Raw genomic sequence first — 114,816 nt, forward strand, 5'->3', positions numbered from 1 at the left:
GCGCGTGCGTCAGCCTGGGGCCAACGTGGTCAACAGGGCCTTGGCGGCATTGAACCGATCCTCGGGCAGGGGCAGCGGGTGCTTGATGCGCAGCTTGTCCGGGCCATCCATGCTGTACAGGTTGGACTGCTTCTGGATCAGCTGGATGACCGCCATCGGGTCGATGTTGGGCTTTGACTCGAAGACGATACGTCCGCCGGCCTCGCCCAGCTCGAGCTTGCGGATGCCCAGCTGGTTGGCGCGCAGCTTCAGTTCGGCGATGGCAAACAGGTACTTGGCCGGGTCCGGCAGCAGGCCGAAACGGTCGATCATCTCCACCTGCAGCTCGCGCAGCACGGCGCTGTCCTGGGCACTGGAAATACGCTTGTACAACGTCAGGCGCGTGTGCACGTCGGGCAGGTAGTCCTGGGGAATCAACGCCGGAACATGCAGCTCGACCTCCGCGCCGCGCACTTCCTCGCCGGCATCCAGGTCGGGCAGTTTGCCTTGGCGGATGCTGCGCACCGCGCGTTCGAGCAGCTCGGTGTACAGGCTGAAGCCCACTTCGGCCATCTGGCCGCTCTGGTCTTCGCCCAACAGTTCACCGGCGCCGCGGATCTCCAGGTCGTGGGTCGCCAGGGTGAAACCGGCGCCCAGTTCGTCCATCGAGGCGATCGCCTCCAGCCGTTTCTCGGCATCGGGGGTGATCGCGCGCCGGTCCGGCACCACCAGATAGGCGTAGGCGCGATGGTGCGAGCGACCCACGCGGCCACGCAGCTGGTGCAGCTGTGCCAGGCCGAAGCGGTCGGCACGGTTGATGATGATGGTGTTGGCGTTGGGAATGTCGATGCCCGATTCGATGATCGTGGTCGACAGCAGGACGTTGAAGCGCTGCTTCTGGAACTCGAGCATCACCTTTTCCAGCTCGCGCTCGGGCATCTGGCCATGGGCCACGCCGATGCGCGCCTCCGGCACCAGTTCGGCAAGCTCGCGCTGCATGCGCAGGATGCTCTCCACATCGTTGTGCAGGAAATACAGCTGGCCGCCGCGGGCAAGTTCACGTTGGAAGGCTTCGCGCAGCAGCGCGTTGTCCCACGGCGTGATGAAGGTCTGCACCGCCAGCCGGTTCGGCGGCGGGGTGGCGATGATCGACAGGTCGCGCAGCCCTGCCATGGCCATGTTCAAGGTGCGCGGAATCGGCGTGGCGGTCAGGGTCAGCAGATGCACGTTGGCGCGCAGCGCCTTCAGCGCTTCTTTCTGGCGCACGCCAAAGCGCTGCTCCTCGTCGACGATGACCAGGCCCAGGTCCTTGAACTTGACGTCCGGCTGCAGCAGGCGATGGGTGCCGACGATGACGTCGATGGTGCCGGCAGCCACTTTCTCCAGCTCGGCCTTGATCTCCTTGGTGCTCTTGAAGCGCGAGAGCACTTCCACCTTCAACGGATAGTCGGCGAAGCGGTCGCGGAAGTTGCGGTAGTGCTGCTCGGCCAGCAGGGTGGTCGGTACCAGCACCGCGACCTGTTTGCCTGCGCTGGCCGCTGCAAATGCGGCCCGCACCGCGACCTCGGTCTTGCCGAAGCCGACATCGCCGCAGACCACGCGGTCCATCGGCTGGCTGCTGCCCAGGTCACGCAGGGTCGCATCGATGGCGGCCAGCTGATCGGGGGTTTCCTCGAACGGGAAACCGGCCGCAAACGGTTCGTACATGGCACGGTCGACGTGCAGCGCCAGACCGGCGCGCGCGCGCCGGCGGGCCTGGATCTCCAGCAGTTCGGCGGCCACGTCACGGACTTTTTCGGCTGCCTTGCGCTTGGCCTTGGTCCACTGTTCGCCACCGAGCGAGTGCAGCGGGGCGGTCTCGGCCGAGGCGCCGGAGTAGCGGCTGATCAGATGCAGCTGGCCGACAGGCACGTACAGGCGGTCGCCCTTGGCGTACTCGATTTCCAGGAACTCGCCGGGCATGCCGCCGACGTCCATGGCAATCAGCCCGCGGTAGCGGCCCACGCCATGATCTTCATGGACGATGGGCGCACCTTCGGTCAGCTCGCCAAGGTCGCGGATGATGGCTTCCGGCTCGCGACCGACCCGGCGTGTGCGGCGGGTCTGGCCCGCGCGCTCGGGGAACAGCTGGCGCTCGGTCAGTACCGCGATGGCCGGCGCCTCCAGGGCGAAGCCATCCTCCAGCGGCGCCACCGCGATCGCGAAGCGTTCGGTGCCGGACAGGAACGACGGCAGGTCGGCCAGCACCGGCGGCCGCAGATCGGCGGCCTGCAGCACTTCCAGCAGCGCTTCGCGGCGGCCGGGGGAATCGGCGGCCACCAGCACCCGGCCGGGGTAATGGTCCAGGAACGATTTCAGCGCCTGCCCGGCAGGCGCATCGCGTGCAGCTACCGGCAGCGCTGGCAGCGGCTGGTCGCCGAGCGGCTGTGCCTGTTCGATGCGCGCGTGGTCGCTGGCCCAGACCTCGACGCGCGGGCCGTTGTTGAGCCGCTCGCGCAGCTGGTCGGGGGACAGATACAGCGCCGACGGGGGCAGCAGGGGCCGTTCTAGATCATGCCGACGCTGCTCGTAGCGGTCTGCGGTCTGTGCCCAGAACGCCACGGCGGATTCGTCGGTGCCGGGACAGAGCACCGGCAGGCTGCCGTCGGGCAGATAATCCAGCAGTGTGGCGGTGTGGTCGAAGAACAGCGGCAGGTAATACTCGATCCCTGCCGGTGCCAGACCGGATTTCAGGTCCTGGTACAGCGAGCTGCGGCGCGTGTCGACGTCGAAGCGCTCGCGCAGCGCATCAAGCACGCGCGCCACGCTGGCATCGTCCATCGGCACTTCGCGGCCGGGCAGCATGTGCACCGCCTCGACCTTGTCCAGCGAGCGCTGGCTTTCCGGGTCGAAGGCGCGGATCGAGTCGATGTCCTCGTCAAGCAGTTCCACCCGCAGCGGCTCGTCGGCACCCATCGGGAAAACATCGAGCAGGCCGCCGCGCACGGCGAAATCGCCCGGGTCCATCACCTGGGGCACGTTGCGGTAGCCGGCGCTTTCCAGCCGGCGCTTCTCGTTTTCAAGATCGAGACGCTGGCCGACCTTGAGGTCGAAGCTGCCGCCGATCACATACTGGCGCGGTGCCAGCTGCTGCAGCAGGGTCTGCACCGGCACCACCACCAGCCCGCGCTTGAGACCGGGCAGGCGGTGCAGCGCAGCCAGACGCTGGGAAATAATGTCCGGATGGGGGCTGAAGCGGTCGTAGGGCAGGGTTTCCCAGTCGGGAAAGCTGACCACCGGCAGGTCCGGATCGTCACCCAGCAGGGTGCGCAGGTCGGCCTCGATCTGGTTGGCGCCGTGATTGTCACGGGCCACCACCAGCACGGGCGCGCTGTGCGCGTGCGCGGCCCTGGCCAGATACCAGGCCAGCGCGGTCGCTGTATGCGGAGAGCGCCACCAGGCGCGGAGCTGGCCCGGACGGGGCAGCGGCGGTGCGGGAAGAGAAGAGCGCGACATGGACTGCCGATGGTATCAGATGCGTCTGTCGCGCCCGCGTGCAGGGCGCGCGGGCGCGGGGACCACGTTGGCCCCGGCTGCCGACGCCGCTGTCAGTTGTCCAGCTCGAGCACCATGCGTACCAGCCCGGGCGTCCCCTGCGGATGCGGCATCGGCTTGAAGCCGAGCGAGGCGGCCAGCTGCTTCATCGGCTCGTTTTCCTCGGCCACGTCACCATACAGGCGGTCGAGGTACTTGCCGCGAGCCCATTTGACCAGCTTGCGCATCAACTGCCGGCCCAGCCCCTGGCCAATCAGGAAGCGGCTGACCAGAATCGCGTACTCGGCATCGCGGGTACCGGCAATGATCGATGCCCGGGCCACCGCACCCACCACCGCATCGCCTGCGGGCAACGACTCGGCAGCTACCAGAGTGATCTCGCTCTTGGGATTGGGGTGGGTCAGACGCTGGGTGGTCTCCGGTGACAGTTCGGTCACCGCCTGCAGGAAACGGTCGCGGATCTCTTCCGGACCAAACAGGCTGAAGGCTGCCTGCAGCGGAGCGCCATCTTCCGGTCGGATCGGCCGGATCAACAGCTCATGGCCGCTGGGGGCCTTGAAGGTTTCGTGCCAGGGCGGCATGCGGTTGCGAGTGGCCATACCGTGGGATTCCTTGGTGGTCCGGCGATTGTGGCATTCCGCAGGCCGAATACCGTGAACGGAACGCTCACGTCGGTACAGCCTTGTGAAACCGCCTCAGACCGGCGTTTTGAGCCAGTCCAGCCGGGTGCTGGCGCCCGCTTCACCCAGGTGCTTGCGCAGGGCGGGGAGGGCAGGTCCCACCGTGCGGTCGAACTGGAACGGCGCGTTGAGAATCAGCATGCCCGAGCCGTTCAGGCGCAGCGGCGATTCGTCCGGACGCACCAGAAACTCGATGGTCAGCGCGGACTTCACCGGCAGCGCGGTCGCCTTGCGCAGGAAGTGCAGGATGGTCCTGCGCTGCTTGATCGGGAACCACACCGCGCAGGTGGCCTGTGGCCAGCGCGCCAGCGTTTCAGAAAGGGCGGTGAGGATGCGCGGATATTCGGCGTCCTGCACTTCGTAGGGCGGATCGATCAGCACCAGGCCACGGCCGATCTTGCTGCCGTTGACCTTGGGCGGCAGCAGCGCGCGCAGGAGCTGATAGCCATCGCCTTCGTGCACGCCCACGCGCGCGTCGTGGGCAAACAGCGCCTTGAGCGCGGCCGCCTCGTCCGGCTGCAGTTCGCAGGCAGCCATCCGGTCCTGGGCGCGCAGCGACTGGGCGGTGAGCAGCGGCGAGCCCGGGTACGCCAGCAGCGCCCCGACCGGGTTGTCGGCCTGCACGGCTTTCAGATAGCGCTCCACCACCTCCGGCAGGCTGGGTTGGGCCATCAGCCGCATCACGCCGTCTTCGATCTCCAGCGTCTTGCGGCTCTCTTCGCTGGCCAGCAGGTAACGACCCCGGCCGCCGTGCGTGTCGAGTACGAAGAACGGACTGTCCTTTCGCTTGAAGGCGTCAAGCAGGGCCAGCTGGACGATGTGCTTGAGGACGTCGGCGTGGTTGCCGGCATGGAAGGCGTGGCGGTAGTTCATGCCGCGCAGTGTACGGGGCCGGACGCGCAGCGGCTACGGCGTGTTGGCCCTCCAGGTCGTGCCGGTCGCACGGCTGCCTGGCGCCGCTGTCGTCAGGTGCACAGGGGCGCCGACGCGTCCGGCCGCTTGACCGTCAATCCTGTCGCCTCGACGCGACGTTCGCGCCATGGCAGCCCAGGCGGCATGAAGTCCTCGGCCCGGGGACGGACCGCAGTTGCGACAGCTGCAACATGCGGATATGGCGGATTACCCCTGTGCGACGTCCGTTGACCGCGTTGACCGCGCGGCACCACCGTTCAACCGACGGAGCGGCTATCCGGATTCCTGATCAGTTTTTCCGGGTTTTCCTACTCCGCTCCGTCAACAAAAACGATGGGCATACAAGCAGCCCGCGTACTCATCCTCAGCGAGGTGATGTTGATGTCTGGATTTCATGCAACCATGCTGGCGCTTGCGGTGGCAGGCAGTGTTCAAGGCGCTGGATCGACCGCTGGCGGGGTCGCGCACACGCCGTGGTCAGCGTTCGATGCGACGGCAGAGCACCTGCCGACCTTGCCTGTGCTGGGCCCCAAGCGGGTACTGCTGGTGATCGGTCGGTGGTCCAACGGCACCGGCCCGGACGTCGACGTGGTCCGCGATCAGGTGTTTTCATCGGACCCACGGTCGCTGCGCAGCTTCGTCACTGCGGCCTCCGGCGGCAAGCTGGTGTTGAACGAGGCACGGACGCTGGTGGCCGATTTCGGCGCGCGGCCGCAGGGCAACTGTGATTCGTCCGACATGCGCGCACGCGCGGCGAAGGCGATCACCGACAATGGCCTGTCATCCACCGATTACGACAACCTCTACATCGTGGTGTCGTGCCAGGGCGGAGCCAATGCGAACATGCCGGGCAACACGGCACTGTTCTTCGGCGTCGGCACCAGCACGCACGCATGGCTGCACGAGTTCGCGCACAACATCGGCATCGATCACCCGTCCACGTACTCCAACTGCCCGCAGACCGGCAACGCGGTGCACGCACCGGCGGGGTGTACGACCACCGCCTTTTCCGATTCGGGTGATCCGGTCGGTGGCGGCCAGGGTCTTTATCCGGCCATCGACCGGGCATTTGCCGGGTGGCTGGATGAAGGCCAGTACGCGCAGATCACCCGCACCGGGCTCTACCAGCTGGCACCGCTGGGAACGACAGGGCCCAATCTGTACACGGTCCGGCTGGGAGACAGCCAGCGTTACATCACGCTCGAATACCGGCAGCCCGTACCCGGTTATGGCTTTTCCGCTGAGGATGACCGCAACCGCGGGCTGTGGGTGCGTTATTCCACGGTATCCGGGCACGTCAGCAGCATGCAGGTCGATGCGGGTGGCGCCAACCCACCGGGAAGCGCACCGACGCTGGTTCCAGGAAAGATGCTGGTCGACGAGACCGATGGCGTGAGCATCCTGACCTGCGCAGCGACGGCCGACGGAGCGCTTTTCGCCATAGCCCTGCAGGGGGCTGCGCTGCCATCGTGCACGTCGGCCCCCGACGCGCCGGTCATCACTGGGCCGGTAAATGGCACCAGCGTGCTGCATCAGCCTCTGGTCAGTGGCACCGGCGTGCCGGGGGCAACGGTCACACTGGTACCTGCCTTCCAGCCGCAGACCGTGCTGGGGCGTACGCAGGTCGACGCGCACGGTCGCTGGCAACTGCAACCCACGCAGACGTTTGCAGCAGGCGCCTTCTCTGTGTCCAGCCGGCAGAGCCTGCTGGGACGTGACTCGGGATACAGCAACAATCAGTCTTTCAGCGTGAGCAAGGCGGGCCTTCCCGCACCGACGATCCTGCAGCCCGGCTCCGGGGCGTTGACCACCCGTTATCCCCTGATCGTCGGCAATGCATTGCCGGGGGCGCGGGTACAGCTGGCCAGGTCAAACCACCCTGACCAGATTCTGGCCGAGGCCACCGCCGGACCGGACGGGCAGTGGGCGATCAAGATCACCGCACCGATGACCGCAGGTACCGGCGCGGTTTCGGCGCGGCAGGTGCTGGCCGGCGCAACATCGGGTTGGGCAGCCAACCGCTCGTTCACGGTATCCCATGAAGTGAAGGTGCCGGCCATCAGCAGCCCGGCCAGCGGCGCGCGGGTCAACCGGGGGGCCGTGGAGGTTCGCGGCACCGCGATGCCCGGCACGACGGTCGTGGTGGTGCGCTCCGGGCAACCGGAGAGCATGCTCGCCTCGGTCACCGCCGACGGTGCGGGCAACTGGGTGGCACAACTGCCCGCAACGCTGCCCACCGGCAGCCTGAGCATTGCCGTGCGTTCGTGGGACAACGGCCTGGCGTCGTCGTGGTCCGGCAACCTCGGGTTCGTCATCCAGTAATTGCAGGGCCTGTTCCCCTGGGCCGGCCCAACACGCAATCGGCGCGTGCTGCTGGACGTGTTGGGCCGGCCGGATGAAGCGCTGACGGGGATCGACGCTGCGCGTTGACGGCGCCGTATTGGCCGGCATGCACGGTGCCGCGATGGGTGCGGCCCTCCCGCGTCCATGACTGATGGCCCACGGGACAGCGCTGCCGGCTGGCTAGACTCGGGGTTTGCGCCGTGACCGGCCGTGGCTCTGGGGAAGTGTGATGTTGAAGCGGGGAATGCTGGCGCTGGCGCTGGCCGTGAGCGTGCCGGCAGGGGCACAGCAGCAGGAGCAGGTGGACCTGGACATGGTCAGCCGGATCCGCCAGGAGGCGTTCCACCGGTCGCAGGTGATGGCCACCTTCAGCCACCTGACCGAAACCATCGGTCCGCGGCTGACCAACTCGCCGGCCATGGCGCAGGCCAATGCCTGGACGCGCAGCCGCTTCACCGACTGGGGCCTGACCAACGTGCACGATGAGGCGTTTGCCGACTTCGGCCGTGGCTGGGAGTTCAGCAATGCCAGCGTGGAGATGCTGGGCGAGCGCGTGCTGCCGCTGCATGCGCTGCCAAAGGCCTGGACGCCGGGCACCAACGGGCCGGTGGAAGGCGAGCTGGTGCAGGTGAAGATCGACAAGCTGGCCGACCTGGACAGATACCGCGGCAAGCTGCGCGGCAAAGTGCTGCTGCTCGGCGACGCACGTGCCTACAAGCGTGCCAGCGAAGCGAACTCGCACCGCCACGATGCCACCTCGCTGGAGGGCCTGCAGGCCTTCACTGTGCCCAGGGACGCCGCCGATGACCGCGCAAAACGGGTCAAGGAATACAGCGAGCGCCAGGCGCTGGCCAGGGCCGTCAATACGTTCTTCGTCGAGGAAGGCGCGCTGGCGGCGATCAGCATCAGTGGCTGGGATAACGGCATCATCCGCGTGGCCGGCGGTGGCTCGCGCAAGGCTGGCGAGCCGGTCGGCATTCCGGAGCTGGCGATGATCGCCGAGCACTTCAATCCGCTGGTACGGGCGCTCGAGCAGAAGCAGCCGGTGCGCCTGCGCGTGGACGTGGCTGCGCGCTTCACCGATGACACCGACCAGCCCGGCCACAACACGCTGGCCGAGATCCGCGGCAGCAGCCGGCCTGATGAAGTGGTGATGCTGGGCGCGCATCTGGATTCGTGGCACACCGGCACCGGTGCGGCCGACAACGCGGCCGGCGTGGCGGTGATGATGGAAGCCATGCGCATCCTCAAGGCGGTGGGCGCCAAGCCACGACGCACCATCCGGGTGGCATTGTGGAGCGGCGAAGAGCAGGGGTTGATCGGCTCGCAGGCTTACGTGGCGCGCCACTTCGCCCATTTCCCGGAACCGACCGACCCGGCCCAGCTGGCCCTGCCGGCCTCGCTGCGCGAACCGACCGGCGCATTGGTGAAGACCCGCGACTACGACAGGTTCGTTGCCTACTTCAACATGGACAATGGTTCGGGCCGGTTCCGTGGCATCTACGCGCAGGAAAACCTGGCCGCCGTGCCGGTGTTCGAGGCCTGGCTCAAGCCGTTCCACGACGTGGGCGCCACTACGGTGGCCACCCGCAACACCGGCAGCACCGATCACATCAGTTTCGACCGCGTGGGCCTGCCGGGCTTCCAGTTCATCCAGGATCGGCTGGACTACTTCAGCAACGTGCACCACAGCCACCTGGACACCTGGGACCATGCCGAACCGGAAGACCTGAAGCAGGCGGCGGCCATTGTTGCCTCGTTCGTCTACAACGCGGCAATGCGCGAACAGCGTTTCCCGCGCAAGGCCGAGCCGCAGCCCTGAGCGGCCGGGGGCGGGGCGCGTGACGGCCCCGCCCCGATGCGTGAGCCGTGCCGGGCAAGGACTGATAAAATCGGCAGATACCCGTTTGCCGAGCGTCCCATGACCTGCCGCACCCGTTTCGCCCCGAGCCCCACCGGTTACCTGCACATTGGCGGTGCGCGCACCGCGCTTTACTGCTGGCTGGAGGCCCGCCATCGCGGCGGCGAGTTCGTGCTGCGCATCGAGGACACCGACCGCGAGCGCAGCACCCAGGGCGCCATCGATGCGATCCTGGAGGCGATGCAGTGGCTGGGTCTGGATTACGACGAAGGCCCGATCTACCAGACCCAGCGCGTGGCCCGCTACCAGCAGGTGGCTGACCAGTTGATCGCCGACGGCAAAGCCTATTACGCCTATGAAACCCGCGAAGAACTCGACGCGATGCGCGAAGCGGCGATGGCCCGGCAGGAAAAGCCGCGCTACAACGGCGCCGCGCGCGAGCTGGGCCTGCCGTACAAAGACGATCCGAACCGGGTGATCCGGTTCAAGAACCCGCAGCAGGGCAGCGTGGTGTTCGATGACCTGATCAAGGGCCGCATCGAGATCGCCAACAGCGAGCTTGATGACATGGTGATCTTCCGCCCGGATGGTTTCCCGACCTATAACTTCGCTGTGGTGGTCGACGACTGGGACATGGGCATCACCGAGGTGATCCGTGGTGATGACCATATCAACAACACGCCGCGGCAGATCAACCTGTATGAAGGCATCGGCGCGCCGGTGCCGAAGTTCGGCCACATGCCGATGATCCTGGACGAGCAGGGCGCCAAGCTCTCCAAGCGCACCGGTGCGGCCGACGTGATGCAGTACCGCGATGCCGGCTACCTGCCTGACGCGCTGCTCAGCTACCTGGCCCGTCTGGGCTGGTCGCATGGCGACCAGGAGCTGTTCAGCCGCGAGGAACTGATCGCGCTGTTCGATGTGACCCAGTGCAACTCCAAGGCCTCGCGTCTGGACATGGCCAAGCTGGGCTGGGTCAACCAGCACTTCCTGAAGACCGAGGCGCCGGCCAGCATCGCGCCGCACCTGGTCTACCAGCTGCAGAAGCTGGGACTGGACCTGGCCGCAGGGCCGGCGCCGGAAGATGTGGTGGTGGCGCTGCGCGAGCGCGTGCAGACGTTGAAGGAAATGGCCGAGAAGGCGGTGGTCTGGTTCCAGCCGCTGACCATCTATGACGAGGCAGCCGTGGCCAAGCACTTCAAGGCCGGCGCGGAGTTGCCGCTGGGCAAGGCGCTGGAGCTGCTGGCGGCGCTGCCGAGCTGGACCGCCGAGAGCGTGGCCGGCGCCCTGCATGAGGTAGCGGCGGCACTGGACATCGGCATGGGCAAGGTGGCACAGCCGCTGCGGGTGGCCATCACCGGCACCCAGGTGAGCCCGGATATTTCGCAGACGGTTTATCTGGCCGGTCGCGAACAGGCCTTGAAACGCATCGAAGTTGCCATTACCAAGGTAGCAGCGGCCTGATCCTGTCACTGGCCTCGAGGAGAACGCGCATGTCCGCCAAGCCCGCCTGTACCGCCCCGCACCACCACGTCCACGATGCATCGGGCTTCGTGGAGGTGGTTGAACGTGTGTGCCGCGAGCGCGGCCTGCGCCTGACTCCGATCCGTGCCAATGTGCTGCGGCTGATCGCCGAGGCCGGCAAGCCGGTGAAGGCCTACGAGCTGCTGGAGTGGGTGCGCAGCGGCAACGGTGTGGGCGCCGATGCGCCGCCGACGGTGTACCGCGCGCTGGATTTCCTGATGGCCAACGGCTTTGTGCACAAGCTGGAGTCAGTCAATGCGTTCGTGGCCTGCCACCATCCCAGCAGTGCCCAGCACTCGGTGCCGTTCCTGATCTGCAACAGCTGCCACAGCGCGGTGGAGCTGGAGGACCGGGAGATCGTCGGCCAGCTGGAGAAGCGCGCCAAGGAGCTGGGGTTCCAGCCGCAGGCGCAGACGCTGGAAGTGCACGGGCTCTGCGCCCGCTGCGCAGGGTAGCGGGTTGCCGGGCAGAGCCCGGCACTACGCGGTGGGTTGCCGGGCAGCGCCCGGCACTACCTGGCGTCCGTATCCACCTTGACCACCACTGACATGCCAGGGCGCAGGCGGGCGGCGAGCGCCTGATCCGGATCGATGGCGATGCGTATCGGCAGGCGCTGCACCACCTTGGTGAAGTTGCCGCTGGCGTTGTCCGGGCGCAGCACACTGAACTCCGAGCCGGTGGCCGGGGCGATCTGTTCGATGTGGCCGGTCAACACCTGGCCGTCGAACGCGTCCACCGCAAAGCGCGCGGGCTGGCCGACACGCATCTGCCAGGTCTGGCCTTCCTTGAAGTTGGCCACCACCCACAGCGCGTCAGGGACCAGGAACAGCAGCTGTGAGCCGGCGCTGACGTACTGGCCGAGCCGTACGCTGGCCTCGCTGACCTGTCCGTCGCGGGGGGCGCGGATCTCGGTGTTGGCCAGGTCGATGCGCGCCAGCTCGAGCTGTGCGCGCGCACTTTCGACCTGTGCCTCCAGGCCTTTGCGCGCGACCTGGGTGGAGACCAGTGATTCTTCGGCGATGCGGATCTGCGCCTGCGACTGCTGCACGCTGGCCTGCGCCGAGGCGCGGCTGGTGCGGAAGCGGTCGCGGTCGTTGGCGGCAACCAGCTGCTGTGCGGCCAGCGTCTCGTAGCGTTTGAGCTCGGCAGCCGAGCGCTGCAGCTCGGATTGCCCGGCGGCCAGCGCGGCCCGGGCCGAGGCGATCTGTGCACGGCCCTGTGCCTGCGACTGGTCCGCATTGGCCAGCGTGGCCTCGGCCAGCGCCAGCGCGGCTTCGGCCTGGGCAACGCGCTGCTGGTAGATGCGTGGGTCGATGCGCAGCAGCGTCTGGCCCTGCTTGACCTGCTGGAAATCCTTGACCAGCACCTCGGTCACATAGCCGTTGACCTGCGGCGCCAGCACGGTGATCTGTCCGCGCACGTAGGCGTTGTCGGTGCTCATCACGCTGCTGGCAAACGGCCACAGCTGCCAGGCGCGCAGGATCAGCGCGATGCCGACCAGCGCCACGATCACCATCAGCACCACGGCGCGATGGCTTGGCGTGAGGTACTTCGGCGGGGCCGCGCTGGCGGGCGCGGTGGCGCCGGGGGCGGCATCGGTGGGTGGCGGCGGGTTGACGTTGGTGGGGTTGTCGCGGGGCGGCTGTTCGGACATGGGGCGGTCTCAACGCGGGGCAGGGGCAGCAGGGGGCACGGCGGGCGACAGCGTGTGCGGCGGTGGATGGCGCTTGCGCCACTGCTTGAGTACGGCCGTGCGCAGGCTGAGCAGCAGCAGCCAGGCCAGGAACCCCAGCGCCAGCCACTTGCTCAGGGTGAACACATCATTGAAGCCGCGCACGTTTGCTTCGCGGCGACTGATGGTGGCCAGCTGCGCGGTGCCCTGCGCGCTGCGCAGCACCGGGTCGGTGAGCTGGGCTGCATAGATCTGCTGCTGCAGACGCAGGCGCTGGGCGACCACCGGGTCGGCCGGGTCGAGCTGGCTGACCTGGGCGCTGGAGTACACCTGCTCGCGGTGCAGCTGGAACGTGCCCAGCACCGCCGAGCCGGCCAGCCCGCCCAGGGTCTGGGTGATCGACAGGGTGACCAGGAAGGTGATCATATGGTCCACGCCCTGCTTCAGCGCGGCGGTGATGCCGAGCATGATCAGCGGCCCCATGAACATCCCGGCGCCGGTGGAGGCCAGGAACTGGCTCAGGAAGAAATCGTGCGGCCGATCCAGGCTGGTGCGGTTCTGGTCGAGCAGGGCGGCACTGCCCAGCAGCAGGATCGCCATCAACAGCTGGGCGATCAGCCGTTTGGGCCCGAATGTCAGCGCGCTGGTGGCGATGCCGGTGACCACGCCGGCCAGCACCACGGCAAACAGCGGCCGCATCTGGTCCGGGCCCATGCCCAGGTTGCGCATCAGACCGACCACGCCGTAGGACTGCTCGGTGGTGAGAAAGCGCAGCAGAAACGCGCCGACGATGAAATGCAGCACGGGCAGGCTGGCCAGCCAGCGGGTCTGCAGCAGCGGGTTGCGACGGCGGTGTTCAACGGCGAATGCGGCCGTGCCCAGACTGATCGAGGCCACCAGCGCCCAGCCCAGCCAGTCACTGTCCAGCCACCAGCGCGTATAGCCCTGGGCCAGCACGATGACCAGCAGGGCCACTGCCGGGGCAAGCAGCGCGAAGGTGACAAAATCCAGCGGCTCGAACACCTTGATCTGCACGCCCGGCGGCAGCTTGAGCACCACCACGGCAGCGACGGCGCACAGGGCCAGGCCGGCCTCGAACAGGTACAGGTCGTGCCACTGGCCGGTGTCCACCAGCCCGGGCGAGACCAGCCAGGCCAGCGGTACGGCCAGCTGCGAAAGCCCCACCCCGACTACCAGCAGGTTGCCGGTGAAGCGGCGGGGCAGGGCCTGCAGCATGTACATCGTACCCAGCGTGGTACAGGCCGCACCGGCAAAGCCGCTGGCGGCGCGGGCGAGCACCATCGTCTCGAAACTGCCCACCAGCAGATGCAGCACGGCCAGGGCTGCATACAGGCCGAGCCCGATCTCGGCGAACAGGCGGATGCCGTACTGCTGGCGGAACTTGAAGGCCAGCAGGTTGGCGGTGACGTTGACCATCGCGTAGGCGGCCACCAGCCAGGTGCCCTGCAGTGGTGTCAGGCCGAGCTGCCCCTGCAGGAAGGGCAGGTTCGCGGTGACCAGTGCATTGCCCAGGCCACCGGTGATCGCCACCAGCACCGCCACCAGCGCATAGGCCAGACGACGTGTGGGCGGGTGCCAGGGCATCGAAGCCGAGCCGGGCAGGGTGGGCTTTTCGTGCTCCTCCCAGTCGGGTACAGGCTTGAGGTACGGCTGCGGCATCATGCCTCCGGTGAGCGGTTTCCACCGTCAGTATCGACTGCGGCGGCGGGCCCCTGCAGGCCGCCACGCAGCAGCTCCAGCGCGCGGCGGGCAAGCACGGTGCGCTCATCACGTGTTCTGCCGCGCAGTGCCGCGCCCAGCATGCCCGAGATCAGCGTGATGTCGGCGACAAGCAGGTCCGGTCGGCATAGACCAGCGGCGACCGCGCGCTGCATGGGGCCTTCGAAGATCGCCCAGACCTCGGCGCGTGCGGCCTTCATGGCGGAGTCGTTGGGGTCGACGGCACGCCAGTAGTCGGACAATGCCGGGGAGTCCACGGTGCGCTGGGCAATGTCGGCGATCAGCTCGAACAGCGCGTCGTCGCGTCCTTCGAGCGCGCGCGCACGACGCGCGATACGGTCCACCGTGCGCTCCAGCAAGGCCTGCATCAGTGCGGTGCGGTCATGGAAGTTGCGGTACAGCGTCGCCCGTCCCACCTGGGCACGCTCGACGACCAGGTCCAGCGGGGCGTTGACACCGTGGCTGCCGAAGACATGGTCGGCGGCGTCCAGGATCAGGGCGCGGCGCGCAGCCGCGTCGGCACGGAGAGAGCTCATGCCGGCATCATCGGACATATCTGTCCGCCGTGCGAGAGGCAGATGTGACCCGGGCGCAGCGGGTTGGCGGCAGAGGTGGGGGCGCGCCGTCGGCACGCCCCCACATGCACCTTGGATCAGAAGAAGGCGCGGATACCGAAGGCCACGCCGCGGCCCGGCAGCGGCGAATAGTCACGCAGCAGGGAGGTATGCGGGCGTGCTTCGCGGTTGGTCAGGTTGCTGCCATCGAGGAAGACCTCATAGCTGTTGCTGTCATTGCGGTCCCATCGGTAGGCCAGGTGGGCGTCCACCAGGGTGTAGCCGTTGCTGGCCTCTTCGTTCTGGGCCACATCCTTCTGGCTGCTGTAACGCACCGCACCGAGGGAGGCGCGCCAGCCGTCATGCGACCAGCGCAGGTCCGCGCCCACGCGCGCCGGCGAGATCCGCGGCAGATAGCCACCGTTGGCCAGCTCGACGGTGTAGTTGTGTGCGTGGTCGCCGTGCGGCACGGCGATATTGACGCTGCGGCTGCCCGAGCCATCCAGCTCGGCCTTGACGTAGTCACCGAACACGCGCAGATCCCAGTCGCCGGCGCTGCCCTCGAACAGATGCACCAGGGCTTCGGCCTCGGCGCCCTTGAAGGTGGCATCCTGCTGCGCCCACAGGCGAACCGGCAGGCTCTCCACCACGCCGGTGTCGGCCAGGTAGATGAAGTCCTTGAAGCGGGTCTGGTAGATCGAGGCCGAGAAGTCCAGGCGATCGCTGTGGGTGTGGATGCCCAGCTCCATGCGCTGGCCGCGCTCGGTTTTCAGGTTGGCATCACCCAGTTCCACCGAGCGGGTGGCGATGTGGGCGCCAGCGGCATAAAGCTCTTCGTTGGTCGGCGCACGCTCGGAGCTGTCAATGCCAAAGCGCAGGTCGACCGCGTCGTTGAGCTTCCAGATGCTGGCAGCGGACAGATTGGTGGCGTCGAAACTGCGGCGGGCCTGGTCGCTGGTGGGATCCAGCTTGACCTGGTCATGGCGCGCACCCAGTTCCAGCTTGAGCGGGCCGAACTGCTTTTCCTGCAGTACGAACAGGCCCAGGTTGCGGGTCTGGGTGTCCGGCACGAAGGCCTCTTCGCCGCGTGCACCGAAGTTGCTGTGCCCGAACTGCAGGCCGAACGCGCCGTCCCAGCCGGCGACCTGCTGCTGCACCGCTTCCAGGCGGCCTTCGATGCCACGGTTGGTGAAGCGGGTGGACGGCGTGCCGCCTTCCAGCTCGGTATGCTCGTAGTCGGTGTAGCCAGCGCGCAGGTTGATGTTCTTCAGGAACGAGACCGGGTTGTAGATGCCGCCCTTGAAGTCAAAGCGGTTCTGCACCATGTCGATGCGCACATCGTGCTCGTCACCTTCTTCCTCGCCATGGTCGTGGTCATGGTCATGGTCATGATCATGGCCGTGGTCATCGCCATCGGCATGCACGTGGGCACCGTTGGGAATGCCGTAGTTGGTGCGGTAGGTGCTGGCCGAGAGGCCGAAATAACCGCCTTCGCCCAGCCAGGTAGCCCCCACGCCGCCTGCACGGGTACGGATGGAGCTGTTGTCCAGACGGCCGCGACGCGGCTCGGCGCCGTCCTCGTCGGCGTGATCATGGTCATGACCGTGGTCGTGCTCTTCCAGCGAATCGATGACCGCGTAGCCGGGAATCCGGTAATCATCGCCGTTGCGCACCAGGCCGTCGACATGCAGCACCCAGTCGCCGTTGACGCCGTCGAGGCGGAACATGCCGCTGCGTTCCTTGTTGACGCTGTTGCCGCGTACTTCGGCGCGACCGCTGAGCGGACGGTCCGGGATCTGGCTGGCGATGCGGCCATCGACCACATTGACCGCGCCGCCGATGGCACCGCTGCCGAACAGCAGGGTGGCCGGGCCCTTGAGCACTTCGATCTGGTCGGCCAGGAACGGCTCGATGCTGGTGGCGTGGTCGGCGCTGACGGTGGAGGCATCCATGTTGCCTACGCCGTTGGACAGCACCTGCACGCGCGGGCCCTCCTGGCCACGGATGATCGGCCGACCGACGCCGGGACCGAAGAACGTGGACTGCACGCCGGGCAGCTTGGCCACGGTGTCACCGAGGGTGCCGCCCTTCTGTTCGTCCAGGCGCTCACCCGCCAGCACCTCGACCGGGCGCGCCAGCGATTCGGCATCTCCCTGCAATGGTGAGGCAGTGACCTTGACCGCAGACAGTTCGATCAGGTGACCATCGCCGTGCTGTGGGTCGGCGTAGGCGAAGGCAGGCAGCAGCGCGGCGCTGAGCGCGACCACGAGGGCGTGGCGGGGGAGGCGGTGACGCAGGGCATTCATGGCGGTATCCATTGAGCGTTATATTGTATCAATCGGGTGGCGCACGCTGCCTGCAGCGGTGAGGCGGACTGGCAGGGATTCAGGGGAGAGAGCGGCGTGCTGCCCGGGAATGATGTTATATTATTCCATAACGACGTGTCGCCCCTGCTGGAAGTCATATCCGTGAACCCCCGCCTTCGTCATCTGCTTGATCGTTTCGGTGCCACCGGCTCGCTGCTGTGCGCGGTGCACTGTGCTGTCATTCCCGTGCTGCTGGCACTGGCGCCCTCGCTGGGTCTGTCGGTGTGGCTCGGCGACGGGGTCGAACAGGGCCTGGTGGTGTTCGTGACCCTGCTGGGGCTGTTCAGCCTGCTGTGGGGCTATCGTCGCCATGGCGCGCTGCGCGCGCTGGGCTTTCTGGTGCCAGGCCTGTTCGCACTCTGGGCCGGGCTGCTGTATGACCCGCTGCATCACAGTCCGGTGCCGCATGCGGTGGTGATGACGCTGGGGGGCGTTCTGGTGGGCATCGCGCACCTGGTCAACCTGCGCCTGAACCACAGTCACGTGCACGACGCCAGCTGCGCGCACTAGGGCCGGCGTGGTAGTCTCTTCCATCGTGCGCGGGGGCGTCTTCGAAAGACGGCCCTGCCGAACCCGTGTCAGAACGGGGTTAACCAGAATCAGACTTGTAAGGAGTTCAAGACATGGGTAAGGGTGACCGCAAGACCGCCAAGGGCAAGCGCTACAACGCCAGCTACGGCAATGCCCGTTCGCACACCGCGAGCAAGGTGGCCGTAGGCGCCGCTGCGCCGGTTGCCAAGAAGACCGTGGCCAAGGCTCCGGCAAAGAAGGCCGTGGCCAAGAAGGCTGTGGCCAAGGCCGGCTGATCGCCGACCGGGTAATACCGAAGACGCGGCGCTTGCGCCGCGTTTTTTTTTGGTCGTCACGTGATTGCCGCGCGGCAGGTGACGACCGTTGGTCGTCACGTGGCGGCGGTAGAGCTTGACCCACCCGTCAACGCAGCGTGCGCTGCAGCGTCTCCGGATTGCCATCGTTGGGTGCGGCCGGTACCTGCAGCAACCGCGCCAGCAGCGGGTACACATCGACGTTGTCGAATGCATCAATCACCAGCCCCCGGCGGAACGACGGGCCCTGCGCGATGAACACCGCCCGCATCGAGGGCAACGTGTTGTCGTAGCCGTGCGAGCCCCGTTCCTGGTGTGCGCGCCGGGCGATGGTCTCGCGGGTCAGCGCATCCCAGCCTTCGTCCATCTGGCAGACGATCGAAGGGATGCGCGGGTGGCTGCCGTAGTGCCAGCGCGGCGGCAAGGTCTGCTTCGTCCAGCATTCGTACTGGGCGTGGCGGCCGAGCAGGACGCGTTCGGCCGCCGCGCGTTGGCCGTCCAGCGGCTCGAAGCCGACGACCTGACCGACGCTGACGTTGCGCGCCAGCGCCGGGTCCACCATCGATTCGACCGGGATCACCTGCCCCTGCGCCACCGAGGCCATGCCGTGGTCGGAGACCAGCACCACGTTGGTGCTGTCGGCAAGACCGCGCGCGCGCAGACCGTCGAGCAGGGCGCCCACCGCCGTGTCTGCCGCGATGATCGCAGCCGTGTACTCGGGCGACTCCGGACCGTTGGCATGCCCGGCCTTGTCCACGTTCTCCATGTAAAGCGCGGCAAAACGCGGCGCATCGGCGTCGTTGCGCTGCAGCCAGCCAAGCACGGTCTGCACCCGGGTCAGCAGCGGGACGCTGTGGTCGTAGGCCTGCCATTGGCTGGGGCGATGCCCCTTGATCTGCGCTTCGCTGCCCGGCCACGACCATGTCGCGGTGCGCACGCCGGCCTGCTCGGCGCTGACCCAGATGGGCTCGCCACCCCACCAGCCAGGCTGGTTGATGGCCGTGCTGTCGGCCAGCTTGAACGCCCCCAGCGCCGGGTCCTGCATGCTGTTGTGGATGATGCCGTGGTGGTCGGGGCGCAGGCCGGTGACCAGCGTGTAGTGATTGGGGAAGGTCAGGGCCGGGTAGGAGGGCGTCATCCAGCGGGCGCGTACGCCGCCGTCGATGATGCGCTGGAGGTTGGGGGTGATGCCGCGGTCCAGCGCATCGGCACGCAGGCCGTCGATGGAAATCAGCAGCAGCCGGGGGGCAGCGGCAGCCGCGCCGGTAGGGGTGGCCGGAGCGGCTGGCGGAGAAGAGGGCGTAGTAGTGCAGGCAGCCAGCGGCAGGAATGCGGCCAGCGCCCAGGCAAGGCGTGGAAAGGTCATCGCCCCATGATAATGCGCCGCGATGACCCGCCCAAGACAGCGCAGGCCGCAAGCGCGGGCGATGGCCTCATGCCAGCGCGAACGGGGCGTGCCCCGTTTCCAGCTGCAGCAGTGCCTGCTTGACCTCCAGACCGCCACTGAAACCGGTCAAGGCGCCATTGCTGCCGACGACCCGATGGCAGGGCAGCACGATCGGCAGCGGGTTGCGGCCATTGGCAGCACCCACCGCACGCGTAGCGGTGGGCTGGCCCAGCGCGGTAGCCAGTTCGCGGTAGCTGCGGGTGTGTCCGTAGGGGATGGTCGCCAGCGCCTGCCACACCCGCAGCTGGAAGGGCGTGCCCTGCGGCGCCAGCGGCAGCGTGAACTCCGTGCGCTGGCCTGACAGGAACTGCAGCAGCTGCTGCCTGGCCTCGGCAACTGCCGCCGGCCGGTGCTGCCAGAACTCCCTGTCTCTGGCCGCATGGCGGTTCTGCGCGAACAGGATGTGGGCGATGCCGTGATCGTTGCCGGCCACGGTCAGCGCGCCGATGGGGCTGTCGAAGCAGTCAAAGTACAGGATCATTCCGGGGCTCCGCTGAAGGGGACGGACAGGTGCCACAGATGCAGCACGGCATAGGCGCGCCAGGGCCGCCAGCGCTGGGAACGGGCTTCGGCCTGGCGTTGGTTCAGGCGCGGGCCGGGGGCACCGAGCATCTGCTGCAGTACCAGGTCACCGGCCGGGAAGGCATCGGGTTGGCCCAGCGCGCGCAGTGCGATGTACTGGGCTGTCCACGGCCCGATGCCGGGCAGCGCGACGCAGCGCTGCACGAAGGCCTCCAGCGCCTGGCCGGGTGCGAAGTCGAGCGTGCCGGCGGCGCAGGCCTGGGCCAGGGCGCGCAGCGTGGAGGCCCGGGTCCGCGGCAGCCCGATCGCTTCCAGAGGGGCGTCGGCCAATGCCTGCGGGGACGGGAACAGGCGGTCCAGCCCTGCCGGCATGCCGTCCAGCGGCTGTCCGTAGGCCGCCACCAGGCGGCGCGCAAGCGTGGTGGCGGCTGCCACGCTGACCTGCTGCCCGAGCACCGCGCGGACTGCGACCTCAAAGCCGTCCCAGCCACCCGGCACACGCAGCCCGGGCCGCTGGGCGATGCCCTGCGCGAGCAGGGGTTCGCTGGCAAGCGCGGCATGAACCTGCAGCAGATCCGCGTCGAGGTCGAACAGGTGGCGGACGCGGGCCACGACCTGCGGGATCTGCACAGGCTCGACCCGGTCCAGCTGCAGGCGCAGTTCGCTGCGCTGTGGATCGGCGCTGACCCGCAGCAGGCCCGGCCGCTGGGCAGGCCCGATCACGCGCTCGTAGCTGTCGGCCTCGATCCGCTCGATGCCGGGGATCATGCGCCGACGCAGAAAGCCCAGCATCAGGCCGAAATCCAGTGGCGGCCGATAGCCCAGCCGCAGCACCAGCGCCTGCCCTTGGCCGTGCGCCGGCGCCGTCTGCCGTCGAATCGCGCTGGGGGGCATGCCGCATCCGGTGCGGAAGGCATCGTTGAAGCGCCGGATGCTGTTGAAACCCGATGCCAGCGCGACATCGGTGACGCTCAGATGGGTCTCGCTGAGCAGCTGCCGCGCCAACAGCAGGCGGCGGGTGGTATGCAGCTGCAGCGGCCCGGCACCGAGCCGGGCCACGAACAGGCGCTGCAGCTGGCGTGCGCCAAGATCGACGCGGGCGGCCAGCGCACCGACAGGGTGGTCCTGCAGGAACCCGGCATTGAGCAGGGCCAGCGCGCGCCCCAGTACCGCATCGCCCGCCTGCTGCTGCGCCGCTGGAGAACGTTCGGGACGGCAGCGCAGGCAGGGGCGGTAGCCGGCCGCGCTGGCCGCTGCGGCACTCGGGTAGTACTGCACGTTGGCCGGTTTCGGCGGCGGCGCCGGGCAGACCGGCCGGCAATAGATGCCGGTGGTACGCACCGCTGTGTAGAACAGGCCGTCAAAGCGCGCATCGCGGGCCAGGCGGGCGCGCTCGCAGGTGGCGGTGTCCTGGAAAAGCGAGGAGTCCATGGCGACCAGTCTAGGGGCGTCGGCGCGGCTTGGCTGGCCATTTTCCGACATCACTGGCGGGCAGCGGGAAAGCGCGACGACGATCATTGCCGCATCATCGGGGCTGGCGCTGCCGCAGCTGGGCAACGACCGTGGGTCGACACGCGCAGGGCTGGATTCAGGCGACGTTGCCGCGCGTGGCCAGCCAGCGCCTAGACTGTCCATCACTTCACGGAAAACGTCCGGCGGTTCCATGGTCTCCTCGCGGTGGTTGCTCCCGTTGTGCCTTGCGCTGGCTGGCTGTGGTCAGCTGGAAAACACCGGCAATGCCACCGGCAACGAGGCCGCCGCGCGCGCCCCGGCGGGCGACGGCGACCACATGGTATCGATCAACGTGGCCGACGCGCCGGCACCCTTGCCGCCGCCGGCCAGCCTCGCCGATCGGCCCTGGCCGGCGGCGGCACTGGACAACGGGCAGGCGCGGATCAGCTGTGGCACCGACTACGCCGATGGGCAGGGCGACGGCACGGCATTGGCTGGCCTTGAACGCGCCGACATCGAGCAGGCGCTTGCGCCCTGCGTGGAGCGCGGCCTGTTGCGGGTGCGCTACAGCGGCAAGATCAATCCGGGTTTTGCCGAGCTGGTCTGGCGCCTGGCCGTTGTCGCCGACCAGTTGAAGATCCACAAGCGCATTCTTGACCTGGACTCCAGCGGTGGCCAGGTCGAGTCGGCCATCGTGGCCGGCGACAGCATCGGCGACTCGGGCTGGACCATCTGGGTACGCGAGGGCTCGGTCTGCCACAGCGCCTGCGTGTTCGTGCTTGCCGCCGGTGATAACCGGTTGGTGTCGGGGAAAGTCGGCATCCACCGGATGATGCGCATCAGCTCCAAGGCCACCTCGCGCGCCGAGCTCAACCGCGAGCTGCAGGAGGTCTACGACAACGTCAAGGACTACCTGCAGCGCAACGGCGTGGCGGTGGGCGTGGCCGACCTGATGATGACCGTACCCAACCGCAGCCTGCGTCTGCTCAGTGCCGAGGAGCTGCGCCAGTTCGGGCTGGACGGCACCAATGCGGTGCAGGACGACCTGGAGCGGATTACCCAGATGCGCAACTGCGGCGACGATTTCGTCCGACGCAAGGATGCCTTCCTTGTGGCCTTCGACCAGCAGTGCAAGCGCGATGGCGCCGAACTGGAGGCGGTGAGCAGCTGTGGTCAGGCGCTGAAGGAGCGTTTCGGTTTCCCTGACGCACAGTGCCCGCAGCAGAGCCCGCTGTCCGAGTTCGACGTGGCGACGCTGCCGCCTGCGCCCGGCGAGTCAGCCGCCGCCGCGCCTGCCGCGACTGACCAGCCGCGCGCCGGGATATCCTCGGCCGATGCGGACCAGGCGCTGGCCGAGGGGGAGGGTCAGCGCTGAATTGCCGGCGCCCTCACCTGCCGCTGGCATAGACTGCCCGCACATTCCGCAGACCGAGGGTCGCCATGAAACGTCAGGTCGTTGTGCTGTCACTGCTGCTTCCTTTCGCCGCACTCGCGCAGGCGCCAGCACCGGCGCCGGCTGCCCCCGCCGCGCCTGCAGCTCCAGCCGCTCCTGCAGCCCCGGTGCTGAGCGAGGCGCAGAAGGCCCAGGTGGCCCGGCAGAACGCCGAGGTGGCTGCCGCTGCCCGCCGCGTGGTCGACATGGTCGACGCCCAGCGCAGCGCGGAGATCTGGAGCGGCGCCTCGGTCGTGGCGCGCAATGCGGTCACCCGCGAGGCCTTTGTCAGCCAGCTGAAAGCCGACCGCGATCGCCTGGGTGCGCTGCAGTCACGCGGCGAACCGAGCGTCACCTACGTACGCCACGGCAAGGGCGGGGCAGTGCCGGAAGGGTTGTATGCCAGCGTCACCTATCCCACCCGGTTTGCCAACAACGTCCAGCCCGTCCGCGAGCTGGTGAGCTTCCGGCTGGATGAAGACAATGTCTGGCGCGTGGCCGGTTACAGCCTGCGCGCGCCCGGCGCCACGGCGGCACGCTGATGGCCGTCGAACTGCAGTTCCTGGCGTGGGCGATGGTGCTGGGGATCGTGCACCTTTTTGTCGCTTCCTTTGCGGTGACGCGCGAGCGCGGCACCAGGTGGAATGCCTCGGCCCGCGATGCCCCGGCCAAGCCGCTCGGCCCATTGGCCGGGCGACTGCAGCGGGCGCAGTCGAACTTCTTCGAGACATTCCCGATCTTCGCCGCCGCGGCGCTGGCGGTGGTGGTGGCCGGACGGCTGGACAGCAGTACGGCGCTGGCCGTCCAGCTGTATTTCTGGGCGCGCGTGATTTACCTGCCGCTGTACGCGCTGGGCGTCCCGTATGTGCGCAGCCTGGTGTGGCTGGTGTCGATGGTCGGCGTGGGCATGCTGCTGGCCGCGCTGCTGTAGTCCGCGACCGGGGCGGCTGATCCGGATCAAGGACAGACCGGCGGCCCGGCATCATGCTGGGCCGCAATCGTTCGGGAGTCCAGTCATGCGAAGTGTGGATGTGGGAGTGGTCGGCGCCGGTCCGGCCGGGTTGTGTTTCGCCCGCTCGCTGGCGGCCAGTGGCCTCAGTGTGGGCATCATCGAGCAGCAGCCGCGGCAGGCCCTTGCCGAGGCGGCCTTCGACGGCCGCGAAATCGCCCTGACCCACGCGTCGCGCCAGATACTGCAGACACTGGGCATCTGGGAGCGGCTTCCGGCGGCGGAGATCGCCGCACTGCGCGACGCGCGCGTGCTTGACGGACGGGCCTCGTTCGCGCTGACCTTTGCCAGCACCCAGCATGACGGTCAGCCGCTGGGCTGGCTGGTGCCCAACCACCTGATACGCCGTGCTGCATGGGACGTCGTGCAGGGTCAGCCGGGCCTGGAAGTGCTGGATGGGCGCAGACTCCAGTCGCTGGACAGCGACGATCAGGGCCACCGCCTGCAGTTGGATGATGGCAGCGTGCTGCAGGCCCGGCTGCTGGTGGCGGCGGACAGCCGCTTCTCGGCGACCCGCCGTCTGCTGGGCATCGGCGCGCACATGCGGGATTTCGGCAGGTCGATGCTGGTGTGCCGGATGGATGTGGAGCGCGACCACCACCACACCGCGTGGGAATGGTTCGGCTACGGACGGACGATGGCCTTGCTGCCGCTCAACGATGGCCAGGCATCGGCGGTGATCACCATGCCGCCGCAGCAGATCGAGGCATTGCTGGCGCAGGATGCGGTTGGCTTCGGTCAGACCATCAGCGCGATGTTCGAACATCGCCTTGGACGCATGCAGCCGGTGGCCACCCCGCAGGCCTATCCTCTGGTCGGCGTGTATGCGCTGCGTTTTGCCGGCACGCGCGCTGCCTTGATCGGGGATGCCGCCGTGGGCATGCACCCGGTGACCGCGCACGGCTTCAATCTGGGTCTGGCCAGCCAGCATCGCCTGGCCGGCCTGCTGGCACAGCAGCAGGCGCGCGGTGGCGACATCGGTGATGCGGCGCTGCTTGCGCGTTACCAGCGCGGCCACCGGCTGGCCTCACGGCCGCTGTACGAAGCTACCAACGCCATTGCCAGCCTCTACACCGATGACCGCCCGCCGACGCGGCTGCTGCGCGCGGCGGGGCTGCGGCTGGCGCAGGGGGTTGGGCCGTTCCGCCAGGCCATTGCCCGTCACCTGACCCAGCGCGTGGCCTGAGGCTCAGGGCGAGGCAAGGACGCGGATCTGGCTCTCGTTGAACTCCACCACCTGGCCTGCGCGGATCTTGCAGGCCTTGCGCAGCTCCACTTCACCGTCGACCAGCACGAGCCCGTCACTGATCACCGTCTTGGCTTCACCACCGCTGGTCACCAGGTCGGCCAGCTTGAGCAGTTGTTTGAGTTCGACATAATCGCCGTCGAGGTCGAATTCCAGGATCTGCATGGAAACAGGGCGCCATCTGCAAAGGGCGCTCATTGTGCGCCAGCACGCGCCGCACGGGGAGGGGGCGACAACCTGTATGGGGCGTTCAGGCAGAATGGGTTATGATTCCGCTTTGATCGAGCAGCGCTCAGGGCACGCGATAGAAGGGCGCCCAAAGCGCGCATTCCTTTTTTTCATCGCCTGCCATGCTCGTGGCAGTGCCTGTGGAGTTCCCCAATGTCTCAAGAAACCCCGGCGCAGCTGCAGTTCGCGCAGCTTGGCCTGTCCGAGCCTGTCATGCACGCCGTCACCGCCATCGGCTACGAAACCCCGTCCCCGATCCAGGCCGCCACCATTCCGGCGATGCTGGAAGGGCGCGACGTGCTGGGCCAGGCCCAGACCGGCACCGGCAAGACCGCTGCCTTCGCCTTGCCGGTACTGTCCAACATCGACCTGCAGCAAAGCAAGCCCCAGGCGCTGATCCTGGCGCCGACGCGTGAGCTGGCCATCCAGGTCGCCGAAGCGTTCCAGTCGTATTCCTCGAAGATCCCGGGCTTCCGCGTGCTGCCGGTCTACGGCGGCCAGCCCTACGGGCAGCAGTTGTCGGCCCTGCGCCGTGGCGTGCATATCGTCGTGGGTACGCCCGGCCGCGTCATCGACCATCTGGACCGCAGCACCCTGGACCTGTCCGAGCTGAAAACGCTGGTGCTCGACGAAGCCGATGAGATGCTGCGCATGGGCTTCATCGACGATGTCGAAGCGGTGCTGAAGAAGCTGCCCGAGCAGCGCCAGGTTGCGCTGTTCTCGGCGACCATGCCGCCGCAGATCCGTCGCATCGCCCAGACCTATCTGCAGGACCCGGTGGAAGTCACCATCGCGGCCAAGACCACTACCTCGGCCAACATCCGCCAGCGTTACTGGTGGGTGAGCGGCATGCACAAGCTCGATGCGCTGACCCGCATCCTGGAAGTGGAGCCGTTCGATGCGATGATCATCTTCGCGCGGACCAAGGCTGGCACCGAGGAGCTGGCCGGCAAGCTGCAGGCGCGTGGTCTGGCGGCCGCAGCGATCAACGGCGACATGCAGCAGGCCCAGCGTGAGCGGACCATCGCCATGCTGAAGGAAGGCAAGCTGGACATCCTGGTGGCCACCGACGTGGCCGCCCGTGGTCTGGACGTGGAGCGCATCAGCCACGTGCTGAACTACGACATCCCGTATGACACCGAAAGCTACGTGCACCGCATCGGCCGTACCGGCCGCGCCGGCCGCAGCGGCGAGGCGATCCTGTTCGCCACGCCGCGCGAGAAGGGTATGTTGCGCCAGATCGAGCGTGCCACGCGCCAGCCGATCGAAGAAATGCAGCTGCCGACAGTCGAAGCAGTGAATGACACGCGGATCAGCAAATTCACTTCGCGCATCACCGAAACGCTGGAAGCCGGCGGTCTGGACTTCTACCGCCAGCTGCTGGAGCGCTTCGAGACAGAGAAAAACGTGCCGGCACTGGATATTGCCGCTGCGTTGGCCAGGATGCTGCAGGGCGATACTCCCTTCCTGCTGCAGCCGCCGGTGCGTGCTCCGCGTGAGGAGCGTGCCCCACGCGAGCGCTTCGAGCGTACCGAGCGACCTGAGCGGGGTCCGCGTTTCGAGCGCGGCCCGCGTGCTGAAGGTGAGGGTTACCAGGAGCGTCCGCGGCGCGAAGTGCCACCGCGTGGTGCCCCGGACCAGGGCATGGAAACCTTCCGTATCGAAGTGGGCCACACCCACGGCGTGAAGCCGGCCAACATCGTCGGCGCCATCGCCAACGAGGCAGGTCTGGAGAGCCGCTTCATCGGGCGCATCGACATCCACGAGGACTTCTCGGTACTGGACCTGCCGGTGGACATGCCGCAGGACGTGCTTTCGCACCTGAAGAAGGTGTGGGTATCCGGCCAGCAGCTGCAGATGCGTCGGGTCGAGCCGGGTGAGGACCTGAGCCAGGCCGCGCGTCCGTTCAAGCCGCGCTTCGGCAAGGGCGGTCCGGGTGGTCCGGGCGGTCCGCGCCGTGGGCCGGGAGGCCCGGGCGGTGACCGCGACAGCCGTCCGCCACGCCGCGATGGGTTCAAGCCGCGCGGCCCGCGCAGCTTCTAAGCGCAGCGCCGGCGCTGTCCGGCGGCAGTCAGCTGCAGCGAACGCCAGTCCTTTCGGGGCTGGCGTTTCGCGTTTTCACCGCGGCGGCATTTCTTCGCGCGGCGCTGACAAATCCCCCCCTACGCTGTCTGATGCGACAACAGGCCAGCACCGGTCGACTGATCGGATTCGGGGGGATCCATGATGGAAACCAGCGATACCGCGTCGTTGCAATACGTGCCCAAAGCGCGCGGTTTGAACCGGCGTCTGGCCCTGCTTACCGCCATCGCGTTGGCGCTGGTGGGTGTCTCGATCGTGGTGCAGGAAATCCAGGCGACCTCCACCGCATGGATCGTGGGGCAGAGCCACTGGTCGCGCGGGCAGCAGCGCGCCGTCGCGGCGCTGGAACGGTATGTGGACGATGGCCGCGAGGTCGACCTTGCCGAAGCCCGCAGTGCGCTGGCCATACCGCTGGGCGACATGCACGCCCGGCTCGCGCTCGAACAGGACCCGCCCGACACGGCCGCCGCGCGGACCGGGTTCCTCCAGGGCGGCAATGACCGCGGCGATATCAACCGTCTGATCCTTTCCTATCGCCATGGACGCGATCTTCCGGTGTTCCGTGCGTCCAGCAGGGTCTGGCAGCAAAGCGATGCCGGCCTGCTGGAGCTGCAGGCGATGGCCGATGACCTGGAGCAGGCAATGGCCATGACAGGGGTGCTGGACGAGGCCGACCGCCGTGGCTACCGGTTGCGCCTGCAGGCACTGGACAGCGAACTGCAGGCAAACGCCGCGGCCTTTTCGGCGGCCTTGCTGGACATGGCCGGGCTGGTGCGCCTGCTCACGCTGGCGGCCAGCGTGCTTTCGGTACTGGCGATCACGCTGGTGGCGATCCTGCTGGCACGGCGGGTGCGCATCGTCCACTTCGAGCAGGAAAGCCGGTTCCGCGCGGCGTTCCACCAGGCCCATGTGGGGATGCTCAAACTTGACCCGCATGGACAGGTGCTGGAGGCCAACCAGGCACTGGCCGACATCCTGCATATGCCGCACAGCGCGCTGCTGGCGTCCAATCTCGCGCAGCTGCTGGTGGAGGGCGAGATGGTCTTGAACCAGGACGGCAGCATTGACTGGCCGCGGCAGCTGCGGCCGAGCGAACTGCGCTTCCGGCGCAGCGATGGCGGCCTGATCTGGGGACGCTGGAGCGGTACGATCGTGCCTCATGGCCGGCGCGGCCATTCCGTGTTCGCCATCGTCGAGGACGTCAGCCAGACCCATGCTCTGGCGCGCGAGGTGGCCCACCAGGCCAGTCACGATCCGCTTACCGGCCTGGCCAACCGGCATGAGATCGAACAGCGGCTGGAGCGCGCGCTGTCGCAGCTGCGGGGCGAGGGCGGACTGCATGCGCTGTGCCACTTCAACCTGGATCATTTCAAACTGGTCAACGACAGCGCCGGGCACGCGGCCGGTGACGAGATTCTGCGTGTTTTCGCCGGGCACCTCAAAGCGGCGGTGCGCGAGAGCGACTGGGTGGGGCGGCTGGGGGCCGACGAGTTCGCGCTGTTCCTGGCCGGGACGACACAGGACGAGGCGCGCCGGGTAGCACAGCGGGTGATGGACACGCTGGGCCAGATCAGCCTGGCGCTCTCTCCGGAGGTGCCAACGGTGAGCTGCAGCGTCGGCGTACTGGAGTTCAGCGCAGATGCGCCGGACGTGAACTGGGTGCTGAGTGCGGCCGACAGCGCCTGCTACGCAGCCAAACAGGGCGGCCGCAACCGCGTGCACTGTTTCAACGAGAACCGCATGGCGGTGGCCGAGCGGCGTCAGGATGCCGCCCGTCTGCGCCGTGTGAGCCTGGCCATCGCCGAGGACCGTCTGGTGCTGTTCGCCCAGCGCATCGAGCACCCACGCATGCCCGGCTACCTGCATTACGAGGTGCTGGTGCGGCTGCGCGACACCGACGGAACGGTTCATGGGCCGGCTGAGTTCATCGCCGCAGTGGAGCGCTATGGCATGGGCATGGCGCTGGACCGCTCGGTGCTTTCGCTGCTGTTCCGGCATCTGCAGCAGTGCCCTGCGCACGTGAAGCAGCTCGGCCTGTGCAACGTCAACGTCTCGGCCCAGTCGATCACCGAGCCGGCGTTCCTGGCCTTTGTCAGCGATCTGCTGGAACGTAACCGCAGCATGGCCGGTCGCCTGTGCCTGGAGATCACCGAGACCGCGGTGATCCACAACCTGCCGCAGGCGCGTCGCTTCATCGACGCCGTGAAGGCACGCGGGTGCCGCATCGCGCTGGATGACTTCGGCTCGGGGCTGTCTTCATTCGGCTACCTGCGCGAGCTTTCAGCCGATCTGCTGAAGATCGACGGTGCGTTCGTGCGTGATATGGAGACCAACCCGGTCAGCCGGGCCACCGTGCGTGCGATCGCCGCACTGGGCCGAGAGCTGGACCTGCAGGTCGTGGCCGAGTGGGTGGAAACCGAAGCGGCGGCGCGCGCGCTGGCGGACATGGGTGTGCAGGGGCTTCAGGGCCATGCCATTGCATGGCCGCAGCCGCTTGAGGAGCTGATGGACGCAGGGCCGGGCCCAGAACGGCAGGCGCCGCCGACCGGCGTCGAGCCGCGATGGCGCGGCTGAGGCACCCTCCTGAAGTCGAGCAGCACCGCCGTCGCAGGACTGCGATAATCTGCGCAGACAATGGACGTCGCGCGATCCGCGTGTGCGCAGCAAGGGGCGGGTGGGCAGTGCAACGCTGGACAATCAGACGCGCAAGCGGAACCGCACTGGCCGTGCTGCTGGTGTTGGGCTGGCTGCTGATGGCCCCCTGCATCGTCAGTGCCGCGCCGCAGCCGGTGGACGACTACCTGCTGCTGGGCCAGGCCACCGACGAACCTACACCGCACCGTGCGTGCAACCCGGCCCAGCTGGGCGAGCGCCGGCAGACGCTGGTGATCCCGGCACCAACAGCGGGCTGGTCCGGTCAGCCGCAGGCGCTGGACGTGTTCAACGTGCTGGCCGGGGAGGTCGAGCTTTCCTACGCCGACCGGGATATCTGCGGCACCATGAGCGATGCGCGGACCCGCGACTCGCGCTTCCGCGCGGGAATCGGCATCGTCATCGTGCCGCCGGCGGGAAGTCACGATCCGCTGCGCGTCTCCTGGCCTGAGCCGCTCAAGAAGCGCTGGGGGCCGACGCTGCTGATGGGCGCGCCCAGCCCGGTCCAGCAGAACGACACCGCGCGCCTGCTGATCCGCGCAGCGTGCATCGCCGTGGCGTTGGCGCTGGCCCTGTCCGCGCTGATGGGCTATCTGAGTGCGCGTGATCGCGCGTTCCTGGGCTACGTCGGCGTGTGCACGGCCTTCGTGCTGTGGCAGTCAGTGCTCAGTGGTCTGAGCGGTTATCCCGAGCCGTGGCTGCCGGTGGCGTGGGCCACCGCCCCGTGGGTGGTAGGACTGACCGCTGTGGTGATGACGCTGTTCGTGCCGGTACTGTGGTGGCTCAACGGCGGGCTGCGGCTCTGGCCGGCCTCGCGGCGGGTGCTGCGTGGCCTGGCCGTGGCGCTGCTGGCACCGCTGCTGGTGGTGCCATCGATGGGCTGGGGGGCGCTGGGCTGGGCGGCCGACGTGCTGGAAGCGGTGTACATGGTGGGCTGTGGCGTGTGCCTCGGCACGGGCCTGTGGGCCTGGAGCCGCGGTGATCGTTGGGCCAGCGTCGGCCTGCTGGCGCTGCTGCCGTTCCTGCTGATGATCGTGGCCGATCTGCTGGCTGCACGCTGGCTGCTTGCCTACCGTGTCGAGCTGCTGCAGGTTTCGGTGACCTGGCTGCTGATGATGGCCGCCTACGCGCTTAACCAGCGGCTTGGCCAGCTGCGCGCCCAGCGTGATGAGCTGCGCCAGCTGGCCGACACCGATGTGCTGACCGGGCTGGGCAACCGCCGCGCCGGCCTGCGTCAGCTGGCCAGCCGCCTGCAGTCCGCTGGCGATGGACGGCCGCTGGTGGTGGGTTTTCTGGACATCGACCTGTTCAAGGACATCAATGATCGCCACGGTCACGACATCGGCGATGCCGTGCTGATCGCCGTGGCCGAAGCCCTGCGCAGCTGCATGCGCGGGCGGGAGGATGTATTCCGCATGGGCGGCGAGGAGTTTCTGCTGCTGTTGCCGGGCTGCTCGCGGCAGCAGGCTGCACTACGCCTGGAGCGGGTGCGCCAACGCGTTTCCGAAGCGGCGGCAGGCCTGCAGGTTGAAGGTCTGGTCATCACCGCCAGTATCGGCTTGGCACAGTGGCGACCGGGCAGCGATGACCTGGCCGCACTGCTGCGCCGGGCCGATCACGCGATGTACGCGGCCAAGCGCGCCGGTCGCGACCGGGTAATGGACGGCGAGCAGCTGGAGGCGATTCCGCCGCGGGCGACTGCCGCTCAGCCGGCCGATGCCGGATAATGGCGGCATGACCACCCGACTCAACAAATACATCGCCGAGACCGGCTTCTGTTCCCGCCGTGAGGCCGATCGTCTGATCGGCGAACGCCGCGTCACCGTCAATGGCACGCCGGCCGGCACCGGTGCCGTTGTCGGCGAAGAAGACCAGGTGCTGGTCGACGGCCAGCCGCTGCGCGCGCGCCAGGCCGCCCGGCCCGGCGCGCGCCGCCATGTGTACATCGTGCTTAACAAACCGGTGGGGGTGACCTGCACCACCGAGAGCGCGGTCAAGGGCAACATCGTCGACTTCGTCGGTCATGAACAGCGCATCTTCCCGATAGGCCGGCTGGACAAGGATTCCGAAGGTCTGATCCTGATGACCAGCAATGGCGACATCGTCAACCAGATCCTGCGTGCCGAGAATGGTCACCAGAAGGAGTATCTGGTTGCGGTCAACAAGCCGGTCACCGATGAGTTCCTGCGCGGCATGGCGCGCGGCGTGCGCATCCACGACCAGATGACCCTGCCGTGCCGCACCTCGAAGCTGGCAAAGTTCGGCTTCCGCATCACCCTGCAGCAGGGCTTGAACCGGCAGATCCGCCTGATGGCGGCCGCGTTCGGGTTCCGCGTCACCCAGCTGCGCCGCGTGCGCATCGACAACATCAAGATTGGCGCGCTCAAGCCTGGCCAGTGGCGCAACCTGACTGAACAGGAACTGCGCGGACTGCTCCCGAACCAGCAGAACTGGTAACGTCAGAGGCCAGGGCAGCGTCGCGCCTGTTCGCCGCTGCCGACCTCACTGACTGCAGGAAACGCCGCTGGATGATCCGTCCCGAAAACCCCGCCAACGAGGCCCAGCGCCTGCAGGCGCTGTACCGTTACCGGATTCTCGACTCGCAGAAGGAGCGCTCCTTCGACGACCTGGTGACCATTGCCAAGGCGGTCTGTGGGACCTCGATGGCAGCGGTCACCCTGGTGGATGTCGAGCGCCAGTGGTTCAAGGCGATGCATGGCGTCGAGGCCGCCGAGCTCCCGCGCAGCGAGTCGATGTGCGGCCACGCCATCCTGCAGCCGCAGGAAGTAATGGTGGTCGAGGATGCACGGCAGGATCAGCGCTTCCATGACAACCCGGTGGTCGTGGGCGAGCCGCATATCCGTTTCTATGCGGGCGCGCCGCTGCTGAGCAGCGACGGCATGGCGCTGGGTACGCTGTGCGTGTTCGACCCGCGCCCGCAGCATCTGCAGCCGGCGCAGACCGAAGCCCTGGTTGCTCTTTCGCGGCAGGTCATGGTGGTCATGGAACTGCGCCGGTTTGCGCTGGACATCCAGCAGCACATGCTCGAGCGCGATGACTACCAGCGCCTGCTGACCGAGTACCACGAGGTGCTGCTGGCCCAGAACGCCGACCTCACCGAGCAGAGCCGCACCGACGCCCTGACCGGCCTGCCGAACCGGCGGGCGATGGCGGCGGCGCTGGAGGCGGCGGTAGGCGATGCCGAAGGCCAGTCGCGCCCGACCAGCGTGGCCCTGCTGGATATCGACCATTTCAAACGCATCAACGACGTGCACGGACATGCCACCGGCGACCGCGTGTTGGCTGAGCTGGGCGCGGTGCTGCGCACGCATTCTGCTGGGCGCGGCCTGGCCGCGCGGTATGGCGGGGAAGAGTTTCTGGTGCTGATGCCTGATACCGACGTCCGCGCAGCTGAACTGCAGTGCGAGTTGCTGCGGCGGGCGGTGGAGTCATTGGCGCTGGGTTTCCCGGTCACGGTCAGCGCCGGGGTGGCGATGCACCATGCAGGCCACAGCATCGACCAGACGCTGCAGCGTGCCGACGCCGCGCTGTACCGGGCCAAGGCCAGCGGCCGCAATCGCGTGGAGCGGGCGGTCGATTGAGAGGTAGGTGACGACCGTTGGTCGTCACCTACCAGGGCAGCGCGTGCTGCGGCGGGCGGTCACCTGCCAGGCAGGCGATCAACCGCCCGCCGCGGGCAACGCTGCCGGGCGGCGCCGGTGCAGCAGCGGGTGCAGGAACACGGCGCCGATGATGATGGCTACGCCGAGATAGAAACGGGCGCTGACTTCGTGCTGTTCGCCGAGCAGCACGATGGCCAGCAGCACGGCGTATACCGGCTCCAGATTGGTGACCAGCTGCACGGTGTAGGCGCTGAGGTGGCGCAGCGCCACCAGCGCCAGTGCAAAGGGCAGCAGGGTGCAGGCCCCTGCAAGCAGGAGCAGCAGCAGGCCGTCGTGCAGGTCGGGCAGCACCCATAGCGGGCTGGCCAGCGCGGGCAGCAGCAGCGGCAGTGCCGGTGCCAGCAGGGTCAGCGCCAGCGTACCGGCACCGAGTTCAAGCGCGGTCACGGTCAGCGGATCAGCGTGACTGACCATGCGCTTGTTGAGCGAGCCGAACACCGCCACCAGCAGCGCCGACATGGCACCGACCAGTACGCCGATGCGCATGCCGTCGGGTACGCCACCGACCACCAGCGCAACCCCGGGCAGCACCGCCAGCCCGAAGGCCAGCTCGCGCAGCTGGAACGGCCGCTTGGCCACCCAAGGCTCGATGATCGAGGTGAACACCGGCGCCAGCGCAATGCAGGTCGCCGCCACCGAGGCATTGGCCAGCTTGACCGCACCGTAGAAGGTCAACCAGTGCAGCGCCACCAGCACACCGATGCCCGCGTAGCCGGCGATCACCGCAGGCGGCAGGGCGCGCAGCCCGCGCCAGACCCGTGGCAGCAGCGCCAGCATTGCCACGACCAGCAGCATGCGCCACCACACCAATGGCAGCGCGGGCAGGGTGATCAGTTTGCCGAGGATGGCGGTGATCCCCCACAGCAGGACACAGAAGTGGATCTGCAACAGCGCTTTGCGGGTATCGGGGGTGCTCATCGGCGCTATTGTGCGCGGCGCGCCCGGGTTCGGGTAGTGCCGTCACTACCGGCAGGGGCGGCGACACAGTGGAGTGGTTACCATCGGCAATCACCCGGCAGTGGGCAACGCGCTGCCTCTTTCCCGCTGGAGACCTGTTTGATGAAGACCTGGATTGGAGGCGCGATGCTGATGGCCTGCGCACTGACCGTGGAGGCGGCGCCGCCGTCCAACGCTGCGCCGCTGGAGCAGCTGGACCGCACCGTGGAAGCGGTTCGCCGCCAGTTCGACGTACCCGGCATCGCGGTGGCCGTGGTCAAGGACGGGCAGGTGGTGCTGGCAAGAGGATGGGGTGTACGTGAGCTGGGAAGGTCCGAACCGGTGGACGCCGACACGCTGTTTGCCATCGCGTCCAACACGAAGGCCTTCACTGCCACCTCGCTGCAGCTGCTTGCCGAGGATGGCAGGCTGAAGATGGACGACAAGGTGATCGATCACCTGCCGTCGTTCCGGATGTCCGATCCCTACGTCACCTCACAGATGACGATCCGTGACCTGCTCTCGCACCGCAGCGGTCTGAGTCTGGGCGCGGGGGACCTGCTGTTCTGGCCAACCACCACCTACAGCAACGCCGAGGTGGTCCAGCGGCTGGGCCAGGTGCCGCTCAAGGGCGGCTTCCGCGAGCGCTACGCCTACGACAACATTCTCTACGCGGTCGCCCAGCAGGTGATCGAGCAGGTCTCCGGCATGAGCTACCAGCAGTTCCTGCAGGTACGCATCTTCGACAAGGTGGGCATGGAGGGCACGCGCTACAACGCCGACCACCTCCAGCCCGGCGACAAAGCCGCCGTGGGTCACGCGCGCTATGATTTCAAGGAACTGCGCTCGGTTGCACCGCTGACCTGGTCCAACAACGCCGGCGCCGGCGGCATCTATTCCAGCGCACATGACATGGCACGCTGGATGCAGGTGCAGTTGGCGAATGGGCTGCTGGCCGATGGCACGTCGTTGTTCAGTCCGGACGCGCAGCGGCAGATGTGGCAGGTACTGACCCCGCAGACGGTGGCCGAGCCGAGCGTGCCGGAGCTGCGCCCGGCGCGGCCCAATTTCGCCGGCTACGGCGAGGGCTGGAGCCTGAGCGATTTCCGGGGGCAGAAGCTGGTCTGGCATACCGGCGGCTGGCCGGGCATGGTCTCGCGGCTGACCCTGGTGCCCGAACAGAATCTGGGTGTGGTGGTGCTGACCAACCAGGAGGTGGGCGCGGCGTTCAACGCGATCACCCTGAGCGTGCTTGACGCCTATCTGGGCGCGGCGCCGCACGACTGGGTGGACGCCTATGCCAAGGCCGTGGCCAAGGCAGAACAGCGCGCCGACGAAGGCTGGGCCCGTCATGTGGCCGAGCGCGATGCACGGTCGCGTCCGTCGCTGCCGCTGGCCGGCTATGCCGGCAACTACCGTGATCGCTGGTATGGCGACATGCAGGTCAGCGTGGACGGCAGGCAGCTGCGCCTGCAGTTCGCCCGCACCGCACAGCTGCGCGGGCGCCTTGAACACTGGCAGCACGATACCTTCATCGTGCGCTGGGACGACCGCTCGCTCAATGCCGACGCCTTCGTGAACTTCAGCCTCGATCCGGATGGCAAGGTGCGCGATGTGCGGATGCAGGCGATCTCCGACCTGACCGATTTCAGCTTCGACTTCCAGGATCTGCTGTTCGTGCCCCAGCGCTGAGCGACGGTGCCGGGCGATACCCGGCACCACAGCGTCTGCACCGGCGGCATGGGACAATGAGCTGATACATGCCGTGAGACCGTGCGATGTTCCGATGGTTTGAATCCCTGATCCCGGTGTTTCCACCGTTGGATCCACGCATGCCGCCGCGCAGCGTCACCCGTTTCTACCTGCACTACCTGCGACCGGTCTGGCCGGTGCTGCTGGCCACGCTGGTGGCCGGCCTGCTGCTGGCGCTGGTGGAAGTGGCGATGTTCGACTTCCTCGGCCGCATCGTCGACATGGTGGCCGAGCAGCCCGGCGCCGGTTTCTTCCAGCGCCACGCCGGTGAACTGCTGTACATGCTGGCCATCTGCGTGCTGGCCCGGCCGCTGCTGGTAGCGGTGCACAATCTGCTGGTCAACCAGGCCATCGTGCCTGGGCTGAGCAACCGCTCGCGCTGGCTGATGCACAACTATGTCGTGCGGCAGAGCCTGGGTTTCTTCCAGAACGATTTCGCCGGCAGCATGGCCAACCGGGTGATGCAGACCGGCACCTCCCTGCGTGAGTCAGCCGTGCAGATGGTGGATTCGCTCTGGTACATCCTGGTCTATACCGGCACCGCACTGGTGCTGTTCGCGCAGGCCGACTGGCGCCTGATGGTGCCCCTGCTGGTGTGGATGCTGGCCTATGCGGTGATCATGGTGTACTTCGTACCACGGGCCAAGGAGCGCGCCTGGGTCGCTTCGGAGGCCCGCTCCAAGGCGATGGGGCGCATTGTCGATGGCTACACCAACATCCCCACGCTCAAGCTGTTCGCGCAGGGCGGGCGCGAGCAGGCCTACGTGGCCGAGGCCATCGAGGAGCTTGCGGTCAAGCATCGGCGGCAGACCCGCATCACCACCAGCATGGACCTGACCATTTCCATCGTGAACGGGCTGCTGATCGCCAGCACCTGCGGTCTGTCGCTGTGGCTGTGGAACGCGGGCAACATCAGTGTGGGCGCGATCACGCTGGCGACCGGTCTGGTGATCCGCATCCACAACATGTCCGGCTGGATCATGTGGACGATCAACGGCATCTTCGAGGATATCGGCACGGTGCAGGATGGCATCACCACCATTTCCCAGCCGTTGACCGTGCAGGACCGCGAAGATGCCGTGGCGCTGCAGGTCCACGCTGGCGGCATCACCTTCGAGGACATCCACTTCCATTACGGCAAGCGGGGTGGGGTGATCGCCGGACTCGACCTGGTGGTACGGCCGGGTGAGAAGATCGGCCTGGTGGGCCCGTCCGGCGCCGGCAAGTCGACCCTGGTCAACGTGCTGCTGCGCCTGTACGACCTGGAGAGCGGTCGCATCCGGGTGGACGGGCAGGACATCGCCGGGGTCACCCAGCAGAGCCTGCGCCAGCAGATCGGCGTGGTCACCCAGGACACCTCGCTGCTGCATCGCTCGATCCGCGACAACCTGCTGTATGGCCGACCTGACGCCACCGACGCGCAGCTGCAGGCAGCCGTTGCCAAGGCCCGCGGGGAGAGCTTCATCGACAGTCTGGTCGACGGTCAGGGGCGTCGCGGCTATGACGCGCATGTCGGCGAGCGCGGGGTGAAACTGTCCGGCGGCCAGCGCCAGCGCATTGCCATCGCACGCGTGCTGCTCAAGGATGCGCCGATCCTGGTGCTGGACGAAGCCACCTCGGCGTTGGACTCGGAAGTGGAAGCCGCGATCCAGGACAGCCTGGATGAGCTGATGGAAGGCAAGACGGTGATCGCCATCGCCCATCGCCTGTCGACGATCGCGCGCATGGACCGGCTGGTGGTGATGGACCAGGGCCGGATCGTGGAGACCGGCAGCCATGCCGAGCTGATCGCCGCCGGGGGGCTGTATGCGCGGTTGTGGGCGCGCCAGACCGGCGGCTTCGTCTCCGCTGGCTGACGTGCTTCGGCTACAGGCGGAACACCGGTAGAGCCGACCCCACGGTCGGCTGCTGTCCGCTCAGATCGCGCTGGCGCTGTAACGGCAACGGCCCGGTTGCCCGGGCCGCTGCGGCAGTGTGGTTACTCGATCGGCTGGTCGAGCATCAGCTGGCGGGCGAAACGCACCGGCGGTGCGCCGTAGGACAGCATCTGGTCGTGGTAGGCCTTCAGGTTGAAGTTCGCGCCCTGCTTTTCCTGTACGGCCTTGCGGGTGTCGAAGTGTTCCTGCGCGCCGACGAAGTAGGTCGGCAGCTGCGCGGAGGTCAGCTGGGCGCGCACCCACTTGCCCGCCGCTTCGCTCTCCTGCTGGAAGGCGTCGTGGGTCATCAGGTGCATGGCCTGCTCGCGGCTCCAGTTGTCCACGTGCACACCCTGGTCGAGAATCGCGTTGGAGATGGTGCGCAGATAGAACTTCAGCTGCACCAGATGGAACAGCGGGTCGTTGTCCAGATAACCCTGCTCCTGCATCATGCGCTCGGTGTAGACCGCCCAGCCTTCGGCGAACAGACCCGAGCGCAGCACAGCGCGCAGGGTGGAGGGGAACTTGGCCGAGTGCCAGCCTTCCAGGTAATGCCCCGGCGTGCCTTCGTGGATGCTGAGCAGGTGGATCATGCGCGAGTTGTACTCACGCAGGAACGAGTCGACCTGCTGGTCATTCCAGTCGTCCGGGATCGGCGACACCGCGTAGAAGGTCTTCAGGTTCTTGTCCAGCGGACCGGGCGAGTCGCAATACGCAACCGCGACGCCACGCTGGAATTCAGGCATCAGGATGATGTCCACCGGCGCGTCCGGCAGGGTCATCAGGTCATGGTCGCGGACGAAGGCGGTGGACTGGTCCAGCGCGGCCTTCGCATCGTCCACGACCTTGTCGCGGGCCGGCTTGTCGGCGTAGGCCAGCTCAAGCGCGGCTTCGATGGCGGTCTGCTGCTGTGCATCGGTCGGCTCGGCCGGCATCGCAGGTGCGCCCGGCTTGTCCTTGAGCACGGTCTGGGCGATGCCATACATGTCCTTTCGCACGCGGGTCAGCTCGGCACGCGCGCGCTCGCCGATCTCCTGCCGCGACAGCGAGGAGTTCAGCGCGAACTTCAGCTTCTGGTCGTACAGCTGCGCGCCGATGCGGAACTCGCCCTTGGCGTTGGGCACCAAGGTCCCGTCCAGCCATGCCTGCTGTTCCTCCACCGCCTTCTTCAGGCCCTCGATGGCTGCCTGCAGGCGCTGCTGATCGGCCTGCGGCAGCTCGCCGACATGCGGGGTGATGAAGGTATCGACGATGCTCAGGATGCCGCGGTTCTGCTTGGCCACGGTCTCGGCATGGATCTTCGGTACGCGGGCCGGGTCGAGGTTGGCGCGGGCCTGGGCGAAGATCGCCGGAATCTTTTCCATGCGCTCGGTGGCCGACTTCAGGCGCTCGGGCAGCGGCGCGAACTCACGCGCCATCAGCCCGTAGATCGCACTGCCGGCCAGGCCGTTGTACATCTGCGGGTCCCACTGCGCCGACTTGAGCACCTCGGCGTTCCAGATTTCCGACTGCAGCTGGTTGCGCAGGATCGCCGCATCGACCTGGTTCTCGCGGCCCAGCCGGGCGACCTCAAGTTTGTCCAGGTCGGCCAGCAGCGCCGTGTAAGCGGCCAGTGTGGCCTGCTGGCCCTCGGCGCTGAGGTCGTCGATCTGGCCGTCATAGCGGTGGTCACCGATCTGCGTGGCGCTCACCGGCGAATGCTGCATCCAGGTGTCCAGTGCACGCTTGGACAGCTCGGCAAAGGCGGCATCGGCGGTGGCCTCACCGGCCTGGCCGGTGGCCGCCGGCGCATTGCTCGTCGTGTCGGCAGGCTGGCAGCCGGCAAGCGCGGCAAGCAGGGCAAGGCTGAGAAGGTGAGGGCGCATCCGCATTCCTGTTACTGGGGCAAAGGGCGAGCATAGGCGCTCGCCGTGGCAAAGTCCCCCTGCCAAAGGATTACCATGGGCAGCCCGCCCGCCAGGGCAACACCGGAGAAGGATGGCATGCGGCTACACGGACGTGGGTTTTTTGCGGCGCAAAACGGCTGGCTGCTGGCGCTGATGGTGTGCATGCTGGCCGGCTGTGCTGCGCCGGGCGGTCACGAGGCGGCTTCCGGTGCGGGCGCTGCGGCCGAAGCAGTGGCGGCGCCGGAAGGGACCTATCTGGCCTATGAGCACGACGTGCGCGTGCAGTTGCCGGGCGCTGACATCACATCGCGCTTGCAGGCCCTGGCGCAGGCCTGTCAGCAGGCCCGCTTTGGTGACTGTGCGGTGCTGCAGATGGGTCAGGAGGGCGGCCAGTACCCCTCTGCCAGCATCCGGATGCGGCTGGCACCGGCAGCGGTAGAGCCGCTGGTGGCATTGGCCGGGGACAACGGGCGGGTGGCAGCGCGCAGCACCCAGGCCGAAGACCTTGCCCCGCAGGTCAATGACACCCGGCTGGCCCAGCAGCGGTTGAAGAACGAGCACGCCACACTGATGGGGTATCAGCAGCGTCGCGACCTTGCTGTCGCCGACCTGCTGTCCATCTCGCAGCGTCTGGCCGAACTCGAAGCCCAGATGCAGCAGGCCGATCAGCAGGCGGCGCAGCAGCGTCGCCGGATCGACACGCAGCTGCTCAGCGTGCAGTTGCAGACGCCGGCAGGTGAAAAAGGGCGCAGTGAAATCGGTGATGCCCTGCGGGAGTCAGGTGCGGTCTTTGCCGCTTCGGTGGCCTTCGTGATCCGTGCCGTTGCCGCGCTTGTACCGGTGCTGGTGGTCGGTGGCTTGGCAGGCTGGATCGGCCTGCGGCTGTGGCGCCGACGTCGGCGCCAGCGCGGCTGACCGCCGAAACGGGGACAAGCCAGTGCCGTGGTCAGCCACGGCACCGGACCGGCTCAACCCTCGTCGGTCTCGTATTCGACGAACACGTCCAGCTCCAGCGCCAGTTCCTGCACGGCATCGCGCACTTTCTGCGCGGTATGGTTGTTGCCGACTTCCACTTCCAGTTCGTGCGTGCCCGGACCGATGTCGTCGGACAGGCCGGCCGAACTGGAGTCGTCGTCATCCATGTGCGGCATCAGGTCGTCGGTTTCCTCGACGTGTTCGATGCCTTCCAGGCTCAGCAGCAGGTCGCTGATGGCACGGGCATCGTCTTCGCTTCCAGTGATTCGCAGTCGCAGCATGGCCATGGGGGAATCCTCGTTGACGTGCATTGCAGCCTAGCCAGCGGCAGGCAAAGACGGAGTGATGGCAGGCATGCCAGTGCTTGTCGCGGTGGCGCGTACAGGCGATGCTTGTTGACCGGTGGAGGAAAGTGACGATGCGGACGGGTCAGGCAGCAGGGGTGAGAACGTGGGCATGAGCACGCTGCCGACCGGGACGATGCGTGACTGGCGCACACCGATCGAGCTCACCCTGCTCGGTGCCATCTGGGGATGTTCGTTTCTGTTCATGCGTGTAGCGGTTCCATCGTTCGGCCCCTATGCGCTGGTGGAAGTACGGCTGGTGCTGGGTGCGCTGGTCCTGTTGCCGTTCCTGTGGGTGGCACGCGCGCAGTTTCCGGCGCGGCGCTGGCTGTGGCTGGCACCGATCGGGCTGGTCAACTCGGCTGTACCCTTCCTGCTGTTCGCGTGGGCCGCGGCGCGTGCACCTGCGGCCATCGGCGCGATCTGCAACGCGATGACGGTGCTGTTTGCTGCGCTCATCGCGTTCCTGTTCTTTGGCGAGAAGATCGGCCTGCGCCGTGCGGGTGCGCTGCTGGTCGGCTTTGCCGGGGTCGTCGTACTGGCGACAGCCAAGCTGACCGGCTTCAGTATCGGCACCGCGGTGCTGGCCGGTGCATTGGCGTCCCTGCTCTACGGCCTGGGCGTCAATCTGGTCAAGCGGCACATGACCGGCCTGCCGTCGGCCGCCGCTGCGGCCGCGACCCTGGGGTGTGCGTCGTTGTGGATGCTGCCACTGGCGCTGGTGCATTGGCCCACGGCACCGGTACCGGTCAACGCATGGGCCTGCGCCGTGGCGCTGGGAGTGGTCTGCACCGGCCTGGCTTTCCTGATGTTCTACCGCCTGATCGGACGGATCGGTCCGGCGCGTGCGTCCACGGTGACCTATCTGGTGCCGCTGTTCGGTGCGGCCTTTGCGTGGTTTTTCCTGGATGAGCCGTTGACGCTGCAGATGCTGGTGGCGGGCGCGCTGATCCTGGGCAGCGTGGCGGTAAGCCAGAAAGCTGCGTAGAGCGGGGCTCTGCCCCGCTGCATCCATCACACAGCGGAGCTCTGCCCCGCTGCGCGACGGTAGGGCGGCTCAGCGCACCGGCACCGGAATATTGCACAGGTCGATATGCCCGGCCGGGCGTTTGTAGAAATCATCGACCCGGTTGCGCCGCGCTTCGACCGTGTCGGCGAAGGTGCGGCTGTCGGTGCGCAGCACCTGGATCGCGGTGCGCTCGGCCACAGGGACCTCGCTGGCGCGACGGATCGAGGTGATCGGCGTGCGCTGGGACGGGTCGGCATAAAAGCCCATCGGCGCTGGACCGCGTGGCAGCGCGCTGAGCAGCTCCATGCCCTGCAGCACGCGGCCGACCACGGTGATGTTGCGGTCCAGCTGGCGTGGCGACTGCCCCGTCACCACATACAGCTCGGCGCCGATGCTGCTGTCCTCAGCGTTGTTGCGTCCGGCGCCGAGCGTACCGTAACAGTGGGCCAACCAGGCCTTGCCTGCCTTTGGGTCTTCGCCGACGGCAAAGCCATCGACAAAGCCGGTACGCGGTGCCCAACCGTCGTGATCAGGCAGGGCGGTGATGGCCAACCCCTTGCTGCTGCGCTCGAACTCGGCCGGCAGTGCGCGCTCGGCCGAGCCCAGCGGCTTGGCGCGCTGCGCATCGTCGGCCTCAGGGTCACCGAACTGGACCACGAAGTTGTCCTGTACCCGGTAGATGCTGGTGCTGTCCCAGAAGTGCTCGGCGGCCAGGGTCTGGATGTTGGCGACATGGCGCGGGGCGAACTGCGGCGCCAGTTCGATGATCACCCGGCCTGCCGGCAGGTCCATGTAAAGCAGGTTGGCAGGGTCCGGCGTGCGCCAGTCGCCGTCGGCAGAGGCGGCCAGTATCTGCTGCACACTGCGGTAGGGCTTGGCCGCTTCCGCGGTAGCAGGCAGCAGGCAGGCGAGGGCCAGGGCGGTCAGGGCAAGGCGTTGGCTGGGCATGGCGGCGCCGGAATGGAGTGGTTGCTGATTCTGCGTGAACGCGCAGCGGTGCGCTACGCCGGCCGACAGGGTGACTAACGACACATCCGCTATAGCGGAGTTCGCACTACTGTTCACTTCAACGTAGCGGAGTGCGGCCGTGGTCGATGACGATGTCCACCTGAAGAAGTTCCAGAAAGAGCTCAGTGCCGGCACGGTCTCGCTGGCCTTGCTGGCGGTGCTGGCCCAGGCCGGTGAGCCGCTGTACGGCTATCTGATCGCCAAGGAACTGGAGCGGACAGGGCAGGGCGTGCTCAGCGGCAAGCAGAGCGCCCTGTACCCGGTGCTGCGCAACCTGGAAGCAGCCGGCCTGCTGGAGAGCCACATCGAGCCCTCCAGCAGCGGTCCGCCGCGTCGCTACTACCGCATCAACAACCGTGGTCGGGAGGTTCTGACGCAGTGGCGCCAGGCCTGGCAGGCCACTCGAGATTCCGTCGATTCCGTGTTGGAGGGGATACCACAATGAATGCCTTGAATCCGCCCGCTGCTGGCCTGCCCATCACAATCGGCGAGTACCTCGCACAACTGCGCGCGGCCCTGCATGATGCCGACCCGGCCATGGTGCAGGACGCCCTGTATGACGCTGAGGAGTACCTGCGCTCGGAGCTGGCCGCGCACCCGGGCCGCAGCGAAGCCGAGGTGCTGGCCGACGTGGCTGGCAGCTACGGTGCCCCGGAAGAAGTGGCCGACATCTACCGCGAAACCGAAGTCACCGTGAGCCGGGCGCTGCGCACGCCCAGTGCGGTGACCCGATCGAGTGCTGGCCGCCCAACGGCTGCGGCAAGCGCCGCGCCGACCATCTCCCCCGTGGGTGCGCCGGCGACAGCGGCCATGGCGGGCGACGCACTGCCGGTGCAGCGCTCGGCGCTCGCGCGTTTCTTCGGCGTGGCGCTGGACCCGCACACCTATGGCGCCCTGTTCTACATGCTGCTGTCGCTGGCCACCGGTATTTTCTTCTTTACCTGGGTGGTCACCGGCCTGTCGCTGTCGGTGAGCCTGATGATCCTGATCATCGGCATCCCGGTGGCGGTGCTGTTCTTTGGCTCGATCCGTGGCCTGTCGCTGCTGGAAGGGCGGCTGGTGGAAGTGCTGCTCGGTGAGCGCATGCCGCGGCGACCGCTGTATGCCGACCGCAGCCGCGGCTGGATGCAGCGCATCGGCGACATGTTCACCGACGGCCGCACCTGGCTGACCATGCTTTACTTCCTGCTGATGCTGCCGCTGGGCATCGTGTACTTCACCATCGCCGTCAGCCTGCTGTCGATCTCGCTGGTGCTGGTCTGGGCTCCGGTTGCCGCGCTTGTCACCCAGGGTGGGCTGTACCCGGGCGTGTTCATCAACGGCGAGCAGTTCATCCCGGTGTGGTTCACCCCGCTGTTTGCGGTGATCGGGGGGCTGATGCTGTTCGCCACGCTGCACCTGGCGCGCGCCGTGGGCCGGCTGCACGGTGGCATCGCCAAGCACCTGCTGGTGCGGCTGTAAGTACCCGCGGCATGGCAACGATGCCGTGCTGCGCATGACGGACGAGCGGGGCATGGCCCCGCTTGATCCACAGCTCCGTTCAGGCCTTGCGGCGCAGCGGCGTGACGTTGCTCTTGCGTTTGAGCCTGGCCGCGGGCGCTTCGGCATGGGCGGCGAAGAAGTCGCGCACCTTGGGGTACACCACCTCGCGCCAGCGTCGCCCACTGAAGATGCCGTAGTGGCCAGCGCCCTCGACGATGAAATGCTCGCGGCGCCCAGGCGCGATACCGGTGCACAGGGCCTGCGCCGCTTCGGTCTGGCCCCGTCCGGCAATATCGTCCAGCTCGCCCTCGATGCTGAGCAGCGCGGTGTCGCGGATCGCCGACGGGTCCACCTTCTCGCCGTTGACCACCCACTCGCCACGCGGCAGCAGGAAGTCCTGGAACACCACCGAGATCGTGTCCAGGTAGTACCGCGCCGGCATGTCCAGCACGGCGTTGTACTCGTCGTAGAAACGGCGGTGCGCGTCGGCGTCTTCCAGGTCGCCCTTGACCAGGTCGGTATAGAAATCCCAGTGCGAACTGAAGTGGCGGCTGGGGTTCATCGACAGGAAGCCGGCGTGCTGCAGGAAGCCCGGATAGACCCGGCGTCCTGCGCCCGGGTAACCGGCCGGGACGGTGTGGATGACGTTGTGTTCGAACCAGGACAGCGGATTCTGCGTGGCCAGGTTGTTCACCGCAGTGGGGCTGCAGCGCGCATCGATCGGGCCACCCATCATCACCAGCGAGCGCGGCGTGGGCTCGCCACGGCTGGCCATCAGGGACACTGCGGCCAGTACCGGCACGGTCGGCTGGCACACGCTGACCACGTGCAGGCGCTCGACGCCGAGGTGGCGGATGAACTCCTGGATGTAACCGATGTAGTCGTCCAGGCCGAACTCGCCCTCGCCGATGGGCACCATGCGCGCGTCCACCCAGTCGGTGACGTAGACACGATGATCGCGCAGCAGCGTGCGCACGGTATCGCGCAGCAGGGTTGCGTGGTGGCCCGACAATGGTGCAACGACCAGCACGAACGGCTGGTTGAGCATGGTGTGCAGCTGGTCGGCTTCGTTGCTGTGGCGCTTGAAGCGCAGCAGCTTGCAGAACGGCTTGCTCACTTCCTCATGCACCACGATCGGCACGCGCTCGCCGTCGACGTCGATTTCGTTGATGCCCCACTCCGGCTTTTCGTAATCCTTGCCGATGCGGTGGAACAACTCGTTGACCGCCGCCAGCTGGTCAGCCCCCGGCATCTGCGACCACCAGTGGCCGGGCGTATTGAAGAAGCGGGCGTTGGCCTGCGCCTGATGCACCCAGGGGGCGAGCAGGTTGCGGGTCAATTCGTGCAGTTGATAGAGCATGATGAGCCAATATGTATGGTCATATGTTGCCGCGCAGCATAACCCATCCCCACGGGGCGTAGGTTAAGTGGCATCACAGCTCAGCGGCCGGCCTGCTCCAGGTTCGAGGTCTGGTCGGCCAGCGCCGGGCCCAGCCACAGGTGCGAGCCCACGCTGCGCAGGCCATGCCGCGCCAGCTCGCGGCGGTACCAGCGCGCCGGGCGGGACTGGAACCCCTCGTGATCGCCCTCGAACGCATCCTCGGCGGCAAAGGTCTCCAGGAACGCCACGCCGCCGGTCATCTCGGCCAGGCCGGCCAGCCCCGCGCGCAGCTCGCGATCGGGCACGTAGTGCATGACATCCGAGCACACCAGCAGGTCCACCGGCGCGCACGGCCGCAGCCAGGCGAAATCACCAAAGGCGGCCAGATGCAGGTTGCGGGTACGGCCATAGCGGCGCACCGCGTATTGGCTGCTGTCAAAGCCGAGATACTGCAGCTTCGGCCGCAGCTTCAGCAGGGGGGCACGCCAGGCGCCTTCGCCGCAGCCGATGTCGAGCACGCTGCGCACAGGGCGCTCCAGGTAGTACTCGGCACTGGCCACCGCGAGGGCGACCTTGCGCGCCAGCCGCGCGGCTCCGCCGATGTCGGCGCGGCGGTACCAGCGTTGGAAGTAGGCGGCGTCGTAGATCTTGTCCATGCGGGGAATGCAGTACTGAAAACAGCGGCCATGCTAAGCGATGGGGGCCGGTGACGGGCGGTTGCGGTGCGCGCGCCGGCCGGATCGGTGAGAATGAAGGTCTTCCAATGCCAGCCGCAGGAGCGAGCGCATGCAGTCGTATTTCTGGGTCAAGACCTTCCACCTGGTGTTCGTGGTGGCGTGGATGGCCACGGTTTTCTACCTGCCGCGCATCCTGGTGAACCTGGCCGAGACCGCTGGCGAGGCAGCCGTGCAGGCGCGGCTGCAGCTGATGGGCATGCGCCTGTACCGGTTCGGACACACCATGTTCGGTCTGGCGTTCGTGTTGGGTCTGGTGCTGTGGCTGGGCTACCGGGTGATCGGCGACTTCCCGACCATGGTGGCGCCCGGCGGGGCTGGCTGGCTGCACGCCAAGCTGGGGCTGGTGGTGGTGCTGCTGGGCTATTACATCTGGATGGGCCGGCTGCTCAAGGGCATGGCCCGGGGCAGGGCGTTGCCGTCCTCGCGTGCGCTGCGCTGGATCAACGAGATTCCGCTGCTGGCCTTCATTCCGATTGTCTGGCTGGTGCTGGCCAAGCCGTTCTGACGACGGCCCGGCAACGGCGTGACGACCAGCGGTCGTCACCTGCCAGAGCGTAGCAACGCAGAAGCAACGGCGTGACGACCAGCGGTCGTCACCTGCCAGAGCGTAGCAACGCGGAAGCAACGGCGTGACGACCAGCGGTCGTCACCTGCCGGGGCAAGGCTCAGGCGGCGTCGTAGGCGCCGTAGCTGCGCAGACGCGTGTAGCGCTGGGCCAGCAGCTGGTCGGTACCGAGCTTGTCCAGTGCTTCCAGCTCGTTGAGCAGCACCGCCTTCAGACGCTTGGCCATCTGCACCGGGTTGCGGTGTGCGCCGCCGGTCGGCTCGCGCACCACCTTGTCCACCAGGCCCAGATCCTTCAGGCGCGGGGCGGTCAGGCCGAGCTGCTCGGCCGCGTCCTTGGCCTTGCCGGCGTCCTTCCACAGGATCGAGGCGCAGCCTTCGGGGCTGATGGTCGAGTACACGCTGTACTCCAGCATCACTGTGCGGTCACCCACGCCCAGCGCCAGTGCACCACCGGAACCACCTTCACCGATCACCGTGCAGATCACCGGCACCTTCAGCTCGGCCATCTCCATCAGGTTGCGGGCGATGGCCTCTGACTGGCCGCGCGACTCGGCGTCGATGCCCGGCCAGGCGCCAGCGGTGTCGATCAGGGTCAGCACCGGCAGGCCGAACCGCTCGGCCATCTTCATCAGACGCAGCGCCTTGCGGTAGCCCTCCGGCTTGGGCATGCCGAAGTTGCGCTTGATCTTCTCCTTGGTGTCGCGGCCCTTCTGGTGGCCGATCACCATCACCGCGCGGCCATTGATGCGGGCCAGGCCGCCGACGATGGCCTTGTCGTCGGCAAACGCACGGTCGCCGGCCAGTTCCTGGAACTCATCGCAGATGATGCGGATGTAGTCCTGGGTGTAGGGACGCGACGGATGGCGGGCCAGCTGCAGCACCTGCCAGGAGGTGAGATTGCGGAAGATCTGTGCGGTACGCAGGCGCAGCTTGTCCTGCAGCGCATGCACTTCCGCCTCGACATTGACCGCAGGGCCGGCACTGGCACTGCGCAGTTCCTGGATCTTGGCTTCCAGGTCGGCGATGGGTTGCTCGAAGTCGAGGTAGTTCGGATTCATCGGAAGCCGTCGTGTAAAGAAGGGGGGAAGTGTAGCCCAACACAGCGATTTTCCCCGTACGCCCCTGTCTGGAGCGTACGGGGACTGGATCAGGGCACGATCAGGGCGCTGCGGCCCATGGTTTCCATCCGGGTGCTGACGAACGCGTTGTAGGCACGGTTGGCCTCCACCGACACGCCGGAGCCCAATGATGCGGTTGCCTTGGTGAAGGCCACCTGGGCCTGGAAGGCTTCCTTGCGCAGGGCTTCCTGCTCGGCTGCCGTGGCCGCCTTCAGGTAGCGCGCGTAGACATCGCGCAGCGGGCCGGCGTGTGCTTCAAACACCGGGTCCAGCGGCGGCAGCGTGGCCGGCGTCGGCTCCAGGGTGAAATCGGGGGCGACGTAGCCCGCCGGCTGCTGCTTCAGGTAGGCACCGGGTTCGTCCATGCTGGCTTCCACGTAGGCAATGAAATCGCGCGCGGTGAAGATCTTGGTGCTGATCTTGCCACCGCTGGAATTCACGTGGGTCACGATCTGCTGTTCGGGGAAGGGCTGGTGTACGCCGAAGTCCCAGCTCTTTTCGATGAACAGGTCATGGGTCTGTTCGAACGGGCCTTCGAAGGTGACGCCACCCAGTTCGGCGCCGCTGCCGACCTGGCCGAAGTTCTGCATCTTGTCCGCGTCGGTCACGTAGATCTCGCGCACGGTCACGTACTCACCGAGGGTCGGGTTGATCAGGCCACCCTTGCCGCCGGTGTAGACGATGAAGCGGACGTCGCCGAGCTTTTCGCTGTGCAGGTGATGCTCACCGGCGGCCAGACTGACCGGCGCGCTGCTTTTGGCAGGCACGCTGAGGTCCTTGTCGTCGATGCGCAGGGTAAGCGCCGTATCGGTCGGGTTGTCGATCTCGAAATCGACCTTGGACGTACAGCCGGCAAGAGTGAATGCGGCAAACAGCGGCAGCAGCAGTGCTTTCATGTGGTGCAGGTACCTCGTGGGGGAAGCAGGGAAACGGGCGGAACAGGATGTCAGCTGGCCCAGGGTGGGCTGTAGCGGACCTTGAGCGTGCGCACGGCCGGATCGCTGCGCAGCGCTTGGAGCAGGCGCGAATCCACGCGCACGGCGCTCTCGCCGGAGACGTCGAGCATGCCGGCAACGGCACCCTGTTCGCTGTTCAGCAGCAGATCCAGGCGCAGCGGCGTGCGGCCCGGGCGATGCTGGTCGAGCAGGGCATTGACGCGGGCCCACACAGGGCGCTGGCGGCGCAGGTCCAACCGCAGGGAGAGCCGGGTGGCGTAGTTGGCGCAGACCTCGTCGAAGTCCCAGCATTGGCGGATGCGCAGGGCGAAACCGCCGTTGAACTCGTCCTCGCGCAGGCCACCTTTGACCACCAGGATGCGGTCCTTGGTCATCAGGTGGCCGAACTCGGCCATGGTGTCGGAGAAGGCGCTGCACTCCACCCGGCCGCGGCCATCCTCCAACTGCAGGAAGATCTGTGTTTCACCCTTGCGGCGCACCCCGACCACCTGGCCGGCCAGCACCGTCTGCACTTCCGGCCGCCAGCGCTTCTCGCCACCGCCGCCGCCGCTGTTGGCGCTCCAGATGCGCTCCACCGCGCCCAGATCATTGCCGACCAGGTCGCGCACATCGTCGCGGTAGGGGTCGAAGGGGTGGCCGCTGAGGTAGAAGCCCAGGGTGTCGCGCTCGCCGGCCAGCCGCTGCAGCAGCGGCCATTCGTCCGCCTCGGGCAGGTCGATCTGGATCGCCGGCGCATCCGGGTCGGGCCCGCCGAACAGCGAGTTCTGGCCTGACGCACGCTCGCGTGCCATCTGCTCGGTGGCCTTGATCACTTCGGGCAGTTGCAGCATCAGCGAGGCGCGGTTGCGGCCCAGCTCGTCCAGCGCCCCGCAGTTGATCATCGCCTCCAGCGTGCGCCGGTTGAGCTTTGCCGAGCCGATGCGGCTGCAGAAATCCAGCAGGTCGGTGTAGGCGCCCTTGTTCGCACGCTCGTCGACCACGGCCTCACAGGCACCCTGGCCGACGCCCTTGATCGCGCCAAGACCGTACTGGATGGTGTCCGGCGTGGCCGCCTCGAACATATAGGCCGACTGGTTGACCTTCGGCGGCAGCACGGTGAGGCCGAGGTTGCGCACCTCGTCGAGGAAGCCGACCACCTTGTCGGTGTTGTCCATGTCCGAGGACAGCGTTGCGGCCATGAACTCGGCCGGGTAATGGCGCTTGAGCCAGGCGGTCTGGTAGCTGACCAGGGCGTAGGCCGCGGCGTGCGACTTGTTGAAACCGTAGCCGGCGAACTTCTCCATCAGGTCGAAGATCTCGTCGGCCTTGGGGCCGTCGACGCCGCCCTTGGCCGCGCCTTCGCGGAAGATCTCACGGTGCTTGGCCATTTCGGCCGGCACCTTCTTGCCCATCGCACGGCGCAGCAGGTCGGCGCCGCCCAGCGAGTAGCCGCCGACGATCTGCGCCATCTGCATCACCTGCTCCTGGTACACCATGATGCCGTAGGTGTCGCGCAGGATGCGCTCGGTGCGCGGATCGGGATACTCCACGTCCTCGCGCCCATGCTTGCGGTCGACGAAGGAGGGAATCAGGTCCATCGGGCCGGGGCGGTACAGCGACACCAGCGCGATCAGGTCTTCGAAGCGGTCCGGCTTGGCGTCCTTGAGCAGCCGGCGCATGCCCGAGGATTCGAACTGGAACACAGCACCGGTATTGCCCGAGGCGAAGATGTCCTTGTAGGTCGGCGCATCGTCGAGCGGGATCTGGGTGATGTCCACCGGCGGGATGCCGGCGCGCTCGTGGCGCCTGTTGATCGCCTTGACCGCCCAGTCGATGATGGTCAGCGTGCGCAGGCCGAGGAAGTCGAACTTCACCAGACCTACTTCTTCGACGTCGTTCTTGTCGAACTGGGTCACCGGGTTCCTGCCGCGGCCACCCTCGTCATGTTCGGCAAACAGCGGGCAGAACTCGCTCAGCGGCTCGGGCGCGATCACCACGCCACCGGCGTGCTTGCCGGCGTTGCGGGTCAGATCCTCCAGCTGGCGGGCCAGGTCGATCAGGTCGCGGACATCGTCCTCGCTCTGGTAGCGCTGGATCAGCTCGGGCGAGGCCATCTCGCTGTCCTTGCCTTCGCCCATCGCGTCCTTGAGCGAGATACCCAGGATGTTGGGGATCAGCTTGGAGACGCCGTCGACCAGGCCGTACGGGAAACCAAGCACGCGCCCGGAATCGCGCACCACCGCCTTGGCCGCCATGGTGCCGTAGGTGATGATCTGGCTGACCCGCTCGCGGCCGTACTTGCGTGCGACGTAATCGATGACTTCATCGCGCCGGTCCATGCAGAAGTCGATGTCGAAGTCGGGCATCGACACGCGTTCGGGATTGAGGAAGCGCTCGAACAGCAGGTTGTACGGCAGCGGGTCCAGGTCGGTGATCTGCAGTGCCCAGGCCACCAGCGAACCGGCACCTGAGCCGCGGCCGGGCCCGATCGGAATGCCCTGCGCCTTGCCCCACTGGATGAAGTCGGCCACGATCAGGAAGTAGCCCGGGAACCCCATCTTGATGATGGTGTCCAGCTCGAACTCAAGGCGGTCGCTGTAGTCCTGCGCGGTCATCCCGGCCGCCAGCGGGTTTTTCTCCAGCCGCGCGGCCAGGCCCTTGCGCGACTCGCTGCGGATCCAGCTGTCCAGCGTCTCCTCGTCCGGCACCGGGTAATCGGGCAGGAAGTAGGTGCCCAGCCGCATCTCGATGTTGCAGCGCTCGGCCAGCGCCAGCGTGTTGTCGATGGCATCGGGGATGTCGGCGAACAGCGCGCACATTTCCTCGGCCGACTTCAGGTACTGCTGGTCGCTGTAATCGCGCGGGCGCTTGGGGTCATCAAGTACGCGTCCGGAGGAGATGCAGACGCGGGCCTCGTGCGCACTGAAATCGGTGGGCGCCAGGAAGCGAACGTCGTTGCTGGCGATCACCGGCAGGCCGCGCTGGCCAGCGGCCATCAGCGCGAACTGATTGAAGGCTTCTTCACCGTCACGGCCGGTGCGGGTCAGCTCCAGGTGCAGGCCATCGCCGAACACGCGTTGCCAGTCGGCCAGCTGCTGCTCGGCCAGCTCGTGCTTGCCCGCCGCCGCCAGGCGACCGGCCAGGCTGTCACGGCCACTGAGTGCGAACAGATTGGCGCAGCCGGCCTTGAGCCATTCCGGCCGCACCGCCACGCCGCCCTCGGGGCGATGGCCCTCCATCCACGCGCGGGTCAGCAGCCGCGAGAGGCTGAGGTAGCCGTCGCGGTCGCGGCACAGCAGGGTCATCCGCCAAGGGTCCTGGCCCTCTTCGGCGATCATCACGTCCGCGCCGGCGATCGGCTTGATGCCCACACCCTCGGCGGCCTTGTAGAACTTCACCAGCGCGAACAGGTTGTTCAGGTCGGTCACCGCCAGCGCCGGCAGACCGAGCTCGACCGAGCGCGACAGCAGATTGGCCTGCTTGGCCTTTTTCGGGTCCGCCTGGTCCGGCTTGGCCGGCACGCGGATGGTCGAGTCGGCCAGCGAGAACTCGGTGTGGACGTGGAGATGGACGAAGCGGGAAGTGGACATGCGGTACCAGATTGGAGCGCACGGGCCCCGGGTGCAGACGGAAGGTTCGTCGCCGGGGTCGGGAAGCGCTTGGGTGCCCGGTCAGGGTACCCACGGGCGCAGGGCTCGACAAGGACTTGACGTGGCGGCAACCGCGCTGGCGCCGGCCGCTGGCGGGAGATGCCGGCGGCCTCAGGCCGGCACGAGGCAGTCACGCACCGGCGCGAAGCTGCGCCGGTGTTCCGGGCACGGGCCATGCTCGCGCAGGGCGGCAAGATGGGCCGGGGTGCCATAGCCCTTGTGCTGTTCGAATCCGTACTGCGGGTGCTCGGCGTGCAGTGTGGCCATGTAGCGGTCGCGGCTGACCTTGGCCAGGATCGAAGCGGCCATGATGGCCCGGTCCAGGCCATCGCCGCCGATCAGGGCCTGCCCGGGCAGCGCCAGCCCCTTGGGCACCACGTTGCCGTCGATGCGGGCGAACTCGGCGGCGTGGGCGACGGCGGCCACGGCCTCGCGCATGCCCTGCAGGGTGGCCTGGTAGATGTTGAGGCGGTCGATGTCGGCCACATGCACCATCACCACCTGGAAGGCCAGGGCACGCTGCACGATGCGGTCGAACAGCTGCTCGCGGCGCGCAGCGGTGAGCTGCTTGGAATCGTCCAGCCCGTTCAGGCGTGGCCGATCAGGATCGAACACCACCGCTGCCACCGCCACCGGGCCTGCCAGCGGACCGCGCCCGGCCTCGTCGACCCCGGCGATGCGCCGCGGCGCCACCGGTTCGGGCATGCCGGCGAACAAGGCCAGACTGGCAGCGGCGGCCGCGCGCCGGGTCATGCCGCCGGCGCCTGCAACAGGTCGGCCACCGCGTCGGCCGCGCGCGCCGAGGCGTCGCGACGGAGCAGGGTGTGCAGCTGCTCATAGTGCATCTGCAGGTCGGCCGCCTTCTGCGGGTGGTCGAACCATTGCTGGATCGCCGCGGCGAGTTTTTCCGGGTTGCAGTCGTGCTGCATCAGTTCAGGAGCCAGATCCTTGCCGGCCAGGATGTTGGGCAGCGCGAAGCGGTCGACCTTGATCAGGCCCAGCGCCTTGACCAGGCGATAGGTGAGTTCTGCCACGCGGTAACCGACCACCATCGGCCGCTTGACCAGCATCGCTTCCAGCGTGGCGGTGCCGGAGGCGAGCACCACCACATCAGCGGCAATCATCGCGGTGCGGGCCTGCCCGTCGAGCACGTGCGACAGAGCCTTGGGCAGCGCCGAGCGGGTCAGCTGCTCATCGATGAGCGCACGACAGGCGGCATTGGCGGCCGGAACGACCACGTGCAGGCCGGGGATGCGCTCGGATACTTCCCAGGCAGCCTCGAAGAACGGCTCACCAAGGCGGCCGATCTCGCCCAGGCGGCTGCCCGGCAGCACGGCCAGCACGCGCGCGCTGGCCGGCAGCCCGAGTTCGGCCCGGGCCTGCTCTCGGTCCACCTGCAGCGGGATCTCATCGGCCATCGGATGGCCGACGAAGCGGGCATCGATGCCGTGACGTGCGTAGATCGGCGGTTCCATCGGGAACAGGCAGAGCACCAGATCGGCACTGGCGCCGATCTTCTCGGCGCGTTTCTCGCGCCAGGCCCACACCGAGGGACTCACGTAGTGGACCGTGCGGATGCCGCGTTGCTTGAACCAGCGCTCCACCGGCAGGTTGAAATCCGGCGCATCGATGCCGATGACCACGTCCGGCTTCCATGCCAGCGCCCGCTGGCGGAACGCCGAACGCAGCTTGAGCAGACGCGGCAGGTGGCGCAGCACTTCGGTCAGGCCCATCACTGCCAGCTCGCTGGCGTCGTGCCAGGTCTGCATGCCCGCCGCGCGCATGCCGTCGCCGCCGATGCCGGCAAACTCGGCATTGGGGAAGCGTGCCCGCAGCCGGCGCACCAGCCCGGCGCCGAGCAGGTCGCCGGAGGCCTCACCGGCCACCAGCACCACGCGCAGGGCGCGTGGGTCGGTACGCTGGGGCAGCGCATCGCGCTGCATGCCTGTCAGGTCGATCACCTCGGCGCTGGCAGGCGGGTGCGGCAGGCTCATCGCAGCAGCGGCCTTTCAGCGCTCTCGATGAAGTCAAGCAGGGCCTTGACGTCTTCGCTGGTGCGGGCCTGTTCGGCCAGCTGCAGCTTGGCTTCGGCCAAGGGCAGGCCGGCCACGTACAGCGTGCGGTAGGCACGCTTGATGCTGGCGATGCGTTCGGCGTCGAAGCCGCGGCGCTTGAGCCCTTCGCTGTTGATGCCGCGCGGGCGACCCAGCGAATCACTGCCGACCATGGTGAACGGCGGCACATCGCCGTTGGTCAGTGCGCCCATGCCGAGGAAGGCGTGCGCGCCGATACGGCAGAACTGATGCGCACCGGCGAAGCCGCTGATGATCACATGGTCGCCGACGGTGACATGGCCGGCCAGGGTCGTGTTGTTGGAGAACACGCAGTTGTCGCCCACGTGACAATCGTGGGCCACGTGGGTGTAGGCCAGCATCCAGTTGCCGTTGCCGATGGTGGTCACGCCGCCGCCGTTGCCGGTGCCGCGGTTGAGCGTGACGAACTCCCGGAAGACGTTGTCGTCGCCGATCACCAGCTCGGTGCGCTCACCGCCGTACTTCTTGTCCTGCGGCTCGCCACCGACCGCGACATGACCGATGAAGCGGTTGTTGCGTCCGATGCGGGTGGGGCCGTGGATGCTGCAATGCGGCCCGATCTCGGTACCGGCGCCGATTTCGACATCGGCGCCGATCAGGGTGAAGGCGCCCACACGGACGTCCTCGGCCAGCCGCGCCGAGGGGTCGATGAACGCGCTGGGATGGATCAACGCCGTGGCGGCAGTCATCGCAGGCCTCCTTTCAGGATCATTCGCGGGTGCCGGCGCACAGCACCTCGGCACAGGCGGCGGGCTCGCCGTCAACAAACGCTTCGCACTCGTAGACCGCCATGTTGCGGATCACGCGCTTGATGCGCACGCGCATCTCCAGCACATCGCCCGGCACGACCTTGCGGGTGAACTTGGCCTTGTCGACCTTGACCATGAAGAACAGCTTGGACTGCGCATCACGGCCCAGGGTGAGCTGGGTGAGGATGCCACCGGCCTGGGCCATGGCTTCGATGATGAGCACGCCGGGCATGATCGGTTGGCCGGGGAAGTGGCCCTGGAAGAACGGCTCGTTGATGCTCACGTTCTTGTGCGCCACGATCGTCTGCGCGTCGTAGTCGATGGACACGACCTTGTCCACGAGCAGGAACGGATAACGGTGCGGAATCAGGGACCGGATCTTCTCGATGTCCGGCATTTGTTCGTTGGTGCTCATTCCTTCTCCTTGCTCACAGACAGGATGCGGCGTGCCAGCGCATCGAGCTGTTTGAAGCGCGCGGCGTTCTTGCGCCACGTGCGGTTGTCGGTCAATGGGGTTCCGGAGGAATACTCGCCCGGTTCGGTAATTGAATTGCGCACCACGGACTTGCCGGTGATGACCACCTTGTCGCAGATTTCCAGGTGGCCGACGACGCCGACGGCGCCGCCGAGCAGGCAGTAGCGGCCGATCTTCGCGCTGCCGGCGATGCCGGTGCAGCCGGCGATGGCCGAGTGCGCGCCGATCTGTACGTTGTGGGCGACCTGCACCAGGTTGTCCAGGCGCACGTCTTCGGCCAGCACGGTGTCTTCCAGCGCGCCGCGGTCGACGCAGGTATTGGCGCCGATCTCGCAGTCGTCGCCGATGCGCACGCCACCCAGCTGCGGCACTTTGACCCATTTGCCCGCATCCATCGCCAGACCGAAGCCATCGGCGCCGAGCACGGCGCCCGGATGGATGCGCACGCGCTTGCCCAGCCTGACCCGCGTGACCAGCGTGACCCGGGCGATCAGCTCGCAGCCGGTCTCCAGGCTGCAGTCCTCACCGATGACGCTGCCGGGGCCGATGATGCAGTTCTCACCGATGACGCTGCGCGCGCCGATGGTGACGAACGGGCCAATGTGCGCACTGGCGGCGACCTCGGCCTGTGGGTCGATGACTGCACTGGGGTGGACGCCAGGCGGGCGCTGCGGTGCGCTGTCGAACAGCGCGGCAATGCGCGCGAAGGTGATGTAGGGATCCTTGGCGATCAGCGCAGTGCCGGGTGCGGCATCGGCGTCCTCGGCGCGCAGCACCACGATGGCTGCCTTGCTGTCGGACAGCTGCGCGCGATAGCGCGGATTGGCCAGGAACGTGAGCTGGCCGGCGCCGGCATGGGCCAGGGTCGCCACGCCACCGATGACGGTAGAGGCGTCGCCATGGACCTGCAGGCCGAACTGCTCGGCAAGATGCTGGGCGGAGTAGGTAGGAGTATTCACGGCGGGAGTTTACCGTGCCGGGCCGATCCGGTCATGCATGGTGGATTTCTGCGGCTGACGGTAGAAGCGGATTGCCGGGGGAGGCCGGGCGGGTGCGCGTTGCGGGGGGCGGCAAAAACTGCGTCCTGCGTGCCTCGTTTCGCGCCATCCATGGCGCTCGACGCCCCCGCAACGCGCACCCGCCCGGCCTTTCACCGTTTCTGCGCGTGCTGGCAGCAGAAACGGTGATGTAGAGCCGGGCTCTGCCCGGCTGGGCGTGCCACGTAGACCGCAGCGGGGCAGAGCCCCGCTCTACGCGGAGCAGAAACGAAAACGCCGGGCGGAGCCCGGCGTATCGAAGTGCGTCTGGAGCAGAGCCCCCTTCTGTTAAGGGGGCGCGCCGACAGGCGCGGGGATAGGAGGCATCGTGGATCCCAAGGTCTGCGCAGCAGACCTTGGGAGGTTCTAAGCAGCTGTGCTGCTTAGAACTGGCCACCAAAGGTGAATTGCAGGCGCTCGATCTCATCACCCGGCTGCTTCTTCAGCGGGAAGGCGTAGCTGATCGAGATCGGGCCCACAGGGGCGCGCCACAGCAGCGCCACACCGGTGGACACGCGCAGGTCGTTGGCCTTGAAGTTGTCCACGCCGTTGTAGACGTTGCCGACGTCGACGAAGGCCGACACGCGTGCCGACGGGCTGTCGAACAGACGCGGGAAGTAGGCTTCGATCGAGCCGACGGTCTTCAGCGAGCCACCCAGCGGCTGGCCGCGCGAGTAGGAATACGTCGCCTCCGAACGCGGACCCAGGGTGTTGTCTTCGAAGCCGCGCACCGAGTTGGTGCCGCCGGCGTAGAAGTTCTCGAAGAACGGCAGGCCCGAGCCGGTCACGGTCTTGAGATAGTCCGCCGATTCCGGCGTGCAGTTCACGGTCTGGGTCGGGTTCGGGTTCTCGTTGCTCGGCGGGGTGTAGCACAGGTCGCGGCGGAAGTCCTTGCCATAGCTGTCACCGTAGCCCACCTCGGCGCGGGTGTTGATGACCAGCGCCGGGATGATCGGCCAGTACTTGGAGATCTGGTAGTTGACCTTGAAGTACTCGACGGTCGAGCCCGGCAGCGTGGTTTCCAGACCGACGCGCTGGTAGGTACCGGCGGTGGGCATGAAGTAGTCGTTGCGCGTATCACGCGCCCAGCCCAGCTCGGTGCGCCACGAATGGAACGTCCTGCGACCGACCGCATTGATGTAGTCGATGATCGCTTCCGGCGTCGCGCCGGCATACGTGGTGATCTGGTTGCTGTCGATGCCCACCATCAGCGAGACCGTGTCGGTCTCGGTGATCGGCACGCCGAACACCACCTGCGCTGCACCGTTGGTGCTGTTGTACTGCGCGGTGTTGTAGTCGGAGTAGTCCAGCTCACGCCAGGACAGGTTGTAGCCCAGCGAGACGCCGTCGTCGGTGAAGTAGGGGTTGGTGTAGGAGAACGCATAGCGCTGCAGGTAGCTGCTGCGCGAAGCTTCCACGGACACGCGGTTGCCGCCCCCGAGGAAGTTGTTCTGCGACAGCTGCACCGAGGTGGTCATGCCGTAGGACTGCGAGTAGCCCAGGCCGAACACGAAGCTGCCCGAGGTGGTTTCCTTGACGTTGTAGACCACGTCGACCTGGTCGTTGCTGCCGGCCACCGGCTCGGTCTGCACGTCCACCGACTCGAAGTAGCCCAGGCGCTGCAGGCGGATCTTGGAACGGTCGATGGCGGCCTGCGAGTACCAGCTGTTCTCGAACTGGCGCATTTCGCGGCGCAGCACCTCGTCGGAGGTGCGGGTGTTGCCGCGGAACAGGATCTGGCGCACGGCCACGCGCGGGCCCGGCACGACCTGCATGTTCACCGCCACGGTGCGGTCGGCGCGGTTGCTGGTCGGGATCGGATTGACCTTGGCGAAGGCGTAACCGATGTTGGACAGCGAATTGGTGATGCCGTTGGAGCTGAACTCCAGCAGGGCGCGGGAGAACACGTCGCCGGACTTCTGGATCACCATGCGCTCGACATCTTCCTGCGGCAGCACGGTATCGCCGGTCACCTTGATCTCGGAGATCTTGTACTGCTCACCCTCGGTCACGCCGGCGGTGAGGAACATATCGCGCTTGTCCGGGCTGATCGACACCTGGGTGGAGTCGATGCTGAAATCCACATAGCCGCGGTCCAGGTACCAGGAGTTGAGCTTTTCCAGGTCGCCGGAGAGCTTTTCCTTCGAATACTGGTCGTCACGGCGGTACCAGGACGCCCAGTTGCTTTCCTTGGACTCCCAGTTCTCCATGATGTCTTCGGCGGCGAACTTCTCGGTGCCGATCAGGTTGACGTGACGGATCTTGGCCGCCTTGCCTTCCTTGATGGCGATGGCGATGTCCACACGGTTGCGGTCCAGCGGGCTCACCGTCGGGGTGATTTCCACGTTGTACTTGCCGCGGTCGTTGTACTGGCGGCGCAGTTCCTGGGTCACGCGGTCCAGGCTCAGGCGGTCGAACGTGCCACCCTCGCTCAGGCCGATGTCGCTCAGGCCCTTGAGCAGCTGGTCGCTCTTGATGTCCTTGTTGCCGGTGACGGTCAGCTTGTTGATCGCCGGACGTTCCTTGACCGTGACCACCAGGATGTCGCCCTGGCGGTCCAGCTGCACGTCCTCGAAGAAACCGGTCTTGTACAGGGCGCGGATGGTGTCGCCGACCTTGGCGTCGCTCATGGTCTGGCCACGTTCCACCGGCAGGTAGGTGAACACGGTGCCGGAGGTGATGCGCTGCAGGCCGTCCACGCGGATGTCGCTGACAGTGAAGGGCTCGGCTGCCTGCGCCAGGGCGGGGGCGCCGAGTCCAGCGGCGAGGGCGAGGGCCAGCAGGCGGCGGTTCGGGAGTCGCGTCATGTCACGTCCGGTTGAGGTCGATTGCGTGTTGCGGGGTGTCGACGTAATAGACGACGACAAAATGGAAAAGTTCATCACGGGAACAGGCCGAGGATGTCGTTGTAGAACGCCAGCCCCATCAGTCCCGCCAGCACGGCCAGGCCGATGTACTGACCTGCCGCCATGGCACGCTCGCTCAGCGGGCTGCCCTTGACCAACTCAATAAGGTAATACAGCAGGTGCCCGCCGTCCAAGATGGGGATTGGCAGCAGGTTGATGATGCACAGGCTCAACGAGAGCAGAGCCAGGAACTGCAGGAACCAATCAACACCGCGTTTGGCCGAGACATTGGCCACCCGCGCGATAGTGACGGGGCCGGACACGTTCTGCAACGAGGCGTTGCCGGTAACGATGCGGCGCATCATGCCCAGCGAATCGCTGGCCATGCGTCCGGTCTCGCCGATGGCGGCAGGAACGGCGGCCAGCGGGCCGTACTTGACCACCATGTCATAGGGCGGGGCCTGTGGCGCGTTGAAGCCGGCGCCGATCTGCCAGGTGGGCTGGCCGCGACCGTCAACGCCTTCACGCGGGGTCACTTCCAGCGCCAGCCGCTCGTCGCCGCGCAGCACTTCGATCATGCCCGGGCCACCGCGCGCGCCCAGCGCCTGCACCGCCTGCACGACCTGGTCCACGCCATCGACGCGCTCACCGTCGATGGCCACGATCAGGTCGCCCGGTTGCAGCACGCCCTTGGCGGCGCCGTCATCGGCCAAGGAATCCACCAGCGGCGGCTGCAGCCAGAACTGCCAGTTCAGGCCGGCCAGCAGCACGACGCGGCGTTCATCGAATCCCTGGGGCAGCTGCGACAGCGGCAGGGTCACGCGACGCACCTGGTCAAGCGGGTCGATCACCTCAAGCTGGGGGTCGTGCCGGTCCATCGCCGCTGCGGTGAGCGCCATGCTCGCCTCGCCAGCGGTGCCGACGCGGCGCCCGTCGACGCCGACCACACGGTCACCGCCGTGCAGGCCGGCCACCTGCGCCATGCCGGTGACCCGGCCGAGTGTGGCCGAATAGTCCTGCTTGCCGATGACCAGCATCGCCCACAGCAGCAGCATGCACAGCAGCAGGTTGGCCAGCGGGCCGGCAGCGACCACGGCAATGCGCTGCCAGACCGATTTGTGGTTGAAGGCCTGCCCGCGCTCGTGCGGGTGCACCTGCACCTCGCGCTCGTCAAGCATCTTCACGTAGCCGCCCAGGGGAATGGCGGCAATGGCGAACTCGGTGCCGTGGCGGTCGCGGCGCGACCACAGTGGCTTGCCGAAGCCCACCGAGAAACGCAGCACCTTGACCCCGCAGCGGCGGGCTACCCAGTAATGGCCGAACTCATGGATGGTGACCAGCAGCCCGAGGCTGACGATCATCCACCACACCGAACCGATGAAATCAGCCATGGAGGTCCGGGTGGGTGAGCGGGGAACAGGGCATTCAGGCGGCTTCGATGGCGGTCTGGGTCAGGTGGCGGGCGCGGGTATCGGCCTCGAGCAGAACGCCCAGTGTATCGGCAGCGTCGACCGCGAGTGTTGACAGCGCGTTATCCACCAGCGCCGGGATGCTCAGGAAACCGATCTTTCCCTGAAGAAAGGCTGAAACAGCTACTTCGTTGGCGGCATTGAGGATCGCCGGCGCGGTGCCGCCGGCGTCCATGGCCTGCCAGGCCAAGGCCAGGCAGGGGAATGCGGCAAGATCGGGTGCCTCGAAATCGAGCCGGCCCTGCTTGAGCAGGTCCAGCCCGCCGACACCGGCTTCGATCCGGTGCGGCCAGGCCAGGCCCACGGCGAGCGTGGTGCGCATGTCCGGCAGACCAAGCTGGGCCAGGGTCGAGCCGTCGACGAACTCGACCAGTGAGTGGACCAGGCTCTGCGGATGGACCAGCACTTCGATGCGGTCGCCCGGCACGTCGAACAGGTGGTGCGCCTCGATGACCTCCAGACCCTTGTTCATCAAGGTGGCCGAATCGACCGAGATCTTCGGGCCCATCGACCACTTGGGGTGGGCCACGGCCTGCGCCGGGGTCACCTGCGCCAGCTCATCGCGGCCGCGGCCGCGGAACGGGCCGCCGGAGGCGGTAAGCAGGATCCGGCGCACGCCGGCGCCATCCAGGCTGGCGTCGCGCGAACGCAGGCACTGGAAAATCGCGCTGTGCTCGCTGTCGATGGGGATGATCTCGGCACCGGCAGCCGCCGCGGTGCGGGTCAGCAGCCGCCCGGCCAGCACCAGCGATTCCTTGTTGGCCAACAGGATGCGCTTGCCGGCCGCTGCGGCCGCCAGCGTCGAGGACAGACCGGCAGCACCGACGATGGCGGCGATGACGGTGTCACAGGCATCGCTGGCAGCCAGGGTGTCCAGTGCCTGCGCACCGGCATGGGCCTGGGTGGCCAGGCCGGCCGAGCGCAGGCCGTCGCGCAGCTGCGTGTACAGCTGCGGGTCGGCGATGACGGCGTGGTCCGGGCGGTGCTGCTGGCACAGCGCGAGCAGTGCCGTCACCTGCGTGCCGGCCGCCAGCACGCTGGCGCGGAACTGCGCAGGGTGGCGGGCGATGACGTCCAGTGCGGAAGCACCGATCGAACCGGTGGCACCGAAAACGGCGATCCGGCGTGCGGCGGTTTCACTTTCCATGGTCAGAGCCCGCAGATTTCCTTGCCGATGACAAATACCGGCAGCGCGGCCAGCACGCCGTCGACGCGGTCCAGGACGCCGCCGTGGCCGGGAATGATATGGCCCGAATCCTTGGCGCCGGCATGGCGCTTGAGCAGGCTCTCGAACAGGTCGCCCAGGACCGAGGCAAACACCACCACCACGGTGACCAGCAGCAACCAGGGCAGCTGGCCCACGGTGACCAGCTGCCACGACGGGACGCCCAGGCCCAGCCCGAACGCGGAGGCCACCAGCAGGCCGGCCACAAGGCCGCCGAACAGACCCTCCCAGGTCTTGTTGGGGCTGACGGTCGGTGCAAGCTTGTGGCGACCAAAATGCCGGCCGGCAAAATACGCGCCCGAATCGGCGGCCCACACCACGGCCAGGCTGGTCAGCAGCCACAGGTGTCCCTGTTCGCTGGAGGCGTGGATCAGCACCAGCGCGGCCCATGCCGGGATCACCGCCAGCGTCCCGGCAAGCAGCTTCAGCACGCGCACCGGGCTGTCCGGATCGGCGCCGAAGCGGTTGAACTTCAACCACAGCAGGGCAAGCAGCCACCAGCCGACACCGACCAGCGCGGCTATCTGGAACAGGAACAGCGAACTGTCGCGGTCCCAGACCATCAGCACCATCGGCACCAGGTTGAGCAGCAGCAGGGTGGTGCGGGCGAGAGTGTCTTCAATGCCGGAGAGCTTGAGCCACTCCCACAGTCCGATCAGCAGGACGACGGCTGCTGCAGCAGCAAGCCACTGCGAAGGCAGCAGCAGGATCGCCGCGATCGCGGCGGGGGCCATGATCAGGGCGGCGAGAACTCGGGTCTTGGTCATGGGGTAGGGGTCTCGGTGGCCAGAGCGGCGATCTGGGCGCTGGTCAGGCCGAACCGGCGCTCACGGCCGGTGTAGGCATCGAGCGCCCGCTGCAGCTGGGCAGCGTCGAAATCCGGCCACAGCACTTCGGTGAACCACAGCTCGGTGTAGGCCAGCTGCCAGAGCAGGAAGTTGCTGATGCGGGTATCGCCGCCGGTGCGGATGAAAAGGTCTGGCGCGGGCAGGTCGGCCAGTGCAACGTAGCGGCCAAGCAGCGTCTCGTCGATCTGCTCCGGTTGCAGGCGGCCGGCGGCGACTTCGCTGGCGAGCATCCGCGCGGCGTGCGCGATGTCCTGGCGCCCGCCGTAACTGGCGGCGATGCTCAGGGTCATCAGCGCGTTGCCCTGGGTGCGCTGCTCGGCGGCCTGCATGCGCGCAAGCAGCGCGGGGCCGAAGCGCTCGCGCTGGCCGACGAAGCGCACGCGCACGCCGCGGCGGTGCAGTTCGTCCACCTCGCGCTCCAGCGCATGCAGGAACAGCTTCATCAGCGCCTCGACCTCCTCGGCCGGGCGCCCCCAGTTCTCACTGGAAAACGCGAACAGGGTCAGCGCCGGAATGCCAAGCTCAAGGCAGCGGTCGATGGTGCGGTTGACCGCGCGCGCGCCGGCGCGGTGACCAATCATCCGCGGGCGGCGGCGCAGCTGTGCCCAACGGCCGTTGCCATCCATGATGATGGCAACATGCCGCGGCAGCGGGCCAGGCAGTGGGGGCGGAACCTGCGACATCGAGGTCAGACCGACATCAGTTCCTTTTCCTTGTCCGCCACCACCTTGTCGACCTCCTTGATGCTGCTGTCGGTCAACTTCTGGATGTCGTCCTCGCCACGCTTCTTCTCGTCTTCGCTGATCGCCTTGTCCTTGATCAGCTTGGCCACTTCCTTGTTGGCGTCCTGGCGGATGTTGCGGATGGCGATCTTGGCGCCTTCGCCTTCCTTCTGCACCTGCTTGACCAGTTCCTTGCGGCGCTCTTCGGTCGGCGGCGGCATGTTGATGCGGATCGCAGCGCCCAGCGTGTTCGGGGTGAACTCGTGGTTGTACAGCCCTTTCTCGATTTCCTTGATCATGCTCTTGTCGAAGGGCGTGACCAGCAGCGAGTGGGCGTCGGCGTTGGAGATCGAGGCGACCTGGTTCAGCGGGGTGCTGGAATTGCCATAGGCGCTGACGGTCACGCGGTCCAGCAGGGCCGGCGAGGCGCGGCCAGTGCGGATCGAGGTGAGGGTGTGCTTCAGAGCATCGATGCTCTTGGCCATGCGCGTCTGCGCGTTGTTCTTGATGTCGTTGAGCATCGCCGGTGTCCTGGTTGCAACTGGAATCGGGCGATTATAGGCGAATAACGGGGCCGGCCGGGGCGCTGTAGGCCCACCGTGCGGCTGGCGTTGCGCCAGCAGCGGAAGGTACGGCAGGGTAGACCCTGCCGTTGCGCGGGCCGCGCGCTGCGCGGCCTTGCGACAGGTCAGTGCGTGTCGCGGCCGCTGACCAGGGTGCCGATGTTTTCGCCGTGCAGGATCTTCAGCAGTTCGCCCGGCTGGCCCATGTCGAACACCCGCATCGGCAGGTCGCTGTCGCGGGCCAGCGCGAAGGCGGCGGTGTCCATCACTTCCAGACCGCGGCGGATCACTTCGTCATAGCTCAGGCTGTCAAAGCGCACCGCGTCGCTGTACTTGTTCGGATCCTTGTCGTAGACCCCGTCGACCTTGGTGGCCTTCAGCAGCAGGTCCGCGCCGATCTCGATGGCGCGCAGGGCGGCGCCGGAATCGGTGGTGAAGAACGGGCTGCCCACGCCGGCGGCGAAGATCACCAGGCGACCCTTTTCCAGATGGCGGATGGCGCGGCGGCGGATGTAGTCCTCGCACACGTCATTGATCTTGATGGCGCTCATCACCCGCGCTTTGGCGCCGAGCTTCTCCAGCGCGTCCTGCATCGCCAGCGCATTGATGACCGTGGCCAGCATGCCCATCTGGTCGCCGGTCACCCGGTCCATGCCGCCTGCCGCGAGGCCTGCGCCGCGGAAGATGTTGCCGCCGCCGATGACCAGCGCGACTTCCGCACCGGCCTGCTGGGCTTCAATCACCTCACGGGCCAGGCGATTGATGATCTTCGGGTCGATGCCGTAGTCCTCATCTCCCATCAGCGCCTCCCCGGAAAGTTTCAACAGGATGCGGCGATGGGCGAGCTTGGACATGTGAGCCTCTGGGGTACGGGGTTGCGTGGGGATTCTACTGGCAAGCGCCCTTTCGCTAAAGGCTTTTCGTGCAGTGCAGCAAGTACGGAGTGCGGCTCGGCCCGCTGTGCGGTGCCGTCAGGCGGGCGCGTTGGACCGGTCCCGGGCCACGATCGTGCGCTGGTCAGCAGGTGAACGCGCGATGACCCGGTTGCGTCCGAGATTCTTGGAGCGGTACAGCACATCGTCCGCCGCCCGCAGCAGGTCCTGCACATCGGCGAAGCGTTCGTAGCCGCCCTGGGTCGCCACGCCTGCCGAGAAGGTGACGAACAGAGGGCCGTTGTCGAGGGTGACCATCGGGGTGGTGACGATGTTGGCCAGCACCCGCCGGATGACGTCCAGCGCTACCGGCTCGGTGGTGTTGGGCAGCAGGGCGACGAATTCCTCGCCGCCGAAGCGCGCCACGGTATCGCTGTTGCGCAGCTCGCCCTGCAGTTTCACCGCGAATTCGCGCAGCACTTCGTCACCGGTCAGGTGGCCGTGCGCATCGTTGATCTTCTTGAAATCATCCAGGTCGATGAAGGCTACCGATAGTGGCCAGCCATGCCGGCCGGCACGGCGGAACTCTTCTTCGAGCACGGTTTCCAGTTGGCGGCGGTTGAGTACCCCGGTGAGCGCATCGCGGTGGGCCTGTTCTGCCAGCTTGTTGGCGCGCGCCTCGGATGCCTCCGCGCGGCGGTTGGCACTCTCGGCGTCCTGCGCCTGACGCAGGCTGCGCAGGGTGGCCAGTTCGCTGGCGTGCTCGACCAGCACCTGTACACGCTGCGGTGAGAGCAGCGTGGTTTCGAACAGGCTGGCGATGGTGGGCAGGGCGTCGTGCATCGCCGCCAGCACCTGGTCAAAGCGCGCGCTGTCCAGGCCGAGCCGGCTGTTGACCTGCTCCAGAGCGCGCTCGCGGGCCGCGTCGGTGTCGGCGTCCAGCCAGATGTCGGCGACAGCGCCGGACAGCTGTACGCAGGTCTGGAACGTATCCTCTCCGTCACCTGCGGGGTCCTCGCTGTGCCCGATGGCCTGCTGCAGGTAGCGCGGCAGGTCCCAGTGCTCGGCCATCCAGGCACCGACCTCGGCGTGGGTGCACTGCAGGTGCTGGCGTTCCAGCGCGACCAGACCCCCGTTGTCGGTGGCCTGGCGCAGCAGCGGTAGATAGACGGCGGGCTGGACCTGGGCCAGGGCGAGAATGCCGATGTCCTGCATCAGGCCGGCCAGCATCAGCTCTTCCAGCCGGCGCAGGCCGCGAGCATGGCCGAGCTGGTTGGCCGCCAGCGCACTGAGGATGCTGCGCCGCCACGCGCGCTCGCGAAGGTCGTGCTCCGGCTGACCTTCGCGCGCCACCAGTCCCTCGGTCACGGTGAAGCCCAGCGCCAGGCTGATGGTGGCATTGAGCCCGAGCATGGTCAGTGCCTGGCCCAGGTTTTCTATGCGGCGGCGACTGGCGTACAGGGGCGAATTGGCGATGCGCAGCATCCGCGCGCTGAGCCCCATGTCGATGCCGATGATCTCTGCGGCCGTTGTCAGGTCGGCTTCCGGGTCCTGCGCCAGTTCGATCACGCGCAGGGCAATGCCCGGCGGTGACGGGAGGTTGCGGCAGAGCGCCAGGACTGCTGTCAGCTCGGGAGGCATGTCGGGTCGGTCATTCATTGGGCGGGTATTCGTGCGGCACGTCACGTTTTCGTGCTATGCCGCTTGCGTACGGCGTCACTATGCTTTTCCGAAGTATCGGCCTGAATGACCTATAACGCAAAAGAAACCATGACGCGCCTGCGCGCGCACATGAAAAAAAGAGGCCGCGCAATGCGCGGCCTCTTCGGGTGCTGCTGCAGCGATGGTGCTGCGATCAGACCTGCATCGCCTTGGCGACTTCAGCGGCGTAGTCTTCCACCACCTTTTCGATGCCTTCGCCGACGACCAGCAGCTGGAAGCCGGCCACGTCGGCACCAGCGGCCTTGACCACCTGCTCGACGGTCTTGTCGCCATCAAGCACGTAGCTCTGGCCGTACAGGGTCACTTCGCTGACGATCTTGTTGATCTTGCCGGCGATGATCTTTTCCAGGATTTCCTGCGGCTTGGACTTGTCCTTTTCGGACATCTTGGCCAGCTCGATTTCCTTTTCCTTTTCCACGAACGCGGCCGGCACGTCGCCTGCCTTGTTGTGCGGCGGCTTCAGCGCAGCCACGTGCATGGCCAGGCCGCGGGCCAGGTCGGCGTCGCCGCCGATCAGGTCCACCAGCACGCCGACCTTGCCGTTGGTGTGCACGTAGGAACCGATGTTGCCGGTGGTGTCCACCTTCACCATGCGGCGGATCTGGATGTTCTCACCCAGGGTCTGCACGGCAGTGGCGCGGGCTTCTTCAACGGTACGGCCGTCGTCCAGCTTGGCAGCCTTCACGGCTTCGACGTCGGTGGCGCCCGATGCCAGGGCGGCAGCGGCGACGGCGTCGACGAAGGTCTTGAAGTTGACGTCGTTGGCGACGAAGTCGGTTTCCGAGTTGACTTCGACCAGCACGGCCTTGCCACCGTCCTGGGCCAGGCCCAGACGGCCTTCGGCAGCAACGCGGTCAGCCTTCTTGTCGGCCTTGGCGGCGCCGGACTTGCGCAGGGCCTCGGCAGCGGCGTCGATGTTGCCGCCGGCCTCGGTCAGTGCCTTCTTGCACTCCATCATGCCGGCGCCGGTGCGCTCGCGCAGTTCCTTGACCAGGGAAGCAGTGATTTCCATGGAATTACCTCACGAAAGAAAGGGGTTGGGCCGGCATGGCAGCCGGCCCGTATGCGAGCCCTGTTACTGCGCCGAGGCAGTGCAGGGCGGATGGGCGCAGGGCGCCCATCCGGGCCTGGATCAGGCCTGGGCTTCGTCGGACTTCTTGCCGGCAGCCTTCTTGGCCGGAGCGCGACGGGCCGGCTTGGCCTCTTCGCCTTCGGCGGCTTCAGCGAACTCTTCCTCGCGCACGGTAGCGGCGTGCGGTGCGGCAGCCTTGCCTTCCAGCACGGCGTCGGCAGCAGCGCGGGCGTACAGCTGCACAGCGCGGATGGCGTCGTCGTTGCCCGGGATGGCGTAATCGACCAGCTCCGGGTTGTAGTTGGTGTCGACCACGGCGATCACCGGAATGCCGAGCTTCTTGGCTTCCTTGATGGCGATGTCTTCGTGACCAATGTCGATGACGAAGATCGCGTCGGGCAGACGGTTCATGTCCTTGATGCCGCCCAGCGAGGCTTCCAGCTTGGCGCGCTCACGGCGCAGGCCCAGCACTTCGTGCTTGACCAGCTTCTCGAAGGTGCCGTCGGTTTCACCGGCTTCCAGTTCCTTCAGGCGGGCAACCGACTGCTTGACGGTACGGAAGTTGGTCAGGGTGCCGCCCAGCCAACGCTGGTTCATGAACGGCATGCCGCAACGCTCGGCTTCTTCGCGGATCGACTCACGCGCGCTGCGCTTGGTGCCCAGGAACAGGACGGTGCCGCGCTTCTGGGCAATCGAGGAGATGAAGTTCATCGCATCGTTGAACAGCGGGACGGTCTTTTCCAGGTTGATGATGTGGATCTTGCCGCGGGCGCCGAAGATGTACGGTGCCATCTTCGGGTTCCAGTAGCGGGTCTGGTGGCCGAAGTGGACGCCGGCTTCCAGCATCTGACGCATGGTGATCTGGGGCATTGCAGAAACTCCTGATGTGGAACCCCCGTGCACCGTGTCCCTATGGGGGACGCCCGCGGAAAAGTGTGCGGGACGGCGGCGTGCGCGCGTATCGGGTTCCGGGGTTGGGCTTCCCCATCGTCTCCGTGGCCGAACTCCTTGCGGAGCACCCCGGCACGGATCGGGACGACAGGTGTGGATTCACCGGTGACGTCCGGTGTTGACGTGTTGCCTGTGCACTGGGCGACAGGTCAACCCGGCGATTATAGCCCGCCTTCGGTGCTCGCCGCAATCTGCGGGGCGGCGTACGGAAGAAGGGTGGCCGCCTGGTCCTGCAGCCGGGCCTGGAAACGCCCGCCAACGTAGCGGTCGAGCCGGGCAGGCAGGGCCCAGCGGCGGGTCTGGTGGGGCAGAACGTAGCCCGCCAGTCCCGGCCAGATCAGGTGGGCCTGGCCGTCGGCGCCGATGAAGGTCAACTCGGCCAGCCGGGCCGGGCCATCGCCGTCGTTATGCAGCATTACGGCGTCGCCCTCGGTACTCGCACTTACCCACAGCCGTGGCGGCGGCGCGGGGCCGTCTCCGGTGAGCACGAAGACCGGCAGGGAAATGCGCGGCGATGACAGTGCGCTGCCCGGGTTCGGGCTGAGCACCAGCCGGTAAGCCTGCAAGACCTCGCGGGGCGACGTGTCCAGCCGGACCACGCGCAGGCGCAGGCCCTGGCCGGACGCGATGTCCAGCCGCGCCGGGCTGACGGCCATGTCGGTAGCTTCGACCAGCTGCTCGCCGTCCTCGCTCTGTTGCCAGCGGTAAAGGCGCGCCTGTCCCTGCCAGCCCTGTGCGTCCGCGTTGTGCAGCCAGAGCGCGGCATGTCCCGGACGGGCCGCGATGTCGATCCGGTACCGGTCAAGTTCCAACGCGGCTGTGGACAGGCTTGGCAGCAGCCCGGCCAGCAGCAGGATGAGCCGCCGCATCACCATGTGGCGGTCGGGCGACGTGCATCGTCGCCTGCGCTGGCCGGTGGACTCAGTCCCTGCACCTGCGGTGGCGAAGTGAGGGTGTTGGCTGCCGGGGCCGGGCAGCCGGGTGCGGCCGGGCTCGTCCGGCAGTCCGGCAGGATGCGCAGACGGATCTGCAATGGCGTGGTCGGGCTGGCGATCGCAGCGGAGGATGCCGCCAGCACGGCGGCGGCAAACAGTGTGGAAGGGGAACGCATGGTGCACGCATGGAAGGAGGCGTTACCGGTAGCGGCCTGCGACCGGCGTTCTGAACCCCGCCGGCGGCGCGTGACCCGGCAGGTGATCCTAGTAGGTGATCGAGACCGTCACCACGTCGCTGTAGGTGCCCTGGCTGGGCAGCGTCGTTCCGGTGGGCAGCGCCCGGCCGTATACGGTCAAGGTCTGCGCGCTGCCCGTGCCGGTGCCCGGCACCGTGTCCACATTGAGCGTATTGCCCCAGCGCAGTGTCCGTCCGCTGTCGCGGTACAGCTCATAGCCGATGAAGCTGGATGTGCTGGTGGCATGGCGCATGCGCCGGCTGCTGCCGCTGGCGTGGCTGCCGTTGTCCAGCCCCACACTGTAGGCAGTGCGGTTGATGCAGGTCAGGCCGATGGTCGAGGTACGGTCGATGTTGCCGGCCACTGCGCCGGCTACGCTGCCAAAATCCATGTCGGTGGTGGTGTAGGCGGTACAGGTGGGCAGCACTCTGGCCTGCACCGTGAACGGGAACTGCCCGGTGAAGGTCTTGTTGCCGGTGGCGCCGCCGGCGCCCGCCGGGGTGGTGCAGGAGATCGGGGTCGGTGCGCTCAGGGCCAGCACCTCGTTGTAGGCGTACTGCAGTGTCACCGCCGTGGTGCTGAAGCTGCTGGAGAACGTGCCGGCTGACAACACCTGGTTGGCCGGGATGCGCGCGTAGACCGTCGCAGTCACCGCGCCGGTGCCGGTGGTAAGCGGGACGCTGTAACTGAGGTCCAGCACGACCGGTCCGGGTGTGCCGGCCGCAGTACTGCCCCAGACCACGCTGCGCGCGGCGTTGGTGTACAGCTGGTAGTTCAGGCTGTCACCGGTGCCGACCGGTGCCACGCCGCCCACCGTCATCCGCCGGAACGGGGTCAGGGTGGTGCCGGCCGAGCCGGTCCCCAGACTCAGACACATGCGGATCGACGTAGTGGCCAGCAGGCTCAGCGCACCTGTGCTGCAGCTCACGCGGATCGCCAGCGTCGTGTCCGCCGGGGTCGCTGCACCGTTGGTGATGGTGCCGAAGTCGAGCACGGTCGGCGCGCTGGCGGTGCAGTTGGTGTCCGCGCGCGCGGTGCCGACATGCAGGCCCGCGCAGAGCAGCAGCCACAGCAGTGCGCGCAGGTTCATGGCATGCCCGCCGGTGACGTGCAGCGCGCCTGCGGCAAGCTCGGCTGTGGCGCATTGGCAGCGGGCACCTCGACCTGCAGCTGGCAGCGCACGCCCTCAGGCGTGGTCGCCTGCAGCAACGCCGGCTGCTCCAGGTCTTCCAGGTAGGCGCGGCCCTCATGACCGACCGGGAAAGTGCGCCCGTCGGCCGCCTGCAGCTGCGTGCCCAGTGGCAGCGGCTGGCCGTCGGCGTCCTGCACGATCAGTTCAACCGCGCGGGTGCGGCGCAGGCCGAAGCTCACGCCGGTGCCCGCGCCCTGGCGTGGCGTCACCCAGGCATCGACCCGGTCAGCACGGTAGTTGGCGGGCAGGTCGAGGGTGTCGATCGACACGCGGTTACGCTGCCACGACAGCAGCGGGCTGATCAGCAGCAGGCCGTCGGCGTTGGTGGACCCGATCAGGCGGTTTTCCAGCCGCACGGGGATGCCACCGATGTCGCCGGTTGAGACGATGGCAAAGGCATCGTTGATCTCACGGGCCGCAAACACGTGGCCGCCCATCCAGACCAGGCTGCCGCTGGCACTGGCGTAGGCCTGGTCCCAGCCGCCCTGGCGCGCGTAGCCCAGCGAGTACCGCCCGACGCGGTTGAGCCAGCCCAGCTCGGCCAGCCCGCCGACACCCTCATCGCCGCCACGGGCCTGCAGGCGCCAGCCCATGCCTCCCTGGCTGCCATCGCCGGGCACGGGCTTGAAGACATCGGCCGTGGTCAATGGGCGCCCGCCGTTGTACTGCGTGGAGACGCTGCCCTGCCGGTTGTTGCCCAGGTCAACCGAGAACGACAGATAGGCATTGCGGTCGCGGCTGTCGCCCAGGTTCTGGTTGAGCGACAGGTAGGCCGACCAGCGCTGGCCCAGGCTGCGCGACCAGAACAGGCTGGCGTAGCGGTCATCGTCCCCGCCGGGATAACGCAGCCGCAGGTAGCTCACGCTGAGCGAGCCGGCCCGGGCCAGGCTCAGCCCGACGGTGGCCTGCTCGCTGATCGACGGTGCCAGGGAGCCCTGCAGCGCACCCAGGTCGCGGTAGTGGCCATGCGTGCGACGGCTGAGCAGGTTGACGTTGAACAGGCGGCTGTTCCAGTTGTAGCCCAGCGAGTACAGGCCGCCGGCCTGCCCGCCCTGACGGCCATGGGCGTAGGCGGCGGTGAGCACCCCGGCGGTACCCAGCAGCCAGCCTCCGCCGATCCCGATGTTGCCGACCCCGCCGCCGCCTTCGGCGTGCGCTTCGGCGGTGAAGCCATCGGTGACGCCGCGTCGCCAGGTCGCGCTGCCGACGACCGCACTGTCATAGGCGAACGAATGCACCCCGTAGTCGCGGCGCATGCGGCCCGCGCCGGCTGACCAGTCGGACAGTCCGCGACCCAGCAGCTGCTGGGTTCCGTAGAAGGCGAAGTCCAGCGTCTGCATGCGGCCGTAGGCATCGGTGATCACCACCTGGGCATTGCCGGTACCGCTGATGCCCGGCTGTGCGGCGAGCTGGAAAGGCCCGACCGGAACCTCCCCGTTGTACTGGCGCAGGCCGTCGACATAAAGCTCCACCGTGGACGGCACGACCGCTTCACCCAGGAAACGCGGCGTGGGGCTGAGCACGCGGTAGGGCTGCAGGCCGTAGTTGCGCCCGACCTGGATGCCGCCCATGCGTACCGGCCTGCTCCAGTCGACAAAACCGCTGTAGAAGTCGCCCACCGTCAGGGTCACGGCAGCCTCGGGCAGGTCCAGCCGCCAGCGCGTGTCGAGCCGCACGCTTTCGCCTTGCCAACCGCCCTGGCCGGGCTGGCGGTAGGTGCGCAGCAGGCTGCTGGTCTCCACCACGCCCTGGCCGACGCCGAACAGGCGCAGCTGCTGGGTCAGGGTGAGATTGCTGGCGCCCTGGCTGTGACTGCCATACAGGTCGTAGTTGAACACCATCCCGGGGGCGACGCTGGCGGCCGGCGAGGTGTCCGGCGTGGGGCCCAGGTCGGTGGTGGGCAGATCCAGCTGCTGCAGCGGGGCCTCCAGCGTCAGGGTCTGCAGGTTGGCGTCGTAGCGCACCACCACCCCGCTGATCTGGTCCAGATACACCGGCGCCTCGCCGCGCGCGGCGAAGCCAAGCTGCCGCAGCGTGGCCGGGCTGGCCTGCAGCCGGCCCTGTGCGTCGATGAAGGGCAGCAGGCCGCGCGGGGTGCTGTTGAGGGTGACCTCCAGATACAGCGTCTGCGGCGCCGTCAGCGGCGTGGGCGGCGGCAGAGCGGCATCGCCACTCATCATCGCGGTGAGCGTGCCGGCTTCGTCTTCCTCGGCATGCACGGCGTGCGGCAGCAGTGACAGGCTCAACAGCGCCGTCATGCAGGCCTCAGCGAGACGCTGGCGCGGCAGGCAGCGGGCTCTGTGCCGACTGGCCATTGATCTTCGCCGTGAAAGTGGCGCCAGCCAGCCGCGCGGCGGGCAGGTCCAGTGGCCAGCGCATGGTCTGGCCGGGCAGCACATACCCGAGAAGGCCCGCATGGATGATCTGCGGGCGCTCGATCGTGCCCACGGCCAGATCGGCCAGCTGGGCATGGCCGGTGCCGCTGTTGTGTACCTCAAGGCCGGGCCGGCCGTCGGCCAGGGTGACCTGGCGGGCCTGCAGCAGGGGCTGCTGCCGCGCACCCTCCTGCGACTGCACGAACACCGGGATCGAATACCGCAGCACGAACTGCATGCCCTCGCGCTCGCCGACCGGCGGCGGCAGTTCGTCGACGATGACCCGATATGCCTGCTGCGTGGCCGGCGGCGCGGAATCGGTACGGACGATGCGGATCAGCTGCTGCTGCCCGGCGGCCAGCGTCTGCATCGGCGGGCTGGCCATCACCGCAGTGGTCGCCGACAGCGTGTCCTGCCCCGTGTTCTGCGTCCATTCGTAGACGCGGATCTGGACCTGGACCGGGGCAGTGCCACTGTTGCTGACCCACAGGGCCTCAGCGTTCTGGCGGGCACCCAGCTGCAGCTGGGTTGGCGCAACCTGCAGGCTTGCCGCCTGCGCCCGGCCCATCAACCCGGCAGCCAGGAGCAGTGTCACCAGCCACTTCCACGCCAGCCCGTGCCGCATCGCGCGTGCACTCTCGAGCATGGCGGGCCTCAATAGGTGATGGTGGCAGTGACGGTATCCAGGTAGTTGCCGGTGGCGGCGTTGTTCGAGCTTGGGTCGAGCACCTGGCCGTAGACCGGGAATGCCTGCGCGAGCCCCGTGCCGGCGCTGGCCAGCACGTTGGATCCGGCGGTGGCGCCCCAGACCTGGGTGCGGCCCGCATCGCGGAACAGCTGATAGCCGACGAAGTTGTTGGCGGTAACCGTCGCATCGGTATTGCGCATGCGGCGGGTGGTGACGTCGTTGGCCGTCGCTGCGTTGCTGCCGGCATTCAGCGCGATGCTGTAGGGCGTACCCGCTGTGCACTGCGCGGTGATTGAACCAGCGGCATTGAGCGTGGTGGTCGAGGTCGACAGTGCGCTGCCGAAGTCCACATCGGTGGGCGTGGCAGCCGTGATGGTGCAGGCCTTGGTGATGACCAGCCGGACATTGAACTGAACGGTATCAGCAGCCAGTGCGGGTGCGGCGAAGCCGGCCAGCAGCAGGCAGGGCAGGGCGGTACGGTAGACGGGCATGGGCATGCTCCTTGGACGGGGTCCACAGTGAACGTAACGATGCGGGTGCTGCCGGACATGGGGGGAGGTCTTTGCCTTCCCGGTTATAAGAATGGGGTTGTTGGTAGATCGTGAGATTTCCGGGGTGATGGCGTCATTTCTGCCAATTCCGTGACTCGGTGCACACTTTTCATCCCGTATTCAGCTCAGTCCAGGTCTGTTCCGGCTCGCTGGCGCTCACCGGCTGGCACCGCGTGAAACGCTGCTGCGGGAGAGAGCCCACCGTTCGCGGTCCGGCGCCGTATCGGCGATAATGGCGGTCATGAGCGTAAATCTTAAAACCCCCCAGGAAATCGAGATGATGCGCGAGGCCGGGCGACTGGCCAGCGAAGTGCTGGACATCATCACGCCCTACGTCAAGCCCGGTGTCACCACCGAGGAGCTCGACCGCATCTGCCACGACCACATCGTCAACGTCCAGAAGGCGGTACCGGCCAACGTCGGCTACCGTGGCTTCCCGAAGACGCTGTGCACCTCGGTCAACAATGTCATCTGCCACGGCATTCCCAGCGAGGGCAAGGTCCTCAAGGACGGCGACATCGTCAACATCGATGTCACTGTGATCAAGGACGGCTGGCACGGCGACACCAGCCGCATGTACGTCGCCGGTACCCCGTCGGTGATGGCCAAGCGCCTGATCGACGCAACCTATGAGGCCATGTGGCGCGGCATCCGTGCGGTCCGCCCGGGCGCGACGCTCGGTGACATCGGCTACGCGATCCAGAGCTATGCCGAGTCCGAGCGCTTCAGCGTGGTACGCGAGTACTGCGGCCATGGCATCGGCAAGTTCTACCACGATGAGCCGCAGGTCGTGCATTACGGTCGCCCAGGCCAAGGCCTGGTGCTGCAGCCCGGCATGACCTTCACGATCGAGCCGATGATCAACGAGGGTACCCGCTACAACAAGGTGCTGCCCGACGGCTGGACCGTGGTGACCAAGGACCGCAAGCTGTCCGCGCAGTGGGAGCACATGATCGCCGTCACCGAGACCGGCGTGGATGTGCTGACCCTGGCACCCGGCGAATCGCAGGTCAGCTGAGCATGCTGCCGGCGGGTTCGTTGCTGGACACGCCGGCCGCGTCGGCACGTGATGATGTGCAGTGGGCCGCTGCCGCGCGGCAGGCCCTGCAGCAGGGCGATGCGCGTCTGCACCGCCGCTTCGACCAGGACGACAACATCGAGCGCCTGCTGGCGCTGCGTGCGCGGGCGGTCGACCACCTGATCCGGCTGGCCTGGCAGCGTTGTCTGCCGGCAGACAGCGGGCTTGCACTGTTCGCGGTGGGCGGCTACGGCCGCGGAGAGCTGTTTCCGCACTCGGATGTGGACGTGCTGGTGATCGGCGAGCCCTCGGCCCAGCGCGCCAACGAACCTGGTCTGTCCCGGTTGTTCGCGCTGCTGTGGGACTGCGGACTGCCAGCCAGCCACGCCGTGCGCTCGCTGCAGCAGTGCCGTGAAGCAGCCAGCGACCAGACCGTGCTGACCGCGCTGATCGAAGCCCGGCCGATCGCCGCCACCGAGCCTGCCCGACGCGGCCTGCGCCAGACGGTCGACGATGGGCAGCTGTGGCCGGCGCGCGCGTTCTTCATGGCCAAACTCGAGGAGCTGCGCAGCCGCCACGAGCGTTTTGGTGACACGGCCGACAATCTTGAACCGGACATCAAGGACGGTCCCGGCGGTCTGCGCGATCTCAATACCCTGGGCTGGATGGCGTTGCGCGCGTTCGGCGTGCGCGACCTTGAAGCCCTGGTGGGGCTCGGACATCTGGGCATGGACGAAGCGGCGGCGCTGCAGCGCGAGCGCGCGGTGCTGGCGCGGCTGCGCTATGGCCTGCATCTGGTGGCACGACGACCCGAGGAGCGGCTGCGCTTTGATTACCAGAAGACGCTGGCCGCACGCCTCGGCTTCCAGGACGATGCCGAAAGTCTGGGCGTCGAGAAAATGATGCAGGGCTTCTACCGGGCCGCCTCGGTGGTGCGCCGGATCAGCGACCGTCTGCTGCAGCGCTTCGAGGAACAATTTGACGGCGAGGCCGTACCGGAACCGCTGACCGTGGGCTTTTCGCTGCGTCGGGGGTATCTGTCGGCCAACGATCCGCAGTGGCCGCAGGACGATATCGGCCAGGTGTTTTCGCTGCTTGCCAGCTGGGCCAACAATCCACAGGTGCGCGGTCTGCATTCGTTGACCGCGCGCGCTCTGGCCGAGGCGCTGCTGCAGCTGCCCTCGTTCGAACAGGCCGATGCAGCGACCCGGCAGCAGTTCATGACCCTGCTGCGGGGGCTGCGACCGGTGGACACGCTGTCGCGCATGGCGCGGCTCGGCGTGCTGGGGCAGTGGATTCCGGCGTTTGCGCAGGTCAGCGGGCGGATGCAGTTTGACCTGTTCCATGTCTATACCGTGGACCAGCACACCTTGATGGTGCTGCGGAACATCGGCCTGTTCGCCAGCAGCCGTGCCGACGAGCGGTTTTCCATCGCCCATGAGGTATGGCCGCGCCTGCGCAAGCCCGAGCTGCTGTTGCTGGCCGGGCTGTTCCACGACATCGCCAAGGGGCGCGGTGGCGACCATTCCGAGCTCGGCGCTGTTGACGCGCGTGCCTTCTGCCAGGCCATGGAGCTGAGCGAGGCCGACACCGGGCTGGTCGCCTGGCTGGTTGAGCAGCACCTGCGCATGTCGATCACCGCGCAGAAGCAGGACATCGCCGATCCGGAGGTGATCCATCGCTTCGCGACGCTGGTGGGCAGCCGCGACCGGCTCGACTACCTGTACCTGCTGACCTGTGCGGATATTGCCGGGACCAGCCCCAAGCTCTGGAACGCGTGGAAGGACCGGCTGCTGGCTGACCTGTATTTCGCCACCCGCCGCGCGCTGCGCGAGGGGCTGGAGCCGCCGCTGCCGGCCGCCGAGCGCGTGGCCGAAGCGCGCGAAAACGTGCGTGCGCTGGTGCGCGAACGCGGCTACGACGATGCCACCATTGATCGCCAGTTCACCGTGATGCCGGATGAGAGCTTCATCCGCCTGCGTCCCGAGCAGCTGGCCTGGCAGGCCGCAGCGCTGGTGCCGGTGCGGCAGGGCCAGACCCTGGTCAAGGTGCGCACGATCAGCCCGGACGATCCGGCGCTGGAAGTGTTCGTGCACTCGCCGGACCGCGATGGCCTGTTTGCCGCGATCGTGATGACACTGGACCGCAAGGGCTATGGCATCCATCGCGCCCGCGTGCTTGATGGCCCGGCAGACACCATCTTCGACACCTTCGAGGTGAGCCCGGCCGACAGCTTCGCTGACGGTGACCCGTTGCGGCTCGAAGTGGCTCTGCGCGAGGCCCTGTCGGGGGACCTTGCGCGCCTGCGGCCATCGCGCCGCGCGATTCCGCGGCAGCTGCGGCATTTCCGCTTCGTTCCGCGTGTGGAGTTCCGCGACCAGCCCGGTGACAGCCCGAGCACCCGCTTCAACCTTGTAGCGCCTGACCGTCCCGGCCTGCTGGCCGACGTTGCACAGGTACTGCGCAACCAGCGCCTGCGCGTGCATGATGCGCGCATCGCCACCTTTGGTGAGCGCGCCGAAGATACCTTCGTGATCACGGACGAGCACGATCTGCCCCTGACTGACACTGCCAGGCAGCAGTTGCAGGAGGCGATGCTGTCCTGCCTGGACCCTGAAAGAAATACCGGAGATACCCGCTGATGGCCACCAAGCCGACCAAGAAGAGCGCTGCCCCGAAGACCGAGGCGGCCCCCAAGCGCACTGCGAAGGCCGTGGCCGGCAAGGACGTTGCGAGGAAACCGACGACGGCCAAGGCCGGCGCCGGCAGGACCGCAGCCGGCAAGGCAGCGGTGAGCCGAACCGCGACGGCCAGGCCGACCAAGGCAGCCAAGGCGGCCAAGGGCAAGGCGGTGCCGGCCGAGAAGGCGCGCGAGCAGACCATTGCGCGCAAGTCGCTGCGCAAGCCGCCGGCCCCGGGTGTGGAAGAACTGAAGTTCGGAATCGAAAGCGCGTTCGAGCGCCGCGCCACGCTTACCCCGCACGAGCTGGAGGGCTCGACCCGGCCGCTGGTCAACCGGGTCATCGATGGACTGGAAAGCGGCGAGTTCCGTGTTGCCGAGCCTGACGGCCACGGCGGCTGGAAGGTCAACGAATGGCTGAAGAAGGCAGTGCTGCTGTACTTCCGGGTCAACGACATGGCCGTGGTCGACGCACGCCCGGCGCCGTTCTGGGACAAGGTCGAATCGCGTTTTGCCGGCTACGACGAGGCCCGGTTCCGCCGCAGCGGGGTTCGCGTGGTGCCCGGTGCGATCGCCCGGCGCGGCACCTACTTTGGCAAGGACGTGGTATTGATGCCCAGCTTCACCAACATCGGCGCCTACGTCGGTGAAGGCACCATGGTCGACACCTGGGCCACGGTAGGCTCCTGCGCGCAGATCGGCCAGCACTGCCACCTGTCCGGCGGCGCCGGCATCGGCGGCGTGCTCGAGCCGCTGCAGGCAAGCCCGACGATCATCGAAGACCATTGCTTCATCGGCGCCCGCTCGGAGGTGGTCGAGGGTGTCGTCGTCGGCCACCACAGCGTGATCGGCATGGGCGTGTTCCTGAGCCAGAGCACCCGCATCTACAACCGGGCCACCGGCGAGATCACCTACGGCTACATTCCGCCCTACAGCGTGGTGGTCTCAGGCTCGCTGCCTTCCAGGGACGGCACGCATTCGCTGTACTGTGCGGTCATCGTCAAGCAGGTCGACGCCCGTACCCGCAGCAAGACCAGTGTCAACGACCTGCTGCGCGGGCTGGCCGACTGAGTTCGTCCGTGCCGGCGCTGGACCAGGCGGCACACTATCGGCACCCGTCCGATACCTTGTTCGGGCGGGTGTTGCCGCGTCTGCTGCACGCATCGGGATGGACGCGGCTGCGTCGCGCGCTGGCGCGGCGCTGGCCGATGCCAGCGTTGACCAGCGACGCCTGCGAGGTCATCTATCTCAGCTGGTGGGTCGACCTGCGCCATGCGCCCGCACCGCCGCCGGGCCATCACTTCATCAGTGTGGACGGGCGAACGCCTTACACCATCCTCAGCTATCGTCATCGCCACTTCGGCCCGGCCCTGCCGGGTCCATTGCGCGCCTTGCTGCCCAGCCCGCGGCAGAGCAACTGGCGCTGGTATCTGCGCCGCGATGATGACGCGGGCGGCGCCACGGTGGTGTTGTTCGACCGCAATGTGATGGACCAGCTGGCCTATGTTGCCGGTGCGCGCGCCTGCAGTGATGCCATGCAGCCGCATCTGGCACTGCACTTCGAGCATGCGGTGCACGGCAACGGTGATGGCTGTACCCGCATTGATGGAGGGCAGGGCAGCGCGCCGGCACTGCACGTGCAGTGGCAGGCCGCCGCCGGGTGGCTCGATGAGGACTGGGCGGCTGCCTTCGGCGGACGGGCGGCGTTGCTGCGCCTGTTGACCTGCCAGGACCAGGCCCTGGCCTGCACGGCGGATGGCCGCTGGGCCAGCACGCGCATCGAGCTGCCGGTTGCACTGGACCAGCTGCAGCCGCTGCGCGTCAGTGCCCCGCTGTACTGTCCGCGGTTGCAGGCGCTGGGTGTGCAGGACCAGACGCCGCTGGCGATGCGACTGCCGCAGGTCCCGTTCCGGGTCGTGTCCGAACGCCTGTTGTGAGATTCTGGCCGCCTGTTTCCTGCACGAACGAGGGCCATGAGCACCACCGTCTACGGTTTGAAGAACTGCGACACCTGCAAGAAGGCGACCCGATGGCTTGATCGCTTCGCAGTGCCGTACACCTTCGTCGATTACCGCGACAACACGCCCAGCCCTGACACCCTGCTGGCGTGGGCCGGGCAGCTTGGCGGCCTTGCGGCGATGATCAACCGGTCCTCCACCACCTGGCGGCAGCTGCCGGAGCACCGCAGGGCGGCGGCCTCCGATGCGGAATGGAAGCTGCTGCTGCGCGAGTACCCGCAGCTGATCAAGCGGCCGCTGGTGGTGACCGCTGACGGCAAGGTCAGCCAGGGCTTCACCGATAACGGCTTCAAGGCCCGCTTCGGCGTGGGCGGCGCATGAGCGCCGTGCTTGAGCTGACCTGTGCACTGATCGCACGGCCCTCGGTCACCCCCGATGATGCCGGCTGCCAGACGCTGTTGAGTGCTCGCCTGCAGCAGGCCGGCTTCCAGTGCGAGCACCTGCGGCTGGGTGAGGTCGACAACCTGTGGGCCACCCACGGCAGCGGCGCACCGGTGCTGGTACTGCTGGGGCACACCGATGTGGTGCCGCCGGGGCCGCACGAGGCCTGGGCCAGTGACCCGTTCCAGCCGCAGGTGCGCGATGGCGTGCTGTACGGACGCGGCGCGGCCGACATGAAAGGCAGCGTGGCGGCCTTCGTGCTGGCCGCCGAGCAGTTCGTCGCGGCGCATCCGGAACACCCCGGCACGCTGGCGTTGCTGCTGACCAGTGACGAGGAAGGCGATGCCATCGACGGCGTGCGCCACGTCGCGCGTCTGTTCGCCGAGCGGGGCCAGCACATCGACTGGTGCATCACCGGCGAGCCCTCCTCTACGGCCACGCTGGGCGATCTGCTGCGTGTTGGTCGTCGCGGCAGTCTCTCGGCCAGGCTGCAGGTGCAGGGGGTGCAGGGGCATGTGGCCTATCCGGACAAGGCGCGCAATCCGATCCACGAGGCCGCGCCGGCGCTGGCTGAGCTTGTTGCACGACACTGGGACGAGGGCTATGAGAGTTTCCCGCCGACCAGCCTGCAGGTCTCCAACCTCCATGCCGGCACCGGCGCCAACAACGTGATTCCCGGTGTGATGGAGGTGGATTTCAACATCCGCTACAACCCGCACTGGAACGCGGCGCGGCTTGAAGCCGAGGTGACCGCGCTGTTCGATCGACACGGTCTGCAGTACACGTTGAAGTGGCATCGCAGCGGCGAGCCGTTCTACACACCCGAAGGCCCGCTGCGCGCGGCCGCGCGCGAGGTACTGGCGGCCCACATCGGTCGCCTGCCGGACGAAAGCACTGGCGGCGGAACCTCCGACGCGCGGTTCATCGCGCCGCTGGGCGCGCAGTGCATCGAGATCGGTCCGGTCAACGCCAGCATCCACCAGGTCGACGAGAACGTCAGCGTCGCCGAACTGGACGCGTTGCCGGGACTGTACCAACGGTTGATCGAGCGCCTGCTGGTGGTGCCATCCCGCACGTAGAGCGGGGCTCTGCCCCGCTGGCCGGGCTCTGCCCCGCTGTCGGGGTGCGCAGCGGGGCAGAGCCCCGCTCTACCCGGCCATGGTCATTCTGAAAAATTGAACGTCGGCGGCTTCACCGCCGCTTCCCAGTACTCCGGCTCGGCCAGGTAGAAGCGCTGCTGCGCTGCCTTGGCAAACCAGGCCGCCGCACGCTCGCGGTCGGCGGCCACACCGGCACGGCCGCGGCCAAGCAACAGGCCGGCCAGATACTGCCCATGGGCATCGCCCTGCGCGGCCGCGCGCTCATACCACTGCAGGGCCAGGGCGCCGTCGCGTGGTACGCCGTAACCGCGCTCATGCAGCGTACCCAGATCGACCTGCGCGTCAGCATCGCCGCGCACTGCCTGCTGCTGGATCGCGGCGACCAGCGGGTGCAGGGTGCCATCGCGCGGCGCAAGCTGCTCGCGGCTCGGTCCGCTGTGCGAGGGCACGCGCTGATAGACCTGCATGCGCATGTCCCAGCGCAGTGCAAGCGCGGGTCTGCCGCGCAGACGGTACTGCTGGGCCAGCGTGCTCATCGCATAAGGGTTGCCGTGACGGGCCGCCGCCAGCAGCCAGTGCTCCGCCTTGCGCCAGGAAGGGCGTACGGCCGACGCCGGCTGCGGCTGCCCCGGTGAAGCATCGGCCACGAGCCCGCGCAGCCAGATCTGGCCCAGGCGTTCTTCGGCACGCGCGTTGTGGAACGTCCACGGCTGGACCGCTGCGGCACGCGCATACCAGTGCAGCGCGCGTCGATCGTTGTAGCCCTGCAGGGTCTCGGCAGCGTGCCAGGCGCTGTCGAACCGACCATCAGCAGCGTGCTGCTGCAACTCGGCCATGCGACCGGGCGGCGTGCGCGGTTGGCTGGCGCAGGCGCAGAGCAGGGCGGTGAGCACCAGCAGCGTGGCCCGCCGGGCCGGGAAGAGCGAGGTAACGGGCATTCCATTGGCCATGGACAAGGGCGGCCCAGCGTACTGCATGACGGCATTGCCTGCGCGCCGTGGACGCTGTGGCGACGGTTGCCAACGCAACAGTTGCGCTGGGTCTTCGCAGCGGTTACGTTCGCTGCATGCACCCGATCCCGGCCAGCGCCGTCAACACCAATAACCGCAATAACCTGCGCGCGAATGCGTGCGCGGTCGATGCGGGCCTGCGCCCCGGGTAGAAACACAACACCACCCGGATACCAGAAAACCCGCATCGGCCGATGCGGGTTTTTTTGTGCCCGCTGCCCCTTGCTCCTCTCTGGTCTGCCGGTCGAACCACCGCCGACGCATCACGTTCGACATCACCCCCCCCCACAACAGGAGCTTCCCATGTGTTCGATCTACGGCATCTTCGGCCTGCAGGCCGGTGACGATCTCCCCGCGCTGCGCCGTCAGGCGGTGGAGGCCTCGCAGCGTCAGCGCCATCGTGGCCCGGACTGGAGCGGGGTCCATCTGGATGACGGCGCGCTGCTGGTGCACGAGCGGCTGGCCATCGTCGACCCGGCCGGTGGTTCGCAGCCACTGTTGTCCGACGACGGCGCTCTGGTGCTGGCGGTCAATGGCGAGATCTACAACCACCAGCAGCTCAAGGCCGGCCTGGCCGAGTCCTATGCCTTCCAGACCGGCTCGGACTGCGAGGTGATCAACGCGCTTTACCGCCAAGGCCAGCCGGCCCAGTGGCTGGAGCAGCTCAACGGCATCTTTGCTTTCGCTTTGTGGGACCGCGTGACCAGGCGCGTGCTCATCGCGCGCGACCCGATCGGGGTGGTGCCGCTTTACTGGGGTCATGATGCGCAGGGGCGGCTGCGGGTTGCGTCGGAAATGAAAGCCTTGGTGGACAGCTGTGCCGATGTCGCACAGTTCCCGCCGGGCCACTACTACGATAGTGCCAGCGACACGCTGGTGCGCTATTACCAGCAGGACTGGCGCCAGCATGCTGAAGTGGCCGGCAGGGCCGTGGACCTGGCCGCGCTGCGCGAGGCGTTCGAGCGTGCCGTGCATCGCCAGTTGATGAGCGATGTGCCGTATGGCGTACTGCTCTCTGGCGGATTGGACTCCTCGCTGGTGGCCGCGGTGGCCGCACGCCACGCGCGCCGGCGCATCGAGGACGGCGGGCAGAGCGAGGCCTGGTGGCCGCGTCTGCATTCGTTCGCCATCGGCCTGAAGGGCTCGCCCGACCTGGCGGCCGCAGCCGTGGCCGCTGAAGCGCTGGGCACGGTGCACCATGGTTTCGAGTACACCTTCGACGAAGGTCTGGATGTGCTGCCCGATGTCATCCGGCACATCGAAACCTACGATGTGACCACGATCCGCGCTTCCACCCCGATGTTTCTGCTGGCGCGGCGGATCAAGGCGATGGGCGTGAAAATGGTGCTTTCCGGGGAGGGAAGTGACGAGATCTTCGGCGGCTACCTCTACTTCCACAAAGCACCGGACGCGCAGCAGTTCCATGAGGAGCTGGTGCGCAAGCTCGATACGCTGCACAACTACGACTGCCTGCGCGCCAACAAGTCGATGATGGCCTGGGGCGTGGAGCCGCGCGTGCCGTTCCTGGACCGCGAGTTTCTTGATGTGGCGATGCGCCTGGACGCGACCTGCAAAATGGTCGGCAACGCTGCCGGCGGCCGCCGCATCGAAAAAGCCGTGCTGCGCGAAGCGTTCGAGGGCTATCTGCCCGAGAGCATCCTGTGGCGGCAGAAGGAGCAGTTCAGCGACGGCGTGGGCTACGGCTGGATCGATGGGCTCAAGGCCCATGCCGAGCTGCAGGTGAGTGACCGTGTGCTGGCTGCGGCGGACAAGCGCTTCGCGCACAACCCGCCGCAGACCAAGGAGGCGTATTACTACCGTCACCTGTTCGAGCAGTTCTTCCCCGGCCGCGCGGCCGCCGAGACGGTGCCGGGTGGCAAATCGATCGCCTGTTCGTCACCGGCGGCGATCGCCTGGGACGCCAGCTTCGCCCAGGCTGCCGATCCTTCTGGCCGTGCCGTGGCCGGCGTCCACGAGCAGGCGCTGGCCTGAGTCCTTGGCGGCGTGCGCGACCGTGGTCGGCCACAGCGCTGGCAACGGTCGTGCTCTCCTGCAGCTGGCCGTATCATCGGCAGCTTCTTCGTGGGGAGAGTTCATGGACGTACAGGGCGAAGAGCGCGCGTCGCGCTGGCGTTGGGCCAGGCACTACCTGGGCTGGGTGGCGGTGCCCCTGTTGATCGGTCTGCTGCTGGCGCGTCATGCAGGGCCGGCACTGCCCAACCTTGCACAGCGTATGCAGGCCAGTTCCGGTAACAGCTGGGCCACACATCTGGCCTCGCCGTTGGCGCACTTTCTGCTGCAGCTGCTGCTGCTGCTGCTGGTGGCCAAGGGCGCCGGCGCCCTGCTCAAGCGTCTCGGCCAGCCGGCGGTGATCGGCGAGATGGCGGCCGGTCTGATGATGGGCCCACTGGTGCTGGGCAGTCTGTTGCCTGCCGTCCATGGCGCCCTGTTTCCAGCTGCATCGCTTGGGCCGCTGGGGCTGTTGAGCCAGCTCGGCGTGCTGATGTTCCTGCTGGTCGCCGGTACGGAGCTGGACCTCGGTGCTTTGCAGGGGCGCCGCCGTTTCGCCTTCACTGTCAGCCACGCCGGCATTGCCGTGCCGTTCCTGCTCGGTGTACTGCTGGCGGTGTGGCTGTTCCCTGTACATGGACCGCAGGGCGTCGGCTTTACTGCATTCGCGCTGTTTGTCGGCATATCCATGAGCATCACCGCGTTTCCGGTGCTGCTTCGCATTCTGGCCGACCGCGGCATCACCCAGAGCCCGCTGGGGCAGACCGCCGTCGCCTGCGCGGCCCTGGGCGACGCGACAGCGTGGTGCCTGCTGGCCTTGATCGTGGCGGCCACGCAGGCGGCGGGCTTGGGCCCGGCCAGCCTCGATCTGCTGTGCGTGGTGGCATTCGTCGGCCTGATGCTGGGTCTGGTACGGCCGTGGTTTGCCCGCCAGCAGATTGCCGAAGGCCGGGAAGGGCGCTGGCTGCTGGGTATATTGATGCTGGCCCTGGCCAGTGCGCTGGTGACCGAAGTGCTGGGCATCCACGCGCTGTTCGGCGCGTTCGCCGCTGGCGTGGCGGTGTCGTCCAACCCGCGCCTGCGCGAGGTGGTGATCGCCCGGGTCGAGCCGTTCACGGTGACCCTGCTGCTGCCGCTGTTTTTTGCGATGACCGGGTTGCGGCTGCGCGCCGACGCGCTGCAGGGCAGTGACATCGTGCTGTGTCTTCTGGTGACCGCGGTCGCGACGGCTGGCAAGCTGCTGGGCACCTTCAGTGCCGCACGCAGCGCCGGCATGCCCGCGCACGAGGCCTGGCGGCTGGGTGCGCTGATGAACACCCGCGGGCTGATGGAGCTGATCGTGCTGAACCTGGGTTACGAGCTGGGTCTGCTGGGCGACCGGCTGTTTGCCGTACTGGTGATCATGGCGCTGGTAACCACCGCCATGACCGGCCCGCTGCTTGACCTGATCGAACGCCGACGCGCCGCCAGGGGGTGATCGCTGCCGGTAGGTGACGACCGTTGGTCGTCACAGCTTGTGCGCACCGCGCCTGGTGCTTGCCGGGCAGAGCCCGGCACTACCGTGCAGGGCTGCCCGCCTGAGCGTCAAAACCGACGGGCGTCACCGCCGACAAGGGCCGCCGGCGGGGTCAGCGCAGGATCAGGGTGTGCTCGGCGGCGCCGGGCAGGAACGGGGCGGGGCGCCCCTGGACCCAGTCGTCGTGGCCGGCGCCCCAATAGGGCGAGAAGGGATGGCCGCTCTGGCCACCGGGCATCTGCACGATGCCGTCAGCCTCGTGCCCCGGTGCCACCACCATCCGCTGCGATGCGCCGAACGCGGGGCCCTGCACGCGCGGCATGTCCCGGTCTCCCGGCAGCGGCTGACGCGGCATGCACAGCCAGCGTCCGAACAGCGCGGGCAAGGCCAGCGTCGTGGGATGGCAGATCGCGGCCGTGTTGCGCTCGCCCCAGGTACGCTCGTGCAACGGCCCTTGTGCGGCAAGCTCGGCCTGCAGCCGCGTGGCTGCATCCAACAGCAGGGCATCCCAGCTGGCGAAGCCCGCAGGCAGCAGGTGCGCCGGCTGTTCGCTGACCAGCGGCCACAGTACGCCTTCAAACTGGCCCAGGCGCGGGGCGACCCAGTCCTCGCCGAGCGTCTGGCGTGCTGGTGCCAGCAGGCCGTCCTGCACGCTGTCGATGACCCTGCCCCGGAAGCCGCGCACGATGCGGTAACTGACCGAATCCACCGACGCGCGCCCGTCCCAGTGCGCGCTCGCGTTGCGCAGCGCTTCCAGCGCCGGTGCATCCGCGTCCGCCAGCACCCGTTGCAGCAGCGTATGCCAGCGGCCCAGCAGCAGCGCGCGATCATCCAGCTGGATGGCCAACAGGTCGTGCTCGTTGAACTGTGCGCGGGCGCGCAGTCCATCGCGGATCTGCGCGCCCCGTGCGCCCAGGTCATACCCGCCGTCACCGGCCACGGCGAGGTCTGGACCCCCCAGCACGCGACCATTGGCCGTCCAGAGCCGGTGATCGGCCGGGTCCACCAGAGCGGGCGCCGCGTCGCTGCGGATACCCCAGGCGGGGCAGCGGGCGGCGACCTGCGCGGCCGCGTCGGGCGTGCAGCCTGTGCTTCGATCCGGGCGCGCGCCGATCAGCCGCCAGGCGATGCGTCCTTGGCTGTCGGCCAGCAGCAGGTTCTGCGCCGGCAGACGCGCGTGATCGGCGATGCGCAGCGCCTGATCGACATCCGCAGCGCGCGCGAGCTCGGCCAGGTCCAGACTGATCGCACCGGGCAGGTGCGCGGTCCAGCGCAGTGCGTCGTGGCTGCCGTCGGCGCGCGTGTGCAGGATGGGTCCCCAGTCGGTTTCGCGCACCTGCAGCATGACCGGGTCGGCGCCGGCCACCTCGATGGTTTCGCGGTGCGTCTGCACCGGCGCGTCGCGCGGGACGCGCCGGTAGTCGGCCGTGTCGATGTAGCTGTTGGTGAAGCCCCAGGCCACGTGTCCATTGCTGCCCACCACCACCGCGGGCAGGCCGGGCAGCGAAAATCCACTCACATCGACCTGGCCGCCGGGCGCCTGCGGATCGGGATAGCGCAGCCGCACGCGGAACCAGAGACCCGGCGCGCGCAACCCCAGATGCATGTCGTCGGCGAGAATGGCGCGACCGTCGGCGGTCAGCGCGCCGGCCACGGCGAAGTTGTTGCTGCCGTGCACCTCCGCTTCCGCGGCACGTGCGGTGCCGGCAGGGGCGGCGCCCCGCAGGTCAACTTCGCTGGCTGCCGGCAGCACCGCGTCGCCACGCGGCCCGCCGAACAGCGGCGCATCCCAACTGCTGCCGTTGTGCGCGAGCAGTTTGAACAGGGCCGGCGGCATCACCTCGCGAAGACGGCTCATGGCCAGCTCCCGCTGGTTGTCCGGGTCCTGCAGGTCGGCATACATGGCCAGGCCGGTCAGCAGGCTGTCGCTGGGCTGCCAGGGCGCGGGGCGCTGGCGCAGCAGCAGGTACGGCCAGGGCCGCACGGCCAGCGCGTCCATGCCGCGGTTGACGCCGTCCACATAGGCGCGCAGCGCATCGCTGACCGGCTCGGCACTGGCGCGCGCGCGCAGCCGATGCACGCGCATGCGCTGGTCACGTTGCACGGCACCCGGGCCGAACAGCGCCGCCAGCTCGCCAGCGGCGCTGCGCCGCATCAGGTCCATTTCAAAGCCGCGCTCCTGCGCGTGCACATAGCCCAGCGCGGCCAGCACGTCGCGCTGGCTTGCCCCCTCGAGCGTCACCACGCCCCGGGCATCGCGGCTGACCGTCACCGGCGCGCCGAGTCCGGGCAGTGCATGATCCCCGTCGAGGCTGGGCAGGCTGCCACGCAGCAGCCACCACACGGTGGCGGCCAGCAGCAGCGCCAGCGCGGACATCACCATGCACACCCGCCATAGCAAACGACGCATCGGTTCCATCCTGAACAGAGGGCAGAGTGACCGATTCTATGCGCTGCAGTTGGCAAGGTGAGGGCGCAACTGCGACTGATTCCGATTAGATCACTGCGCCGGCGGATAGGGCACCATGTGCGCCATCGACACACATACAGAGGCCCGCCCGATGAAAGGCAACCCGGACGTCATTGCATGCCTGAAGGAACTGCTGCGCGGTGAGCTTGCTGCGCGCGACCAGTACTTCATCCATTCGCGCCGCTACGAGGACCAGGGGCTGTTCGCCCTGTACGAGCGCCTGAATCACGAGATGGAAGAAGAAACCCAGCATGCCGATGCGCTGCTGCGCCGGATTCTGTTCCTTGGTGGTGACCCGGACATGCGGGCACATGCATTCGAGCCGGGCCGCACGGTCGAGGAGATGCTCAGCAAGGACCTTGAGACCGAATACGCGGTGCGCGACAACCTGGCCGCTGGCATGAAACTGTGCGAGGCCCAGGGCGACTACGTCAGCCGCGACATCCTGCTGGCCCAGCTGAAGGACACCGAAGAAGACCACGCCTGGTGGCTGGAGCAGCAGCTGGGTCTGATCAAGCGCATCGGGCTGGAGCTGTACCAGCTGAGCAAGATCGACAGCAGCGGCGCCCCGGCGCACTGAGCCAGGGCTGCCTGCAATAGCGGGCAGCCACCGTGCAATGCAACGTCGCCAGCCAGCACCGGAGACGCGCCAGCCCGCCTTTGCCAGCCCGCTGCGCTCCATCGCCCGCCAGCCGACACAGAAGAACCGGGAGTCCCCCGGCTTTTTTGTGCCCGCCACGCAGCCAGTGGTCATCATCCAAGGGTAGGTGACGACCGTTGGTCGTCACGCTCCAACGGCGCAGCCGTGCCGTGCTGGCGGGGCACGGTGTGCGTAGCGCCTGTCTCTGCCCGGCGAGCGTGCAGCGCAGGGGCAGCAGCGTGACGACCAACGGTCGTCACCTACCGGGGCCGCAGGGTTTTCGTAGCGCCGGGCAGCGCCCGGCGTTACTCCACCGACAGACCTTCAACCTTCTGCCAGCCGCGCGGCAGCAGATGGCCCCGGGTCGCGCGTGCGCCCAGATAGGTATCGAGCTCGCTGAACTTCAGGCCCATCGTGCGCTGGCCGCTGCGCACCTGCAGGGTCTGGCCCGGACTGATCGCCACCACCGCCACCACACGTTCGGTGGCCAGCTTGGCCTTGGGAATCTCGATGATCTTGTTCCCCTTGCCCTTGTCCAGTTCCGGCAGTTCACGCGCTTCGATCGCCAGCAGGTTGCCGGAGCTGGTCACCGCTACGATGCGGTCGGTTTCGACATTGGCCACCGCCGCTGGCTGCAGCACGCTGGCACCGGAGGACAGGTTGAGCATCGCCTTGCCGGCCTTGTTGCGGCCGATCAGGTTCTCGAAGCGGGTCACAAAGCCGTAGCCGTGGGTGGAGGCCAGCACGAACCGGTGCGCGGGTTCGGCGCTGGCCAGGGTCACGAAGCGGGTGCCGGCGGCTGGCGAGAAGCGCCCGGTCAGCGGTTCGCCATTGCCGCGTGCGGAGGGCAGGGTATGTACCGCGGTGGAATACGCGCGGCCGTCGCTGTCCAGGAAGGCAACCTGCTGGGTGCTGCGCGCGCGGGCCGAGGCCAGCAGGCTGTCGCCCTCGCGGTAGGACAGCCCGGCGGCATCCACATCGTGACCCTTGGCCGCGCGGATCCAGCCCTTGGCCGAGAGCACCACGGTCATCGGCTCGCTGGGCACCAGCTCGGTCTCGTCGATGGCCTGCGCCGCCTGGCGCTGGACCAGCGGCGAGCGGCGCGCATCGCCGAATTTCTTCGCGTCGGCCTGCAGCTCATCCTTGATCAGCTTCTTCAGCTTTGCCTTGCTGTCCAGGGTCGCCAGCAGCTTTTCGCGTTCCTTGGCCAGCTCGTCCTGCTCGCCGCGGATCTTCATCTCTTCCAGGCGCGCCAGCTGCTTCAGGCGGGTCTCGAGGATGTAGTCGGCCTGTTCCTCGGACAGCGCAAAGCGCGCGATCAGCGCCGCCTTGGGCTCATCCTCGGTACGGATGATGTGGATCACTTCGTCCAGGTTGAGGAACGCCGTCAGCAGGCCTTCCAACAGATGCAGGCGGCGCTCGACCTTCTGCAGACGATGCTGCAGGCGACGGGTGACGGTATTGCTGCGGAACTGCAGCCACTCGGACAGCAGCATTTTCAGGTTCTTCACCTGCGGCCGCCCGTCCATGCCGATCACATTGAGGTTGACCCGGTAGCTGCGCTCCAGGTCGGTGGTGGCAAACAGATGGCCCATCAGCTGGTCGGCATCGACGCGGCTGGAGCGCGGCACCAGCACCACGCGCACCGGGTTGGCATGGTCGGACTCATCGCGGATGTCCTCCAGCCACGGCAGCTTCTTGGCGCGCATCTGCGCGGCGATCTGCTCGATGACCTTCGAGGGCGATACCTGGAACGGCAGCGCGGTGACCACCACGTTGTTGCCGTCTTTCTTGAAGGTGGCGCGGGCGCGCACGCTGCCGTGACCGGTTTCGTACATCGCCAGCAGATCGGCGGCCGGGGTGATGATTTCGGCGCTGGACGGGTAATCGGGGCCCTTCACGTGCTCGCAGAGATCGCGCACGCTGGCCTCCGGATCATCCAGCAGATGCAGCAGCGCGCTGACGATTTCGTTGAGGTTGTGCGGCGGCACATCGGTGGCCATGCCCACGGCGATGCCGGTGGTGCCGTTGAGCAGCAGGTGCGGCAGCCGGGCCGGCATCCAGGTCGGCTCCTGCAGGGTGCCGTCGAAGTTGGGCACCCAGTCGGTGGTGCCCTGGCCCAGCTCACCCAGCAGGACTTCAGCGATCGGGGTCAGTTTGGATTCGGTGTAACGCATGGCCGCGAACGACTTCGGGTCGTCGGTGGAGCCGAAGTTGCCCTGGCCTTCGATCAGCGGATAGCGGTAGGAGAACGGCTGGGCCATCAGCACCAGCGCCTCGTAGCAGGCGCTGTCGCCATGCGGATGGTATTTACCGATCACGTCACCGACGGTGCGCGCCGACTTCTTCGGCTTGGCCGCGGCGTTCAGGCCGAGCTCGCTCATCGAGTAGATGATGCGGCGCTGCACCGGCTTCAGCCCGTCGCCGATGAAGGGCAGGGCACGGTCCAGCACCACGTACATCGAGTAGTCCAGGTAGGCACGCTCGGCATACTCGCGCAGGGGCAGTTGTTCGAAGCCGTGGAAGGCGGGGCGGGCAAGATCGGTCATGCGGGGTTGTTACCTGTGTTCGGAGGCGGCGACGGCCGTCGCCCTCGCAATGGAGTGATTATCCGGATGCAGCCGGGGATGCCAAGCCGCGCGGTGGATCCTGACGCGGTCCGTTGTGGGCCAGGTAGCGGCCGGGCGGGGTACCGAAGTGGCGGCGGAACACCGTGACAAAGGCGCTGGCGCTGCTGAAGCCCAAGGCGTGGGCGGTGTCGGCCACGGTCCGGCCTTCATTGAGCAGCCGCAGTGCCTCGGCCAGCCGTGCCTGCTGCCGCCACTGGGCAAAGCTCAGCGTGGTCTCGTCGCGGAAATGGCGGGTCAGACTGCGCGGGGACAGGCCGGCCCAGGCTGCCCACGCGGCGAGGCTGCGGTCATCGGCCGGGTTGGCCAGCAGCTGCGAGGCGATCTTCAGCAGGCGGCGGTCCTGCGGCATCGGCAGGTGCATGCGTTGGCGTGGCGCGTCGCGGATTTCGTCCAGCAACACCTCCAGCAGATGCTGCTGGCGCGGCGTCGCCGCGCTGGCCCGCGGCCAGGAACAGACCCGCAGGGCGATGGCCTGGAGCAGATCGGAGATGCCGATCACGCAGGGCTGATCGGCCAGGTCGTGGCAGGCGTCGGGGGTCAACAACAGACCCCAGCCGCGCAGCGGGCCGTCGATCAACACCGTGTGCGGCTCTCCCGGCGGCATCCATCCGGCCGAGCCCGAGGCCAGCGACCACGTGCCATGGCGGGTGCGGGTGGTCAGCAGCCCGCTTTCGACGCAGATCAGCTGCGCGCGGGCATGCGCGTGCCAGTCCACCTCGTGTTCGAGTCCGGCACGGCTGTCAACGCGGAACCCGCAGACGGGCAGCCCGTCGAGGCGTTCAAACCACGCCTTGGCGTCATCAGCCACAACCACCCCTGCCCCCGCAGGCGGCTCAGCGGTTGCCGCAGGGCGAGCCGCGGCGGCTGGCGACGTGTTTTCCTCGGCTGGCTCAAATGAAACATTCATTGGCTTGATTGTACTACCAGGCCACTACCGTAGCCGCTTAAGCTGTGCGCCTTCGTCATCAGCACGGTTTTTGCAACGCAGCATCCGCTGCCAGATGGAATATTTCCATTGAGAAATATTTTATTTGGAAGAGAATAGGCGGCCATGATCTGTCCCTCAACTACTCCTCCCAGCTTCGGGCTGCTGCTGCGCCAGGTGCGCGATGGCCTGGTGCGCCAGCTGGACGCGTCCATGGCCGAAGAAGGTCTGGGTATCGGCTTCAGCCACTACATCGGCCTGAAGATCCTCTCGGCGATGGCCCCGTGCACGGCCAACGAGCTGGCCCAGGCCATCGACCAGGTGCCCAGCGCGGTGACCCGGTTGCTGGACAAGCTGGAGTCGCTCGGCTGCGTGCGCCGCGAGCCGCATGCGCAGGACCGGCGTGCGCTGCAGATCGTACTGACCGAGCAGGGGCGTGCGTTGTGGCTGCGGCTCAAACAGCGTGGCGACGAGGTGATGGACGATGCCCTGCGTGACCTGGAGCCCGGCGAGCGTGCCCAGCTGATGGCCCTGATGATCCGAATCCGCGATTCCCTGACGACCCCATGACGCCCTTCAACTCTCCCCCCGTTCTCCGTAATGTCCGCCCGCTGCTGATTTCCACCCTGGCAGTGGCGCTGGCCGCCTGTGCCAGCAGCGGCGGCTTGCAGCCGCAGGCACGTGTGCTCGATGTCGACACCCTGCACAGCGCGCAGACGCTGGCTGGCCATGCGCTGGCGCCCTCCGGCTTCCCGCGCCAGGACTGGTGGACCGCGCTGGGTGACGCGCAGCTTGATGGCCTGATTGCCGAAGCGCTGGCCGGCACGCCCGGGCTGGACGCGGCTGATGCGCGCCTGCGCCAGGCCCGCGCGCAGGTAGGCAGCGCCCGTGCCGAGCGTCTGCCCAGCGTGTCCGCGTCGGGCGGCTACACCGGCCTGCGCCTGCCTGAATCCATGCTCGGCGACGAGCTCGGCGGTCATTACGCCGGCAGCAGCCAGGCCATACTCAACGTCAGTTACGGCATCGACCTGTGGGGCGGCAAGCGCGCGGCGTGGGAAGCGGCGGTGGACAGCGCACACGCTGCCGAAGTCGATGCCCAGGCGGCGCGCCTGCAGCTCTCGGCCGGCATTGCCCAGACCTACGTTGAACTGAGCCACGCCTTCGAACTGATGGACGTGGCCGAGCAGGAACTGGCGCGTTCGCACAAAGCGCTGCAGCTGACCACCCAGCGCCGTGCCGCGGGCATCGACAGTGACCTGCAGGTGCGTCAGGCCGAAGCCCGTGTGCCTGCCGCCCAGCAGCAGCAGCAGGCGGCGCAGCAGCAGATCGATGCGGCCCGCACCGCACTGGCAGCCCTGCTGGGCAAGGGGCCCGACCGAGGCCTGTCGATCCAGCGCCCGCGCGCGCTCGATCCGATGGCGCTGCCGCTGCCCGGCGTGCTGCCCAGCGAGCTGCTCGGTCGCCGCCCCGACGTGGTGGCTGCACGCTGGCGCGTTGAAGCGGCCGCCCGACAGATCAAGGTTGCGCGCACGCGCTTCTATCCAAGCCTGAATCTGACCGCGCTGGCCGGGGTGGTCGCGCCGAACATCGGTGACCTGCTGCAGAGCAGCTCAAGTTTCGCCTACCTGGGTCCGGCGCTGAGCCTGCCGATCTTCGACGGCGGCCGTCTGCGTGCGAACCTGGACAACACCGACGCGCAGTACGACCTTGCGGTGGCCGGCTACAACCAGGCTGTTGTGGATGCATTGCGTGAGGTTGCCGACCAGGTCAGCGCCATGCGCGCACTGCAGGCGCAGGCGCGGTCACAGCAGCAGGTGGTGGACACCGCCAACGCCGCCTTCGAACTGGCCGGCCAGCGCTACCGCGCCGGCATCGGCGGCTACCTGGACGTGCTTACCGCGCAGTCGACGCTGCTGCAGTCGCAGCAGCTGCTGGTCGGGCTGCAGTCGCAGCAGGTACTCGCCTCGATCCGCTTGAGCCAGGCGCTGGGCGGGGGCTTTATGCCTTCTGCCGCCGATGCGGCCCCGCTGACCCCGTATTCCGAAACTTCGCATTCCTGAGACACACCCCATGAGCCAGACCTCCGATTCCGCGGCCCCGTCGGCCGCCCCCAGCCGTCGTGGCAAACTGCTGCGCGGACTGCTTGTCATCGTCGTGCTGCTGCTGGCTGCGGCGACCCTGTGGTACTTCATGTTCGGTCGTTGGTTCGAAGAGACCGACGATGCCTATGTGCAGGGCAACCAGGTGCAGATCACACCGCTGGTGCCGGGTACCGTGGTGGCCATCGCCGCCGACGACGGCATGCGCGTCGAGCGCGGCCAGCTGCTGGTGCAGCTGGATCCTGCCGATACCGGTGTGGCCCTGCAGCAGGCCGAAGCCAATCTGGCAAAGACGGTGCGTGAAGTGCGCGGCCTGTACCGCAGCGTCGAAGGCGCACAGGCCGAGCTCAACGCGCGCCAGATCACCCTCAAGCGGGTGCGTGCCGACTTCGCCCGCCGCAAGGACCTGGCCGCCACCGGTGCAATCTCCAGCGAAGAACTGGCGCACGCCCGCGACGAGTTGGCTGCTGCCGAAGCTGCCGTGGCTGGCTCCCGTGAGAGCGTGGCGCGCAGCAGTGCGCTGGTGGATGACACCGTCATCGCCACCCAGCCTGATGTGCAGGCCGCTGCGGCCCAGCTGCGCCAGGCCTACCTCAACAATGCACGGGCCGGCATCGTTTCGCCGGTGACCGGTTACGTGGCGCGCCGCTCGGTGCAGGTTGGCCAGCGTGTGCAGCCGGGCACGGCGTTGATGGCCGTGGTGCCGACCGAACAGATGTGGGTGGAAGCCAACTTCAAGGAAACCCAGCTGCGGCACATGCGCCTGGGCCAGGAAGTGGAGCTGAAGTCGGACCTGTACGGCGGCGATGTGCAGTACAAGGGCCGCATCACCAGTCTGGGCCTGGGCACCGGTTCGGCGTTTTCGCTGCTGCCGGCGCAGAACGCCAGCGGCAACTGGATCAAGATCGTGCAGCGCGTACCGGTGCGCATCGCCATCGATGCCAGGCAGCTGGCCGAGCATCCGTTGCGCATCGGCCTGTCGATGAAGGCCGAAGTGAGCCTTCGCGACCAGAAGGGTGAGGTGCTGCCCAGTACCGCCGCCAAGGGCAACGTGTTCGATACCGATGTCTATGCCAAGCAGCTGCACGATGCCGACGACATGATCCATACGATCATCCAGGGCAACCTGCCGCAGCAGGCCAAGGCGGGCTGAGGTCGCCATGTCCGCACAAGCTCCAGCCGCGCCCGGTGCACCGGGCGCCCCCGCGGCGCCGGGAGCACCCAGCGGGTTCCTGCCGCCCAGCGTTGCCCTGTGCACCCTGGGCCTGGCGATGGCCTCGTTCATGCAGGTGCTCGATACCACCATCGCCAACGTGTCCCTGCCGACCATTGCCGGCAATCTCGGCGCCAGTTCGCAGCAGGCGACCTGGGTCATCACCTCGTTCGCGGTCAGCACCGCCATCGCGCTGCCGCTGACCGGCTGGCTCAGCCGCCGCTTCGGCGAGCGCAAGCTGTTCATCTGGGCCACTCTGGCCTTTGTGATCACTTCGCTGCTGTGCGGCCTGGCCCAGAGCATGGGCATGCTGGTGGTGGCACGCGCGCTGCAGGGGTTTGTCGCCGGGCCGATGTACCCGATCACGCAGTCGCTGCTGGTGTCGATCTACCCGCGCGAAAAACGCGGACAGGCGCTGGCGCTGCTGGCGATGATCACCGTGGTCGCTCCCATCTGCGGGCCGATTCTCGGCGGCTGGATCACCGACAACTACAGCTGGGAATGGATCTTCCTGATTAACGTGCCGCTGGGCGTGTTCGCCGCGCTGGTGGTGGGCAACCAGTTGAAAGGACGGCCGGAGCAGACTGAAAAGCCGAAGATGGACTATGTCGGCCTGATCACCCTGGTGATCGGCGTGGGCGCGCTGCAGCTGGTGCTTGATCTGGGCAATGACGAAGACTGGTTTGCCTCGACCCGGATCGTGGTGCTGGCCTGCGTGGCCGTGGTCACCCTGACCGTGTTCCTGATCTGGGAGCTGACCGACAAGGATCCGATCGTCGACCTGAAGCTGTTCCGGCATCGCAACTTCCGCGCCGGTACCCTGGCGATGGTGGTGGCCTACGCTGCGTTCTTCAGCGTCGCTCTGCTCATTCCGCAGTGGCTGCAGCGCGACATGGGATACACCGCGATCTGGGCCGGGCTGGCGACCGCGCCGATCGGCGTGCTGCCGGTGATCATGGCGCCGTTTGTGGGCAAGTATGCCTCGCGCTTTGACATGCGCATGCTGGCCACCATCGCCTTCGTGTTCCTGTCATTCACCAGCTTCCTGCGCTCGGGATTCAACCTGCAGGTGGACTTCCAGCACGTGGCCGGCGTGCAGCTGATCATGGGCATCGGCGTGGCGCTGTTCTTCATGCCGGTGCTGCAGATACTGCTCTCGGACCTGGACGGCCGCGAGATCGCCGCCGGCTCTGGTCTTGCGACCTTCCTGCGCACGCTGGGGGGCAGCTTCGCTGCATCGCTGACGACCTGGCTGTGGGCGCGGCGCACCCAGGTGCATCATGCCGATCTGACCGAGCATATCTCTGCCTATCAGCCGGGCATGCAGGAGCAGGTCACCGCGATGGGGCAGGGCGATCTGCAGCACGGTGCCGCCATGCTCAACACGATGATCAACCACCAGGCCTCGCAGATGGGGTTCAACGACATCTTCTTCCTGCTCGGCTGGACCTTCCTGGCCATCATCAGCTTCCTGTGGCTGGCCAAGCCGCCCTTCGGTGCGGGAGCAGGTGCCGCCTCGGCCGGCGGCCATTGACGCAGGCAACGGCAGGCGCCGGTCATGACGACCGGCGCACCGTTGGTCGTCACGCCTTCCAACGCGAATCGCAGACATGAAAAAACCCGCTTGCGCGGGTTTGATCATTGCTGAGTCATGGTGCCCAGGAGAGGACTCGAACCTCCACGAAGTTGCCCCCGCTAGCACCTGAAGCTAGTGCGTCTACCAATTCCGCCACCTGGGCGACTCAGGAGACGAATTGTGGGCGAAGGCGGGGACGCTGTCAACACCTGTTCACACTTTTTCTGCAGTGCCACTCACGGCATTGCCGCCAAGGTGCAGCAGCAGGCTCTGCATCGGTCGCGACAGCGTATTCCAGCGCGCAAAACACAGCGACAGCCGGCGCCGTGCCCACGCATCCTCCAGTGTCACCAGTTGCAGGTTGAAGCGCCGCCGGTAGCGTCGGGCCAGCGAGCGCGGCACGATGCCCACGCCGATGCCGTGCCCGACCATCTCGCACACGCCTTCAAAACTTTTCATGCGTATGCGCGTGGCCAGTTCGCGGCCATGTTCGCGCGCGTGATCCTGCACGTGGTCGTGCAGGGCGTTGCCATCGGCAAGGCCCACGAACGTCTGCCCGAGTATCGTGGCGAAGTCGACCGCGCTGCGGTTGGCCAGCGCATGTCCTGCCGGGACCACCAGCAGCAGCGGATCATCGTCCACAGGCTGCACCTGCAGGGTGCCGGTCTGGACGGCATTGGAAATGATGCCGGCCTCGGCCTGGCCGCCCTGCACCGCCCGCACGATCTCCACACTGGTGCGCTCCTTCAGGTCCACGCGCAGCCGTGGCCGCTGCGCCAGCCACGGTGCCAGCCGTCCTGGCAGGAAGCCGGTCAAGGCGCCGGTGTTGGCATACAGGTGCAGGGTGCCGCGCGCACCGTCGGCGAACTCGCGCAGTTCCCCCTGCAGCATCGTGTGTTGACGCAGCATCAGTCGGGCGTGGTGGGCGAGTGCTTCCCCGGCCTCGGTGCTGCTGGTGCCGCGCGCATGGCGCTGCAGCAGCGCCACGCCTGCCTCGTCCTCCAGCGCACGCAGACGCTCGCTGGCCGCGCCAAGTGACAGATGCGCACGCGCAGCGCCGGCCGTGATGCTGCCGGCTTCCACCACGGCCAGGAACAGGCGCAGATCAACAAGGTCGGTACGCATGGCGCTTTCTCGTGCAGGGCGGGGGAGCCTTCGGCATTGCCGAAGGCTGGCAGGGCAATGCCGCATTGTGCGATGGCCCGCGCCGGGCTCCAATGGGCGGATGAACGAGACCTGGTTTTTCTACGTGCTGGTGCTGGTGGTCTTCATGCTGGCCGGCGTGGTCAAAGGGGTGACCGGCATGGGGCTGCCCACCGTGGCGATGGGTCTGCTCGGCGGCGCGCTGTCACCGGCCGCCGCTGCGGCGATGCTGTTCATTCCCACTTTCGTCACCAATATCTGGCAACTGCTCTCCGGCCCCTCACTGAGGCACACGCTGCGGCGGATGTGGCCGATGATGCTGGCGGTGGTGGTGGTCACCGTGGCGGCGGCCGGTCTGCTGGTACGGGTTGATCCGGTCTGGTCGCGGGTCGCCCTGGGTGTGGCCCTGGTGGTGTACGCGCTGTACGCCCTGCTCGCTCCGGTGCTGCGGGTGCCGCCACGCTGGGAGCGCTGGCTGTCGCCGCTGGTCGGCGGGCTTTCAGGCGTGGTGACCGGCGCCACCGGCGTGTTTGTGATGCCAGCGGTGCCGTACCTGCAGTCGCTGGGCATGGACCGCGAAGAGCTGGTGCAGACACTCGGCCTGGCGTTCACCGTGTCGACCATCGCGCTCACCACCGGCTTGCTGCTGTACGGCGCGTACAGCCTGCCGCAGCTGGGCCTGAGCGCATTGGCCGTGGTGCCGGCGCTGGCGGGTATGTGGCTGGGGCAGGTGATCCGACGGCGCATCAGCGCCAGGGTGTTCCGCGCGTGCTTCCTCGGTTTCCTGCTGGTGCTCGGCATCGAGCTGATCGTGCGCCCGTTGTTCTGAGCGCACGACCAGACGCTGCCGGTCATGCCTGCAGCACACCACGCGCCTCATCAAGCCGGATCGCAGACAAGAAAAAACCCGCTTCCGCGGGTTGTTTTCTTTCTCGACATGGTGCCCAGGAGAGGACTCGAACCTCCACGAAGTTGCCCCCGCTAGCACCTGAAGCTAGTGCGTCTACCAATTCCGCCACCTGGGCGTCGAGGAGCGAGATTATGGCCATCGCCGCGAAAGGTGTCAACTGCTTTTCGCCGGGATCGCACACCGTACAAAAACTGCACGTCTTGCGGCGCCACACCGCGATGGAAAACAAAAAACCCCCGCGTTCGCGAGGGTTGTCTGTTGGTGCCCAGGAGAGGACTCGAACCTCCACGGTTTTACCCGCTAGTACCTGAAACTAGTGCGTCTACCAATTCCGCCACCTGGGCTTCCAGAGCCGGCAATTCTGCCGATGCCGCTAAAGGTTGTCAACACCACATGAAGCGCAGCCCCATGGTGATGGACAGGTAGCCGACGATGACCGTTTCTGCACGCCTCGAACGGCTACCATGCAGGGCGATGAAAACAAAAAAGCCAAGCAAGGGCGGGAATGCTTCCCGCACTGCGGCACCCGGCAAGGGTGCCAACGCGGGCAAGCCCCGCAGCACATCGCCGGGCAAGCCATTGCCGGGCTGGTTCCCCGAACTGGCCGACGGTGCGTCAGGTTCGCGCGGCAAGCCGCCGCGTGGGGATACAGCGCCCGGCCCGGCCCCGCGCCGCAAACTGCCGCCGAGCGGTCAGGTGATTGACGATCCCTACGCAGCCCGCGAGGCAGAGAAATACGAACAGCCCATCGCCAGCCGCGAGGCCATCCTGGCCCTGCTGGAGCGGTGCGATGGCCCGCAGACGGCCCAGGAACTCGGCGCCCGCCTTGGTCTTACCGCCGAAGACCGGGCCGAGGCGCTGTCGCGCCGGCTCGGTGCGATGGTGCGCGACGGCCAGCTGGTACAGAACCGCCGTGGGGGCTTTGCACCGATCAAGGCGCTCAATCTTGTGACCGGCGTGGTGATTGCCAACCCGGAAGGCTTCGGCTTTTTGCGGCCGGTGGAGGGCGGTGACGATCTGTTCCTGCCGCCCTACGAAATGCGCAAGGTGATGCACGGCGACAAGGTGCTGGCCAACGTGACCGGCATCGATCACCGTGGTCGCCGCGAAGGCAGCATCGCGCGCGTGCTCGAGCGCGGCATGAATCGCCTGATTGGCCGATTCAGTATCGAGATGGGCATCAACTATGTGGTGCCCGACGACAAGCGCGTGCAGCGCAACATCCAGGTGCCGCCGGACCATACCGGTGGCGCGCGTGATGGCCAGCTGGTGGTGTGCGAGCTGACCCAGGCGCCGGACAGCCGGCGCCCGCCGATCGGTCGCATCATCGCCGTGCTCGGTGACAAGCTCACCGCTTCGCTGGTGGTGGAGACCGCGATCCACGGCCATGAGCTGCCGTTCGAGTTCCCGCAGCCGGTCCTGGATGAGGCGGCAGCGGTACCGCTGGTGGTCGAGCCGGCGATGATCGGCGGCCGCGTCGATCTGCGCAGCACGCCGCTGGTGACCATCGATGGCGAGGACGCCAAGGATTTCGACGACGCGGTGTACTGCGAGCCCAACGCCGACGGCTTCCGTCTGGTGGTGGCCATCGCCGATGTTTCCAACTACGTGCGTCCGGGCACGCCGCTGGACGAGGAAGCGCAGAAGCGCGCGACCTCGGTCTATTTCCCCGGCTTCGTCGTGCCGATGCTGCCGGAGACGTTGTCCAACGGCATCTGCTCGCTGATGCCCAAGGTCGACCGCATGTGCTTTGTCTGTGACATGCAGATCGACCGCGACGGCCAGGTCAGCAGCTCGCGCTTCTACGAAGCGGTGATGAACTCGCACGCGCGCCTGACCTACACCCAGGTGTGGCAGGCCGTGGGTGAGGACGATGCCGGCGCCAAGGCTGCCATTGGACCGCTGTTGCCGCAGGTGCAGCGCCTGCATCAGCTCTACAAGGTGCTGGCCAAGGCGCGTGCCAAGCGCGGTGCGATCGAGTTCGAGAGCAGCGAAGTACGCTTTGTGCTCGACAACCGGGGCGAGGTCACGCAGGCCGGGATGCTGCTGCGCAACGATGCCCACAAGCTGATCGAGGAGTGCATGATCGCGGCGAACGTGGAGGCGGCGAAGTTCCTGTTGTCGCGTCACGTCCCGGCGCCATACCGCATCCACGAAAAGCCGCCGGAGACCAAGTTCGCCGACCTGCTGGAGTTCCTCAAGGAGTTCAAGCTGAGCCTGCCGGCCTGGTCGAAAGTACGTCCGGGGGATTACACCAAGCTGTTGAAGAAGATCCGTGACCGCCCCGACGCCACGCTGCTCGAATCGGTGCTGCTGCGCAGCCAGAGCCTGGCCATCTACAGTCCGGACAACCAGGGCCACTTCGGCCTGGCGCTGGAGGCCTACGCCCATTTCACCTCGCCGATCCGCCGCTACCCGGATCTGCTGGTGCATCGAGCGATCAAGCATGCTCTGAGCGGCAAGCCGCTGGACAAGTTCACCTACACCGCGCGCGAAATGGCCGCGCTGGCCCTGCAGTGCTCCGAACGCGAGCGCCGGGCTGACGAAGCCGAGCGCGAGGTCGACGAGCGTTACCGTGCCGCGTGGATGGAAAAGCACGTGGGCGGCCAGTTCGATGGCGTCATCAGCGGTGTGACCAGCTTTGGCCTGTTCGTCGAGCTGGACCAGTCCAAGGTGCAGGGGCTGGTGCACGTGACCCAGCTGCCGCAGGACTATTACAAGTTCGACGCCACCCGCAAGACGCTGACCGGCGAACGCCGGGGCAGCAGCTACCGCTTGGGTGACCGCGTCCGCATCCTGGTGCTGAAGGCCAGCATGGAAGAACGCAAGATCGACTTCCGGCTGGTCGAGCACAAGGGTGAGGAAGAGGGCGATGGTCTGCCGCCGCTGCCCGAACGCGGCAAACCGGCCAAGCGCGGCAAGAAGCCGTACTGAACCGGCAGGTGCCGAACAGCTTCGGTAGGTGCCGACCGTTGGTCGGCACGCCTGCTCTACGTGGGCTGCTCCAATGCACTACCATAACGTCCCCCTTTCCCGGTCCCGCCCCGCATGAGCAAGAACAGCCAGTGGATCGTCGGCGTCAACGCCGTCGCTTCCTCCATCGAGAACGATGCCGAGAATGTGCGCGAAGTGCTGGTCGAAGGCGGGGCGAAGAATCCGCGGCTGACCGAGATCGAGGAAAACGCCCGTCGCAAGGGCATCGACGTCCGTCGCGTCACCGCGCAGGCGCTCGATGGCGTCGGCGGGTCGGTACGCCATCAGGGCGTGGCGGCGCGTTATGCCGCTGCCCGCACCTACAGCGAGAATGAGCTGGCCGGGCTGGTCGAAGCGGCCGAGGGCAAGGCCCTGCTGCTGGTGCTGGACGAGGTCCAGGACCCGCACAACCTCGGCGCCTGCCTGCGCTCGGCTGCTGCGGCCGGGGCCACGGCCGTGGTGATCCCCAAGGACAAGTCGGCCACGGTCAACGCCACGGTGCGCAAGACCTCGGCCGGCGCGGCCGACCGCATCCCGGTGGTGTCGGTCACCAATCTGTCGCGCTGCCTGAAGGACCTGCAGAAGCTCGGCGTGTGGATCTACGGCCTGGCCGGCGAAGCAACCGGCTCGCTCTACGACGTGGACCTGAAGGGCAACGTGGCGCTGGTGCTGGGTGGCGAAGCGGACGGCCTGCGCCGGTTGACCCGCGAAAACTGCGACAGGCTGGTCAAGATTCCCATGCCTGGTGAAATCGAGAGCCTCAACGTCTCGGTTGCCGCCGGCGTCAGCCTGTTCGAGGCCGTGCGCCAGCGCGGGTAAGCCCGCTACACAGTGCCAGCCCGGCGCTGGCACTGCGCTCCGTGCCGCTCAGCCCGCGCTGCCGCCGAGCGCCTTGTACAGCGTCACGTCGTTGGCCAGCTGGCTCTGCCGCACGCGTGCCAGTGACAGTTCGGCCGAGCGGCGGGTCTGCTGCGCTTCGAGCCAGGTCGTGAGGTCGATCGCACCGACCCGGTAACGCACTGCCTGTGCCCGTTCCACTTCCACCGCCTCCTCGTAGGAGGCCTGCGATGCGGCAACCTGCAGCGCCAGCTGTTCGCGGGCGGACAATGCGTTGTCGACCTCCGACAATGCGGCGTACAGCGTGTCGCGGAACTGCGTTGCGGCAATCTGGTAGTCGGTGCCCGCCATGTCCACGTTCAACTGCGCCCGTGGCAGGTTGAGGAAGGGCAGGGCCAGGCCGGCGCCCAGCGTGGCCACCGGATTGCGCAGCACATCGCCCAGGCTCGGCCCACTGGTGCTGACGCCACCGGTGAGACTCAGCGTCGGGTAGTACTGGGTGGCGGTGACGTGGATGCGCTTGAGGCTGTTGCGCAGCCGCAGCTCGGCCGCGCGCAGGTCGGGCCGTCGTGCCAGCAGGTCGGCCGGCAGCCCCTCGGCGATGGCCGGGCTGCGGGCGTCGGCCAGGCTCTGCGGCTCATCGGCCTGCGGCCAGGGCTGGCCATCGAGCAGCACGGTCAACGCGTTGCGCGCTTCCACTCGCTGCTGTTCCAGAGCGCTCTGTGCCGAGCGCTGCGCCTGCAGGCGCTGATTCGCCTGGCGCAGTTCCAGCCGTGCCACCGCGCCGACATCGAAGCGGGTCTGTACCAGCTGCAGGGTGCGCTCGGCCTGCTCCAGGTCGGCCTCGCCGGCCGCAATGGACTGGTTGAGGTAGGCCAGTGCCCAGTACTGGTTGACCACCTGGCCGATCAGACTCAGCGCGGTGTTCTGCAGGTCTTCGGCGGTGGCCTGCGCTTCCCAGCCGGCGATGTCGCGCTGGGTACGCAGCTTGCCCCACAGATCGATCTCCCACTGCAGGCCCACGCCGGTGCTGTAGTCACCGTTGCGCTGCCAGTCGGCCGACTGATCGATGGGGCGTGAGCGCGACGTCGACAGCCCCGACAGCGAGGGGTCGGGCCATTGCGCGATACGCGCCAGGCCGGCCGACTGCTGCGCGCGCTGCAGGTTCAGCCCGGCCACGGCGAGGCTGTTGTTGACCTGCAGCGCGTGGCTGACCAGCCGGTCCAGGCGGGGGTCGCCGAAGCCCTGCCACCAGGTGTCGCTACGGATGTCGACAGAGGGCTGGTCCAGCCCGCTGCGCGGCGTTTGGCCGACTGCATTGCCGCCGGCATCGCCGCGGGCCCATTGCGCAGGAACGGTCGGGGTGGCGACCGGGTAACGGCCGACGCTGGCACAGCCGGCCAGGGTGACCAGCAGGGCGCTGGCCAGCAGCAGGCGGGGCGGCATGCGGGGGTGATCAGACATGTTCATTCTCATTCGCGGGCCAGGGCCTCCACCGGGTCGAGCTGTGCGGCGCTGCGGGCCGGCAGGAAGCCGAACGCCACGCCGATCAGGGTCGAACACGCAAACGCGGCGACAATCGAACCGGTGGAGAACACCATCTGGAAATCGGTGGAGAAGCGGGCAATTAAGCCGCCAAGCGCCAGCGCACTGCCGACGCCGATCAGGCCACCGAGCAGGCACACCAACACGGCCTCGATCAGGAACTGCTGGCGGATGTCGCTCTGGCGGGCACCCACGGCCATGCGCACACCGATTTCACGGGTCCGCTCGGTCACCGAGACCAGCATGATGTTCATCACGCCGATACCGCCCACCAACAGCGCAATGGCGGCGATGGCGCCGATCAGCAGCGTCATCGTGCGCGTGGTCTGTTCGATGGTTTCGCGGATTTCGGCACTGTTGCTGAGGAAGAAATCCTCGGTGCCATGGCGCAGGGTCAGCAGGTTGGTGATCGCCGACTGCGCCGCATCCATCGGCGTGTCGTCGGCCACACGCACGGTGATGCCCGAAATGAAGTTCTGCCCGAGCATGCGCGACATTGCCGTGGTGTAGGGCACCCATACGCTCAGGCTGGTACTGCCGCCAAAGCCAAAGCCCTGGCGTTTGGCCACGCCGACCACGCGCACCGGCACCTTGCCCAGCAGGATGACCTGGCCCACCGGATTCTCACCGGGGAAGAACTGGGTGGCGGTGTTCTCATCGATCACCGCCACCTGTGCCAGCGAGCGCACCGCGTCGCGGTCGAAGAAGCTGCCGCTGACCAGGGAGACACCTTTGACCCGGAAGAACTGCTCGCCGACACCACTGATCTGCGCGGTGGCCGAGAGGTTGCGGTAGCGTGCCGTCGCCGAGGTGGAGACGTTGGGCGTGGCACTGTCCACGTAGCTCTGTTGTGCCAGCGCGTCAGCGTCGCTGGCCTTGAGCGTCTGCACCCGCGCCGAGCGCATGTCACCGAAGCCGCGTCCGGGGTAGACATCGATGGTGTTGGTGCCCAGCGAACTGATGTTCTGCAGGATCTGCTGCTGCGAGCCGTTGCCCAATGCGACCACCGACACCACCGAGGCGATGCCGATGATGATGCCGAGCATGGTCAGAAAGGTGCGCAGGCGATGGGCGTTCATCGCCAGCAGGGCCATGCGGAAGGCTTCAGTGAACCGGTCACGGGCGGCACGCCAGCTGCTGCCCTTGCCCGCAGCCGTGCTGGCAGCGCGCTGCGCTCGGTAATGCGGCGCGCTCGGATTTGCACGGTCGGCGATGATCTCGCCGTCGCGGATCTCGATGATGCGCTGGGCATGCTCGGCCACGCTCATGTCGTGGGTGACGATGATGATGGTATGACCCTCGGCATGCAGCTCGCCGAGAATGCCCATCACTTCTTCGCCCGAGCGCGTATCCAGTGCACCGGTGGGCTCGTCGGCCAGGATCACCTCGCCACCGTTCATCAGGGCGCGCGCGATCGACACGCGCTGCTGCTGGCCGCCGGAGAGCTGGCCGGGCTTGTGCCCCATGCGGTCGCCCAGCCCCAGCCGCTGCAGCAGCTGTTCGGCGCGGGCACTGCGCTGCTGGCCGGGGTTGCCTGCGTAGATGGCCGGCACTTCGACATTGCCGCGCGCATCCAGGTCACCTAGCAGGTGGTAGCGCTGGAAGATGAAGCCGAAATGCTCGCGACGCAGCTCGGCCAGTTCGTCGGCTTCCATTTTCCCGGTTTCGCGCCCGCCCACCTGGTAGCTGCCGCGGGTGGGCCGGTCCAGGCAGCCCAGGATGTTCATCAGGGTCGACTTGCCCGAGCCGGACTGGCCGACGATGGCCACCATCTCACCGGCGCGGATGTCCAGGTTGACGTCGCGCAGTACGGCGATGGTGTCCTCACCGGCGGGAAACTCGCGACGCAGATCACGCAGCCGGAGCAGCGCCGGTGCGCCACCGTCACCCGGCAGGGTGGGGGTGCTGCTCATCGGCGCGGACCTCCCATGCTCGGCCCCATGCGCATGCCGCCGCCGCCGGGTCGGCCGCTGTTGCCAGCGCCGCCGCCGGCAGCACCGCCTTCGCCGACCACTACGCGGTCCCCCTCGGCCAGGCCGGAGAGGATCTGCGCGTTGGCGCCGTTGTTGATGCCGACCTTGACCTTGCGCGGCTGCGGCTGGCCGTTGGCGTCGACCACGCGTACCACCTGCTCGCCGTCACGGGTTTTCGGCCCCAGCGCCACGGTGGGCACCAGCAGGGCGTCCCTGGCCTGCTGCAGCAGTACCGAGACCTGGGCCGTCATGTCGATGCGCAGCGTACCGTCCGGGTTGTCCACGTCGAACAGCGCGTTGTAGTACACCGCGCTGCTGGAGCTGGAACTGGACGAGCTGGAGCCGGACGAACTCTCATTGGCAATCGAGGCCGGTGCCGGATTGACCTGGCGCAGTGTGGCCTCGTAGCGTCGGTCGGCATCGCCCAGCGTGGTGAAGTACACCGGCATGCCGGGCTTGATCTTGACCACATCGGCCTCGGAGATCTCGGCACTGACCGTCACCACATCGAGCCGGGCCAGGATCACGATGGTCGGCGCGCTCTGGTTTGCGTTGACGGTGCGACCTTCCTCGGTGACCACCGCCACGACGGTGCCGTCCATCGGCGCGGTGATGCGGGTATAGGCCAGGTTGGCGCGCGCCGTGCCCAGCCGGGTCTCACTGCCACGGATCTGCGCGTCCAGGCTCTGGATCTGCGCGCGCGCGGATTTCAGCGCGGCTTCGGCATTGTCGTAATCCTGCTGCGAGGTCGCTTCGGCGGCCAGCATCTCCTTCTGCCGCGCGAACACCAGTTCGGCCTGGCGCAGGCTGGCAGCCTGCACGGCACGCTGTGCACGGGTCTGCTCCAGCGTGGCTTCGGCGTTGAGTACTTCATTTTCCTGGGTGGTGGCGTCGATCTCGGCGATCAGGTCGCCCTCCTTGACCGTGTCACCCAGCTGCACCTTGAGCGACTTGACCTGGCCGGACACCTGCGCACCCACGCTGACGCGCTTGAAGGCGTCGATGGTGCCGGTAGCTTCCACGGTCTGCTCGATGCTGCCCCGGCTTACCGGGGAGGTGGCCAGCGCGGGCGCCGGGGCCTTGCGCAGCAGCAGCCACCAGGTCGCCACGGCGATCAGCAGCAGCACGGCGATGGACAACAGCAGGCGACCGCGACGGGTCTTGGGCAGCAGGGGGAGCTTCACGGACGGGGCTACTCGGCAGGCCGCGGGGCGGCGTCAGGTTCCATTGTGCGAAGCCGCAGCCTGCTTGCTCAATCCTCGATGTGTGTCTGTCTGTAACATGACAGGCCCAGCCCGGTATCACCGTGTGTCGCAGGCGGCGGCAGATACACTGCAACGCAACCTGGCGCGTGCGGTTCAGCGGGCGACAGGGGATGATGGCCGCCATGGAGACCGTGAACCCGATGCATCGCCTGCTGATCGTCGATGACGACAATGACATCCGCAGTCTGCTGGCCGAGCAGCTCGGCCGCGCCGGCTACCAGGTCAGCACCGCAGCCGATGGCGCCGCCATGCGCCAGGTGCTTGAACGTGAGCATGTCGACCTGATCGTGCTCGACCTCAACCTGCCGCGCGAAGATGGCCTGACCCTGTGCCGCGACCTTCGCGCGCGCTCGGCCACACCGGTGATCATGCTCACCGCGCGCGCCGAGCCGATCGACCGCGTGCTGGGGTTGGAGATGGGTGCCGACGATTACCTGGCCAAGCCCTTCGAGCCGCGCGAGCTGCTGGCACGCATCCGCAACGTGCTGCGGCGCACCGAGGCGCTGCCGGCCAACCTGGAGCCGCTGGCGATCCGCCGCGCGCGGTTTTCGCGTTGGGTGTTCGACCTTGAACACCGCCATCTGGTCGACCCGGATGGCCGCGTGGTGGTGCTCTCAGGTGCGGAGTTCAGGCTGCTGCGGGTGTTTGTGGGGCATGCCAACAAGGTGCTCTCGCGCGAGCAGCTGGTGGCCTTGAGCAGCGGCCGCAGCTACGAATCGCAGGACCGCGCGATCGACCTGCAGGTCAGCCGGCTGCGCAACAAGCTGGCCGATGATGGCGGTCCCGACGGGCTGATCAAGACCGTGCGCAACGAAGGCTATGTGCTGGCCACGGCGGTGGCTCTGGAATGAGGCGTCTGCGCCGCTTCTTTTCCTCGATGGTCGGGCGCCTGTTCGTCATCCTGCTGCTGGGCATGAGCGTGGCAGCGGTCGGGGCGACGCTGCTGGCCGGTACCAAGCGTCACCAGGAGTTCGAGCGACAGAATCTGAACCGTATCGCCGACCGCCTGCAGGGTTACGTGAACCTGCTCGATGGCAATGTGGAACTGCGCGAGCGGCTGCTGGCCGGCGGTGGTCCGGCGGTGCGCCGGCTCGCTGACGATGCCCGCATCGGCCGCAGCGACCCGGCGCTGCAGGAGATCCTGGCTGCCCGGCTTGGCCCGGTGGCCAGCGCGCAGGTGAACTTCACCTCTTATGGCGCCTGCCTGCCACGCCTGGACGACCTGTTGCCGCCGCGACCGCAGGGGGAGCGCCGCAAGCCGCGCGTACGCGACCCGGCGTATATTCCCCCGCGCTGCCGCGCCGTCCGGCTGCAGCTCAGTGACGGTACGCCGCTGGCGCTGGCGCTGGAGTCACCGGCGGTGGCCCATAACGGCGCACTGGCGGTAGACCCGCTGTTTCTGAGCCTGCTGGTGCTGGCCATCGCTGTGCTCGCCTATGTGGTCGCGCGGACCGCGAGCATGCCGCTGCAGCGGCTGGCAGCCGCTGCGCAGTCTCTGGGCGTCGACCTGGGGCGTGAGCCGATGGCGGTGGCCGGTCCGCTGGAGGTCCGGCGCGCGGCCGAGGCGTTCAACGCCATGCAGCAGCAGCTGCAGCGTCATCTGGCCGAACGCACGCACATGCTGGCGGCCATCACCCACGATCTGCAGACCCCGGTCACCCGGCTGCGCCTGCGGCTGGAGAATGTGGCCGACGAGCAGCTGCGCGAGCGTCTGGTGGCCGACCTGGCGGCCATGCAGGCGCTGATCCGCGAAGGGCTGGAGCTGGCGCGCAGCGCCGAGAGCGCCGAGCAGCGCGCGGCGCTGGATCTGGACTCGCTGCTTGAAAGTCTGGTGGAAGATGCCTGCGAGGCAGGCGCCGATGCCCGCTTCGAGACCGGCTGCGGGGTCGTGATGATGCTGCGCCCGCTGGCCATGCGCAGGCTGTTTGCCAACCTGCTCGACAACGCGTTGATGTATGGACACAGCGCGCAGGTGCGCGCCGAACACGGCGCGGACGGCGTGCGGGTGATCGTGGCCGACCGTGGCCCGGGCCTGGCACCGGAAGCGCTGGAGACGGTGTTCGATCCCTTCGTGCGCCTGGAGACTTCGCGGTCGCGCCAGACCGGCGGCGCCGGCCTCGGGCTGACCATCGCCCGGGCGCTGGCCAGCAAGGACGGGGCACGCCTGACTCTGCGCAACCGGGAGGGCGGCGGCCTGGAAGCGGTGGTGCACTGGGCGGCGCCGGTGCTGGCCCCGGCACGCGGCAGCAGCTGACCCCGCCGTACAGGCAAACGGCGACGGTTTTGCCTATGATGCGCACATCTTCCCAGCACCCGTCCCATGAGCAACTCGGTATCCGTCCCTGATCGACTGGGTGCGTGGCGTACGGCCGCGCCCGGAGATCGCATCCGGTGATCGGCTCCAGGGGGGAGTGGATCACCGTGGCATGGCGCGGCCTGCTGGGCCTGCTGCTGTTGCTGGCACCGGTGCTGGCGTGCGCGGCGCATGGCGGTGCGCCGCCGCTGCGGGACTACGCGATCGATGTATGGACCTCGCGCAACGGCCTGCCGCACAACTCGCTGCGTGACATCGCGCAGACACCTGAAGGGCACCTGTGGTTTGCCACCTGGGAAGGGCTGGTGCGCTACAACGGCCTGGACTTCACCGTGTTCGACCGCAGCTCGCGGCCACCGCTGCGTGACAACGGCATCGGTTCACTGCTGGTGGACCGTCAGGGTGCGCTGTGGATCAGCGATTCGCGGGGCAACATCAGCCGCCGCACGCTGGACGGGCGTTGGGATGTCTGGGACCGCCGGCCTGAAATCCCGCAGGTGCTGGTCAACGCGATGCAGATGGACAGCCATGGCCGGCTGTGGCTGCTGTATGAAGGCAAGGGGATCGGTTACCTGGGGCCGGATGGCGAGTTTTCGTACTCGGCGCCGCCACCCGGCCTGCCCTTGGCGCTGAGTTTCACCAAACTGGCGGTGGATGCGCAGGATCGGGTCTGGGTCGGCACGCTGGACGGCATGGTGCTGCGCGATACCGATGGCGTGCTCAAGCGCGCCCCGGAGGCCTGGGGCCTTGGGCGCGGCCTGGTCTGGCCGTATCGCGCACCCGACGGCGTACTGTGGATCGTGGCCGGCGAGCGCCTGTACCGGATGGATGACGGTATACCCCGGCTCGCACACCGGCTGCCGGGTCAGATCCACATGACCGCGATGCTGCAGGACCGGCACGGCGATCTCTGGCTGGGCACCGAAAACCAGGGACTGCTGCGCATCTCCCAGCACGGACTGGAACGATTGCCGGCGGGCCTGAACCTGCCCGGTGGGCGGGTGGTGAGTCTGCGCGAGGATGCCGAGGGCAGCATCTGGGTAGGCGCCAACGGCGGCCTGTACCGGCTGCGCGAAACCCTGTTCAGCAGCTACACCGAGCGCGACGGACTCAGCGGCGACTACGTGCGCACCGTGCTCGAGGACCGTGACCGTACCCTGTGGGTAGGCAGCGCCAGTGGTCTGGACCGGCGTGAGCGCAACGGCGCGTTCGAGCCTGTGCCGCTGCACAACCGAGGTGGCAAGGCGCCCTCGGTACTGAGCCTGGCCCAGGCCGGCGACGGCAGCATCTGGGTGGGCACATTCGGCGATGGCGTGCTCAAGCTGGACCGCTCTGGCCGCCTGCTGCACACCTATGACACCCGCGAGGGCATGCCGGGCGGCAACATCCGCGCCATCAGCATTGCCCCGGATGGTGTGGTCTGGGCAGGCACCCAGAAGGGCGTGGTGCGGATCGATGCGCGTGGCCCCGGCGTGCCGACCCTGGACGGCCTGCCCGGCGGGCTGACCACCGCGCTGGCGCACGACCCGCAGGGCAATCTCTGGATCGGCACGATCGAAGGCATCTGGGTGATCCGTGGCGACAAGGTCGAGCACATCGACCTGTCGGTGCTCGGCGGGGGGCGCAGTGTGTTCGGCTTCCAGCAGATCGGCGATGCGATGTGGATCAGCAGCGACCGGGGCCTGTACCGCTACCAGGACGGGCAGCTGGCCCGCGTCGGGCTGGAGCAGGGCATGCCGGTGGACACGGTGTTCCAGCTGGTCCCGGACCGGCTGGGCAACGTCTGGGTCAGCAGCAACCGCGGCGTGCTGCGCACCGACATGGCCATGCTCAACGAGGTCGCTGACGGGCGTGCCGCGCGCATCAGCGTGGAGCGCTACAACGAAATCGACGGCATGGCCAATTCACAGGCCAATGGCAGTTCCGGTCCGGCCGCGCTGCTGCGGCAGGACGGGACGTTCTGGGTGGTGACCGCCGGGGGATTGAGCACGGTCGATCCGCTGCGGCTGCAGCGCTTCCGCGAGCGGCTGGCGCCACCGGCGGTGGTGGAAAGCGTGCAGGTGGACGGCGTGCCGATTCACTGGGAGGGCGCGCCGCGCACGGCGGTGGAAGGCGGCAGCCGGCTGACGGTCACCTTTGTCGGTCTCAGCTTCCTGATGTCCGAGCGCATTCGCTACCGCACCCGGCTGGACGGGCTGGACAGCGGTTGGGTCGAGCGCGGCCAGCAGCGCAGCGTGGAGTTCATCGGGCTGCCTCCGGGCGATTACGTGCTGCACGTGTCAGCGGCGCACCCCGGTGGCAACTGGAGCGACAGCGAGGCGGTCTGGGCCTTCACCATCAAGCCACTGTGGTGGCAGAAGGGCAGCGTGCGGGCGGCGGTGGTACTGTTGCTGCTGGCCGGGCTGGTGGCGTTGTACCGCTATCTGATCAACCGCTACAAGCGCAGCAACATCCGCCTGGCCAAGCGGGTGGATGAGGCGACCCGCGATCTGCAGGCGCAGACCCTGCATC

At 67.5% G+C, this 114,816-nt stretch carries 91 protein-coding genes and 3 tRNA genes (1 of these 94 running past the window's edge); 41 read left to right on the top strand and 53 right to left on the bottom strand.

What is annotated here, in order from left to right; all coding sequences use genetic code 11:
- Window positions 1-9: 9 nt before the first annotated feature.
- The 3 genes from mfd to rlmJ all read right to left on the bottom strand — a co-directional run bounded on the left by mfd (window position 10) and on the right by rlmJ (window position 5,066).
- Window positions 10-3,474 (bottom strand): transcription-repair coupling factor, encoded by a 3,465-nt coding sequence (mfd, locus tag RZA67_RS04410; RefSeq protein ID WP_317211400.1) that lies wholly within the window; start codon window positions 3,472-3,474, stop codon window positions 10-12.
- Between the two features lie 92 nt (window positions 3,475-3,566).
- Window positions 3,567-4,112, bottom strand: a complete 546-nt coding sequence (locus RZA67_RS04415) for a GNAT family N-acetyltransferase (RefSeq protein ID WP_317211401.1) — start codon at window positions 4,110-4,112, stop codon at window positions 3,567-3,569.
- Window positions 4,113-4,208: 96 nt separating this feature from the next.
- Window positions 4,209-5,066, bottom strand: a complete 858-nt coding sequence (rlmJ, locus tag RZA67_RS04420) for a 23S rRNA (adenine(2030)-N(6))-methyltransferase RlmJ (protein WP_317211402.1) — start codon at window positions 5,064-5,066, stop codon at window positions 4,209-4,211.
- A 420-nt stretch (window positions 5,067-5,486) separates the two neighbouring features.
- Between rlmJ and RZA67_RS04425 the strand changes: the two genes are divergently transcribed.
- The 4 genes from RZA67_RS04425 to RZA67_RS04440 all read left to right on the top strand — a co-directional run bounded on the left by RZA67_RS04425 (window position 5,487) and on the right by RZA67_RS04440 (window position 11,288).
- Entirely contained in the window at window positions 5,487-7,427 is a 1,941-nt protein-coding gene (locus tag RZA67_RS04425) for a hypothetical protein (RefSeq protein ID WP_317211403.1), read from the top strand.
- A 250-nt stretch (window positions 7,428-7,677) separates the two neighbouring features.
- Window positions 7,678-9,270 (top strand): M20/M25/M40 family metallo-hydrolase, encoded by a 1,593-nt coding sequence (locus tag RZA67_RS04430; RefSeq protein ID WP_317211404.1) that lies wholly within the window; start codon window positions 7,678-7,680, stop codon window positions 9,268-9,270.
- 99 nt (window positions 9,271-9,369) lie between these two features.
- Entirely contained in the window at window positions 9,370-10,773 is a 1,404-nt protein-coding gene (gene gltX / locus RZA67_RS04435; RefSeq protein WP_317211405.1) for a glutamate--tRNA ligase, read from the top strand.
- 29 nt (window positions 10,774-10,802) lie between these two features.
- Window positions 10,803-11,288: a Fur family transcriptional regulator gene (locus RZA67_RS04440; protein WP_317211406.1), complete on the top strand. Its 486-nt coding sequence runs from the start codon at window positions 10,803-10,805 to the stop codon at window positions 11,286-11,288.
- A gap of 56 nt (window positions 11,289-11,344) precedes the next feature.
- Here RZA67_RS04440 and RZA67_RS04445 read toward each other — a convergent pair whose 3' ends face one another.
- The 4 genes from RZA67_RS04445 to RZA67_RS04460 form a co-directional block, all read right to left on the bottom strand.
- Window positions 11,345-12,487 (bottom strand): HlyD family secretion protein, encoded by a 1,143-nt coding sequence (locus tag RZA67_RS04445; protein WP_317211407.1) that lies wholly within the window; start codon window positions 12,485-12,487, stop codon window positions 11,345-11,347.
- 9 nt (window positions 12,488-12,496) lie between these two features.
- Window positions 12,497-14,185, bottom strand: a complete 1,689-nt coding sequence (locus RZA67_RS04450; RefSeq protein WP_317211408.1) for an MFS transporter — start codon at window positions 14,183-14,185, stop codon at window positions 12,497-12,499.
- Window positions 14,185-14,781 carry a helix-turn-helix domain-containing protein gene (locus RZA67_RS04455; protein ID WP_317211409.1) on the bottom strand — a complete coding sequence of 199 codons (597 nt, stop codon included), beginning with the start codon at window positions 14,779-14,781 and terminating at the stop codon, window positions 14,185-14,187. The genes RZA67_RS04450 and RZA67_RS04455 overlap by 1 nt, the downstream gene beginning before the upstream one ends.
- A 116-nt stretch (window positions 14,782-14,897) precedes the next feature.
- Window positions 14,898-17,105 carry a TonB-dependent receptor gene (locus tag RZA67_RS04460; protein ID WP_317211410.1) on the bottom strand — a complete coding sequence of 736 codons (2,208 nt, stop codon included), beginning with the start codon at window positions 17,103-17,105 and terminating at the stop codon, window positions 14,898-14,900.
- A gap of 156 nt (window positions 17,106-17,261) precedes the next feature.
- Here RZA67_RS04460 and RZA67_RS04465 point away from each other — a divergent pair, with 156 nt between their 5' ends.
- On the top strand, window positions 17,262-17,675 hold the full coding sequence (locus RZA67_RS04465; RefSeq protein ID WP_317213807.1) for a MerC domain-containing protein: 414 nt from the start codon (window positions 17,262-17,264) through the stop codon (window positions 17,673-17,675).
- 113 nt (window positions 17,676-17,788) lie between these two features.
- A complete protein-coding gene (locus RZA67_RS04470; protein WP_025879339.1) occupies window positions 17,789-17,971 on the top strand; it encodes a 30S ribosomal protein THX in 183 nt (60 codons plus the stop codon).
- Window positions 17,972-18,098: 127 nt separating this feature from the next.
- Here RZA67_RS04470 and RZA67_RS04475 read toward each other — a convergent pair whose 3' ends face one another.
- The 3 genes from RZA67_RS04475 to RZA67_RS04485 form a co-directional block, all read right to left on the bottom strand.
- A complete protein-coding gene (locus tag RZA67_RS04475; RefSeq protein WP_317211413.1) occupies window positions 18,099-19,355 on the bottom strand; it encodes an ectonucleotide pyrophosphatase/phosphodiesterase in 1,257 nt (418 codons plus the stop codon).
- A gap of 67 nt (window positions 19,356-19,422) precedes the next feature.
- Window positions 19,423-19,917: a methylated-DNA--[protein]-cysteine S-methyltransferase gene (locus RZA67_RS04480; RefSeq protein WP_317211414.1), complete on the bottom strand. Its 495-nt coding sequence runs from the start codon at window positions 19,915-19,917 to the stop codon at window positions 19,423-19,425.
- A complete protein-coding gene (locus tag RZA67_RS04485) occupies window positions 19,914-21,389 on the bottom strand; it encodes an AlkA N-terminal domain-containing protein (protein WP_317211415.1) in 1,476 nt (491 codons plus the stop codon). Before RZA67_RS04485 ends, RZA67_RS04480 begins: the two co-directional genes overlap by 4 nt.
- A gap of 232 nt (window positions 21,390-21,621) precedes the next feature.
- Here RZA67_RS04485 and RZA67_RS04490 point away from each other — a divergent pair, with 232 nt between their 5' ends.
- The 4 genes from RZA67_RS04490 (at window position 21,622) to ubiM (ending at window position 25,037) form a co-directional block, all read left to right on the top strand.
- Window positions 21,622-22,785 (top strand): hypothetical protein, encoded by a 1,164-nt coding sequence (locus RZA67_RS04490; RefSeq protein ID WP_317211416.1) that lies wholly within the window; start codon window positions 21,622-21,624, stop codon window positions 22,783-22,785.
- Between the two features lie 65 nt (window positions 22,786-22,850).
- Window positions 22,851-23,384, top strand: coding sequence for a DUF4019 domain-containing protein (locus RZA67_RS04495; protein WP_317211417.1), 534 nt, complete (start codon window positions 22,851-22,853; stop codon window positions 23,382-23,384).
- A complete protein-coding gene (locus RZA67_RS04500) occupies window positions 23,384-23,773 on the top strand; it encodes an MAPEG family protein (RefSeq protein WP_317211418.1) in 390 nt (129 codons plus the stop codon). Before RZA67_RS04495 ends, RZA67_RS04500 begins: the two co-directional genes overlap by 1 nt.
- 85 nt (window positions 23,774-23,858) lie before the next feature.
- Window positions 23,859-25,037: a 5-demethoxyubiquinol-8 5-hydroxylase UbiM gene (gene ubiM, locus RZA67_RS04505; protein WP_317211419.1), complete on the top strand. Its 1,179-nt coding sequence runs from the start codon at window positions 23,859-23,861 to the stop codon at window positions 25,035-25,037.
- 3 nt (window positions 25,038-25,040) lie between these two features.
- On the opposite strand, the gene RZA67_RS04510 is transcribed toward ubiM, so the two are convergent.
- Window positions 25,041-25,262 carry an RNA-binding S4 domain-containing protein gene (locus tag RZA67_RS04510; RefSeq protein WP_317211421.1) on the bottom strand — a complete coding sequence of 74 codons (222 nt, stop codon included), beginning with the start codon at window positions 25,260-25,262 and terminating at the stop codon, window positions 25,041-25,043.
- A 216-nt stretch (window positions 25,263-25,478) separates the two neighbouring features.
- On the opposite strand from RZA67_RS04510, the gene RZA67_RS04515 reads away from it, so the two are divergent.
- From RZA67_RS04515 to RZA67_RS04535, 5 genes are all read left to right on the top strand, one after another.
- The gene (locus RZA67_RS04515; RefSeq protein ID WP_317211422.1) at window positions 25,479-27,368 is read left to right on the top strand and encodes a DEAD/DEAH box helicase; all 1,890 of its coding nucleotides are present in this window, start codon (window positions 25,479-25,481) and stop codon (window positions 27,366-27,368) included.
- A gap of 183 nt (window positions 27,369-27,551) precedes the next feature.
- Window positions 27,552-29,981 (top strand): EAL domain-containing protein, encoded by a 2,430-nt coding sequence (locus tag RZA67_RS04520; protein WP_317211423.1) that lies wholly within the window; start codon window positions 27,552-27,554, stop codon window positions 29,979-29,981.
- A 179-nt stretch (window positions 29,982-30,160) separates the two neighbouring features.
- Complete coding sequence (locus RZA67_RS04525; protein WP_317213808.1) at window positions 30,161-31,786, top strand: diguanylate cyclase; 1,626 nt, start codon at window positions 30,161-30,163, stop codon at window positions 31,784-31,786.
- 7 nt (window positions 31,787-31,793) lie between these two features.
- Window positions 31,794-32,516, top strand: a complete 723-nt coding sequence (locus RZA67_RS04530; protein WP_317211425.1) for a pseudouridine synthase — start codon at window positions 31,794-31,796, stop codon at window positions 32,514-32,516.
- A 71-nt stretch (window positions 32,517-32,587) separates the two neighbouring features.
- A complete protein-coding gene (locus RZA67_RS04535; protein WP_317211427.1) occupies window positions 32,588-33,661 on the top strand; it encodes a sensor domain-containing diguanylate cyclase in 1,074 nt (357 codons plus the stop codon).
- A gap of 78 nt (window positions 33,662-33,739) precedes the next feature.
- Here the strand turns inward: RZA67_RS04535 and RZA67_RS04540 are convergent, their stop codons facing one another.
- The gene (locus tag RZA67_RS04540) at window positions 33,740-34,660 is read right to left on the bottom strand and encodes a DMT family transporter (protein WP_317211429.1); all 921 of its coding nucleotides are present in this window, start codon (window positions 34,658-34,660) and stop codon (window positions 33,740-33,742) included.
- 141 nt (window positions 34,661-34,801) lie between these two features.
- Between RZA67_RS04540 and RZA67_RS04545 the strand changes: the two genes are divergently transcribed.
- Window positions 34,802-36,370: a serine hydrolase gene (locus RZA67_RS04545; protein ID WP_317211430.1), complete on the top strand. Its 1,569-nt coding sequence runs from the start codon at window positions 34,802-34,804 to the stop codon at window positions 36,368-36,370.
- Between the two features lie 86 nt (window positions 36,371-36,456).
- Window positions 36,457-38,286, top strand: a complete 1,830-nt coding sequence (locus RZA67_RS04550) for an ABC transporter ATP-binding protein (RefSeq protein ID WP_317211431.1) — start codon at window positions 36,457-36,459, stop codon at window positions 38,284-38,286.
- A 122-nt stretch (window positions 38,287-38,408) separates the two neighbouring features.
- Here the strand turns inward: RZA67_RS04550 and RZA67_RS04555 are convergent, their stop codons facing one another.
- Window positions 38,409-40,211, bottom strand: coding sequence for a DUF885 domain-containing protein (locus RZA67_RS04555; protein ID WP_317211432.1), 1,803 nt, complete (start codon window positions 40,209-40,211; stop codon window positions 38,409-38,411).
- A gap of 75 nt (window positions 40,212-40,286) precedes the next feature.
- On the opposite strand from RZA67_RS04555, the gene RZA67_RS04560 reads away from it, so the two are divergent.
- Window positions 40,287-41,147, top strand: coding sequence for a DUF4349 domain-containing protein (locus tag RZA67_RS04560; protein WP_317211433.1), 861 nt, complete (start codon window positions 40,287-40,289; stop codon window positions 41,145-41,147).
- A gap of 53 nt (window positions 41,148-41,200) precedes the next feature.
- Here the strand turns inward: RZA67_RS04560 and RZA67_RS04565 are convergent, their stop codons facing one another.
- The gene (locus RZA67_RS04565; RefSeq protein WP_317211435.1) at window positions 41,201-41,494 is read right to left on the bottom strand and encodes a hypothetical protein; all 294 of its coding nucleotides are present in this window, start codon (window positions 41,492-41,494) and stop codon (window positions 41,201-41,203) included.
- Window positions 41,495-41,663: 169 nt separating this feature from the next.
- Here RZA67_RS04565 and RZA67_RS04570 point away from each other — a divergent pair, with 169 nt between their 5' ends.
- The gene (locus tag RZA67_RS04570; protein ID WP_317211437.1) at window positions 41,664-42,539 is read left to right on the top strand and encodes a DMT family transporter; all 876 of its coding nucleotides are present in this window, start codon (window positions 41,664-41,666) and stop codon (window positions 42,537-42,539) included.
- 69 nt (window positions 42,540-42,608) lie between these two features.
- Here the strand turns inward: RZA67_RS04570 and RZA67_RS04575 are convergent, their stop codons facing one another.
- Window positions 42,609-43,508 carry a peptidylprolyl isomerase gene (locus tag RZA67_RS04575; RefSeq protein WP_317211438.1) on the bottom strand — a complete coding sequence of 300 codons (900 nt, stop codon included), beginning with the start codon at window positions 43,506-43,508 and terminating at the stop codon, window positions 42,609-42,611.
- Window positions 43,509-43,647: 139 nt separating this feature from the next.
- Here RZA67_RS04575 and RZA67_RS04580 point away from each other — a divergent pair, with 139 nt between their 5' ends.
- Window positions 43,648-44,013 (top strand): PadR family transcriptional regulator, encoded by a 366-nt coding sequence (locus RZA67_RS04580; protein WP_317211439.1) that lies wholly within the window; start codon window positions 43,648-43,650, stop codon window positions 44,011-44,013.
- Entirely contained in the window at window positions 44,010-45,029 is a 1,020-nt protein-coding gene (locus RZA67_RS04585) for a sensor domain-containing protein (RefSeq protein ID WP_317211440.1), read from the top strand. Before RZA67_RS04580 ends, RZA67_RS04585 begins: the two co-directional genes overlap by 4 nt.
- A gap of 79 nt (window positions 45,030-45,108) precedes the next feature.
- On the opposite strand, the gene phaZ is transcribed toward RZA67_RS04585, so the two are convergent.
- Together phaZ and RZA67_RS04595 are read right to left on the bottom strand one after the other, a co-directional pair.
- Entirely contained in the window at window positions 45,109-46,410 is a 1,302-nt protein-coding gene (gene phaZ, locus RZA67_RS04590) for a polyhydroxyalkanoate depolymerase (protein WP_317211441.1), read from the bottom strand.
- An 80-nt stretch (window positions 46,411-46,490) separates the two neighbouring features.
- Complete coding sequence (locus tag RZA67_RS04595) at window positions 46,491-47,087, bottom strand: class I SAM-dependent methyltransferase (protein ID WP_317211442.1); 597 nt, start codon at window positions 47,085-47,087, stop codon at window positions 46,491-46,493.
- Window positions 47,088-47,217: 130 nt separating this feature from the next.
- Between RZA67_RS04595 and RZA67_RS04600 the strand changes: the two genes are divergently transcribed.
- The gene (locus RZA67_RS04600; protein ID WP_317211443.1) at window positions 47,218-47,673 is read left to right on the top strand and encodes a CopD family protein; all 456 of its coding nucleotides are present in this window, start codon (window positions 47,218-47,220) and stop codon (window positions 47,671-47,673) included.
- A gap of 160 nt (window positions 47,674-47,833) precedes the next feature.
- Here RZA67_RS04600 and RZA67_RS04605 read toward each other — a convergent pair whose 3' ends face one another.
- From RZA67_RS04605 to RZA67_RS04720, 24 genes are all read right to left on the bottom strand, one after another.
- Entirely contained in the window at window positions 47,834-48,793 is a 960-nt protein-coding gene (locus RZA67_RS04605) for an acetyl-CoA carboxylase carboxyltransferase subunit alpha (protein WP_317211444.1), read from the bottom strand.
- Window positions 48,794-48,882: 89 nt separating this feature from the next.
- Window positions 48,883-49,749, bottom strand: a complete 867-nt coding sequence (locus tag RZA67_RS04610; protein ID WP_317211445.1) for a hypothetical protein — start codon at window positions 49,747-49,749, stop codon at window positions 48,883-48,885.
- A 50-nt stretch (window positions 49,750-49,799) separates the two neighbouring features.
- On the bottom strand, window positions 49,800-53,378 hold the full coding sequence (gene dnaE / locus RZA67_RS04615; RefSeq protein WP_317211446.1) for a DNA polymerase III subunit alpha: 3,579 nt from the start codon (window positions 53,376-53,378) through the stop codon (window positions 49,800-49,802).
- A 171-nt stretch (window positions 53,379-53,549) separates the two neighbouring features.
- On the bottom strand, window positions 53,550-54,191 hold the full coding sequence (locus tag RZA67_RS04620) for a ribonuclease HII (protein ID WP_317211448.1): 642 nt from the start codon (window positions 54,189-54,191) through the stop codon (window positions 53,550-53,552).
- Window positions 54,188-55,381 (bottom strand): lipid-A-disaccharide synthase, encoded by a 1,194-nt coding sequence (gene lpxB, locus RZA67_RS04625; RefSeq protein ID WP_317213809.1) that lies wholly within the window; start codon window positions 55,379-55,381, stop codon window positions 54,188-54,190. Before lpxB ends, RZA67_RS04620 begins: the two co-directional genes overlap by 4 nt.
- A 47-nt stretch (window positions 55,382-55,428) precedes the next feature.
- Window positions 55,429-56,220, bottom strand: coding sequence for an acyl-ACP--UDP-N-acetylglucosamine O-acyltransferase (gene lpxA, locus RZA67_RS04630; protein WP_317211449.1), 792 nt, complete (start codon window positions 56,218-56,220; stop codon window positions 55,429-55,431).
- A gap of 19 nt (window positions 56,221-56,239) precedes the next feature.
- Entirely contained in the window at window positions 56,240-56,695 is a 456-nt protein-coding gene (fabZ, locus tag RZA67_RS04635; RefSeq protein WP_317211450.1) for a 3-hydroxyacyl-ACP dehydratase FabZ, read from the bottom strand.
- On the bottom strand, window positions 56,692-57,714 hold the full coding sequence (gene lpxD, locus RZA67_RS04640; protein ID WP_317211451.1) for a UDP-3-O-(3-hydroxymyristoyl)glucosamine N-acyltransferase: 1,023 nt from the start codon (window positions 57,712-57,714) through the stop codon (window positions 56,692-56,694). Before lpxD ends, fabZ begins: the two co-directional genes overlap by 4 nt.
- 461 nt (window positions 57,715-58,175) lie before the next feature.
- Window positions 58,176-60,599 (bottom strand): outer membrane protein assembly factor BamA, encoded by a 2,424-nt coding sequence (gene bamA, locus RZA67_RS04645; RefSeq protein ID WP_317211452.1) that lies wholly within the window; start codon window positions 60,597-60,599, stop codon window positions 58,176-58,178.
- Between the two features lie 74 nt (window positions 60,600-60,673).
- The gene (rseP, locus tag RZA67_RS04650; RefSeq protein WP_317211453.1) at window positions 60,674-62,029 is read right to left on the bottom strand and encodes an RIP metalloprotease RseP; all 1,356 of its coding nucleotides are present in this window, start codon (window positions 62,027-62,029) and stop codon (window positions 60,674-60,676) included.
- A 34-nt stretch (window positions 62,030-62,063) separates the two neighbouring features.
- Window positions 62,064-63,254: a 1-deoxy-D-xylulose-5-phosphate reductoisomerase gene (locus RZA67_RS04655; protein ID WP_317211454.1), complete on the bottom strand. Its 1,191-nt coding sequence runs from the start codon at window positions 63,252-63,254 to the stop codon at window positions 62,064-62,066.
- Window positions 63,255-63,256: 2 nt separating this feature from the next.
- Complete coding sequence (locus RZA67_RS04660; RefSeq protein WP_317211455.1) at window positions 63,257-64,099, bottom strand: phosphatidate cytidylyltransferase; 843 nt, start codon at window positions 64,097-64,099, stop codon at window positions 63,257-63,259.
- Window positions 64,096-64,863: a polyprenyl diphosphate synthase gene (gene uppS, locus RZA67_RS04665; protein ID WP_317211456.1), complete on the bottom strand. Its 768-nt coding sequence runs from the start codon at window positions 64,861-64,863 to the stop codon at window positions 64,096-64,098. The genes RZA67_RS04660 and uppS overlap by 4 nt, the downstream gene beginning before the upstream one ends.
- A 5-nt stretch (window positions 64,864-64,868) precedes the next feature.
- On the bottom strand, window positions 64,869-65,423 hold the full coding sequence (frr, locus tag RZA67_RS04670; RefSeq protein ID WP_317211457.1) for a ribosome recycling factor: 555 nt from the start codon (window positions 65,421-65,423) through the stop codon (window positions 64,869-64,871).
- 167 nt (window positions 65,424-65,590) lie between these two features.
- Window positions 65,591-66,319 (bottom strand): UMP kinase, encoded by a 729-nt coding sequence (pyrH, locus tag RZA67_RS04675; protein ID WP_317211458.1) that lies wholly within the window; start codon window positions 66,317-66,319, stop codon window positions 65,591-65,593.
- A 117-nt stretch (window positions 66,320-66,436) separates the two neighbouring features.
- The gene (locus RZA67_RS04680; protein ID WP_317213810.1) at window positions 66,437-67,978 is read right to left on the bottom strand and encodes a GGDEF domain-containing protein; all 1,542 of its coding nucleotides are present in this window, start codon (window positions 67,976-67,978) and stop codon (window positions 66,437-66,439) included.
- 214 nt (window positions 67,979-68,192) lie between these two features.
- A complete protein-coding gene (tsf, locus tag RZA67_RS04685) occupies window positions 68,193-69,071 on the bottom strand; it encodes a translation elongation factor Ts (protein ID WP_317211459.1) in 879 nt (292 codons plus the stop codon).
- Between the two features lie 120 nt (window positions 69,072-69,191).
- Window positions 69,192-70,001, bottom strand: a complete 810-nt coding sequence (gene rpsB, locus RZA67_RS04690) for a 30S ribosomal protein S2 (RefSeq protein WP_317211460.1) — start codon at window positions 69,999-70,001, stop codon at window positions 69,192-69,194.
- 242 nt (window positions 70,002-70,243) lie between these two features.
- Window positions 70,244-70,951, bottom strand: coding sequence for a molecular chaperone (locus tag RZA67_RS04695; protein WP_317211461.1), 708 nt, complete (start codon window positions 70,949-70,951; stop codon window positions 70,244-70,246).
- Window positions 70,951-71,193, bottom strand: a complete 243-nt coding sequence (locus tag RZA67_RS04700) for a hypothetical protein (RefSeq protein WP_317211462.1) — start codon at window positions 71,191-71,193, stop codon at window positions 70,951-70,953. The genes RZA67_RS04695 and RZA67_RS04700 overlap by 1 nt, the downstream gene beginning before the upstream one ends.
- Window positions 71,194-71,281: 88 nt before the next feature.
- Complete coding sequence (locus RZA67_RS04705; protein ID WP_317211464.1) at window positions 71,282-72,343, bottom strand: spore coat U domain-containing protein; 1,062 nt, start codon at window positions 72,341-72,343, stop codon at window positions 71,282-71,284.
- Window positions 72,340-74,703, bottom strand: coding sequence for a fimbria/pilus outer membrane usher protein (locus RZA67_RS04710; protein ID WP_317211466.1), 2,364 nt, complete (start codon window positions 74,701-74,703; stop codon window positions 72,340-72,342). The genes RZA67_RS04705 and RZA67_RS04710 overlap by 4 nt, the downstream gene beginning before the upstream one ends.
- A gap of 7 nt (window positions 74,704-74,710) precedes the next feature.
- Complete coding sequence (locus RZA67_RS04715) at window positions 74,711-75,388, bottom strand: molecular chaperone (protein ID WP_317213811.1); 678 nt, start codon at window positions 75,386-75,388, stop codon at window positions 74,711-74,713.
- Window positions 75,389-75,474: 86 nt separating this feature from the next.
- On the bottom strand, window positions 75,475-75,999 hold the full coding sequence (locus tag RZA67_RS04720) for a spore coat U domain-containing protein (protein ID WP_317211467.1): 525 nt from the start codon (window positions 75,997-75,999) through the stop codon (window positions 75,475-75,477).
- A gap of 301 nt (window positions 76,000-76,300) precedes the next feature.
- On the opposite strand from RZA67_RS04720, the gene map reads away from it, so the two are divergent.
- From map to dapE, 6 genes are read left to right on the top strand one after another with little or no spacing between them, the layout of a single operon-like run.
- Window positions 76,301-77,077, top strand: a complete 777-nt coding sequence (map, locus tag RZA67_RS04725) for a type I methionyl aminopeptidase (RefSeq protein ID WP_317211468.1) — start codon at window positions 76,301-76,303, stop codon at window positions 77,075-77,077.
- A gap of 2 nt (window positions 77,078-77,079) precedes the next feature.
- Window positions 77,080-79,719, top strand: a complete 2,640-nt coding sequence (locus tag RZA67_RS04730) for a [protein-PII] uridylyltransferase (protein WP_317211469.1) — start codon at window positions 77,080-77,082, stop codon at window positions 79,717-79,719.
- A complete protein-coding gene (gene dapD / locus RZA67_RS04735) occupies window positions 79,719-80,828 on the top strand; it encodes a 2,3,4,5-tetrahydropyridine-2,6-dicarboxylate N-succinyltransferase (protein WP_317211470.1) in 1,110 nt (369 codons plus the stop codon). The genes RZA67_RS04730 and dapD overlap by 1 nt, the downstream gene beginning before the upstream one ends.
- Window positions 80,825-81,694 carry a hypothetical protein gene (locus RZA67_RS04740; protein WP_317213812.1) on the top strand — a complete coding sequence of 290 codons (870 nt, stop codon included), beginning with the start codon at window positions 80,825-80,827 and terminating at the stop codon, window positions 81,692-81,694. Before dapD ends, RZA67_RS04740 begins: the two co-directional genes overlap by 4 nt.
- A gap of 36 nt (window positions 81,695-81,730) precedes the next feature.
- On the top strand, window positions 81,731-82,096 hold the full coding sequence (locus RZA67_RS04745) for a Spx/MgsR family RNA polymerase-binding regulatory protein (protein WP_317211471.1): 366 nt from the start codon (window positions 81,731-81,733) through the stop codon (window positions 82,094-82,096).
- Entirely contained in the window at window positions 82,093-83,235 is a 1,143-nt protein-coding gene (gene dapE, locus RZA67_RS04750; RefSeq protein ID WP_317211472.1) for a succinyl-diaminopimelate desuccinylase, read from the top strand. Before RZA67_RS04745 ends, dapE begins: the two co-directional genes overlap by 4 nt.
- Before the next feature lie 83 nt (window positions 83,236-83,318).
- On the opposite strand, the gene RZA67_RS04755 is transcribed toward dapE, so the two are convergent.
- The gene (locus RZA67_RS04755) at window positions 83,319-84,194 is read right to left on the bottom strand and encodes a tetratricopeptide repeat protein (protein ID WP_317211473.1); all 876 of its coding nucleotides are present in this window, start codon (window positions 84,192-84,194) and stop codon (window positions 83,319-83,321) included.
- A gap of 375 nt (window positions 84,195-84,569) precedes the next feature.
- On the opposite strand from RZA67_RS04755, the gene asnB reads away from it, so the two are divergent.
- Window positions 84,570-86,258, top strand: coding sequence for an asparagine synthase B (gene asnB / locus RZA67_RS04760; protein WP_317211474.1), 1,689 nt, complete (start codon window positions 84,570-84,572; stop codon window positions 86,256-86,258).
- 103 nt (window positions 86,259-86,361) lie between these two features.
- Window positions 86,362-87,753, top strand: coding sequence for a cation:proton antiporter (locus RZA67_RS04765; protein WP_317211475.1), 1,392 nt, complete (start codon window positions 86,362-86,364; stop codon window positions 87,751-87,753).
- Window positions 87,754-87,904: 151 nt separating this feature from the next.
- Here RZA67_RS04765 and RZA67_RS04770 read toward each other — a convergent pair whose 3' ends face one another.
- Window positions 87,905-90,202 carry a penicillin acylase family protein gene (locus RZA67_RS04770; protein WP_317211477.1) on the bottom strand — a complete coding sequence of 766 codons (2,298 nt, stop codon included), beginning with the start codon at window positions 90,200-90,202 and terminating at the stop codon, window positions 87,905-87,907.
- A 151-nt stretch (window positions 90,203-90,353) separates the two neighbouring features.
- Between RZA67_RS04770 and bfr the strand changes: the two genes are divergently transcribed.
- On the top strand, window positions 90,354-90,842 hold the full coding sequence (gene bfr / locus RZA67_RS04775; RefSeq protein ID WP_317211478.1) for a bacterioferritin: 489 nt from the start codon (window positions 90,354-90,356) through the stop codon (window positions 90,840-90,842).
- 365 nt (window positions 90,843-91,207) lie between these two features.
- Here bfr and parC read toward each other — a convergent pair whose 3' ends face one another.
- The 3 genes from parC to RZA67_RS04790 form a co-directional block, all read right to left on the bottom strand.
- Window positions 91,208-93,451, bottom strand: a complete 2,244-nt coding sequence (gene parC, locus RZA67_RS04780) for a DNA topoisomerase IV subunit A (protein WP_317211479.1) — start codon at window positions 93,449-93,451, stop codon at window positions 91,208-91,210.
- 58 nt (window positions 93,452-93,509) lie between these two features.
- Complete coding sequence (locus RZA67_RS04785; protein WP_317211480.1) at window positions 93,510-94,346, bottom strand: helix-turn-helix transcriptional regulator; 837 nt, start codon at window positions 94,344-94,346, stop codon at window positions 93,510-93,512.
- A gap of 89 nt (window positions 94,347-94,435) precedes the next feature.
- On the bottom strand, window positions 94,436-94,585 hold the full coding sequence (locus RZA67_RS04790) for a hypothetical protein (RefSeq protein ID WP_317211481.1): 150 nt from the start codon (window positions 94,583-94,585) through the stop codon (window positions 94,436-94,438).
- On the opposite strand from RZA67_RS04790, the gene RZA67_RS04795 reads away from it, so the two are divergent.
- From RZA67_RS04795 to emrB, 4 genes are read left to right on the top strand one after another with little or no spacing between them, the layout of a single operon-like run.
- Window positions 94,584-95,027 carry a MarR family transcriptional regulator gene (locus tag RZA67_RS04795; protein WP_317211482.1) on the top strand — a complete coding sequence of 148 codons (444 nt, stop codon included), beginning with the start codon at window positions 94,584-94,586 and terminating at the stop codon, window positions 95,025-95,027. The two genes, RZA67_RS04790 and RZA67_RS04795, sit on opposite strands and share 2 nt — an antisense overlap.
- Window positions 95,024-96,517, top strand: a complete 1,494-nt coding sequence (locus tag RZA67_RS04800; RefSeq protein ID WP_317211483.1) for an efflux transporter outer membrane subunit — start codon at window positions 95,024-95,026, stop codon at window positions 96,515-96,517. Before RZA67_RS04795 ends, RZA67_RS04800 begins: the two co-directional genes overlap by 4 nt.
- 10 nt (window positions 96,518-96,527) lie before the next feature.
- Window positions 96,528-97,709 carry a multidrug efflux MFS transporter periplasmic adaptor subunit EmrA gene (gene emrA / locus RZA67_RS04805; RefSeq protein WP_317211484.1) on the top strand — a complete coding sequence of 394 codons (1,182 nt, stop codon included), beginning with the start codon at window positions 96,528-96,530 and terminating at the stop codon, window positions 97,707-97,709.
- A gap of 7 nt (window positions 97,710-97,716) precedes the next feature.
- Window positions 97,717-99,303, top strand: coding sequence for a multidrug efflux MFS transporter permease subunit EmrB (emrB, locus tag RZA67_RS04810; protein ID WP_317211485.1), 1,587 nt, complete (start codon window positions 97,717-97,719; stop codon window positions 99,301-99,303).
- Window positions 99,304-99,421: 118 nt separating this feature from the next.
- On the opposite strand, the gene RZA67_RS04815 is transcribed toward emrB, so the two are convergent.
- Both RZA67_RS04815 and RZA67_RS04820 read right to left on the bottom strand, forming a co-directional pair.
- Window positions 99,422-99,508, bottom strand: a tRNA-Leu gene (locus tag RZA67_RS04815).
- A gap of 50 nt (window positions 99,509-99,558) precedes the next feature.
- Window positions 99,559-100,470 (bottom strand): LysR family transcriptional regulator, encoded by a 912-nt coding sequence (locus RZA67_RS04820; protein ID WP_317211486.1) that lies wholly within the window; start codon window positions 100,468-100,470, stop codon window positions 99,559-99,561.
- 100 nt (window positions 100,471-100,570) lie between these two features.
- Between RZA67_RS04820 and RZA67_RS04825 the strand changes: the two genes are divergently transcribed.
- Window positions 100,571-101,317: a sulfite exporter TauE/SafE family protein gene (locus tag RZA67_RS04825; RefSeq protein ID WP_317211487.1), complete on the top strand. Its 747-nt coding sequence runs from the start codon at window positions 100,571-100,573 to the stop codon at window positions 101,315-101,317.
- A gap of 109 nt (window positions 101,318-101,426) precedes the next feature.
- On the opposite strand, the gene RZA67_RS04830 is transcribed toward RZA67_RS04825, so the two are convergent.
- Together RZA67_RS04830 and RZA67_RS04835 are read right to left on the bottom strand one after the other, a co-directional pair.
- A tRNA-Leu gene (locus RZA67_RS04830) sits at window positions 101,427-101,513 on the bottom strand.
- Window positions 101,514-101,657: 144 nt separating this feature from the next.
- Window positions 101,658-101,742 (bottom strand) — tRNA-Leu (locus tag RZA67_RS04835).
- Between the two features lie 88 nt (window positions 101,743-101,830).
- Between RZA67_RS04835 and rnr the strand changes: the two genes are divergently transcribed.
- Both rnr and rlmB read left to right on the top strand, forming a co-directional pair.
- Window positions 101,831-104,332 (top strand): ribonuclease R, encoded by a 2,502-nt coding sequence (rnr, locus tag RZA67_RS04840; protein ID WP_317211488.1) that lies wholly within the window; start codon window positions 101,831-101,833, stop codon window positions 104,330-104,332.
- 114 nt (window positions 104,333-104,446) lie between these two features.
- Window positions 104,447-105,190, top strand: coding sequence for a 23S rRNA (guanosine(2251)-2'-O)-methyltransferase RlmB (rlmB, locus tag RZA67_RS04845; protein WP_317211489.1), 744 nt, complete (start codon window positions 104,447-104,449; stop codon window positions 105,188-105,190).
- Window positions 105,191-105,238: 48 nt separating this feature from the next.
- Here rlmB and RZA67_RS04850 read toward each other — a convergent pair whose 3' ends face one another.
- Genes RZA67_RS04850 through RZA67_RS04860 form a run of 3 tightly spaced genes read right to left on the bottom strand, consistent with a single transcriptional unit; the run spans window position 105,239 to window position 109,910 of the window.
- On the bottom strand, window positions 105,239-106,672 hold the full coding sequence (locus tag RZA67_RS04850) for an efflux transporter outer membrane subunit (RefSeq protein WP_317211490.1): 1,434 nt from the start codon (window positions 106,670-106,672) through the stop codon (window positions 105,239-105,241).
- A gap of 8 nt (window positions 106,673-106,680) precedes the next feature.
- Window positions 106,681-108,666 carry a MacB family efflux pump subunit gene (locus RZA67_RS04855; protein ID WP_317211491.1) on the bottom strand — a complete coding sequence of 662 codons (1,986 nt, stop codon included), beginning with the start codon at window positions 108,664-108,666 and terminating at the stop codon, window positions 106,681-106,683.
- Entirely contained in the window at window positions 108,663-109,910 is a 1,248-nt protein-coding gene (locus RZA67_RS04860; RefSeq protein ID WP_317211492.1) for an efflux RND transporter periplasmic adaptor subunit, read from the bottom strand. Before RZA67_RS04860 ends, RZA67_RS04855 begins: the two co-directional genes overlap by 4 nt.
- A 203-nt stretch (window positions 109,911-110,113) precedes the next feature.
- On the opposite strand from RZA67_RS04860, the gene RZA67_RS04865 reads away from it, so the two are divergent.
- The 3 genes from RZA67_RS04865 to RZA67_RS04875 all read left to right on the top strand — a co-directional run.
- Window positions 110,114-110,842, top strand: a complete 729-nt coding sequence (locus RZA67_RS04865; RefSeq protein WP_317211493.1) for a response regulator transcription factor — start codon at window positions 110,114-110,116, stop codon at window positions 110,840-110,842.
- The gene (locus RZA67_RS04870; RefSeq protein ID WP_317211494.1) at window positions 110,839-112,245 is read left to right on the top strand and encodes an ATP-binding protein; all 1,407 of its coding nucleotides are present in this window, start codon (window positions 110,839-110,841) and stop codon (window positions 112,243-112,245) included. The genes RZA67_RS04865 and RZA67_RS04870 overlap by 4 nt, the downstream gene beginning before the upstream one ends.
- 137 nt (window positions 112,246-112,382) lie before the next feature.
- Window positions 112,383-114,816, top strand: the 5' portion of a protein-coding gene (locus tag RZA67_RS04875) for a two-component regulator propeller domain-containing protein (protein WP_317211495.1). 563 nt of this gene lie beyond the right edge of the window; the window shows 2,434 of its 2,997 coding nt (coding positions 1-2,434); it begins with the start codon at window positions 112,383-112,385; the stop codon falls past the right edge of the window.

Source organism: Stenotrophomonas sp. C3(2023) (assembly GCF_032911385.1).
Taxonomy (GTDB): Bacteria; Pseudomonadota; Gammaproteobacteria; order Xanthomonadales; family Xanthomonadaceae; genus Stenotrophomonas.

What these genes read in the sequence shown, in the direction of transcription:
- RZA67_RS04575 (WP_317211438.1), bottom strand. Translation starts at nt 43,508, where the DNA reads ATGCCCAGCCAACGCCTTGCCCTGACCGCCCTGGCCCTCGCCTGCCTG.
- RZA67_RS04700 (WP_317211462.1), bottom strand. Translation starts at nt 71,193, where the DNA reads ATGCGTTCCCCTTCCACACTGTTTGCCGCCGCCGTGCTGGCGGCATCC.
- RZA67_RS04490 (WP_317211416.1), top strand. Translation starts at nt 21,622, where the DNA reads ATGGTCTCCTCGCGGTGGTTGCTCCCGTTGTGCCTTGCGCTGGCTGGC.
- pyrH (WP_317211458.1), bottom strand. Translation starts at nt 66,319, where the DNA reads ATGTCCAAGCTCGCCCATCGCCGCATCCTGTTGAAACTTTCCGGGGAG.
- RZA67_RS04415 (WP_317211401.1), bottom strand. Translation starts at nt 4,112, where the DNA reads ATGGCCACTCGCAACCGCATGCCGCCCTGGCACGAAACCTTCAAGGCC.
- RZA67_RS04470 (WP_025879339.1), top strand. Translation starts at nt 17,789, where the DNA reads ATGGGTAAGGGTGACCGCAAGACCGCCAAGGGCAAGCGCTACAACGCC.
- emrB (WP_317211485.1), top strand. Translation starts at nt 97,717, where the DNA reads ATGTCCGCACAAGCTCCAGCCGCGCCCGGTGCACCGGGCGCCCCCGCG.
- RZA67_RS04450 (WP_317211408.1), bottom strand. Translation starts at nt 14,185, where the DNA reads ATGCCGCAGCCGTACCTCAAGCCTGTACCCGACTGGGAGGAGCACGAA.
- RZA67_RS04570 (WP_317211437.1), top strand. Translation starts at nt 41,664, where the DNA reads ATGAGCACGCTGCCGACCGGGACGATGCGTGACTGGCGCACACCGATC.
- RZA67_RS04755 (WP_317211473.1), bottom strand. Translation starts at nt 84,194, where the DNA reads ATGCCCGTTACCTCGCTCTTCCCGGCCCGGCGGGCCACGCTGCTGGTG.
- RZA67_RS04585 (WP_317211440.1), top strand. Translation starts at nt 44,010, where the DNA reads ATGAATGCCTTGAATCCGCCCGCTGCTGGCCTGCCCATCACAATCGGC.
- RZA67_RS04565 (WP_317211435.1), bottom strand. Translation starts at nt 41,494, where the DNA reads ATGGCCATGCTGCGACTGCGAATCACTGGAAGCGAAGACGATGCCCGT.
- RZA67_RS04855 (WP_317211491.1), bottom strand. Translation starts at nt 108,666, where the DNA reads ATGAGCAGCACCCCCACCCTGCCGGGTGACGGTGGCGCACCGGCGCTG.
- RZA67_RS04820 (WP_317211486.1), bottom strand. Translation starts at nt 100,470, where the DNA reads ATGCGTACCGACCTTGTTGATCTGCGCCTGTTCCTGGCCGTGGTGGAA.
- RZA67_RS04495 (WP_317211417.1), top strand. Translation starts at nt 22,851, where the DNA reads ATGAAACGTCAGGTCGTTGTGCTGTCACTGCTGCTTCCTTTCGCCGCA.
- RZA67_RS04520 (WP_317211423.1), top strand. Translation starts at nt 27,552, where the DNA reads ATGGAAACCAGCGATACCGCGTCGTTGCAATACGTGCCCAAAGCGCGC.
- dapE (WP_317211472.1), top strand. Translation starts at nt 82,093, where the DNA reads ATGAGCGCCGTGCTTGAGCTGACCTGTGCACTGATCGCACGGCCCTCG.
- dnaE (WP_317211446.1), bottom strand. Translation starts at nt 53,378, where the DNA reads ATGTCCACTTCCCGCTTCGTCCATCTCCACGTCCACACCGAGTTCTCG.
- RZA67_RS04430 (WP_317211404.1), top strand. Translation starts at nt 7,678, where the DNA reads ATGTTGAAGCGGGGAATGCTGGCGCTGGCGCTGGCCGTGAGCGTGCCG.
- rlmB (WP_317211489.1), top strand. Translation starts at nt 104,447, where the DNA reads ATGAGCAAGAACAGCCAGTGGATCGTCGGCGTCAACGCCGTCGCTTCC.
- tsf (WP_317211459.1), bottom strand. Translation starts at nt 69,071, where the DNA reads ATGGAAATCACTGCTTCCCTGGTCAAGGAACTGCGCGAGCGCACCGGC.
- bamA (WP_317211452.1), bottom strand. Translation starts at nt 60,599, where the DNA reads ATGACGCGACTCCCGAACCGCCGCCTGCTGGCCCTCGCCCTCGCCGCT.
- RZA67_RS04540 (WP_317211429.1), bottom strand. Translation starts at nt 34,660, where the DNA reads ATGAGCACCCCCGATACCCGCAAAGCGCTGTTGCAGATCCACTTCTGT.
- parC (WP_317211479.1), bottom strand. Translation starts at nt 93,451, where the DNA reads ATGACCGATCTTGCCCGCCCCGCCTTCCACGGCTTCGAACAACTGCCC.
- RZA67_RS04545 (WP_317211430.1), top strand. Translation starts at nt 34,802, where the DNA reads ATGAAGACCTGGATTGGAGGCGCGATGCTGATGGCCTGCGCACTGACC.
- RZA67_RS04525 (WP_317213808.1), top strand. Translation starts at nt 30,161, where the DNA reads ATGGCCCCCTGCATCGTCAGTGCCGCGCCGCAGCCGGTGGACGACTAC.
- RZA67_RS04535 (WP_317211427.1), top strand. Translation starts at nt 32,588, where the DNA reads ATGATCCGTCCCGAAAACCCCGCCAACGAGGCCCAGCGCCTGCAGGCG.
- RZA67_RS04460 (WP_317211410.1), bottom strand. Translation starts at nt 17,105, where the DNA reads ATGAATGCCCTGCGTCACCGCCTCCCCCGCCACGCCCTCGTGGTCGCG.
- RZA67_RS04605 (WP_317211444.1), bottom strand. Translation starts at nt 48,793, where the DNA reads ATGAATCCGAACTACCTCGACTTCGAGCAACCCATCGCCGACCTGGAA.
- lpxB (WP_317213809.1), bottom strand. Translation starts at nt 55,381, where the DNA reads ATGCAGCGCGATGCGCTGCCCCAGCGTACCGACCCACGCGCCCTGCGC.
- RZA67_RS04425 (WP_317211403.1), top strand. Translation starts at nt 5,487, where the DNA reads ATGTCTGGATTTCATGCAACCATGCTGGCGCTTGCGGTGGCAGGCAGT.
- RZA67_RS04600 (WP_317211443.1), top strand. Translation starts at nt 47,218, where the DNA reads ATGCAGTCGTATTTCTGGGTCAAGACCTTCCACCTGGTGTTCGTGGTG.
- RZA67_RS04530 (WP_317211425.1), top strand. Translation starts at nt 31,794, where the DNA reads ATGACCACCCGACTCAACAAATACATCGCCGAGACCGGCTTCTGTTCC.
- RZA67_RS04500 (WP_317211418.1), top strand. Translation starts at nt 23,384, where the DNA reads ATGGCCGTCGAACTGCAGTTCCTGGCGTGGGCGATGGTGCTGGGGATC.
- map (WP_317211468.1), top strand. Translation starts at nt 76,301, where the DNA reads ATGAGCGTAAATCTTAAAACCCCCCAGGAAATCGAGATGATGCGCGAG.
- asnB (WP_317211474.1), top strand. Translation starts at nt 84,570, where the DNA reads ATGTGTTCGATCTACGGCATCTTCGGCCTGCAGGCCGGTGACGATCTC.
- RZA67_RS04715 (WP_317213811.1), bottom strand. Translation starts at nt 75,388, where the DNA reads ATGGGCCGGGCGCAGGCGGCAAGCCTGCAGGTTGCGCCAACCCAGCTG.
- RZA67_RS04680 (WP_317213810.1), bottom strand. Translation starts at nt 67,978, where the DNA reads ATGCCTCCCGAGCTGACAGCAGTCCTGGCGCTCTGCCGCAACCTCCCG.
- frr (WP_317211457.1), bottom strand. Translation starts at nt 65,423, where the DNA reads ATGCTCAACGACATCAAGAACAACGCGCAGACGCGCATGGCCAAGAGC.
- RZA67_RS04745 (WP_317211471.1), top strand. Translation starts at nt 81,731, where the DNA reads ATGAGCACCACCGTCTACGGTTTGAAGAACTGCGACACCTGCAAGAAG.
- RZA67_RS04705 (WP_317211464.1), bottom strand. Translation starts at nt 72,343, where the DNA reads ATGAACCTGCGCGCACTGCTGTGGCTGCTGCTCTGCGCGGGCCTGCAT.
- RZA67_RS04475 (WP_317211413.1), bottom strand. Translation starts at nt 19,355, where the DNA reads ATGACCTTTCCACGCCTTGCCTGGGCGCTGGCCGCATTCCTGCCGCTG.
- RZA67_RS04550 (WP_317211431.1), top strand. Translation starts at nt 36,457, where the DNA reads ATGTTCCGATGGTTTGAATCCCTGATCCCGGTGTTTCCACCGTTGGAT.
- emrA (WP_317211484.1), top strand. Translation starts at nt 96,528, where the DNA reads ATGAGCCAGACCTCCGATTCCGCGGCCCCGTCGGCCGCCCCCAGCCGT.
- RZA67_RS04730 (WP_317211469.1), top strand. Translation starts at nt 77,080, where the DNA reads ATGCTGCCGGCGGGTTCGTTGCTGGACACGCCGGCCGCGTCGGCACGT.
- RZA67_RS04865 (WP_317211493.1), top strand. Translation starts at nt 110,114, where the DNA reads ATGGAGACCGTGAACCCGATGCATCGCCTGCTGATCGTCGATGACGAC.
- RZA67_RS04485 (WP_317211415.1), bottom strand. Translation starts at nt 21,389, where the DNA reads ATGGACTCCTCGCTTTTCCAGGACACCGCCACCTGCGAGCGCGCCCGC.
- RZA67_RS04560 (WP_317211433.1), top strand. Translation starts at nt 40,287, where the DNA reads ATGGGCAGCCCGCCCGCCAGGGCAACACCGGAGAAGGATGGCATGCGG.
- lpxA (WP_317211449.1), bottom strand. Translation starts at nt 56,220, where the DNA reads ATGACTGCCGCCACGGCGTTGATCCATCCCAGCGCGTTCATCGACCCC.
- RZA67_RS04770 (WP_317211477.1), bottom strand. Translation starts at nt 90,202, where the DNA reads ATGCGTCGTTTGCTATGGCGGGTGTGCATGGTGATGTCCGCGCTGGCG.
- RZA67_RS04660 (WP_317211455.1), bottom strand. Translation starts at nt 64,099, where the DNA reads ATGACCAAGACCCGAGTTCTCGCCGCCCTGATCATGGCCCCCGCCGCG.
- rpsB (WP_317211460.1), bottom strand. Translation starts at nt 70,001, where the DNA reads ATGCCCCAGATCACCATGCGTCAGATGCTGGAAGCCGGCGTCCACTTC.
- rnr (WP_317211488.1), top strand. Translation starts at nt 101,831, where the DNA reads ATGACCGTTTCTGCACGCCTCGAACGGCTACCATGCAGGGCGATGAAA.
- RZA67_RS04515 (WP_317211422.1), top strand. Translation starts at nt 25,479, where the DNA reads ATGTCTCAAGAAACCCCGGCGCAGCTGCAGTTCGCGCAGCTTGGCCTG.
- RZA67_RS04870 (WP_317211494.1), top strand. Translation starts at nt 110,839, where the DNA reads ATGAGGCGTCTGCGCCGCTTCTTTTCCTCGATGGTCGGGCGCCTGTTC.
- RZA67_RS04800 (WP_317211483.1), top strand. Translation starts at nt 95,024, where the DNA reads ATGACGCCCTTCAACTCTCCCCCCGTTCTCCGTAATGTCCGCCCGCTG.
- RZA67_RS04440 (WP_317211406.1), top strand. Translation starts at nt 10,803, where the DNA reads ATGTCCGCCAAGCCCGCCTGTACCGCCCCGCACCACCACGTCCACGAT.
- RZA67_RS04620 (WP_317211448.1), bottom strand. Translation starts at nt 54,191, where the DNA reads ATGACCCGGCGCGCGGCCGCCGCTGCCAGTCTGGCCTTGTTCGCCGGC.
- mfd (WP_317211400.1), bottom strand. Translation starts at nt 3,474, where the DNA reads ATGTCGCGCTCTTCTCTTCCCGCACCGCCGCTGCCCCGTCCGGGCCAG.
- RZA67_RS04795 (WP_317211482.1), top strand. Translation starts at nt 94,584, where the DNA reads ATGATCTGTCCCTCAACTACTCCTCCCAGCTTCGGGCTGCTGCTGCGC.
- RZA67_RS04510 (WP_317211421.1), bottom strand. Translation starts at nt 25,262, where the DNA reads ATGCAGATCCTGGAATTCGACCTCGACGGCGATTATGTCGAACTCAAA.
- RZA67_RS04695 (WP_317211461.1), bottom strand. Translation starts at nt 70,951, where the DNA reads ATGCGGCGGCTCATCCTGCTGCTGGCCGGGCTGCTGCCAAGCCTGTCC.
- RZA67_RS04480 (WP_317211414.1), bottom strand. Translation starts at nt 19,917, where the DNA reads ATGATCCTGTACTTTGACTGCTTCGACAGCCCCATCGGCGCGCTGACC.
- gltX (WP_317211405.1), top strand. Translation starts at nt 9,370, where the DNA reads ATGACCTGCCGCACCCGTTTCGCCCCGAGCCCCACCGGTTACCTGCAC.
- RZA67_RS04455 (WP_317211409.1), bottom strand. Translation starts at nt 14,781, where the DNA reads ATGAGCTCTCTCCGTGCCGACGCGGCTGCGCGCCGCGCCCTGATCCTG.
- fabZ (WP_317211450.1), bottom strand. Translation starts at nt 56,695, where the DNA reads ATGAGCACCAACGAACAAATGCCGGACATCGAGAAGATCCGGTCCCTG.
- RZA67_RS04595 (WP_317211442.1), bottom strand. Translation starts at nt 47,087, where the DNA reads ATGGACAAGATCTACGACGCCGCCTACTTCCAACGCTGGTACCGCCGC.
- bfr (WP_317211478.1), top strand. Translation starts at nt 90,354, where the DNA reads ATGAAAGGCAACCCGGACGTCATTGCATGCCTGAAGGAACTGCTGCGC.
- RZA67_RS04555 (WP_317211432.1), bottom strand. Translation starts at nt 40,211, where the DNA reads ATGCGCCCTCACCTTCTCAGCCTTGCCCTGCTTGCCGCGCTTGCCGGC.
- RZA67_RS04765 (WP_317211475.1), top strand. Translation starts at nt 86,362, where the DNA reads ATGGACGTACAGGGCGAAGAGCGCGCGTCGCGCTGGCGTTGGGCCAGG.
- rseP (WP_317211453.1), bottom strand. Translation starts at nt 62,029, where the DNA reads ATGGCTGATTTCATCGGTTCGGTGTGGTGGATGATCGTCAGCCTCGGG.
- RZA67_RS04850 (WP_317211490.1), bottom strand. Translation starts at nt 106,672, where the DNA reads ATGTCTGATCACCCCCGCATGCCGCCCCGCCTGCTGCTGGCCAGCGCC.
- RZA67_RS04825 (WP_317211487.1), top strand. Translation starts at nt 100,571, where the DNA reads ATGAACGAGACCTGGTTTTTCTACGTGCTGGTGCTGGTGGTCTTCATG.
- phaZ (WP_317211441.1), bottom strand. Translation starts at nt 46,410, where the DNA reads ATGCTCTATCAACTGCACGAATTGACCCGCAACCTGCTCGCCCCCTGG.
- RZA67_RS04790 (WP_317211481.1), bottom strand. Translation starts at nt 94,585, where the DNA reads ATGGCCGCCTATTCTCTTCCAAATAAAATATTTCTCAATGGAAATATT.
- RZA67_RS04445 (WP_317211407.1), bottom strand. Translation starts at nt 12,487, where the DNA reads ATGTCCGAACAGCCGCCCCGCGACAACCCCACCAACGTCAACCCGCCG.
- RZA67_RS04720 (WP_317211467.1), bottom strand. Translation starts at nt 75,999, where the DNA reads ATGCCCGTCTACCGTACCGCCCTGCCCTGCCTGCTGCTGGCCGGCTTC.
- uppS (WP_317211456.1), bottom strand. Translation starts at nt 64,863, where the DNA reads ATGTCGCAGGTTCCGCCCCCACTGCCTGGCCCGCTGCCGCGGCATGTT.
- rlmJ (WP_317211402.1), bottom strand. Translation starts at nt 5,066, where the DNA reads ATGAACTACCGCCACGCCTTCCATGCCGGCAACCACGCCGACGTCCTC.
- dapD (WP_317211470.1), top strand. Translation starts at nt 79,719, where the DNA reads ATGGCCACCAAGCCGACCAAGAAGAGCGCTGCCCCGAAGACCGAGGCG.
- RZA67_RS04655 (WP_317211454.1), bottom strand. Translation starts at nt 63,254, where the DNA reads ATGGAAAGTGAAACCGCCGCACGCCGGATCGCCGTTTTCGGTGCCACC.
- RZA67_RS04710 (WP_317211466.1), bottom strand. Translation starts at nt 74,703, where the DNA reads ATGACGGCGCTGTTGAGCCTGTCACTGCTGCCGCACGCCGTGCATGCC.
- RZA67_RS04610 (WP_317211445.1), bottom strand. Translation starts at nt 49,749, where the DNA reads ATGAAAGCACTGCTGCTGCCGCTGTTTGCCGCATTCACTCTTGCCGGC.
- ubiM (WP_317211419.1), top strand. Translation starts at nt 23,859, where the DNA reads ATGCGAAGTGTGGATGTGGGAGTGGTCGGCGCCGGTCCGGCCGGGTTG.